Source organism: Rhizobium subbaraonis (assembly GCF_900220975.1).
In the GTDB taxonomy this organism is placed as follows: Bacteria; Pseudomonadota; Alphaproteobacteria; order Rhizobiales; family Rhizobiaceae; genus Mycoplana; species Mycoplana subbaraonis.
Genome location: NZ_OBQD01000004.1, coordinates 175825 through 291167 on the forward strand (window position 1 = coordinate 175825; position 115343 = coordinate 291167).

Consider the following 115343-nt stretch of genomic DNA (forward strand, 5'->3'; position numbering starts at 1 on the left):
CGAAACACGGAGGATACCATGTGCGCAGAGCGCCGCCGCGCCCAACGAGGCCGCCCAAGACAGCCGGCCCCTGGAACGCTCCCCGACGACCTTTACGATTATGACGACGATCCCGTGCCGCGCATCAGCCCGTCGCGCGGCAGTCCGCCTCGTGTGTTCGACGTGGAGAAGCTGCCCGTCATTGATGACTGGCCCGAGGAAGTGCCGATCACCGAGGCCGAGATTCTGGTGTTCGAGCGCTGGTTCGCCGATGTTTTCGATGAAATGTTCGGCTCAGTCGATCTGCCTGAAGGCTTGAAAAAGTTATCGCGGTATGATAATGAAAAGCCATAACTGATGATCGAGCTATGCCATGACGACACTCAAGGTCGGGATCGCCGAACCCGATGAAATGAAAGCCCGCACCATGCGGGTCGCCAGGGGCGAGGAAAAGCCCGCACCCGGCGATCCGACTGTCTGGTTCGCGTCCACCATGTCCTTTGCCAAGTTCCTGTCGCCCAGCAACTGCGAACTGCTCCGCATCATCCATGAGCATGAGCCGGACTCGCTGGAGGAACTGGCGCAGATCACCGGCCGCGCGAAATCCAACCTGTCCCGGACCCTCAAGGCCATGGCCGGCTACGGCCTTGTTCGCATGGAGAAGGGCAAGGGTCTCAAGCTGGTCCCCAAGGTCATCCATGACCGCGTGGAGCTGGTCTTGCCCCTGATCGAGCGGCGCAAGTCGAAAGGAACCCGCAAATGAACGCACAATCCCCCAATGTCGCCCTGCGGGCTGCCCTGTATTTGCGCGTCTCTACCGCTCGGCAGGCCGAGCATGACGTGTCGATCCCCGACCAGCGCAAGCAGGGCGAAGCCTGGTGCGCGGCGCGCGGCTATCAGCTTGTCGAAATCTTCGTGGAGCCGGGCAACACGGCCACCAACGACCGCCGCCCTGAGTTCCAGCGGATGATCGAGGCGGGCACGTCGAAGCCCACACCGTTCGACGTGGTTCTGGTTCACAGCTTCTCGCGCTTCTTCCGCGATGCTTTCGACATGGAATATTACTATCGCAAGCTCGCCAAGAATGACGTGCGCCTCATTTCCATTACGCAAGAGCTGGGGGACGACCCGATCCACGACATGATGCGTCGGATCATGTCCTTGTTCGATGAATACCAGTCGAAGGAGAACGGCAAGCACGTCACGCGCGCTCTGAAGGAGAATGCCCGGCAAGGCTTCTGGAACGGTGCGTTGCCGCCGATCGGCTACCGGATCGCCGCCGCCGAACAGCGTGGGGCCAAGACCAAGAAGAAGCTGGAAATCGACCCGCTGCACGCCGACACGATCCGTCTGATCTATCGGCTCGCTCTGGAAGGTCAGGGCGACAGCGGCCAGATGGGCGTCAAGGCGATCGTCAAGCACTTGAACGCCAAGGGTATCTTCACCCGTGATGGCGGCCGCTGGGGCATCGGCCAGGTCCATCGCGTCCTGACCCGCCGCACCTATATCGGCGAACATGAATGGGGGAAGCGCAGCAAGCACAACGACCCGCGTTCCGCCGGCGAAATCGTCATCGTCCCGGTGCCCGCCATCATCGAGCGGGAGACTTTCTACGCCGTTCAGTCGCTTTTGCAGGCTCGCAACCCCAAGACCGAACTGCCCGCCCGCGTCGTGATCGGGCCGACCCTGCTGACCGGCATCTGTTATTGCGGCAATTGCGGTGGGGCCATGACCATCCGCACCGGCAAGAGCGGCCGCTACCGCTACTATGCCTGCTCGATCAAGGCGCGGCAGGGCGAGACCGGCTGCAAGGGCCGAGCGATCCCCATGGACAAGCTCGACGACATGGTGGTCAGCCATATCGAGGACCGCCTGCTCGATCCCGACCGTCTGGAGAAGCTGCTTGGCAGCATCCTCGGCCGCCGCGAGGATCAGGCCGAGCGCCGCCGCGAACACATCGCCTCTTTGCAGCGGCAGGCGACCGAATCGGAATCGCGCCTCAAGCGCCTCTATGACGCCATTGAGGCGGGCGTGGCTGATCTGGACGATCCGGCGCTCAAGGAGCGGATCGCCGGTCTCAAGGTTCTCCGCGATCAGGCGCGGGCTGATGCCGACCGGGCGCAAGCCCTGCTCGAAAGCCCCGGCCACAGTGCCCTCAGTCCCGCGATGATCGAAGGGTTTGCACGCCGCGCGCGGGAGCGCATTCGCGGTCACGAGGGCGGCTATCGGCGGGATCACCTGCGCGCGCTGGCGCAGCGCGTCGAGGTCGCGGACGACGCAATCCGGATCATGGGGTCGAAAACGGAACTGCTAAAGACGCTTATTGCCGGTCAAGGGCGGCAATCGGCGGCGATTGGCGTGCCCAGAGGCGGTCTGAAATGGCGGAGAGGGGGGGATTCGAACCCCCGATAGAGTTGCCCCTATGCCGCATTTCGAGTGCGGTGCATTCAACCGCTCTGCCACCTCTCCGCATACGGTCGGCGCTTGTTCAGCGCGCCGGCTACATAGCGGCTGATTTGCATGCTTGCAAGGGGCAGTTTCGCCTGGAGGCAACTAATTGACCGGAAAGCGGCAAAACGCCTTGACAGCTTTCAGAAGCTCGCCTATTGCCGCACGTGCGTGGCAAAGGACTAGGGTCTGCCCGCAGTGGTTGGCATCTTGCGCTGCGGCGGAAAATGCCGGGCCATTTTCACCGGCGGGATGACACCCGTCCATCCGACTGACAAAAAGACGGCCTCGCCTTGCTGCGAAGAGCCGGAAACGAACATGAAAGGACAAGAAATGTTCGCAGTCATCAAGACCGGCGGTAAGCAGTACCGCGTGGCAGCCAACGACGTCGTGACGGTTGAAAAGCTCGTCGCTGTCGCTGGCGACAAGATCGAATTCACCGAAGTGCTGATGGTCGGCGAAGGCGCCGATGCGACGATCGGCGCTCCCTTCGTCGAAGGCGCGGTCGTGACGGCCGAAGTCGTCGAGCAGGGTCGCGCCAAGAAGGTCATCGCCTTCAAGAAGCGTCGCCGCCAGAACTCCAAGCGTTCGCGCGGTCACCGTCAGCATCAGACGACTGTCCGGATCGTGGACATCGCGGCAGCCGGCGGCAAGGCCAAGAAGTCTTCCAAGAAGACCGAAGCCGCTGCCGAAGCAGCAGCGAACTGAAGATCAGGACGAAGGTAAAGGAGAACTCCCATGGCACACAAAAAAGCTGGCGGTTCCTCGCGTAACGGTCGCGATTCGGAGTCCAAGCGCCTTGGCGTGAAGAAATTCGGCGGCGAAACCGTCATTGCAGGCAACATCATCGTGCGCCAGCGCGGTACGAAGTGGCATCCGGGCGCCAATGTTGGCCTCGGCAAGGACCACACCATTTTTGCGCTTACGGCTGGCAACGTGAACTTCCGTACGAAGGCCAATGGCCGCGTGTACGTGTCTGTAATGCCGAAAGCCGAAGCAGCGGAATAAGCCGGTAGCGCTCTAAAACAGCCGGCGTCTCATCGACCCGGCTGATGCTACAGGTATCGAACCTGCAGAAACAAAAGGGGAGATGGGGCAATCCATCTCCCCTTTCTGTTGATCTGGAGGATCGAACATGTTCAGCGAATTGTTGAGGGAAGACCAATCCCGGTCTCCCGAACAACGGCCAAGGCCGGAACGGTCAAGGACCGATTGCCCGATCTTATTGACGCAGCGGCTCGTTCTCAGAGCCCCGCACGAAGACGACATCGACGCCCTTGCCCATCTCGCCAACAACGCCAACATCGCAACGATGGTCGCCCGCATGCCGCATCCCTATACGATCGCGGACGCGGCCGACTTCGTGCGACGCACAAAAGCCGGCGCGATTGGCAAGTGCGTCTATGCGATCACAAAGGCTGACAACGGCGCGTTCATCGGCTGCTGCGGTGTCGAGCCGCAGGAAGACGGGCGCACGGTCGAGCTTGGCTACTGGCTGGGCGAACCGTACTGGAACCAGGGCTACGCAACGGAAGCGGCGCAAGGTCTTACGGACATGGTCTTCAGGACCCGCGACGTCGACCAGATCGATGCGCGGTGCCGGGTCATGAACATTCCTTCGCGTCGCGTCATCCAGAAGTGCGGTTTCCAGTTCCAGGCGACCGGCATGGTCCAGAGCCTTGCCGTCGGGGGAATGGTGTCCGTCGAATGGTACCGGCTTGACCGGCGAACCTGGGTTTCCCTGAAGAGCTGGGGGAACATCGGATGAGCGCGCTTCGTCTTGAGCGGGAAGACCACATCGTCGGGGACCCTGGGGCGGTGCCGGCGATTGCGACGGCGCGGCTGACGCTGCGTCCGCATCGGCTGGCGGATGCGCCGGCGATCGCCGAATCTCTGAGCGACTTCCGGGTCTCGCGCATGCTGGCGCGGGTCCCGGCACCGTTCGACCGGCAGGATGCGGAAGAGTGGCTTGCGGGCGTGACGAGCGGGCTCGTGCCGGGCTGGGCGCTTGCCATCACCACCGGGGACGATGTCCATATCGGAACCGTCTTCTTCGAGGAACGGGCCGGCAGCTGGCATCTCGGTTACTGGCTGAACCGTTTCTACTGGGCTCGCGGCTACATGAGCGAGGCCGTCCAGGCGGCAACAGCGCGGTTTCTCATGCGGATGCCGGGCGTGGAGATCCGTTCGGGGGTGTTTGCCGACAATCCCGCCTCGCTGAAGGTGCAGGAGAGGATCGGCTTTCGCATCATCGGGCTGAGCGAGATCTACTCGGTCGCGCGCAGCGCGATGGTGCCGCATGTGGAAACGCTGCTTTCGCCGGGCGATTTTCGCCCGGCTGCCTCGCGGCGGTGACATCGACCTTCGCGCGATGGTGGAACTGCGGCCTAGCCGAGTTCGAACCATACCGGCAGGTGATCCGATCCGGTCGCGGCCTCGTCGACCCAGGCGTCCTTGAGGCGCCCGACAAGGCCGTGACTGACGAAGCAATAGTCGAGGAACATACGGTTGGCGTGGTCCTGCGGGTCGATCCAGCTGTAGCTGTCCTGTGTTCGCCGGCCGAGGCCGGCGAACACGTCGATCGGAAAGGTCGCCCGGATCTGCCTGCCATAATAGGCGTCGATTTCGCCGACCATGCTGCAATATTCCGGCGATTCCGGGATCATGTTGAAGTCGCCCATCAGGACGTAGTCGTCCGGGAAAGGCGGCTGTCGGAGACCGAACTCCTCGGCGCCGGAAATCGCGCCGCCATCGAGGGCATAGGCCTGCGCTTGCGCCTTCAGGTGGCGAATCTGTTCGATCCGTTCGCCGCGGTAGACATGGTCGAGATGGACGGAATAGACGCGCAGGGCGCCGCCCGCCGCATCGATCACGGCCTCGGTGGCGCCGCGCTGCAGGTTCAGCTTGTCGAGCGTGCGGCTGCGCGGCAGGGGAATGAGGCGGGAGGCGAGGATGGGATGGCGTGACAGCACCATGTTGCCGAACTGGAAGCGGCGGCTGACCGCGCGACCGCCCTCGACGACAGAGCCCGCGTCAACGTCGCAGGCCGGCCAGTAAACGGAAAAGTGGCCGGGGAGAAGGCTTTGGAGTTGGGCGACCATGTCGATTTCGCCGTTGCGATGGAAGCCGCGGGTCACTTCCTGCAGGGCGATGATGTCGGCGCCTTCGATCTCCGCGGCGATCCGGGGAAGGTCCAGCCGCCCGTCAAGGCCGATGCCATACTGGATGTTGTAGCTGACGAATTTCACGATAATCTTTGACCTCTGCAGGAACCGGCTATATCGAAGCTGCGAAACGCAAGCAAAAGAACGGCGAACCGAAATGAAGTTTCTCGATCAAGCGAAAGTCTATATCCGCTCAGGCGACGGCGGTGCAGGGGCTGTCTCGTTTCGTCGCGAAAAATTCATCGAGTTCGGTGGTCCTGACGGCGGTGATGGCGGGCGTGGCGGCGATGTCTGGGTGGAGGCCGTCAACGGCCTGAACACGCTGATCGATTTCCGCTACCAACAGCATTTCAAGGCCGCCACCGGCATGCACGGCATGGGCCGCAACCGGACCGGCGCGGGCGGCGCATCGGTGACGCTCAAGGTGCCGGTCGGCACGCAGGTGTTCGAAGAGGACGACGAGACGCTGATCGTCGACCTGACCAAGGAGGGGCAGCGCTTCCGGCTTGCCGCCGGCGGCAATGGCGGCTTCGGCAACACGCATTTCAAATCCTCGACGAACCAGGCACCCAACTGGGCCAATCCGGGTCTGGAGGGGGAGGAAAAGACGATCTGGCTGCGGCTCAAGCTCATCGCCGATGCCGGGCTGGTGGGACTGCCGAACGCCGGAAAGTCCACCTTCCTTGCGACCTGCACGCGGGCGCGGCCGAAGATCGCCAACTATCCCTTCACGACTCTGCATCCGAATCTCGGTGTCGCCACGGTCGACGGGCGTGAGTTCATCCTCGCCGATATTCCGGGCCTGATCGAAGGAGCGCACGAGGGGACCGGTCTCGGCGATCGCTTCCTCGGCCATGTGGAGCGCACGCGGGTTCTGCTGCATCTCGTGTCGGCGCAGGAAGAGAATGTCGGCAAGGCTTACAAGACCGTCAAAAACGAGCTCGAAGCCTATGGCGGCGGACTGACCGACAAGCCGGAAATCGTCGCACTGTCGCAGATCGACGTCCTGGATGAGGACGAGCTGAAGAAAAAGTCGAAGGAGTTGCAGAAGGCCTGCGGCCAGAAACCGCTCCTCCTGTCTGCGATTACAAATGTCGGCATGCTGGATGCTTTGCGCGCCTTGCGCGACGAAATCGTCCGCTTCGGCACGGAAGAACGGGAAGGCGACTAGGATGGCTGAGACCCGCAAGGCGCTTTCGAGCCATAAGCGCATCGTCATAAAGATCGGTTCTGCGCTGCTGGTCGATCGGGCGACGGGGTTGAAAAAGGCCTGGCTGGATGCGGTTTGCGCCGACATCGCCGCCCTTCGCGCCGGCGGCGCGGAGGTGCTGGTGGTCTCGTCGGGGGCGATCGCGCTCGGGCGGACCGTGCTGAACCTGCCCAAGGGCGCGTTGAAGCTGGAGGAGAGCCAGGCGGCGGCAGCCGTAGGTCAGATCGCCCTGGCCCGGGCGTGGTCCGAAAGCCTTTCGACCGAGGGAATCGTGGCCGGCCAGATCCTGCTGACCCTTGGCGACACGGAAGAGCGGCGACGCTATCTCAATGCGCGCGCAACGCTGCAGCAGCTGCTGAAACTCGGCTCCGTTCCGATCATCAACGAAAACGACACGGTCGCAACGACCGAGATTCGTTATGGCGACAACGATCGCCTGGCCGCCCGCGTCGCGACCATGGCGGGCGCGGACCTGCTGGTGCTGCTGTCCGACATCGACGGGCTTTATACTGCGCCTCCGCATCTCGATCCGCAGGCCAAGTTTCTCGAAACGATCGCCGAGATCACTCCGGAAATCGAGGCAATGGCGGGCGGGGCCGCTTCCGAGCTGTCGCGCGGCGGCATGCGCACCAAGATCGATGCCGGCAAGATCGCCACTGCTGCGGGCTGCGCGATGATCATCGCATCCGGCAAGCCTGACCATCCGCTCCGCGCCGTTGCGGAAGGGGCGCGCTCCTCGTGGTTTGCGCCATCCGGTTCGCCTGTTGCCGCGCGCAAGACGTGGATCGCCGGGCAGTTGCAGCCGGCTGGCATCCTTTCCATCGACGAGGGTGCGGAGATGGCACTGCGCTCCGGCAAGAGCCTCCTTCCCGCCGGCGTGCTGTCGGTGTCCGGGCTGTTCTCGCGCGGCGACACCATCGCGATCGTGGGCTTGAACGGCCGCGAGATCGCACGCGGACTTGCAAGCTATGACGCCGAGGAGGCGAGACAGATCGCTGGGAAGAAATCGACCGAGATCGCCGGCCTTCTCGGCTACCCGGGTCGGACCGCGATGGTCCACCGCGACGACCTCGTCATGACCGGCGCCCTGCGGCCGGACGGCGCGTTGGCGCAGAAGAAGGATCCCGCCCATGCTTGAGCAAGTCAACGTCGCCGAACTGATGGCCACGATCGGCCGGAGGGCGCGCGCGGCCGCTCGCCCGCTGGCGACGGCGTCGACGGAGACGAAGAACCGCGCCCTCGAAGCAATGGCTAAGGCCATAGAGGCGGAAAGGGACACGATCCTTGCTGCCAACGCGATCGACTTGGCCCATGCCCGCGAAAGCGGTGTTGCCGCATCCTTCATCGATCGGTTGACGCTGACACAGGAACGGATTGAGGCGGTCGCCGCCGGCATTCGCGATATCGCCGCCTTCAAGGATCCGGTTGGTGACGTGATCGCAGAATGGGACCGCCCCAACGGGCTGCACATCGAGCGCGTGCGCACGCCGCTCGGCGTCATCGGGGTGATCTACGAGAGCCGGCCGAACGTGACGGCGGATGCCGGCGCGCTTTGCCTAAAGGCCGGCAATGCCGTCATCCTGCGGGGCGGTTCGGACAGCCTGAACTCGTCTCAGGCCATCCATGCCTGCCTGGTGCAAGGCCTGAAGGAAGCCGGATTGCCCGAGCATTCCATACAGATGGTTCCGGTCGCGGACCGGGCGGCTGTCGGCGCGATGCTGTCGGGCCTCGACGGTTGCATCGACGTCATCGTGCCGCGCGGCGGCAAGAGCCTGGTGGCCCGCGTGCAGAACGAGGCGCGCGTTCCGGTCTTCGCCCATCTCGAAGGGCTCTGCCACATCTATGTCGATCGCTCCGCCGACCCGGAGATGGCGCGCCGTATCGTCGTCAATTCGAAAATGCGCCGCACCGGAATCTGCGGCGCGGCCGAGACGCTTCTGATTGACCGGACCGGCGCCGAGACGCTGCTTTCGCCGCTTGTTTCGGCACTGAAGGAAGCCGGCTGTGAAGTCCGAGCGACGGAGGAGATTCGCGCCCTCGTTCCGGGGCTGGAGCCGGCCACCGAACAGGACTGGTCCACGGAGTATCTGGACGCGATCATTGCCGTGGCGCTGGTCGATGGCGTCGAGGGCGCGATCGAGCATATCAGCCGCTGGTCGTCGGCGCATACCGAGGCGGTGATCGCGCAGGATCAGGCGGTGGCCGACCGTTTCTTCGCGGAGATCGATTCGGCGATCCTTCTGCACAATGCCTCCACCCAGTTTGCCGATGGCGGCGAATTTGGCATGGGGGGCGAGATCGGCATCGCCACGGGCAAAATGCATGCCCGCGGTCCGGTCGGCGTGGAGCAGTTGACCTCGTTCAAGTACAGGGTGCGCGGCACCGGACAGGTGCGGGCGTAGGTGAAGCTGGAGGGAATCGAGGCGCGCTACCTGCGGATGCCGCATGTCGAAAAAGGCATGGCGGTTGGCCTGTTCGGAGGCTCCTTCAACCCGCCGCACGAGGGTCACGTACTCGTGGCCGACATCGCGCTTCGCCGCCTCCGCCTCGATCAGCTCTGGTGGATGGTCACGCCCGGAAATCCGCTCAAGGATCATCGCCACCTTGCCCCCCTCGCCGAGCGCCTGAAGCTTTCGGAGGTGATCACCCCCGATCCGCGTATCAAGGTCACCGCCTTCGAAAAGACGATCGGCCAGAACTATACGGCCCGCACGCTTGAAATCGTCAGGGCCCGCAATCCCGGCGTCCATTTCGTCTGGATCATGGGCGCAGACAGCCTGCAGGGCTTTCATCGCTGGCAGAACTGGCAAAGTATCGCCCGGACCTTTCCGATTGCGGTCGTCGACCGCCCGGGGGCCACGCTGGCCTTCTTGTCCTCGATGATGGCCAAGACGTTCGACCGGGCCCGTGTCGACGAGGAAGATGCCGGCGCGCTTGCCTATCGTCGCGCGCCTGCCTGGACGTTCATTCACGGCCCGCGCTCGCTTCTCAGTTCCAGCGCGCTTCGCCACCGTGCCGAAGCCCAGAAACGCAGGGACGAAGACTAGCATCTTGAAACCGGCCCCTATTGGTGCCTAAATCTAGATGTGGTTCGACGTAGATGCGCGAATCATACCGTGCCGGATCTGTTAAGTGGAAAGGATTTACTCTGACAACAGTGCACGCGAAGGGAAGCGCTCGCGCCCTTCCCAAAAGCGCAGGACGCGGCGACGATGCTGCCGAACGCGCTCTTCAAGCCGTCCTCGTAAGCCTCGAGGATTCGAAGGCAGAAGATATCGTCACGATCGACATTGCCGGGAAGTCCGCGCTGGGCGACTACATGGTGGTCGCGTCCGGGCGATCCAACCGTCACGTCGCGGCGATCTGCGACCACCTGATCACCGATCTGAAGGATGAGGGCTTCGGTTCTGCCCGCGTCGAAGGACTGGAGACCGGCGACTGGGTGCTGATCGATACGGGCGACATCATCGTCCACGTGTTCCGTCCTGAAGTCCGCGAGTTCTACAACATCGAAAAGATGTGGGCCGCTCCGGACATGGAAGAGGGCACGTTGCACTAGAACGTCGCGCGCCCGCCTTCGGAGCGCGCCAGGCGGCCAGGAGTGAAAGACGTCCCTTGGGGCGACAGTTGCCGCTGCGCGACGGAGGTACCGGATCATGCGGATCGGGCTTTTTGCGGTGGGACGGCTGAAAGCCGGACCTGAGAAGGATCTTGCCGCGCGCTATCTCGATCGCTTTGCGAAATCGGGTCCGGCAATCGGGCTGGAACTCGGCAAGATGGTCGAGGTGGCGGAAAGCCGTGCCGCAAATGCCCAGACCCGCAAGCGCGAGGAAGCGGCCCTTCTCGACAAGGCGCTTGCCGCGGACACCGTGCTCGTGCTGCTGGACGAGCGCGGCAAGGCAATCGGGTCGGAAGACTTCGCAGGCCAGATCGGCAGATGGCGCGACGATGGCAAGCGCGAAGTGATGATCGCGATCGGCGGAGCGGACGGGCTGGAGCCTGCTCTGCACGCGCGCGCCGACGCGGTTCTTTGCCTCGGCAAGATGACCTGGCCGCACCAGCTTGTCCGCATCCTCATCGCCGAGCAGCTGTATCGCGCCACCACCATTCTCTCTGGCCATCCCTATCATCGCGTCTAGGATCAAGATTTGATCGCCACAGGGGATTTGTCCTTCGGGTCGAAATTTCGGCGCTGTGTTCTGGCGAAATCGCGATAGGCCTCGTCGGGGCGATTGGATCGGACGCGCGTGCAAGCAGAATTGATTTCCTCTGGCGCGGCCGCGTGCGCTAAACGGGTCGGACAAACAAGGCGCGGGAACATGATGGCGTCGGCACCAGGCAGAACCGGGGAAGGACAGGCGGTCCGTCGCGCATCGCGGCTGGGCCCGGCCGTGTTTGTCCTTTCGGCACTGCTTTCCGCCCCCGTCTTTGCAACCGATCCGGAACAGACGCCCGGCACGACGGGGCGCATCGCCCAGAGTACGGATGTGGAGGCCGATCCGGCGGCGGCGATCGCGCTTCGTCGCGACGGTACGCGGCGCGAACTGGAAGAGCTGTCCAAAACCATAACGCTTTCGCAGGACAAGGTTCGAGAGCTGGAAGCGGGGATCGACCGGTTGGCAAAGGATCGCGCCTCGCTGCGCGAGGCGATCGTCCGGTCCGCCCGGGCGCGCCAGGACATGGAAGCGAAGATTCTCGCCGGCGAAAAGCGCCTGGCCGGAATGCGCGGCGAGGAAGATGCGGCCCGCGCCTCGCTGCACGAGCGGCGCGGCCTGCTTGCCGAAGTGCTGGCGGCGCTGCAGCGCATGGGTCGCAATCCGCCCCCTGCCATCCTGGTCACGCCCGACGACGCGCTCGGCTCGGTGCGTAGCGCCATCCTGCTCGGTGCGGTCGTTCCCGGCATCCGGGCCGAGACCGACAAACTGGTCGCCGACCTGCAGAAGCTTATCGCGATCCGTAACCAGATCGGCAAGGAGAAGGCCGATCTGGCGACAGCGATGAGCAGCCGGCTGGAAGAGGAGAAGCGGTCGCAACTCCTGATCAGCCAGAACGAGGCTCTGGCGGCGGAGAATACGCGGACGCTGGAAGCGGAGCGGCGGCGCTCGGACGAGCTCGCTGGACGCGCCACCAGCCTGGAAGGCCTGATCGGCAGCATGGAGCGCGAAATCGCATCGGTCCGCGAAGCGGCGGCCCTGGCACGCGTTCAGGAAGCCGAAAGGGCGAAGCAGACGGAAGACGAACGCCGGCGCGCGCGAGAAGCGGCGCTCTCCGCCTCGCCCGACAAAAACCGCATTGCTCCGGCATATCCGTTCTCCGAATTGCAGAAGCGGCTGGCATTTCCCGTTGCGGGTGATCCGGTGCGGCAGTTCGGCGATGCGGATGGCACGGGCCATTCGTCACAGGGGCTGATTCTTGCGACGAATGCGGGCGCGCTGGTGACGGCGCCGGCGGATGGCTGGGTGGTGTTCGCAGGAACATTCCGGAGCTATGGCCGGATGGTCATCCTCAATGTCGGGGACGACTATCATCTCGTGCTTTCGGGCATGGACCGGGTGAGTGTGAGAGAAGGACAGTTCGTCGTGGCGGGCGAGCCGCTCGCCGTGATGGGTGAAAAAAGAGTGGCAAGCGTGAACGCATTGGCGCTGGAAACGGATCGGCCAACGCTTTACATTGAGTTTCGAAAGAACGGCAAACCGGTTGATCCCAGACCCTGGTGGACCGCAAGTGTCTCTGGAAAGGTACGTGATGATTCGTAGGGCTTCCCTTGTTCTCGTCGGAGCACTGATGGGTGCTACGGCCATGAGCGCAATCTATTCGGTGACGGCGCCGGCAGAGGCTGCGGGTTCGTCGACCTACCGCGAACTGTCCATCTTTGGCGACGTGTTCGAGCGCGTGCGCGCGCAATACGTGACCCCGCCCAAGGAAGACCAACTGATCGAAAATGCCATCAACGGCATGCTGACTTCGCTCGACCCGCATTCGTCCTACATGAACGCCAAGGATGCCGAGGACATGCGCACGCAGACGCGTGGCGAATTCGGCGGCCTGGGCATCGAAGTGACGATGGAAGATGAGCTGGTCAAGGTCATCACGCCGATCGACGACACTCCGGCTGCTCGCGCCGGCGTTCTTGCAGGCGACCTGATCTCGAAGATCGATGGCGCGGACGTTCGCGGCCTGAAGCTCGAGGAAGCCGTCGACAAGATGCGCGGCAAGGTCAATACGCCGATCAAGCTGACGCTCATCCGCAAGGGGGCCGACAAGCCGATCGAACTGGAGATCATGCGCGACATCATCGCGGTGAAGGCGGTGAAGTATCGCGTCGAGAACGACGTCGGATATCTGCGTGTGATTTCGTTCACGGAGAAGACCTTCGACGATCTTGAAAAGGGCATTGAAAAGATCAAGGCCGACGTTCCCGCCGACAAGCTCAAGGGCTACGTTCTCGACCTGCGCCTGAATCCGGGCGGCCTGCTCGACCAGGCGATCAACGTTTCGGACGCTTTCCTGGAACGCGGCGAAGTCGTGTCGACGCGCGGCCGCAACGAGGATGAGACCCGGCGCTTCAACGCCTCCCCCGGTGATCTGACCGATGGCAAGCCGCTGATCGTTCTGGTCAACGGCGGCTCGGCCTCGGCTTCGGAGATCGTGGCGGGTGCGCTGCAGGATCTTCGCCGCGCCACGGTCGTGGGCACCCGCTCCTTCGGCAAGGGATCGGTCCAGACGATCATTCCGCTTGGCGACGCCGGGGCTCTGCGTCTGACGACGGCGCTCTATTACACGCCGTCGGGCAAGTCGATCCAGGGCACGGGCATCACGCCCGACATCAAGGTCGATCAGCCGCTGCCGCCGGAACTGCAAGGCAAGCTTGAGACCGCGGGCGAGTCGAGCCTGCGTGGCCATATCAAGGGCCAGAGCGAGAACGAGGAAGGCTCCGGCTCCGCTGCCTACGTGCCGCCGGAAGCAAAGGACGACCTGCAGCTGCAGTACGCACTCGAGCTGCTGCGCGGCGAGAAGACCGATCCGTCGTTCCCCGCCAATCCTGAAAAGGCTGAGCTGAAGAACTAAACTCAGACGACCCGGCTTGCTGCTACAGCGGTGCGCCGGGTCTTTCGCATTCGCGGGCAGGGCGGCCTCACTTTTGGGAACGGATCTCAACGCACCCCTCGGTCAGAACCGGAAGGTGTCGCCCGGCCGCAAGCGCGCGCCGCGCCATTCGGCGGCGCGTCTGGCTGCCTTTCTCGTCGTAGCCGGCGTTCTCGGCCTTTCACTATGGTCGGCATTCGGCCCGCGCGGCGACTTCAGGACACCCGATCCGGTCGACCAGCAAGCAGATGAGGCAGACATCCAGCCCGCCGTTCCCGCCACATCTTCGGAGAACGCCGAAGTGTCGCCCTCTGGCGGCGGCGTGCGGCGCGAACGCGGCCTTTCCGGCGCAAGCGTGGAAGAAACCCGCAATGCCGATGGCAGCGTCGTACGCAAGTTCACGCCGAAGGACCGGGACGGCACGGGACCGCTGATCATAGAAGCAAGCCGGATCGGGCAGGATCCGCGCTCCGCCGGCTTCCCCAATGAAGATCTCGTCGAGGCGACCTCTTACGGAAAGCTCCCGATCGTCGGACCCGACGGACTGCGTCCGATGGAGCAGTACGCCCGCCCCTGGTCGGGCGCGCGCGGCACGCGGATCGCTATCGTCGTCGGCGGGCTCGGCCTTAGCCAGACCGGTACGCAGAAGGCGATCCGGGATCTGCCGCCGGAAGTGACGCTCGCATTCGCATCGAGCGGCAACAGCCTGCCGCGCTGGATGCAGGAGGCGCGCCGCGAGGGCCACGAGATCCTGCTTCAGGTACCGCTCGAGCCCTTCGAGGATCCGGCCAACGAGCCTGGCCCGCATACGCTGCGCACCGATTTCAGCGCCAAGCGCAATCTGGACGAACTGCATCGGGCGATGGGGCAGATCACCAACTATACCGGCATCATGAACTACATGGGCGGGCGGTTCCTTGCCGATGCCGACGCCATGGAGCCTGTCATGCGCGACCTTTCCGAGCGTGGGCTGCTGTTTCTCGATGACGGTACCTCTGCCCAGTCGCTGTCCGGCACGATTGCCGGTGCGCTCGACATGCCGCACGCCTTTGCCGACGTGCAGCTCGACGCGACGCTTTCACGAGACGCCATCCTGCGCAAGCTCGACGAACTGGAGCGGATCGCGCGACGCAACGGCAGCGCGATCGGCGTTGCCTCCGCCTTCGATGAGAGCGTCGAGGCCATTGCTGAGTGGTATCCGGAGGCCAGTCAGCGCGGTCTGGAAATCGTCGGTGTCGCTGCGCTGGCCGAACAGAATAGCCAGCAGTAATCCGCTGGAGCAGAGACAATCAGAAACGGAAATGGACGATGAGCAAGGATAAGAAGCGACCGGTCCTGGCGGAAGACCTACCCTACCGTCCCTGCGTGGGCATCATGGTGCTGAACCGGCAGGGGCTGGTCTGGGCGGGGCGGCGCGTCGCCATCGGTAATTCCGAGTATGACGGCTCGCCGCAGCTGTGGCAGATGCCGCAAGGCGGCATCGACAAGGATGAAGATCCGCTGAAGGCGGCGCATCGCGAGCTTTACGAGGAAACGGGCATGCGCTCGGTTTCGCTGATCGCGGATGCCGGCCGGTGGATCAACTACGATCTGCCGCCGCACCTGATCGGCATCGGGTTGAAGGGCAAGTATCGCGGTCAGACGCAGCGCTGGTTCGCATTCCGCTTCGAGGGCGACGAGAACGAGATCGCCATCAATCCGCCTCCCGGCGGGCATGAGGCGGAGTTCGACGCATGGGAATGGAAGGAGATGCGGCAATTGCCGGAGCTGATCGTGCCGTTCAAGCGCAGGGTCTATGAGGAGGTCGTCGCGGCCTTCGCCCATCTCGCCCCGTAGCCTTCCATGCTTCCGGCCTGTTGATCGCTTCACGTGAAACCGCCCACGGCCTGCGCCGCGGGCGGTTTGCTGTTTGGCGGTCCGGCTGGACGATGACGAAAGTCTCCTCCAGCCGAAACCTTTCGCCGGTCAGATGAAGGCGAAGTCGTCAACGCTCAGCGACTTCACGCCTTGCAGCGTGGCGACGAGTTCCAGATCAGCATCCGTGCCCTTGCCGTCCGCGTCGAACCAGAGGCGCCCGTTGTCGGTCTCGAGCAGGAAAGTGCCTTTGGTGGCGGTCGCGACAGGGTCGGCGCCGGTGACGAGGGTCACGGTCTTGTTCCCAGCGGCGATGCCATAGGCGCCCTTGGAGACGACGAGCTTGTCCTGGCCACGGGTGAAGTCCGTGATCACGTCGCCCTCGCCGTCACGACCGGCGCTGTCGAAGACGAACTGGTCCTTCCCGGTGCCACCGGTCAGCCAGTCGTCGCCGGCCCCGCCGATGAGCTTGTCGTTGCCGGAACGGCCATCGAGGACGTCGTCCGAACCGTTGCCGTAGAACACGTTGTCCCCGGCGTCGCCGCGGATGGCGTCGTCATTGTTGCTGCCCTGGATGATTTCGATGTTCTTCACCGTCAGGCCGAGCGCCAGTCCCTTGTTGGTTGCCTGGTTCTGCAGGTCGAGGACGACGGAGGTGGTGCCCCCTCTGAAGGACAGCGTATCGGTGCCATACCCGCCGTCGAAGACGTCCTTGCCGCCAAAGTCGGTCCGGATGAGCAGGTCGTTGTCGGCGTCACCGAACAGATTGTCGCTGCCGGCTCCGTCCTCCAGCTTGTCGGCGCCAGTACCGCCGCGCAGCGTGTCGTTGCCGGCATTGCCCTTCAGCCAGTCGGCCAGCGCGCCGCCGGAGACGGTGTCCTTGCCCTTGCCGCCGTCATAGTCCAGCGCTTCGAAGCCCTGGAAGGACGTCGTCGCATCGACCTTCACCGTGCCGGTGGAGAAGGTGAAGGCGATATCCTTCGTCTGCTCCGTCATCAGGAGATGCAGCGTATCGCTGCCTTCACCGCCATCGGCGACGTCGCCCGCGCCGGCATAGACATGGTCGTTGCCCTTCTCGCCGTAGAGCTTGTCCTTGCCGCCGGTGAGGCCGAGGCCATCGCCGTAAAGCGTGTCGTTGCCGTCACCGCCGCGAAGCGTGTCGTTGCCGACGTCCCCTGAGAGCAGATCGTTTCCGCTGCCGCCGGCGAGGGTGTCGTCACCCGCCCGGCCGCGCAGTTCGTCGGTCAGGTTGCCGCCGGTAAAGACGTCATTGCCGGACCCGCCCACCAGGGAGACGCGTTCGACGCCCTTCACCGTCACCGACGCGTTGGCCACGGTGACGGTCGAGGCGACCTTGTAGGTGATGCCCTGCGTATACTTGCTGAAGTCGATTGAGGCGAAGTCCGTGCCGGCGCCGCCGTCGAGCGTCAGCTTGCCCGTGGAAGCCGCGCGGAAGAAATCGTCGTCGCCGTCACCCATGTTGACCGTGTAGTGGCCCACGGCCTTGGCGCCGTCGCGGACATAGACGTCGTCCGCACCGCTGCCGGCGTCGATGGTGTTCGTGCCGCCGGCGTCACGGATCACGTCGTTGCCCGCGCCGGCGGTGAGCTTGTCGTTGCCTTCGCCGCCGTCGAGCAGGTCGTTGTAGGCCGTGCCCATCAGCGTGTCGTTGCCGGCATAGCCGTAGAAGGTGACGCCCTTGGCCGCGCCGACCGACTTCACCACATCGTTCCCGGAGCCGAAGTCGACGTGGAAATACTCGAAGTTCGTCATCGAGGAGCCGTCCGTCAGGGACGCCGTCGCCCCGCTGACGGAGAAGGTCTGGCTCGTCGCCAGCGACTTGCGGTCGACATAGACGCGGTCGGTGCTTGCGCCGCCATCGGCCTTGTCGGCTCCGCCGTCGCCCAGATAGACGCGGTCGTCGCCGTCGCCGGCATTGATCGTATCCTTGCCTGCCCCGGCGCGCAGTTCGTCGTTTCCGGCCCCGCCGTTGATCACGTCGTCTCCTGCCCCGGCATCGACGACGTCATGGCCGCTGCCGGTCGTGATCTTGTTTATACCGGAACCGACGGCATGAATGCTGTAGTGCTCGATGCCGGAGAAGGTCGTGCCGCCCGAAAGAGTGTTGACCTGGGTCGGCAGCTTGGCCGTGAAATCTCCGGTGAACTTGGTGACGATGAGACGGTCGCTGCCGCTGGTATCGGTGATCTTGTCCTTGCCGTCGCCGAAGGCGTACCGATAGGTGTCGTTTCCGCTGCCGCCCTCGATGACGTCGTCGCCGAGGCCGCCTGTGAGATCGTCGTCGCCGACCCCGCCATTTATCGTGTCCTTGCCGGTTCCGCCATTGATGGTGTCGTTGCCACCATCGCCGTAAAGCAGGTCGTTGCCGTCGTCGCCATTGATCATGTCGCCGTCGTCACCACCCCAGACCCTGTCGTCGCTTTCGCCACCGGAAAGGATATCGACCCCTTTTTCGCCGTGGAGCGTGTCCTTGCCCTCCGCGCCGTTGAGGATGTCGACGCCATGACCGCCATAGAGCGTGTCGTCGCCTTCGCCGCCGTCGATATAGTCGCTGCCGCGGCCACCCTTGAGTACGTCGTTTCCGCCGCCGCCCATGAACATGTCGTTATAGTTGCCGCCGGTGATATTGTCGGCGAAGTCCGTGCCGGTAATCTGGTAGCTCTCCACGTAGCTCGTCTTGATGTTGCCGACGAGCGTCTGTTCGGAAATCCAGTCCTTGATCGCGATCGAAACGCCGCTGGTGCGATCGCCATAATCCACCATCAGGCGGTCGGTGCCCGATCCGCCATTGACGATGTCGCCGGCCATATCCTGCAGCCCACCGGCCATGAGGGTGTCGCGGCCGGATCCGCCGTTGAGACGGTCGGCGCCGAGCCCGCCGGTGAGCATGTCATCGCCACTGTCGCCATTCAGCGTGTCGTTGCCGATATCGCCGACAATGTAGTCGCTCTGGAAGGAGCCGTTGAGCTGGTCATTGCCGGCGCCGCCCATGATTGTATCGCTTCCCATGCCGCCATTGACGATGTCGTCGCCGTCGAGCGCCATGATCATATCCTGCTCGGCCCCCAAGAGGTCCTTGCCTATCAAATTGTCGGCTCCCATCGAGCCCATGATCGTTGCCATGCGTTTCTCCTAAAGATGGCTGTTTTCGGGGAATTGCATTTCCCGGAGACGGCTGTCGTGCCGCCAATCCGGGACGGGAGGAGCGTCGGCGGACACTGCTGCCGCGCCGGACCTTTTCTTTGCGTCACTGCACCTGGCTTTCGTCCTCCACACGCTGCCGGAGCGCTCCGGCTTTCGAAGCGGCGCGCCAAACGCTGCTTCACGCAGCCATATTGAGGAGAAAGCGCCGGCTCTCTGTTCCGCCGGGAACAGCAACCGGCGATAGAGAACACGCATAGGATGAGCGGAACGGCCAGGCAGGCGTTGCGGCTGACCGGCCCTCAAGCGGGCGGAACCGCTGTCCATTGGCTCTGCGCGTCGAGGCTGTCACGGGAAACGGGCATTCGAGCCGTCTGGCCATGCAAGACAGCGGTTCAGGCGCGCGGTTTGCGGAGGCGGAGAGGTGTTCGCGGCGATGTCCGGTCGCGATGCGGGAACATTCCCAGGCGGCGACCGGCGCGCGGTGGGTTTGCCGCGATCCTCAGCCGTCCCGATGATGCTGCGGATGATATGCGCGAAACGAAAAATCCCCGGCGGATGGCCGGGGATTCGGTGTCGAGTGACCGTGTCGTCAAATAGCTGTGACGAAAGCCGACTATTCCGCTTCGTTGGCCGGGGCCGCGTTGAGCTGGCCGTATTTCTCGGCGCCAAGCTTGTTCAGCAGGTCCAGCTGCGTCTCGAGGAAATCGATGTGCCCCTCTTCGTCGGCCAGAAGCTCTTCGAAGAGTTTCATGGTCACGTAGTCGCCGGCGTCATGACAGATATCGCGGGACTTTTTGTAGGCCGTGCGGGCGTCATATTCGCCGGCGAGGTCGGCTTCGAGCACTTCCTTGACGTTCTGGCCAATGCGCAGAGGCGCGACCGTCTGCAGGTTGGGATGACCTTCGAGGAAGATGATGCGCGCGACCAGCTTGTCGGCGTGCTGCATTTCCTCGATCGATTCGGCACGCTCCTTCTTGGCGAGAAGCGTGTAGCCCCAGTCTTCCAGCAGGCGGTAGTGCAGCCAGTACTGATTGACGGCCCCGAGCTCAAGATAAAGCGCCTCGTTAAGCTGCTCGATTACTTTTTTGTCGCCTTTCAAGGTCCGCTCTCCTGTTGTCTTCATGGAATTGTTTGAGGCGGGCCATGAAATCAAATATCTCCGCGTCCGTCGAGTGGCGGTCGGCGTGATACTGTTCGGTGGTGCGGATGATAATGTCGACGACGTTGGGGAAACAGCCGCAACAGCGGCCACGCTTCTCCATGGCATGATAAACTTTTGCGGGCACGATCAGCTGCCAACGGTCCTGGTCGAGGAGCTCGTTTATGACGTCAACGATCTCTTTGTCGCTAATGAAGTTGCAGCTGCAAACCAGCATTTGTTCTGCCTGCCATGCGAAACGCCCTGAATTCCGGCGATTAAGCAAAAGGAGATATTTGCTGTCAAGATAAAACAGGTCAGCATCGCTGCCGAGTTCTTTTTAGTCATTCTAAACTTGAGGAATTCGTTCGTGTTTTCAAAATGTTGGATTGATCGATTGCTGTTTTAGCGATGGCAGATGTCGCCCTGGCAGGCGATCACTTTTTGTTGCAGACTGACCTTTTCCAAGGGAGATCGGCTGCAAAAGCGCAGCCGGCGGGATGAACATTTTCGTCCTGGCGTCAATGAAAGTTGCGCCCCTTCGGCATCACCTGCGCGTCGTCCCGCAGCTCGGTGTGTGCGTCTGTCTGCCGGCGGGCATCATCGCCTGCCAGCCTCAGCCGGCGCAGAGCGCCCTTTTCGCGGCCGTCCTCGTTGACAGGATGAAGCACCTCGTCGGCCCGGCTCATGGAGGCGAAGCTGTGCAGTTCCCGCTTCAGCAGGCCGAGTGCCTGCGTCATGTCCTCCAGATGCTCGGCAACCACGTGGATGACGCCGCTTTCGCGCTGCAACCGGCCCCACACCTTGACGAGCCGTGCCCCCATCACCACCCAGCGGTATTTTTCCATGACCTTCTTCCAGATGATGATGTTGGCGATCCCGGTTTCGTCCTCGATCGTCATGAAGATCACCCCCTTTGCCGATCCCGGCTGTTGGCGGACGAGGACGAGGCCTGCAACGGCCACGCGGCTTCCTTTGGCAGCCGTCTCCAGCTCCTCGTTCGGTTTGATGTTCTGGCGGGAAAAATCGGCGCGCATGAAGGAGACCGGATGCGCTTTCAATGACAGGGTCAGGTAGCGATAGTCGTTGATCACCTGTTCGCCGGCAGGCATGACAGGCAACGGCACGGGCGGTTCGGGGCGCAATTCGTCTGTCCCGACCCGCTCGAACAGCGGGAGCGTGCCCGGCCTGCCCCTCTCGTCCAGGGCCTTGACCGCCCACAGCGCTGCACGGCGGTCGAGGTCCAGCGAGCGGAAGGCATCGGCATCGGCAAGCCGTTCGAGGACGGAGCGGGCCAGACCGGAGCGAAGCGCGAGATCGCGCACCGATCGATAGCCGCCTCCCCGGTTCGCAAGCAGGATTTCCATGTCCTTTTCGGCCAGTCCCTTCACGAGGCGAAAGCCGAGGCGCACGGCGCGCTTCGACCTGACGACGTCACGCATCTCCCGATGACGCGGCGCGAGCAGTCTCTTGTCGAAGGCGTTCTCGCCCTCCAGCGTGCAGTTCCAGTCGGAAAGGTTCACGTCGACGGGCAGCACGCGGATGCCGTGCTCGCGGGCGTCGCGCACGAGCTGTGCCGGGGCGTAGAAGCCCATGGGCTGGGAATTGAGGATCGCCGCGCAGAAGACGTCGGGATAATAGGCCTTCAGCCAGGACGAGGCATAGACCAGAAGGGCGAAGGAGGCGGCATGGCTTTCAGGAAAGCCGTATTCGCCAAAGCCTTCGATCTGACTGAAACAGCGCTCGGCGAATTCTTGCGTGTAACCGCGGCCGACCATGCCGTCGATCATCTGCTTCTTGAAGTCACTGACCTGACCGGTCCGGCGAAAGGTGGCCATGGCGCGGCGAAGCTTGTCGGCCTGGGCGGGCGAGAAGCCTGCCGCGGTGATGGCGATCTGCATCGCCTGTTCCTGGAACAGCGGCACGCCGAGGGTCCGCTTCAGAACCTCCTCGATCTCATCCTTGGGATAGATCACCGCCTCCTTGCCTTGGCGGCGCTTCAGATAGGGGTGCACCATGTTGCCCTGGATCGGGCCGGGCCGGACGATCGCAACCTCGATGACGAGATCATAGAACACTCTCGGTTTTAACCGCGGCAGCATGCTCATCTGCGCGCGGCTCTCGATCTGGAAGACGCCGAGCGTGTCGGCTCGGCAGATCATGTCGTAAACTTCGTCCCTTTGATCCTCATAGATCTCCGCCAGCGTCTTCGGCTCATGGTAATGGCTTTCCAGGAGCTTGAAGGCCTTGGCGATGCAGGTCAGCATGCCGAGCGCCAGCACGTCGACCTTCAGGAGCTTCAGGGTGTCGAGGTCGTCCTTGTCCCATTCGACCATGTAGCGGCCGGACATCGCCGTCGGCATGATCGGCACCACCTCGTCGAGGCGGTCCCGTGTGATCAGGAAGCCGCCGACATGCTGGGAAAGGTGCCTGGGGAAGCCCATCAGCTTCTGCGCATAGGAGAGCATCCGGAGCGTTGCCGGGTCGCGCAGGTCGAGGCCTGCCGCCTTGATCTGCTCTTCGGAGAAGGAGGATCGCCCCCAGCCCCAGATCGAGCCTGAAAGGGCCGACTGGACGTCGTCCGAGAGGCCGAACGCCTTGGCCACCTCGCGGCCCGCCGACCGGCCCCGGTAGCTGATGACGGCGGCGGCGAGGCCCGCATGCTCCCTGCTGTAAGTTTGGTAGATGAAGTCGATCACTTCCTGCCGGCGTTCGTGCTCGAAATCGACGTCGATGTCGGGTGGTTCGTCCCGGTCTTCGGAAATGAACCGGTCGAAGAGCAGGGTGAACCTGTTGGGGTCGACCTCCGTTATCCCGAGGCAGTAGCAGACGGAGGAATTGGCGGCCGAGCCGCGCCCCTGGCAGAGGATACCCCGACTGCGCGCGAAGCTGACCAGCTTGTGCACGGTCAGGAAATAGGGTTCGTAACGCTTCTTGTGGATGAGTGCGAGCTCATAGGCCAGTCGCTCCTCGACCTTGGCAGGCACGCCTTGCGGATAGCTTTGACGAGGATAGCGGCGGGATGCGCCTTCGCGAACGAGCCGCAGGAGCGTCTCTTCCGGGGTGGAGCCCTCGTCGGATTCGTCCGGATAGATATGGCCGAGCTCCTCCAGATCAAAGCAAAGACCGCGAAGGAACCGGGCGCTGTTGGCAATCGCCTCCGGATGGTCGCGCAGCAGGCGGGCCATCTCGGCGGGAGACTTCAGGTGGCGCTCCGCATTGGACTGCCGATGGAAGCCGAGACCCTCGACCGTCGTGCGGCGGCGAATGGCGGCAACGACGTCCGCGATCGGGCGGCTGTCCGGCGCATCGAAAAGTGCGTCATTGGTGGCGAGGGGGCGGACGCGCGCCTGCCGGGACAGCATTGCCAGCGCGGCAAGATCGAGCCGGTCGAAGCCGTCGTAGCGTGGCACGAGGCCCAGATAGAGCCGGTCGGCGGCTTTCTGCCGCAAGGGTTCGAGCACCGCCAGCAGCGATTTCGGCTCCGGTCTGCCAGGTGGCGGCATGAGGATGAGCTGCAGTTCCGCCTGCCATTCGAGAAGGTCCGGCAAAAAAAGGGTGCAGTTTCCCTTGTTGTCCGCGCGCAGGTTGCCGCAGCTCAAGAGGCGGCAGAGATGAGCCCAGCCCCGCCGGTTCTGCGGAAAGGCGAGAACATCGGGCGTGCCATCGGCAAAGACGAGCCGGGCACCGGGACGGAAGCCTTCATAGTTGTCCGCCTTTGCCTTGTTATAGGCCCTGACCACGCCTGCGACGGTATTGCGGTCGGCGATCCCCAGGCCGCCAAGCCCGAGCCGGCTCGCGGTCTCCACCATGGCTTCGGGGTGGGCCGCTCCTTCCAGGAAAGAGAAATTGGAACGCGCACCGAATTCGCAGAAGACGGTGCTCATGCGAAAAACCCATGGATGAACCAGCGCGGAAGGTGCGGCTGTCTCCCATAGATCCCCTCGCGGAACAGCCAGAAGCGACGACCGGCCTCGTCTTCGACCCGGAAATAGTCGCGGGACGGCTGGTTCTCCCCGTCGATCCACCACTCCGCGGCGATCCGTTCAGGGCCCTCCGTGCGGGCGATCCGATAAAGGCTCCGGCGCCAGCGGAAGCTTTTCGGCGCGTCCTCCGGTACGCCGGCCATGGTTTCGACCGGCTCGGGCGGGGTGAAGAGGCGCAACGGGCGGTCCATGCAGGCGGTTGCCGTGACCGCTGGCGCTCCGCTGCGGTCGACGGCGCGCTCGCTCTCAAGACGGTCCAGGATGGGGGCGAGGCGTGCGGCGCGTTCGGGCAGATGGCTTTCGGCAAGCGTCAAGGCAAGCAGGCTGTCGGGGCCGAAGCGGGCGACGATCCGCTCGGCGAAGGCGGACAGCGATGGGCTGTCGCCGGTGCCGTCGGCAAAACCCTCCTGCACCGTCTCGAAAGGCTCGGCGGTGAGCACGCAGAGGCGGACGATCTCGAACCCGTATCCAGCGTCCAGTCCGTCATGAACCGCCGCAAGCCGCTCGCGGAACAGAAGCTTGATACGGTCGGGATCGCGCTGGGGGGCTGAGGTCGCCGCTTGGATGCGAAAGACGCGGCCGTCGACGCGAAAGAGCAGAAGCACAAACAGGCGTCCGCCCTCTCCACGTCGCTCGAGGCCCTCCTTGAGCGACCCCGCAAGATGGGCGGAAAGCGCCAGGATGTCGTCCGCGGAACTGACGGGATCGAACAAACGGCGCTCTGCCGAAAGAACCGGCACCGGCAAGCGCGGCGAGATGGGCTCGTCCTCCAGGCCGAGCGCTTGGTCGAGCCGCAGGAGCAGCAGCGGTCCGAAGCGGCGGGCAAGGGGCGCGCGAGGCAGGGGCAGGAGGTCGCCGATCGCCTTAAGCCCGACCCGCCCGAGCATCTCGGCTGTGTCCTTGGGCAGGCGTAGCGCCGGCGTCGGCAGGGGCGCAAGCACCGTTTCCGCCGCATCGGCATCGATCACGCCGCCCTCGCCGAAATGGCTGACCGCCCAGGACAGGCCGGGCGAGGACGAAATCGCTCCGCGTGCCTCGACGCCGAGGGCAAAGAGGGAGGATAGAAGACCATCGAGCATCGCCCGCTCGCCGCCGTGCAGATGGGCGCAGCCGGTGATGTCGAGATAGAGCCCGTCGTCGCCGTCTAAGGCGACGAGTGGCGTGTAGCGGTCGCACCAGTCGGCCAGTCCCTCGAGCAGCGCCCGGTCGGCGACGGGCTCGGCGGGAAGGATATCCAGGGACGGGCAGATGGCGCGCGCCTCCGTGACCCCATGTCCCCTGCGCAGGCCGATGCGTTCGGCCTCACGATCAAGACGGCTTATCCGCATGGCATTGTCGCTGCGGCTGGCGAAGACGACGGGTGGGTGGTCAGGGCGTCCTTTGGAGAGCCACGACCGTCCCCAGCGCGCCCGGGCCACTCTGTCGGTGGGAAGATAGGGAAACCAAAGGCAAAGTATCCTCTGGCTGCCGCTGCGGCTGCTGAGCGGCAGGGTGTGATTCAGGATGGGTTTCTGTGCGGCGAAAGCGGCGGTCATCGGGGTTCCACTCCAGGACTGTGCCGACGGCGTCGGCGATCTTGCTTTTTTCCGGGGTGACGAGAAAAGCGGGATTGCCGAGGCTGCCGGCCAGCGTCGATCCGTCCGGCAGCGGGCGTGCGGCTGCAGGTGCCGGCTCGACGCGCAGGCGGCAGATCGCGCTGCTTGCCTCCTCCTCGCCTGCCTGGCGCAACAGCAGAAGAAGGGTGCCACCTGCCTTCGCGCGCAGTTGCAGGCGGCGGCTTTCCGTCAGTCCGAAACAGGCGGGATTGCCGCGGATCTCCAGAATGACGGCCGAAAAGGCCGAGATGCCGAGCGCGGCTTCCGCTATCCAGAGCGCATCCTGAGCTGTTCGCGGGCGGGCGATGAAGAGGCGTGCCGGGTCGAGGCCATAGTTCTTCAAGCCCGGGGCGTAGGGCATGCCGGCTTCCGAAAGCGCCATTGCCTGGCTGATCCAAAGTGTGGCGCCGGTCCCCGCGATCTCCTGCTGCAGGGCGGCAAGGGCAAGCGTGAAGCCGGTGGCTGCCCCCATGTCGCGCGTCTGCGCATTGCGGATCTCGACGAGCCCGCAGGCCGGCAGGCCGGCTGCAAAAATAGCCTCGAGGCCGTCAGTTGCCGGGGGATCATTCGGTGCCGCCTCCGGCGCATTCCACTGCCAGCGGGATTTTCGCCCGGAGAGACCGGGCCCGTCGGCGTTTTCGATGCGTGCGACGGCCTCTCGCAAGGCAAGAAGCCGCTCACGCGCCAAGGCAGGCGTTGCCATGACGGTCGTTCCTCTATTTGTTCATGTTATGTTCTTATGGATTCCAGAACGGCCGAAAAGAGTCAACGCCAATTCGCTACGGCGTAATCACAACATCGCGCTCCCGCGCATGCGAGGGGAGCCCAAGATTTCAGCGGCACCCTCGATGATGGCGCTATCCGGCGGAATGCCGGCCTGGACGACGCGGACCGTTCTGGCTCAGCCGCCCGTGCGGCAGGAAAGCCCACCATAACGGGCATCGAGGCTGATCGCCGCGCGATAGATCTGCCGTACGGTATCGGCGAAAAGACGTCCGTCCGCCCGCAATCCACCGGCGGCGCGGCCGATCACGTTCAGGCCGGGAACGGCCGCTCCGAACCGCATCAGCCGTCCGTCGTCCTCAACCCGCATCGTGCCGGGCTGGCGCCAGGCCAGCAGCCCGTCGGCGGGGCTTGCGACCTCTTCGCGGCAATCGACAAGGCGGCCGGACATGGTTTCGTCCTCCCGGCTGCCGCGCCGCCTCAGCCGGACGCCATCCTTTGCAAGGCCGAGGATGCGGGCATCCACCAGTTCGGTTGCGGGGTTTTGCAATTCCCGCATCAGCTGGCGGTGGAGCTCCGGTGCAATCCTCTCCGAACTGAGTCGGTGCAGACTGCGCAGATGGCGCCAGTAACGCCGCTGTGCTTCCGGCGGAAGGGCGCGCCAGAAGGCGGGCCACTGCCCATTCAGGCCATCGATCACGGCCTGCCAGCCCTGGCCGCTGCGGCGACAGTCGTCGCGCAGCTCCCGCAAGGTTTCGGCAAGGCCGGTGCCGGCCGAAACTGACGGGATTGCCGGGTCTTGCGGAAGCTGGGCGTGCGCTTGCGGCAGACGGCCTCGCGGTCCCAGGATCCTGACACGGCCTGCATAGCCGCTGGCGCGCAAATACATGAGGACCGCCGCCATGCGGGGGCCGTCGCCGGAAAGCAGGAATGGCAGGCCGGCCCTCGTCGCCTCGCGGTTCCACAGAAGCTGCTCGGCGGCAAGCCAGGAAGAGGCCTCTCCCCCTGCCCGGCCATGTCCCGTTGCCAGAAACACCTCGTCGAAAATCATCCGGCTGGCATCGTCGAGCGTGAGAGCCAGCCCATGTCCCGGCAACGTCTCCAGTGCGGTGACGGCTGCGGACACGGTCTGCACGGTGGTATCGCGGCGATCGGCAAAGACCGCGCCGAAGCGCATCGTCAGATAGTCGCGGAAAGCCGAGCGGGGCACATAGACGTGCTCGAAGCCGCGCAGGGCCGTGACCGAGCTGGGACCGGCCGCAAGATCGGTTTTCAGCCAGTCGATGAAATCGGAGGGACGATCGGCCAGGACGGAGAGATGGCCGGCGCGCTCGCTCATCGTCGCCTGTCCGGCGACGCCGTTGCCGAAGCTGCCGGGAAAATCGGCCGCGTCGATCATCCAGAGATGAAACGGCCGGCGGAGGCGACGCAGCAGCGCGATCGCCGTTGCGATGCCCGCAGGACCGCGGCCGACAATGGCGATGCGCAGGCGGCTGTCTGCGGGCATCGCTGCAGGGTTCTTCCGGACTGCGTTGCTGGACAACATGCCTCTTCCCTTCCCTGGTTTCGCCCCGCCCTCGCCCTTCGCTGTCTCCGTACCGTTTTGCGGATACCTGCGGTTCCTTTCCCTGTTACAAAGCGGAAAACCCTGCGATCCAAGGGCTTCCGCTCCGCTTCCGCCGTTGCGACAGATGCCATCATGCGCTGATCTGCATGATGCCTCCATCGATCTTTACCGCCTGTGCAGGCATGATAACGTAATTTACTATAAAATCTATAGACTATTTTCCAACGCAAGGTGCGCCTTTTCGCTGGGCCTGCGGGGAACGCACTCGGGCCTTTGCCAGGCCAACGAGGCATCAGATATGCAGTCGAATTTCGGGAAGGTCGCGTGTGGCAAGCCGGTCAGGATGACCTGACCAGTTTCGCGGACAGAAAGGCCGCCTAGTCCGTGCGGGTTGTCCGGCATAGCGGAAGCCTCCTCAGCGGAGAGGCTCCGAAGCCTATAGCGAAGTCAGTAGAAGACGTGGATCGGCCAGGCAGGGAACTGGCGGGCGGGATTTCCCTGTCCGGCGGCGGGTTTCACGAAATCCAGAAGCCCCTTCCGGGCAGGCTTCTCCGTGGTGTCGCCCCTCCGGCCTTCGCCGCCTTCGGCCGCGCAGCCATCGACTGAATGCGGAGAGAAATAGCCGAGCGTCATTCCACCCATATAGAACATGCGCCAACTCCTGATCATCCCCGGTCGTTAACGACCGTGAAGTGATCATGGCGAAATCGTGACGCATGTCAATAGTCTATAGATTTAGTGCTCTAATGAGCTGCAGGCTCCACTCTAGGCCTGCTGGCCGACGGCCTTCTTTTCAGGGACGTCGTCCTCGATAAGCCCGGAGGTGCCGGGAGAAGCGACGAACTGCTCGAGCGTCATGTTGTCGAGAATGGAAGCAATGGCGTCGCGTACCTCGGTCATGGCGCGACGGACCTGACAGGCTGCCGGGTCGGCGCAATCGTCGCAGGCCTCGTAGGCCGTCCGGCTGGCGCAGCGAATCGGTGCCAACGGCCCGTCCAGCACGCGGATGGCATGGCCGATCCGGATCGCGGATGCGGGATGCGACAGGGCGTATCCGCCTCCCGGGCCCTTCTTGGACCGCAGGATGCCGGCGTTGCGAAGCTCGAGCAGGATGGTGTCGAGAAACTTCTTCGGAATGTTGTTGCGGAGCGCAATTTCACTGACGAAGGCGGTTTCTCCAGGGGCCAGACGCGCCAGATCGACCAGAGCCTTCAGCCCGTACTTGCCCTTTTTTGTCAGCATGTCATCCTGCTTTCCAGTTGCAAAAACGGCGCCGTCAGGTCCGCCTGTGGGCGGCGCCCCGACCAAAAAACCACCCGCCTGTCGGTGAGATCGAACGCCCGCCACCCATACGGATGATTCCGACGCATTTTAGGCACCCAAGTGCTAAAATCATATAAAAAAGGTATATTATTCGCGAACGGTAATGCAAGGCGACGGAGTGTCCCGAATCGCATTTCGCGTGCCGAATTAGAGCCGACGTTGCCGATTGGCAACCGACCGGGCCGCCTTGGAGGAGGATTCAGGCGCGACCGGCGCCTTCCCGGGATGCGTTTGCCAGATGCCGCCGGCGCAATTCGGCCTGGACCTCGTCCTGAAAGTCCAGCACCTGCAGCCGCATTTCCACCTCGTCGCAGCCCAGCGCCAGCAGTTCCTCGGCAAGCCTGCGGCATTCGGCGCGCCAATAGTGCAGTGCCGGTTCGCCATGCAGGGTCTCCAATTCCGCAGCGCAGCGCCGAACGACGCCCGTCCGCCGGGCAACCGGAAACGGTACCGTAGCCGCGCTAGATGTCAGGCCGGCGTTTGCGGATGCTGCGCTCATGAATGCTGTCCCCTCGTATGCGATCGATCCTGCATACCGGGCGCATGGTTAACGTCAGGTTTCCATTGCGCTAATGCTGTTCCGCCTGGTGACGGGGGCGGCGGCGTCCGTCCGCCGGCGCTGGCAACCGCGCTTCACAGCAAAGCCGTCGGAGACCCGGGAGCGCCGTTGTCCTTCACCGCCTGCATCACCACGAAAGTGGAGGTATTGGAGACGTTTGGCAGGCTGGAGATCTTTTCGCCCAGCACTTCGCGATAGCGGCGGATGTCGGAGGTCCTGACCTTCAGGAGATAGTCGAACGAGCCGGCTATCATATGGCATTCCTCGACCTCCTGGATGCGGCGGACGGCGCTGTTGAACGCTTCCAAAGCCTTTTCCCGCGTGTCCGACAGCTTCACCTCGGCAAAGGCGATGTGGTCGAGGCCGAGCTTGCGCAGATTGATCTCGGCATGGAAGCCGAGGATGAAGCCGTCGTCGATCAGCCGTTTCAATCGCGCCTGGCAGGGGGTCTTTGACAATCCCACCCGCTTGGACAACTCTGTCACGGAGATCCGTCCGTCCTGGCTGAGTACGTCAAGGATGCGAATGTCGAATTGGTCCAGATCGTCGATAGTCTGCGTCTTTGTCATTCATTCGGCCCATATAATGATCTCTAAACAGTTTGATCGGACTAAAATTGGAAGAAATCAAGTCAACATGATTTCTTCGCCGGTGCTAACATTCAGGGGCTGCGAAACGAGGCGCCGGAGAGCCGGCTTATCGGCGTGGCCCGTCCGGGCGACCGGTTGAAACGCCCCATCATTCACGAGCGCGTCACCATGACCAAGACCTCCCCCTCCCCGAAGAATGCCGGCGTGGCCGGCGACCGTCGCCCCTTTGCCGATTTCGCCCCGCCGATCCGCCCGCAGGGCGTGCTGCGCCAGGCGATCACGGCGGCCTACCGCCTTCCCGAGGCCGAAGCGGTCGCCGCCCTGCTTGAAAGCGCCACGCTTGCGCCGGAGCAGCACAATGCGGTGGCAGCCACGGCACGCAAGCTGATCTCGGCGTTGCGCGCCAAGCACAAGGGCACGGGCGTCGAGGGGCTGGTGCACGAATATTCGTTGTCGAGCCAGGAAGGCGTGGCGCTGATGTGCCTGGCCGAAGCGCTGTTGCGCATTCCCGATACGGCGACCCGCGACGCGCTGATTCGCGACAAGATCGCTGACGGCGACTGGAAATCGCATATCGGTGGCGGCCGTTCGCTGTTCGTCAATGCCGCAACCTGGGGGCTTGTCGTGACCGGCAAGCTGGCGGGAACGGTCAACGACCGCAGCCTCTCGGCGGCACTGACCCGCCTAATCGCCCGCTGCGGCGAACCGGTGATCCGTCGGGGTGTCGACATGGCGATGCGGATGATGGGCGAGCAGTTCGTCACCGGAGAGACGATCGACGAGGCGCTGAACCGCTCGCGTGCGCTTGAGCAGAAGGGCTTTCGCTATTCCTACGACATGCTTGGCGAAGCCGCCACGACTGCCGCGGACGCCGAGCGCTACTATCGCGACTACGAGAACGCCATCCACGCGATCGGCAAGGCGTCGGCCGGCCGCGGCATCTACGAGGGGCCCGGCATCTCGATCAAGCTTTCGGCGCTGCATCCCCGCTACGTGCGCGCGCAGGCCGATCGCGTCATGGCCGAACTGCTGCCCAAGGTGAAGGCGCTCGCGCTGCTGTCGAAGACCTATGACATCGGCCTCAACATCGATGCGGAAGAGGCGGATCGGCTGGAGCTTTCGCTCGACCTGCTCGAAAGCCTGTGCACCGATCCCGATCTTTCCGGCTGGAACGGCATGGGCTTCGTCGTCCAGGCCTATGGCAAGCGCTGCCCGTTCGTGCTCGATTTCATCATCGACCTTGCCCGCCGCTCGGGCCGGCGCATCATGGTGCGCCTCGTCAAGGGCGCCTACTGGGATGCCGAGATCAAGCGCGCCCAGGTGGACGGCCTCCCCGACTTCCCTGTCTACACCCGCAAGATCCACACCGACGTCTCCTACATCGCCTGCGCGCGCAAGCTGTTGGCCGCGACCGACGTGATCTTTCCGCAGTTCGCCACCCACAACGCCCAGACACTGGCAACGATCTATCACCTTGCCGGTCCCGACTTTTCCGTCGGCAAATACGAGTTCCAGTGCCTGCACGGCATGGGCGAGCCGCTCTATGACGAGGTCGTCGGTCGCGGCAATCTCGACCGTCCCTGCCGCATCTATGCGCCTGTCGGCACGCACGAGACGCTGCTGGCCTATCTGGTCCGGCGCCTGCTGGAGAATGGCGCCAACTCCTCGTTCGTCAACCGCATCGCCGATCCCGCCATATCGATCGACGAACTGATTGCCGACCCGGCCGAAGTCGTCCGCTCTATGGCGGTCGTCGGCGCCCGCCACGACCAGATCGCGTTGCCGGCAAACCTCTACGGCGCGCGCCGCAATTCCGACGGTCTCGACCTTTCGAACGAGACGACGCTGTCGGCGCTCTGCGATGCGCTGGAAGCAAGTGCTGCGGTGTCCTGGAAGGCCGAGCCGCAACTGGCGGACGGTATAGCCGGCGGCGAGACCCGCCCGGTCGCCAACCCCGGCGACAACGGCGATATCGTCGGCCATGTCACCGAAGCCTCGGACGAAACGGCGCGCAAGGCCGCACAGCTGGCTGCCGCGGCCGCTCTCCGCTGGGCGGCCGTTTCCCCCGCGGAGCGGGCTGCCTGTCTGGAGCGGGCAGCCGACGCCATGCAGGCGCGCATGCCGACGCTGCTCGGGCTGATCGTTCGCGAGGCGGGCAAGTCGCTGCCGAACGCGATCGCCGAGGTGCGAGAGGCGATCGACTTCCTGCGCTACTACGCCGAACAGGCACGCCGTACGCTCGGCCCGGCGCACGCGCCGCTCGGCGCGGTCGTCTGCATCAGCCCGTGGAACTTCCCGCTGGCGATTTTCACCGGACAGATCGCAGCTGCGCTCGTCACCGGCAATCCGGTGCTGGCAAAGCCCGCCGAGGAAACGCCGCTGATTGCCGCCGAAGGCGTACGCCTGCTGCACGAGGCCGGCATTCCGGCCGAAGCGCTGCAGCTGCTTCCGGGCGACGGCCGTGTTGGCGCCGCACTCGTCGCGGCGCCCGAAACCGCCGGCGTGATGTTCACCGGCTCGACCGAGGTGGCACGTCTGATCCAGGCGCAACTCGCCGGCCGCCTGTCGGCCGATGGCAAGCCCATCCCGCTGATCGCCGAGACCGGCGGCCAGAACGCCATGATCGTCGATTCTTCGGCACTGGCTGAACAGGTGGTCTTCGACGTCATCGCATCGGCTTTCGACAGTGCCGGACAGCGCTGCTCGGCGCTGCGCGTCCTCTGCCTGCAGGAAGACGTGGCCGACCGCACGCTCGGCATGCTGAAGGGAGCGCTGCACGAGCTCACCATCGGCCGGACGGACAAGCTCTCCGTCGATATCGGCCCGGTTATCACCGGCGAGGCCAAGGGCATCATCGAAGGCCATATCGAAGGCATGCGCGGCAAGGGCCGCAAGGTCGAGCAAATCGAACTCACAGCCGAAACGGCCAAGGGGACGTTCGTGCCGCCGACGATCATCGAGCTTGGCGGCATCTCCGAGCTCAAGCGCGAGGTGTTCGGTCCGGTCCTGCACGTCATCCGCTTCAAGCGCGAGGACCTCGACCGGCTGATCGACGAGATCAACGCCACCGGCTATGGCCTCACCTTCGGCCTGCACACGCGCCTCGACGAGACGATCGCCCATGTCACCAGCCGGATCAAGGTCGGCAACGTCTACGTCAACCGCAACGTCATCGGGGCAGTCGTCGGCGTGCAGCCATTCGGCGGACGCGGCCTGTCCGGCACCGGCCCGAAGGCGGGCGGCCCGCTTTATCTCGGACGCCTCGTCAAGACTGCGCCGATCCCGCCGCAGCACAGCTCGGTGCATACCGATCCGGCACTGACGGACTTTGCCAAATGGCTCGGCATGCGCGGCATGAATGCCCAGGCGCAGGCCGCACGCGATACGGGCAGCGCGTCTGCGCTCGGCCTCGACATCGAGCTGCCCGGCCCGGTCGGTGAGCGCAACCTCTATGCGCTGCATCCGCGCGGCCAGGTGCTGCTCGTGCCGCAGACCGAGATGGGCCTCTACAGCCAGATCGTCGCAGCGCTCGCTACCGGCAACCGTGCCGTCATCGATGCCGCTTCGGGCTTGCAGGCGTCGCTGAAGGACCTGCCCGCAAGCGTTGCCGCCCGGGTCGCATGGTCGAATGACTGGGCGAAGAGCGGTCCGTTTGCTGGCGCGCTCGTCGAGGGGGATGCGGAACGGATCCGCGCGGCGAACGAGAAGATCGCCGCCCTCCCCGGCCCGCTGGTGCTGGTACAGGCCGCGTCCACGGACGCGATCGTGGCCGAAAATGCGGAAGCCTACTGCCTCAACTGGCTTCTGGAAGAGGTCTCCACCTCGATCAACACCACGGCTGCCGGTGGCAATGCCAGCCTGATGGCGATCGGCTGATATCGGCTGAGGAATCCAGCGGGTGCCGGACCAGCGTGTCGGCGCCCGCAGTTATCCGGTAACGGGGATTTTTTTCGGTCGCAGCCGGAAGTGCCGAATTCCGCCAACGGCGGAAGATCGTCCCTACCCGGCGGTCGCGTCGGCGCTGGCCTCGATGCGCTCCATGTCGTCGTCGGACAGGCCGAAATGATGGCCGATCTCGTGGATGAGGACATGGGTGATGATATCGCCCAGCGTTTCCTCGTTCTCGGCCCAGTAGTCGAGGATCGGGCGGCGGTAGAGCGTGATACGGTTTGGCATCTCGCCGGTCTCGACGGTGAAGCGCTCCGAGATTCCGCGTCCCTCGAACAGGCCGAGCAGGTCGAAAGGCGTTTCCAGCGCCATGTCCTCGAAAACGTCGTCGCTGGGAAAATCGGAAATCTCGATGATCAGGTTGCCGGTGAGTGCGCGAAACTCGTCCGGCAGATTGCCATAGGCCTCGACAGCCAGCGACTCGAACGTGCTGATCGTCGGGGCGTGGCGATTCTGCCAATCTTCTGTCTGGTCGATGCGGGCCATGAGCACTCCTTTATGCGTCATATAGCACTTCGCGAACGCATTTCGAGTGATGAATTCCGGCGCTGCCGCTCAAGGCTTCGTGTAGGGGAATGCCCGCTGCTCTCTCGGAGATGAGGCGACGGCGCGAAAACGTCGACCAGCGCTCAGCGCTGACGCAGCGCCGTGACCTCGATCTCAATCAGCATTTCCGGCCTGATCAGGTCGCAGACGATCATGGTTGCTGCGGGCCGGATCTCGCCAAAGGCTTCGCCGAGGACCGGGAAGACGGTGTCGGCGAAGGATGCGTCGGTGACGTAGTAGTGGCAGCGCACGGCGTCTGCGAGCGAAAAGCCCGCCTCTTCGAGCGCCTTGCGGATGGTCGACAGACAGTTGCGGGTCTGCTCCTCGACACTATCCGGCATCTTCATCGTGGCATAGTCGTAACCGGTCGTGCCGGAAACGAAGCACCAGTCGCCCTGCACCACCGCCCGCGAATAGCCGGCGGTGCGTTCGAAGGGCGAACCGGAAGAGATCAGGCGTCGCATGCTCGCAACCTCGTCAGGCCCAGGGGCGAGCGGCTGCCGTCGCGTTCTCGTAGGCGTCGATGGACGCCGCCTTCTCAAGCGTCAGCCCGATGTCGTCGAGGCCGTTCAGCAGGCAGTGGCGGCGGAACGCGTCGATCTCAAACGAAATCTTGCCGCCATCGGGGCCGGAGATCTCCTGTGCCTCGAGGTCGACCGTCAGAACGGCGTTGGAGCCGCGGCTGGCGTCGTCCATCAGCTTTTCCAGGTTTTCCGGGCTGACGACGATCGGCAGGATGCCGTTCTTGAAACAGTTGTTGTAGAAGATGTCGGCAAACGAGGTCGAGATCACGCAGCGGATACCGAAGTCGAGCAGCGCCCAGGGCGCATGCTCGCGCGAGGAGCCGCAGCCGAAGTTGTCCCCGGCGACGAGAATGCTGGCGTTCTGGTAGGCGGGCTTGTTCAGAACGAAGTCCTGGTTGGGCGAGCCGTCCTCGTTGTAGCGCGCTTCGGCGAAAAGACCCGTTCCGAGACCGGTGCGCTTGATGGTCTTCAGGTAGTCCTTCGGGATGATCATGTCCGTGTCGATATTGACCACGGGCAGCGGCGCGGCGACGCCGGTCAGCTTGACGAACTTGTCCATGACGTGAACCTCGATTGCGATACGTATCGTTCCGGGCCTGCGTTTAGATCAGTTTCGCCGGGAAATGAAGGAGAATCTTGCGCGACGGAAGCCGAAGACGACCGAATCTTGCCCGTGGCGCGGCCACAGGTTCCGCTCAACGTTCGAGCGCCCGTTCCTTAGAGGTCGATGATCGTACCGCGACCATCGTTCCAGATGCGGGGTTCGCGCTGGCCGGGCTTGCCGGTGCGGGCATAGCACCTTGCTCGAACCGGCGCCGGCTGCATCTTGGCTGCGATCCAGCTGCCCAACATGATCACGGACGCGATGCCGGCAAGCGCAAGCCCGAGGGAGGCTGCGAATACCAGCGTCACGCCGGCGATAACGACGGCTAGGGTGGCGACGAAAATGGAGCGAATGCTGTGCATGATTGGCCCTTTCTCTGTCGTGAATGTGGGCAGTGAATGTGTTCATTACAAGGCTTTTGCAGTGGCCAGTGTGTCGCACCTCGCGCTGCCGCCAATCTGTCCTTGCCGGCGGGCCAATGTGCTTGCCCATCCGGCCGAACCGGGGCAGAAAGGCGACATGAACACGCCGTTTCGCAATCATCCGCTGCGCCCGCGTCGATCGCTCCTGTCCGTCCCGGCGAGCAATGCCCGGGCGTTGGAAAAATCGTCCACGCTCGCATGCGACGGAATCATCTTCGATCTGGAGGATTCCGTTGCGCCCGAAAGCAAGGCGGCGGCGCGCGGGGCGCTGACGCGGCATTTCGCCGACATCGACCGGGCTTCGCCCGTCGAACGCATCATCCGCATCAATTCGCTGTCCGGCAGCGACGGCCCTGCCGATCTCGAAGCGGTGCTTGCCTGCGGGCCGGACGCCGTGCTTCTGCCGAAAGTGTGCGAGCCGCAGGACGTGCTTGCCGTTGCCGACTGGTTCGCAGAGCAGGGGGCCGACGACAGCCCCCGGCTGTGGGCCATGATCGAGACTCCGTCGGCCGCGCTCAATCTGGCGGCGATCGCGGAGGCGGGGCGCACCAGCGGTGGCCGGCTCGACTGCCTCGTCGTCGGCCTTAACGATCTCAGGCTTGCGACCGGAATTGCCGACGTGCCTGGCAGGCCCTTCCTCGTGCCATTTCTGATGCAGGTTGTGGTTGCTGCGCGCGCTTCGGGGCTTGACGTGATCGACAGCGTCCACAACGGCTTTACCGACCTTGGAGCGTTCAGCGCGGAGTGCGAACAGGGCCGGCAGATGGGGTTCGACGGCAAGATGCTCATTCATCCCGCGCAGATCGAACCGGCAAACCGCGCCTACGGCGTTCAGGATGCGGCGGCAGACGAGGCCCGCGCCATTGTCTCAGCCTTCGCGCGGCCCGAAAATACCGGCAAGGGTGCGGTCAATCTCGACGGCCGCATGGTGGAACGCCTTCATCTCGACCAGGCCGAGCGCCTGCTTGCCAAGGTCGAACTCATTGCAAGAAAAGAGAACCGCACATGAAAGTCTATCGCTTCCTGACTGGCCCCGACGACGCCTCCTTCTGCCACAAGGTGACGCTGGCCTTGAACAAGGGCTGGTCGCTCCACGGCTCGCCGACCTATGCGTTCAACGCCGAAACGAAGCTGATGCAGTGTGGCCAGGCCGTGGTGAAGGAAGTGGAAGGCAAGGAGTACCATCCGGACATCAAGCTTTCGGAGCAGTGACGGCCGGCAGTGACGGGGCGCGCTTCAACCGGTCTGCTGATCGAATTTGATCCGCGCTTCCATCCCGCCGGCATGTCCCTCCGGCGGCGAGACCAGCTCCAGGCGGGCGTTCATCTGGGCAAGCAACCGCTGGGCAATGGATATGCCCAATCCGGATCCTTCGGCTGTGGTCCGGCCCCGGCCGAAGCGTTTGCGGATCATTTCCAGCTCCCAATCGGCCAGCAGCGGACCGCCGTTGATGATGCGGACGGTTCCGTCCCGTTCCAGCCGCACGTCGATCGGAACATCGGGATCGCCGTGAACTAGGGCGTTTTCGATCAGGTTGCGAAGCGCGATGGCGAAGCCATCCTCGCTTGCTGGCTTGCGCAGCACGGCGCCTTCGGCGCGATGGAACTGCAGCCGTCCGGCGCCTTCCGGGTCGCGCTGGAAATCAAGGACGACGAGTTCCAGAACGCGGGCGAGATCGACCGGTGTGCTGACGGCGCCGACGCCGGCCTCGGCGCGCGCTAGCTGCAACAGCTTCTCGGCGAGATGGCTGAGCTTGACGAGTGAGGCCTCGACCTGGCGGGCGCGCGCCTTCCTTGGGCCGCCCGGCAGTTCGTCGATCAGCACCTGGGTCTGCGCCAGCGCGCCGGCAATCGGCGTGCGCAGCTCATGGGCGCTGTTGGCGGTGAACTCCCGCTCGGCCTCCAGCGCAGCCTTCAGCCGGGTGAGGAGCAGGTTTACCGAGCGCACGATCGGCAGCAGTTCACGCGGCATGCCTTCGCGCGCAATCACCGCCAGATTGCCGCCGTCCTTGCTCGCAATGCTCTGCCTCAAGGCATCGATCGGTTTCAGCGTCCGCCGCACGATGTACCAGACGAGCGCAACGCTGGCAGGCACCAGCAGCAGAACGGGCAGGAACAGGGCCATCGAGCCTTCGACCAGCGCTTCGCGCCGGTTGGCCAGCGCATCCGCGACCTGCAGATAGAGCTTTTCGCTGCCTTCGGTCGTGGCCGTGTAAAAGCGGTAGTCGGAACCGCGCCAGAAGCCGCGTCTAAGGGGAGCATCGAATCCGGCCTCCGGCGCATCGTGCGAACGCAGCAGCACGGCCCCCTTCTCGTCGCGCAGTTGGTAGATCAGGTATTCCTCGCCCGATGCCGGCACGACGCCTTCGAAGCGGAGGTTCGAGCCCGGTTCGTCGCCGCTCTCGACGTCGTCGACCACCAGGATCAGCAGCCGCTCGGCCGTTTCCTGCAGCGAGCTGTCGAAAACCTCGCCGAATTCCTCCTGCATGACCATCGCGCCAAGTGCGGCGGCGAGCAGCCAGAAGCCCGCCAGCGCCCCTGACAATGCCAGCGTCAGCCTTCGGGTAATGCTGCGTTCGCTCATGCCTGCAGTCCGAGGCGGTAGCCGACGCCGCGGACGGTCAGAATATGGTCGTGCCCGAGCTTCTTGCGAACGCGACTGACATAGACCTCGACAGTGTTGCTTTCGATCTCGGAGCCGAAGGCATAGAGCGCTTCCTCGATCTGCCCTTTGGAGACGGTGGCACCCGGACGGGCCAGCAGGACGTCGAGGACGGCCCATTCCCGGCCCGAAAGGACGACCTCGCGGCCGTCTGCGACGATCCGCCGGTCTGCCGGGCCGATTTCCAGTGCGCCCAGCCGGATCACGGGCGAAGGATTGCCTCCGTAGCGCCGCGCCACCGCAAGCATCCGCGCCGAAAGTTCGCCGAGGTTGAAGGGTTTGACGAGGTAGTCGTCGGCACCGCTGTTCAGTCCCTCGATGCGGTCTGAAATCTGGTCATGCGCGGTCAGGATGATGACGGGTGTATTGCTGCCAACCTTGCGCAGCGCCTTCAGAAAGGCGATGCCGCTGCCGTCGGGAAGGCGCAGGTCCAGCAGGATCAGCCCATAGTTGACCGCCTTTGCGGCCGCGCGTGCATCTTCGAGTTGCCGGATCCAGTCGACCGCATGGCCATTCGCTGCGACATGGTCCCGGACGGCTTCACCGAGAATTGCATCATCTTCGATCAAAAGTACGCGCACGTCGCCCTCTTCCTGGAGCGCGCGCCAATTGCCGGCGCTTCCGGGGTCATCGTCACGATTTTCGTGGATGCAATCAAGTCGCCGCCCATCGCTTGGCATCGCGATCAGGTTGAGGATGTGGAGCGGCACCGCGAAGTAACGTCCAGCGCGGGGGCGTAGACGCTTGTCCGGACAGACATCATGCCAAGAACAGTGTGAAAGAGATTGTCGTGCGAGGCGGGCTCGTTCGCCCGCTCCGTGAGACATGCAAGGTCGACTGCAGCGCGGTCCTCTTCTCCCAGCCAGAGAAGGAAGGGAATGTGTGTCTGCACATCGGGAGCGATGACGTACGGCGCGCCGTGCAGGTAGAGGCCGCTTTCGCCGAGCGATTCGCCGTGGTCCGACATGTAGAGCATCGAGCCGTCGATGCTGGCGTCGCGCCGCTTCAGCTCGTCGATGATCGTTGCAAGCACGTGGTCGGTGAAGGCGATGGAGTTGTCGTAGGCGTTGACGATTTCATCCTGTGTGCAGTCACCGAGCTCCGCTGTGCGGCAATCGGGCGTGAAGCGACGATAGGTGTCGGGGTAGCGTTCGAAATAGGCAGGCCCGTGGCTGCCGAGCTGGTGTATGACGAGCACGCTGTCCCTCTTCACGCCGTCGAGCCACCTGCCCAGGCGATCGAGCAGGATCGCGTCCGTGCATTCGCCGTCCGCGCAGAATCGGGGGTCGGCGCTGTCGGGCATGAAATGATAGGTCACGCGGTCGGCAATGCCCTTGCTGCCCGTGTTGTTGTCCCACCATTCGGCGTCGATGCCTGCATGAGAGAGTACATCCATGGGGTTCTCCGTCTCGAGCCCCTTGCGATGGGTGTAGGTTTCGCGCGTGTAGACGGAGAACATGCAGGGCAGGGACACCGCTGTCGCCGTACCGCAACTGGTCGCGAAGGGAAAATAGACGACGTTGCGCGCCTCCAGCTCAGGATTGGTGGGGCGCCCGTAGCCGCCCAGCGAAAAGTTCTGTGCCCGCGCCGTTTCGCCGGCGACAACCACCAGGACGCGTGGCTTGCCGCCGGGCGGGGCCACGACGCGGGCATCCCTGCCCAACGGCTGGACGACGATGTTTTCCTCGCCGCTCGTGCGCGACACATAACGCACGCCGCTGACGATCGGGCCTACGGGGTTGAGGCTCGTCAGCCAGTCTCGATGTTCGCGGCTCGTGCTGATGATCACTTTCATCTGCGTCAGTGCCGCAATCGTCGCAACCAGCAGCAGCGGTACAACGAACATCAGGTTGCGCCGTGCCTTGGCGCGAAAGGGAAGGTGCTCCACCTTGACCCAGAGTATCAGCAGCGACGGCGCCACGCCGTACAGAAAGAGGTGCCAGACAAAGGCGGGCGTAATCAGGTTGCCCGCCTCCGCCTGCGTCGTCTCTGCCGCATTGCGAATCATGTCGACGCTGATGACGACCCCGAAGCGGTCCATGAACCAGGAGGCACCGGCGCTTGTCAGGACAAGGAAAATGAACAGCGGCTTCGTCACGAAGCGCATGGACAGGGCGATGCAGACCGCAACGAGCAGAGCGGCAAGGCCAATGCCGAAGACCGCCGTGGGCTGAACGGTTCCGCTGAAATAGGTGGCAGTCTTCTGCCAGAAGCTGTGGTTTGCCGTTGTGAGGATAAAGCCCGCGACGAGGAAACTGAACGGCACGGCGCCGATGACCGGACGCCATCCTCTCGCAGAGGGAGCAAGATTGCCCTCAAAAGTCGCCATTCCCGTTCCTCTCGATCCGTTTCGATCGCGGACCGGATGGTCTCGACCCGCGCCTGCATTGGGGCGTGGCCTGCCGCGACAGATATGACAGCCGTTGCCGGGGCCCGACATTCGGAGGCGAAATCTGTAAGGGGAAGCTGACAGCAGCCTGAACGGCGACGGAGGGGCGTTCGCAGTTGCTAGGGCAGGAACGGAGCGATCCTGCACAAGGTCGTGTTGCAGCGCAAAAATGCCTTGATTGATCATTTCGTGGGCGGCGTGCGTGCTTGACTCGTTTTTGTGCGAATCCTATGGATTTTTAAACCATTTGGTCAAAGTGAAGGGGAACGAAACATGACGAGCAGCCTCCTGATTAGACGCCGCACAGTTCTCGCCGGCGGCCTCGCTCTGAGCGCCAGCGCCTTCCTGCCGCAGGCGCGGGCGCAGGCGCCGCTCAAGGTCGCAGGCATCCATGCTTCCCCGGTCGAGAACGCCTGGAATTCGCGCCTGCACGAGGCGCTTCAGGCGGCTGCCAAGGATGGCGTGATCGAATACACCTTCTCCGAAGGGGTTTCCGGCACCGACTATCCCCGCGCGATGCGCGAATATGCCGAACAGGGCAACAAGCTGATCGTCGGCGAATCCTACGCCGTCGAGCGCGAGGCGCGGCAGGTGGCTGCCGACTACCCCGACACGGCCTTCCTGATGGGATCCAGCGGCGATGCGGCCGGCGACAATTTCGGCGTTTTTGGCACCTGGAACCATGACGGCGCGTATTTGGCCGGCATGCTGGCCGGCAAGATGACGAAGTCGGGCGTCGTCGGCTCCGTCGGCGCGATCCCGATCCCCGAAGTCAACATGCTGATCAACGCCTTTGCAGCGGGTGTCAAGGAAGTGAACCCCGACGCCAAGCACCTCGTTTCCTTCATTGGCACGTTCTTCGATCCACCGAAGGCGCGCGAGGCGGGCCTTGCGCAGATCGACGCCGGTGCCGACATCCTGTTCGGCGAGCGTATTGGCACGGCCGATGCCGCCAAGGAACGCGGCATCAAGTCGGTCGGCTCGCTGCTCGACTATACGCCGCGCTATCCCGATACCGTCTTTGCCAATGCCATGTGGTACTTCCGCCCGATCCTCAATGCGGCCGTCGCCGACGTCAACGCCGGCAAGCCGGTTGGCAAGAGCTACACCGCCTTCGGCCTGATGAAGGAAGGCGGCAGCGACATCGTCTTCGTCAAGGGCGTGGCACCGGCCGAGGCGGAAGCGGCGATGGAAGCGCGGCGCGCCGAGATCAAGGCCGGCACCTTCGAAGTGCCGATCATGATGGAAGAGCCGAAGTAAGCAGCGAAGCCCGTGCCCAGCGTCGAAAGCGAAACGACCGGGGATGCAACGGCTCTTGCCGGGGCGATCGCAAGAGGTGCGCTTTCGGCAGGCCAGGCCATGGAAGCGGCAATCGCTGCCGCTTCCAGCCATGCCGGCCTTGGCGCGCTCTGCAGGTTGGAAACCGACCAGGGCCGTGCCACAGCGGCAGCGCTCGAACAGGAGCGGATCGCCGATCCAAAGCGTTTCGCGGAGCGCCCTTTTGCCGGCGTGCCGACGCTGGCAAAGGATCTCGGCGGCCCCTTCGCCGGCTTTCCCGTGCGCGCCGGGTCGCGCATGCTGGACGGCAGGCTCGATTCCACGATGGATTCGGATCTTGCGGGGCGCTTGCGTGATGCCGGCTTTGCCCTGTTCGGCCTGACCACCACCCCGGAATTCGGGCTGTCGCTGACAAGCGAACCGGTGTGCGGACCGGTTTGCCGCAACCCGCTCGATCCCGGGCGCACCGCCGGCGGCTCCTCGGGCGGTGCCGCGGCGGCGGTCGCGGCGGGGATCGTTTCGATCGCGCATGCCACCGACGCTGGCGGGTCGATCCGCGTGCCGGCGGCGTGCTGCGGCCTCGTCGGGCTGAAGCCGACGCGTGGCGCCATCCCCGGCGGGCCGCTTTTCGGCAACCATCTCGGCGGCATCGTCGGCGAACTCGCCGTCTGCCGTTCGGTTCGTGACAGCAGGATGATCTTCGAGGCCGTGCGTGGCACGGCGAGAGGGCCTTTTGCCGACCCTGCCGAAGCTGCTCGCACCGCCGGTCCCTTGCGGGTGGGCGTGCTGGCGGAGACCGGCCCGGAGTTTCCGACCGATCCAGCGCGTAGCGGGGCTGTGCTCGAGGCTGCGGGCGCGCTCGAGAGAGCCGGCCACACACGCGTCGATCTCGACTGGTCAGACTTCGCTCCGCTGGTGTCCGCCTCATCGACCGCCTTTGCAGACATCATTTCGGTCAACCTCGCCGTATTGGTCGACGCCCTGTCGCTCGATTCCGGTCGTGCCGAGCTGCTGACCGCCGCCTTCGTTGAAAGAGGGCGGAGGATATCGGCGGCTGCCCTCTGGACTTCGCTCGACGCCGCGGTGCATGTGAGCCACAAGACTTGGGCGCTTTTCGACAGCCTGGACTGCCTTTTGATGCCGATGCTCGCCACCGCTCCGCTGCCGATCGGATCCTTCCCGTCCGATCACGACGATACCGACCTGCACCTCAGGCGTATGACCGCGTTTGCGCCACTCGCCGGCCTTGCCAACATCTCCGGCTTTCCGGCATTGACCCTTCCCTTCGGCGCGGATACCGAAGGCCTTCCGCTGCCGGTCCAGCTGATGGGTCCGATGGGGGCGGAGGGGCTTCTCCTGTCGCTTGCCGCCCGCCTGGAGGCAGAAGGACGCTGGCAGCATCGCTTTCCCGTTTCGGGGCTTGCCGCATGACCAACGACACCAGCGTCACTCCCGTCCTTGAACTCTCGCACATCAGCAAGCGGTTCGGTCCGATCGTCGCCAATGACGACATCTCGATCTCGCTGAAGCGCGGCGAGCTGCTGGCGCTGCTCGGTGAGAACGGCGCCGGCAAGACGACGCTGATGAGCATCCTCTTCGGCCACTACACGCCGGACGGGGGCACGGTGCGCGTCGACGGCGTCGAGCTGCCGCACGGCCGTCCGCGCGCGGCCATTCAGGCAGGCGTGGGCATGGTGCACCAGCATTTTTCGCTTGCTCCGAACCTGACCGTGCTGGAAAACGTCATGACCGGTACCGAGCCGCTCTGGTCGCTACGCTCGGGCACCGCCGCCGCCCGCCGCAAGCTTCTGGCGATCGCCGAGCGCTTTGGCCTCGGTGTTGATCCCGACGCCCGCCTCGGGGATCTCTCCGTTGGCGAGCAGCAGCGCGTCGAAATCCTCAAGGCCCTCTACAACGACGCAAGGATCCTGATCCTCGACGAACCGACCGCCGTGCTGACCAATATCGAGGCGGAACGGCTGTTCAGCACCCTGCGCGAGATGGCGCGGCAGGGGCTGTCGCTCATATTCATCTCGCACAAGCTCGACGAGGTAATGGCGGCTGCGGACCGGATCGTCGTCCTGCGTGGCGGCAAGGTGGCAGCCGAGCGCAAGGCGTCCGAGACGAACAAGGCGGAGCTCGCCGAACTGATGGTCGGCCACCGCGTCACACGGCCGAAGCGCGAGCCGACGACACCCGGAGAGACCGTGTTCGAAGCGTCCCGGCTGACCGTATCGAGTGGCGGCATCGAGCGGCTGAAGGAAATCGATTTCTTCCTGCGCGAGGGCGAGACGCTCGGCATCATCGGTGTTTCGGGTAACGGCCAGGCGTCATTGTCGCAACTGATGAGTGGGCTGGCAAAGCCCGCGACCGGCGAAATGCGGCTCTTCGGTGAGCCGGTCACGGCCCTCGACGTGCACGATCTCGTCGATGCGGGCATTGGCCGCATTCCCGAAGATCGTCACAGGCAGGGCGCCATCGGTGAGATGGCGATCTGGGAAAACGCGGTGCTGGAACGCATCCGCCAGCCGCTGTTTTCGCGCCGCGGCATCGTGGACCGCTCCGCTGGCCAGGCCTTCGCCGCGACGATCATCGAGGAGTTCGACGTGCGCGGGGGTACGCCCGCAAGCCGCACCCGGCTTCTTTCCGGCGGCAACATGCAGAAGCTGATCCTCGGGCGGAACCTCTATCGCCGACCGCGCATCCTGATTGCCGCCCAGCCGACGCGCGGGCTGGACGAGGGGGCCGTGGCGGCTGTCCACGCGCGCATCCTCGAGGCAAGGAAGCAGGGCACCGCCGTACTGCTCATCTCCGAGGATCTCGATGAGGTGATCGGCCTCGCCGACCGTATCCAGGCGATCGTCAAGGGCCGTCTGTCCGCCCCGATCGCCGCAGAACATGCCGATCCGCGCCGGCTCGGTTTGATGATGTCCGGGGACTGGACGTCCGGCGACGGCGTTTCCGGCGAAGGAAATTCCCATGCGCCTTGAACGCCGCGAACACCGGCCACTCGTCCTCGTCGTGCTCTCTCCGATCCTGGCGGTGGTCGCAGCGCTTGCCATTGCCGGCATGCTGATCGCCGCCGCCGGCGCGCCCGTCCTGGAAGCCTATGGCCGCATCCTCACCGGCGCGTTTGGTACCCGGCTGGCTGCGACCGAGACGCTGACGCGGGCAACGCCGCTGATGCTGACCGGGCTTGCGGCGGCGATCGCCTTCCGCGCGCGCCTGTGGAACATCGGCGCCGAGGGACAGTTCTACCTCGGCGCGATCATGGTGGCGGCGCTCGGCTCAAGCGCGCTGTCGGGCCTGCCCGGCCCTATCCTGATCCCTTTCCTATTCGCCGCCGGCGCGATTGCCGGCATGGCGTTGATGCTGGTGCCGCTGTGGCTGCGGCTGCGCTTCTCGGTCGATGAAGTGGTGACAAGCCTGCTTTTGAATTTCGTGGCGGTGCTGTTCGTCTCGATGATGATCGACGGGCCGCTGAAGGACCCGCTCGCCTTCGGCTGGCCGCAGTCGATGCCGGTCGCCGACCACGCGCTGCTGCCGAAGCTGGTCGAGCGCTCGCGACTGCACATCGGGCTGGTCGTCGCGATCGTCGCCGCACTCCTGGTCTACCTGCTGCAGGCGCGTACCGTCTTCGGGCTGCAGTCTCGCGCCGCCGGCCTCAATCCGGAAGGCGCGGTCTTCGCCGGCGTGCCGCTCGGTCGCACGCTGGTCAAGGTCGCCTGCCTGTCGGGCGGGCTTGCAGGTCTTGCCGGCGCGATCGAGGTCATGGGCGTAAAGAGCTATGTAACGACCGATCTTTCGCCGGGTTATGGCTATGCCGGCATCATCGTCGCGATGCTCGCCAACCTCAACCCGCTCGGGGTGATCGCGGCCGCGCTCTTTACCGCCACGATGTTCGTCGGTGCGGACGGGATGAGCCGGGCGATGGGCATTCCCACCTACATTGCCGACGTGACGGTGGCGCTGTCGCTGCTGACCATGCTGGTGGCTATCTTCTTCACCCAGTACAGGATCCGCCGATGAGTGCGTTTTTAGACATCATCGCCTCGGCGGGCCTCTGGGCGGCGGTGCTGCGCATCGCCACGCCGCTGATCTTCGGCACACTCGGCGCGCTGCTTTCCGAGCGCTCGGGCGTACTCAACCTCGGCATCGAGGGGATCATGACCTTCGGCGCCATGATCGGCTGGCTCGCCGTGTTCAATGGCGCGGACCTGTGGACGGGCATGCTGGTGGCGGCGCTGTCAGGCGCGCTGTTCGGGCTGGTGCACGCGGCGATGACGGTGTCCCTCGGCCTGTCGCAGCACGTGACCGGCCTCGGCATCACCTTGTTTGCCTCGTCGCTCAGCTACTATATTTTTCGTCTGGCGGTGCCGCTCGCCTCCACGCCGCCGACCGTGACGCCGTTCCAGCCGATTTCGGTGCCGGGCCTGTCCGACCTTCCCTTCATCGGTCCGGCGCTGTTCACGCAGACGCTGCCGACGTATCTTTCGATCGTCATCGCACTGCTTCTTGCCTACATCGTCTACCGCACGCCGCTCGGGCTCGCGCTGCGCATGAGCGGGGAGAACCCGCATGCAGCCGAGGCGCAAGGTGTCGACCCCATCCGGATCCGCTACGGCGCCATCATGGCAGGCAGCGCGCTGATGGCGATGGGAGGCGCGTTCCTGACGCTCTCGGCTTTCAACAGCTTCTTCCCGACCATGGTGCAGGGGCGGGGCTGGATCTGCATCGCGCTGGTCGTTTTCGCCTCGTGGCGGCCCGGCCGGGCGCTGTTCGGGGCGCTGCTGTTTGCCTTCTTCGACGCGTTCCAGCTGCGGCTCCAGACCGTTCTGGGCAACGTGCCGTACCAGATGTTCCTGATGATGCCCTATATTCTCTCGATCGCCGCACTCGCCGTGATGGCGCGTCGCGCCCGCGTGCCGCAGGCGCTGATGCAGCCCTACCGGCGCGGCGAGCGATAACCTTTCCGTCCCGCCATTTAATTCAGGTGACAAAATGTTCGACGTGCTGATCAAGAACGCCAATCTTCCCGACGGCCTCGAGGGCATCGACATCGCCATCAAGGGCGGCAAGATCGCCGAGGTCGCGCCGGGGATCGAAGCGGAGGCGGGCGAGGTGATCGACGCCGGCGGCCGACTGGTGACGCCGCCCTTCGTCGACCCGCATTTCCACATGGACGCGACGCTGTCGCTCGGTCTGCCGCGCATGAACGTCTCCGGCACGCTTCTCGAAGGCATCGCGCTCTGGGGCGAATTGCGGCCGACACTGGCGCGCGAGGCGTTGATCGAACGCGCGCTGCGCTACTGCGATCTCGCGGTCGCCCAGGGCCTGCTCGCGATCCGCAGCCATGTCGATACGAGCGATCCGAAGCTTGTTACGGCCGAAGCGCTGATCGAGGTGCGCGAGAAGGTGGCCCCCTATATCGACCTGCAGCTCGTGGCCTTCCCGCAGGACGGCTACTATCGCGCCGAGGGCGGGGTGGATGCGTTGAACCGCGCGCTCGACATGGGGCTCGACATTGTCGGCGGCATCCCGCATTTCGAGCGAACGATGGCCGACGGTGCGGCCTCCGTCTCAGCGTTGTGCAGAATCGCGGCCGATCGCGGGATGCCTGTCGACATGCACTGCGACGAGACCGACGACCCGATGTCGCGCCATATCGAGACGCTTGCGGCCGAGACGGTGCGCTTCGGGCTTCAGGGCCGGGTTGCCGGCTCGCACCTGACCTCGATGCACTCGATGGACAACTACTACGTCTCCAAGCTCATCCCGCTGATGGCGGAGGCCGAGATCAACGTGATCCCCAATCCGCTGATCAACATCATGCTGCAAGGCCGGCACGACACATATCCGAAGCGGCGTGGCATGACGCGGGTGCGCGAACTGATGGAGGCCGGGCTGAACGTGTCCTTCGGGCACGACTGCGTGATGGATCCCTGGTATTCGATGGGCTCGGGCGACATGCTGGAGGTCGGCCATATGGCAATCCACGTCGCGCAGATGGCTGGCATCGAGGACAAGAGGAAGATCTTCGACGCGCTCACGGTCAATTCGGCGAAGACGATGGGGCTGGAAGGCTACGGTATCGCGAAAGGCTGCAACGCCGACCTCGTGATCCTGCAGGCGCGCGATCCGCAGGAGGCACTGCGACTGAAGGCGAACAGGCTCGCCGTCATGCGTCGCGGCAGGGTCATTGCCCGCGCCGCCCCCCGGATCAGCGAACTGCATCTCGAGGGCCGGCCGGTGATGGTGGATGCCGCAGCCTATGCGCCGCTGCGGCCGGGCACGCACTGAGGTCGCCTTGGCGCACGCGTGCGGGCTTCAATCGAAGCCCGGCGGCCGGCGGTGCTGGAAGAGAAGGGCGTCGATCGCCGAGCGGATCGCTGCGAGTACGGCTTGCAAGAAGGGAACCATGTTCAAGGCCTCCTGTGGTCATCCGCCGGCTGCCGGCGGCATGGCACCCTGATCGCACAGAGTGCCGCCTCGCCTCAGTTCCCGCGGGCACACGCTGCATGCGCAAATTTCTTTCGTCGTGGCGATTTTCCTTGAACGGAAGTTGCGCTAAGAACCGCGCGACCTGAATTCCACCGAGCATTCGACAAGGATATCCCATGACAGTGCGCAACCTTTTCCTCCTGCCTGGCGACGGCATCGGCCCGGAAGCCATGGCGGAAGTCCGCAAGATCATCGCCTACATGAACGAAGAGAAGGGCGCGGGCTTCGTCGTCGACGAGGGGCTGGTCGGCGGCTCGGCCTATGACGCGCATGGCGCGGCGATTTCGGAGGAGGACATGCAGAAGGCACTTTCGGCCGATGCGGTGCTGTTCGGCGCCGTTGGCGGGCCGAAGTGGGACGCTGTCCCCTACGAGGTGCGCCCGGAGGCCGGCCTTCTGCGCTTGCGCAAGGATCTCGAACTCTTCGCCAACCTGCGCCCGGCGATCTGCTATCCGGCGCTCGCCGCCGCATCGTCGCTGAAGCCTGAACTGGTCGAAGGCCTCGATATCCTGATCGTCCGCGAGCTGACGGGCGGCGTCTATTTCGGCGAGCCGAAGGAGATCATCGATCTCGGCAACGGCCAGAAGCGCGGCATCGACACCCAGGTCTACGATACCTATGAAATCGAACGCATCGCCGGCGTTGCGTTCGAACTGGCGCGCACCCGCAAGAACCGCGTCTGCTCGATGGAAAAGCGCAACGTCATGAAGTCGGGCGTTCTGTGGAATCAGGTCGTGACCGAAACGCACAAGGCGAAGTACGCGGACGTGCAGCTGGAGCACATGCTGGCCGATGCCGGCGGCATGCAGCTGGTGCGCGCGCCCAAGCAGTTCGACGTGATCGTCACGGATAACCTGTTCGGCGACATGCTCTCGGACGTTGCCGCCATGCTGACCGGTTCGCTCGGCATGCTGCCATCCGCCTCGCTCGGCGCGCCGGATGCAAAGACCGGCAAGCGCAAGGCGCTCTACGAGCCGGTGCACGGTTCTGCCCCCGACATCGCCGGCAAGGGCATCGCCAACCCGATCGCCATGATCGCCTCGTTTGCCATGTGCCTGCGCTACTCCTTCAACCTGGTTCAGGACGCCGACAATCTGGAGACGGCGATCGCCAACGTGCTCGATCGCGGCATCCGTACCGGCGACATCATGGCCGAGGGTGCCGTTCAGGTCGGAACCGTCGAGATGGGCGATGCCATTCTGGCGGAGTTCAAGACCCTCTAGGTCTGGCGTGCTCACGAGCCTTTTACCGCGCCCCCGGATCAATCCGGGGGCGTTTTCGTTTCAGTGCCTTGAAAAGGAAGCGTCCGCCCTCACATCGTCGTGCACTGTGCTGCCTTCCCATCCGGATGGCGGCGTTCGACCAACCTTGTGTCGGTGCCCGCTGGCATCCGGCCCTTATCGGGAGATTGAATGAACCGTCCGATTGCCTCCACGCTCTGGATCTTCGTTACGGCGGCGCTGCTTGCGGCCGCCCTCCTTCCGTTTGACCCGGCACTGTCGCAGCGAGCGCAGGGGCTGCCGGAGGGGGTTGTCACCTTCAACCGGCATATCACCGATTTCGGCACATTCGGCTGGATGATCTATGGCTCCGGCCTGCTCGCCATCACGGCCTTCATCATCTGGCGCGTCAGCGCGAACGAAATGATCAGCGGGCGCGGCCGTACGGGCTGGCGGCTGTTCTTGTACTTCTTCCTGACCATTGGCAGCGCCAGCGCGCTGGTGCATTTGCTGAAGGCGGTCATCGGTCGCGCGCGACCCGAGCTCTTTGCCGAACTCGGCGCCTACAGCCTGTCACCGATGACCGGCAACACGATTTTCGAGAGCTTTCCGTCCGGCCACTCGGCGGCGGTCGGTGCGTTCTTCGGTGCGTTCGCCCTGCTCGTGCCGCGCCTGCGACCGTTCTTCATCGCCGGTGCGGTGCTGATCGGGGTTTCGCGGGTCATCGTCGGCGCACATTATCCAAGCGACGTGGCCGCCGGGCTGCTCGTGGGCCTTTGGTGCGCCTTGATGGTCGCGTTCGTGTTTGCGCGGCACAACGCCCTGTTCCGGCTGGACGACGCCGGATGGCCGCGACCGAAGACCGCGCTGGAAAAGAGGCTGGAAAGCAGGACCGAACATTGAAGGACCGGCGCGTGTCGCCACGCGCCGGTCTCCACGTTCTGAACCTCGGGGGGAAGCTCAGTCCATAGCGTGTATGTCGCGATCCTTCGTTTCGGGAAGGAACAGCAGGCCGATGACCAGCGTAATTGCCGCGAAGACGATCGGATACCAGAGGCCGAAGTAGATATCGCCCTGGGCCGCGCTCATCGCAAAGGCCGTCGCCGGAAGAAGGCCGCCGAACCAGCCGTTGCCGATATGGTAGGGCAGCGACATGCCGGTGTAGCGGATGCGGGTCGGGAACAGTTCGACCAGCAGGGCTGCGATCGGCCCGTACACCATGGTGACGTAGATCACGAGAACGGTGAGGATCAGGATGATCTTCGTCCAGTTGACCGCTGACGGATCGGCGACCATCGAGAACGGACCGCCGCCGGCGATGGAGAAGACGGCCATGTCGTTTACGCCGCCTGCCTCTTCTGCGGTGAGCAGCTTGGCTGCGACGAGGTCCGCGCCCGTCATGGTCGTCTTCTCGCCGGCGCGGATCGCGGCGGCGTCGAGGCCGAGCTCCGGATTGGCGGCGACAAAGGCGTCGAGCTTGCTATCCGGAACCTTGGCACCGGCACGTGCCAGCGGATAGCCGGCATCCTGCAGCGCAATGTTGATCTGCTTTTCGAAGGCAGATGCCATCGGCTTGGCCTGATCGCCGGCTGCGACGGCGTCGAAGCTGTTGATCGTCGAGTTGCCGATGACGACAGTCGCCGGCGTGCCGGCTGCGGCCGTCGTCACCACGTCATAGGGAACCGAGTTCCTCGTCAGGAAGGCGGTGGCGATGTCGCACGAGGTCGTGAACTTCGCTGTGCCCGTCGGGTTGAACTGGAACTTGCAGTCGCCGGGGGCGGCGGTCACCGTCGCGCGGACGGTTGCCTGTGCCTGTGCAAGTGCCGGATTGCCGGCCCAGGTCAGTGCCTTGAACAGCGGGAAGTAGGTCAGGATGGCGAGAAGCAGACCCGCCATGATGATCGGCTTGCGGCCGATCTTATCGGACAGCCAGCCGAACAGCACGAAGAAGCCGGTACCGAGGACCAGCGAGGCAGCCACCATGATGTTGGCTGACTGGCCGTCGATCTTGAGGATGCCGGTCAGGAAGAACAGCGCGTAGAACTGGCCGGAATACCAGACGACGGCCTGACCAACCACTGCGCCGAACAGCGCTAGCAGCGCGATCTTGGCGTTCTTCCACTGGCCGAAAGCCTCCGACAGCGGTGCCTTGGAGCCCTTGCCCTCTTCCTTCATCTTCATGAAGGCCGGCGATTCGTTCATCTTCAGGCGAATCCACACGGAAATGCCGAGCAGGACGACCGAGACGAGGAACGGAATGCGCCAGCCCCATGCGGCAAAGGCTTCCTTGCCGAGCATGAACTGTACCGACAGGATGACGACGAGCGACAGGAAGAGGCCGAGCGTCGCAGTCGTCTGGATCCACGAGGTATAGTAGCCGCGGCGGCCGTTGGGGGCGTGCTCTGCCACATAGGTCGCAGCACCGCCATACTCACCGCCGAGCGCAAGCCCCTGCAGCATGCGCAGCACCAGAAGCAGGATGGGAGCTGCGATGCCAATCGAGGAGGCACCGGGCAGAATGCCGACGAGGAATGTGGACAGACCCATGATCAGGATCGTCACCAGGAAGGTGTACTTGCGTCCCACCAGATCGCCGAGGCGACCGAACACCAGCGCGCCGAACGGGCGCACGAGGAAGCCGGCGGCAAACGCCAGCAGCGCAAAGATGTTGCGGGTTGTCTCGGGATACTCGCTAAAGAAGGCGGCGCCGATGAATACCGCCAATGAACCATAAAGATAGAAATCGTACCATTCGAACACGGTGCCAAGCGAGGAGGCGAAGATGACCTTCTTCTCCTCAGCGGTCATTGGACGCGTCTTGCCGCCGTCCACTGTCGCGACATTTGCCATTGTGAAATCCTCCACTCCAAACGGCTTTTTCGAGCGCTCCGTTCCCCTGATCCGGCCAACCCTCCTCGGCCGGACGGACGTGGTGCGCCTTGTGACAAGATGGCAGAAAAGAGGCACTGACGCTGCGCGGCTTTCGGATTATGACTTTAGTCTAATGCCGGGCGGGCGATGCGACACGATCGTGACTTGAACGTGAAGGCGATACGGTGAAGGATCTCCTTGACTCCCGGTCAAAATCGCTTAATAGCAGCCCCGGAAAAAGGACAGCGTCCCATGCTTCGCCGCGACCGTGACATCGCACCCAGCAGCCTCCTGGTGGAACTCGCCGGGCAGGTACGGCGTTCGCCCGTTTCTTTCAAAACCACGGCCAAAACGACGACGAAAACCGTCTGACGTCTCTGGCCCGCCGCTCTCTCCCCGGCAAGGCCGGGGACAAGAAATCCGCGCTCCACGCGAGCGGATTTCCCCTCAGGATCCGAGGAGAGACAGAGAAAGAGAGCAAGACCAATGGGTTTCAAGATTGCAATCGCCGGTGCCACCGGCAATGTCGGACGCGAAATGCTGAATATCCTGTCCGAGCGCGGCTTTCCCGCCGACGAGGTCGTGGCGCTTGCCTCGAGCCGTTCGGTCGGCACTGAGGTGTCCTTCGGCGACAAGACGCTGAAGGTCCACAATCTCGATACCTATGATTTTTTCGACACCGACATTTGCCTGATGTCCGCCGGCGGCGCTGCTTCGCTGAAGTATTCGCCCAAGATCGGCCAACAGGGGTGCGTCGTCATCGACAACTCGTCGGCCTGGCGCTACGACGCCGAGGTTCCGCTGATCGTTCCGGAAGTGAACCCCGATGCGGTCGAGGGCTTCACCAAGAAGAACATCATCGCCAACCCGAATTGCTCGACTGCGCAGTTGGTCGTTGCGCTGAAGCCGCTGCATGACCACGCGAAGATCAAGCGCGTCGTCGTTTCGACCTACCAGTCGGTCTCCGGTGCCGGCAAGGAAGGCATGGACGAACTGTTCAACCAGACCCGCGCCGTCTTCGTCGCCGATCCGATCGAGAGCAAGAAGTTCACCAAGCGCATCGCCTTCAACGTCATCCCCCACATCGACGTCTTCATGGAGGACGGCTACACCAAGGAAGAATGGAAGGTGCTGGCCGAGACGAAGAAGATGCTCGACCCGAAGATCAAGGTCACCTGCACGGCTGTGCGCGTTCCGGTCTTCATCGGCCATTCCGAGTCGGTCAACATCGAGTTCGAGAACGAGATTACCGCCGACGAGGCCCGCGACATCCTGCGCGAAGCGCCGGGTTGCCAGGTCATCGACAAGCAGGAGAACGGTGGCTACATCACGCCATACGAGTCTGCCGGCGAAGACGCGACCTATATTTCACGTATCCGTGAGGATGCGACCGTCGAAAATGGCCTGAACATCTGGGTGGTTTCCGATAACCTTCGCAAGGGCGCGGCGCTGAACGCGGTTCAGATTGCCGAACTCCTGGTCAATCGCGGCCTGATCAAGGCCAAGAAGCAGGCCGCGTGAAGGTCTGAGCACCAAAGGACAATGAAGGCCCCGCCTCTAGCGTCAGACGGATGCGGGACCTTTGCCTCAAGCGAAGCACCGGTGGCGGATCAGCCCCAAGATTGCATCGAGCGGCGAGGACAGGTCTGACAAGAGTGGCATGTTTTCGTTAGAAGAGATTCGAAAGATCACGGGGTTTATTGAATGAACTTGTTCAAGCGGGTATTCCAGGGGCTGGCGGCGGTGGCCCTGGTGGCGGCTATTCCGGCAGCGGCTTCGGCCGCGCAATGCGGCGACAATTCCGCCGGCTTCTCCGCCTGGGTCGACCAGTTCAAACGGGACGCGTCTGCAAACGGCATCAGCCCGCGCACGCTCGACCGCGCCTTCGCCGAAGTCTCCTACAACAAGGCGACGATCCGTGCCGACCGCGGCCAGAAGAGCTTCAAGCTGTCGCTCGACCAGTTCATGCAGAAGCGCGGCGGCCAGGCGATCATCAATCGCGGCAAGAGTCTGAAGCGCCAGAACGCCCCACTCTTCGCGCGAATCGAAAGCCAGTACGGCGTTCCGGCCGGGCCGCTGATCGCGATCTGGGGCATGGAAACGGGTTTTGGCGGCTTTCTCGGCAAGGAGCATACGCTTTCGGCCGTGGCGACGCTGGCCTATGACTGCCGCCGCTCGGACTATTTCACCAACCAGCTCTACGCGGCGCTCAACCTCGTGCAGAACGGCACGCTGAGCACGCAGGCCCGCGGTGCCGCCCATGGCGAGATCGGCCAGACACAGTTCCTGCCGGTCAACGTGCTGAAGTACGGTGTCGACGGCGACGGCGACGGCCGCATCGACCTCGTTCGCTCCAAGGCGGATGCGCTCGCGTCGACGGCCAACTTCCTGCGCGGGCACGGCTGGCGGGCCGGCGCCGGCTACCAGCCGGGAGAGCCCAACTTCGTCGCCATCCAGGGCTGGAACGCCGCCAACGTCTATCAGCGCGCGATCGCCATCATCGCAGCCGAGATCGACCGCGGCTGATCGGCATTCCTGCATCAGGTGAAATCGGAGGCCCGGTCCAGTGCCGGGCCTTTTCACATTCCGGGACGGCCGAAGTCGCCGGTCTTGGCGTCCATGACCCACAGCTCGCCCGTGGAAATGTCGAACCAGGCGCCGTGCAGGTTCAGCTTGCCGCGCTGCTCCAGAACCTGGACGCAGGGGAAGGTGCGCAGGTTGGCGATCGAATTGCGGATCGAAATGCGCTCCAGGGCGCGCTGGCGCTCGGCGGCCGTCATGACGTCGTTGTTCTGGATCTGCTCTGCAGAGGGCTTCAGCAGGTTCATCCAGCGGCCGATGAAATCGCCGGGCGACAGCGGTTCCGCGTCGGGATCGAGCGCTGCCTTGATGCCGCCGCAACGGCCGTGACCCATGACGACAATGTCGGTGACGCGCAGGGACTGCACTGCGAATTCGAGTGCCGCCGAGGTCGAATGATAGTGGCCGTCCGGTTCATAGGGCGGCATCAGGTTCGCGACGTTGCGCACGACGAAAAGCTCGCCCGGGCCGCTGTCGAAGATCGTCTCCGGCGCAGCGCGGGAGTCGCAACAGGCAATCACCATCGTCTTCGGCTTCTGCCCGGTTTCCGCGAGAGTCTTGTATCGCTTCTGCTGTTCGCTGAAGCGACCATCCATGAAGTTCTGGTAGCCGGTCAGAAGGTGATCAGGAAAGCGATGCATGTGGTCGATACCCCCGCGCGGTGACGAATGAGTAGAAGGCTGCGGACCTGCTGTAACGACCGGGACTTGGCTGCGCAAGTCCGAGCTGACCGCTCCCACGATTTCCCGGCCGTGTCTGCGCGCTATGCGTCAAAGGCGGGCTGGTGCGGTCTCAACGGTTGCGCTTCGATGCGGCCGGATGGACCAGGCGACGCACCTGCACCATGGCCATCGGCGTGGAGAGGCTGGAGGAATCCTGTTCCAAGGTCAGTTCGTCGGCCCCGCGCTTGGCGCTGCGCGCCACGATCTCGAAGACGCTGGCAGTTGCAAGATGCAGCGCGCGCTCCTCCGGAAGGCCGTCCAGCAGCCGTGACAGGAAGACGGCCGCCACGAGGTCGCCGGTGCCGTTCGGTGGGTTGGGCACCTGCCGATGCTCGGCAAGCAGCGCCGTGCGGCCGGAAAGATAGAGATTGCCGATGCTGCCGGTCATCATCGGGTGGGCCGAGGTGACCAGCATATGAGACGGCCCGAGCGACAGGGCGGCGTCCATGATCGCACCGTTCGTTTCGAGCGGCGCTCCGGCAAGCCAGGCGAGTTCGAAGCGGTTGGGCGTGGCGATCGAGGCCAGCGGCAGAAGTTCGTCGCGGATGGCTTCGGCCGTCGCCACGGGAACATACAGGCCGTTCTCGTCGCCGCAGACGGGGTCGCAGAGGTAGATGAGATCGGGGCTCTCATTCTTCAAAGCCTGCACGAGCCTGGCGATCGAGGCTGCCTGCTCGGCATTGCCGATATATCCCGACATCACCGCCTTGATCTCGCCGCGCCAGGGCGCGCGGATCAGATCGTCGATCAAGGCGTCGAACTCGGAAGGAGACATGGTGACGCGCGTCGCGCGGCCGTGTCCGGGATGCCAGGGCAGCACGATGGTCGGCAAGGCCCAGACCGGGTGGCCGAGCGTCTCCAGCGCGAACACCGCCGCGCGATTACCCACCGTTCCGCGCACGACGTGGCTCGATATGACCAGAACCGCGCCCTTATCGCTCTCGTTCATCCGAAATATCCCTGCGTTTCCTTGCCGGCGATTTCCTTGGACCATGAACCGATGGACCGCAAGCCTATGTTGCGGTCACCCGTCCATGGCTCGCATCGGCGGACCCATTCGCGGGGTTGCTCCGATTCGAGGGGTGTGCATCGAGATTTCACCCAATATCGTCGGAGTTTTCGCCAAGATTGCTGCTTTCCGGCGATATTTTCGCCCTTCTAAGGCTGCTTTCCAACAAAATCGATTGAAATTTGAAAGGTCTCTATAAATCCGTCGCTTAGAAAATTTGTTCTGCTAGGTTCCGCATCGCAAACATGTCGGGGGAAGTTTCATGGCATCACGCAGCAACAACAAACGCGACAAGCAGATCGAGGCCGCGACGGCTGCGGCGGCGAAGCTGGGCGAAAAGATCATCGATCCCGCGATCCTGTTCGGGCGTGCAAGCAATGACGATCTCGAACTCTACAGCGCCGACATGCTGGCAGCGACGGCGGCGCATGCGCATCACGAGATCTATGCCTGGGATGGCTGCGAGCCGCGCGTTACGGTCGCGACCGTCGCGGCGATCGCGCCGCAAGGAAAGCCGGTATCCATCCTGTCGGTCACCGACCGGAACCAGCCGTTCCTCTACGATTCGGTCATGGGCGAGGTGACCAGCACGCACCGCGACATCCACCTTGCGATTCATCCGATCCTGGTGATCGAGCCGGAGCAGGAGCCGAAGCTTTTCTCGCCGGAGACGCTGAGCGATCCCAGCCATCGCGTCAGCCACATCGAGATCCACCTGAATGAACTGGCCGCCTCCGAGGCGTCGGGCCTGATCGAGCGTATCCGCCACGTGCTGTCACAGGTGCATCTGGCCGTCGGCGACTGGAAGCCGATGATGGATACGCTGACGCGTGCCGTTGCGGAAACCGCCGAGTTCGGGCCTTCGCGCCGCCCGGCGGAGAAGGAAGAGGCCGTCGCGTTCCTCGAATGGCTGCGCAGCAACAACTTCACCTTCCTCGGCATGCGCGAGTACACCTACAGCAGGGACGGCGAGAATGCGTCGGTGGAGCGCAGCGTCGACAAGGGCCTCGGCATCCTCTCCGATCCTGACGTGCGCGTCCTGCGGCTCGGCAAGGACGCCGTGACGACGACGCCGGAAATCCTGGCCTTCCTCGAGGGACCCGATTTCCTGATCGTGACCAAGGCCAACGCCCGCTCCGTCGTCCATCGCCGCGCCTACATGGACTATGTCGGCGTCAAGCGTTTCGACGAAAACGGCAAGGTGACGGGCGAACTCAGGATTGTCGGCCTCTTCACCTCTACGGCGTATACGCATTCGGCCTCCGAGATCCCGCTTCTGCGCTCGAAGGCGCAGGCGGTCATAGAGCACTTCGGCTACGACCCGCAGAGCCATTCCGGCAAGATGCTGATCAACACGCTCGAGGCCTATCCGCGCGACGACCTTTTCCAGATCGACGTCGGCCTGCTCGCCACGTTCTGCGAGCAGATCAACGAACTGGCCGATCGGCCTCGCATCCGGGTGCTGCCGCGCATCGACCACTTCGACCGCTTCGTCTCCGTGATCGTCTACGTTCCGCGCGAGCAGTACGATTCCGATGTCCGCGAAAAGATCGGGGTCTACCTGAAGACCGTCTATGACGGGCGCGTCTCTGCTTATTATCCCGCCTTCCCCGAAGGTGGACTGGCGCGCGTGCACTTCATCATCGGCCGTTCCGGCGGGAAGACGCCGCGAATCCCGCAGAAGAAGCTGGAAGCCTCGATCCGCGACATTGCGACCCGCTGGACGGACAGGTTCGAGGCGCTGTCCGGGGCCGAATCCGTCAAGCTCTTCGCTCCGCAGGCCTATCAGGAGGCGTTCACACCGGCCGAAGCGCATGCAGACCTCGGATTCTTTGAGGCGGCGACACCGGCCGATCCCATCCATATCGCCTTCTATCGCAAGCCGGACAACAAGGACACGAAGGCGCTCGAACTGAAGATCTTTCACGCCGGCGACGCCGTTTCGTTGTCCAGGCGGGTGCCGCTGCTGGAAAACCTCGGCTTCAACGTGGTGAGCGAACAGACTCATGATGTGACGGTGGTGGACCAGGACGGTGCCAGCCGGCTGGTGGTGCTGCACGACATGGAACTGCGCCATCGCGATGGGCTCGACATCGATCTTGCCAGGCTTTCCGGCGTACTGAAGGACGCGTTCCTTTCGGCATGGCTTGGACGCACGGACGACGACACGTTCAACCGGCTGATCATGACCGCCGGCCTCGACGTGCGGGAAATCATGGTGCTGCGCGCCTATGCCCGCTATCTGCGCCAGACCGGGATCGCCTATTCGCAGGGCTACATCGCCGATACGCTCAACAAGTACCCGGCCATTGCCGCCGACCTGTTCCGGTTGTTCTTCGCGCGGCTGGATCCCCAGCTTGCCGAGCGCAAGCGCGCAAAGCGCAGCGATGAGCTGGCCGCTTCGATCGAAGAGGCGCTCGGCGGCGTGCCGAGCCTCGACGAGGACCGGATCCTGCGCCGCTATGTGAACGCCATCCAGTCGACGCTCAGGACCAATTATTTCCAGCGCGATGGCGCCGGACAGCCGCTCGCGACCCTTGCCTTCAAGCTCGACCCGCAGGCACTGGAAGGTCTGCCCGATCCCAAGCCGTTCCGCGAGATCTTCGTCTACGGCGCGGAGGTGGAGGGCGTGCACCTGCGCTTCGGCCGCGTCGCACGCGGGGGCCTGCGCTGGTCCGACCGCGCCCAGGACTATCGCACGGAAGTGCTGGGTCTCGTGAAGGCCCAGCAGGTGAAGAATGCGGTTATCGTGCCTGTCGGCGCGAAAGGCGGCTTCTATCCGAAGCAACTGCCGGCCGGCGGCAGCCGCGATGCGGTGTTCAACGCCGGCAAGGAGGCCTACAAGACCTTTATCCGCACGCTGCTTTCGGTCACCGACAACATCGAAGGGCAGGACGTCGTGCCGCCGCGCGACACGGTGCGCCTCGACGGCGACGATCCCTATTTCGTCGTTGCCGCCGACAAGGGCACGGCGACATTCTCCGACACCGCCAATGCGTTGGCGCAGGAAGCCGGATTCTGGCTGGACGACGCGTTCGCCTCCGGCGGATCTGCGGGCTACGACCACAAGAAGATGGGCATTACCGCCCGCGGCGCCTGGGAAGCGGTAAAGCGCCACTTCCGCGAGATGGATGTCGATATCCAGAAGACACCGTTCACGGTCGTCGGCGTCGGCGACATGTCCGGTGACGTCTTCGGCAACGGCATGCTGCTCTCCCGCAAGACACGGTTGATTGCGGCTTTCGACCACCGCGACATCTTCATCGATCCGAACCCGGATACGGAACTCTCCTTCGCCGAGCGCAAGCGCATGTTCGCGCTGCCGCGTTCGAGCTGGCAGGACTATGACCGCGCGGCCCTTTCCAAGGGCGCCATGATCATCTCGCGCAACGAGAAGTCGGTGACGCTGACCAGCGAGGCCATGGCGGCGATCGGAATCGACAAGCAGAAGGCGACGCCGTTCGAGATCATGAGCGCCATCCTCAAGGCGCCGGTGGATCTCCTCTGGTTCGGCGGCATCGGCACCTATGTCCGCTCGGCGGGCGAGACGGACGCCGAAGTCGGCGACCGCGCCAACGACGCGATCCGCGTGACCGCCGACGAGTTGCGCGCGAAGGTCATCGGCGAAGGCGCCAATCTCGGCGTCACCCAGCGGGGCCGCATTTCCTTCGGCCTCAAGGGCGGCCGCTGCAATTCGGATGCGATCGACAACTCCGCGGGCGTCAATTCGTCGGATGTGGAGGTCAACATCAAGATTGCGCTCGCCTCGGCCATGCGCGACGAGCGGCTGACGCGCGAGAAGCGAAACAAGCTGCTTGCGACCATGACCGACGAGGTGGCGCATCTCGTGCTGCGGAACAACTACCTGCAATCTCTGGCGATTTCGCTGTGCGAGCGGCAGGGGCAGGGAAACCGTACCGGTCTTTCCCGGCTGATGAGCCGGCTGGAAGCGGCCGGCCAACTCAACCGTCAGGTTGAGGTGCTGCCGAGCGAGCAGGCGATGGACGAGCGTTATCGGGCCGGCATGCCGCTGACCCGGGCCGAAATCGGGGTGCTGCTGTCCTATTCGAAGATCGTGCTCTTCGACGAGATCCTGCATAGCGACCTGCCGGACGACCCCTATTTCGAGCCGACGCTGACCGGCTATTTCCCGGGCAAGATGCAGCGCACCTATGCCGGCGACATCAAAACGCACAGGCTGCGGCGCGAAATCATCGCCACGATCCTCGCAAACGGGGTGATCAACCGCGGCGGTCCGGCCTTCGTGAGCCAGCTCACGGACGGAACCGGTTACATGAGTGCCGACGTGGTCAAGGCTGCGATGCTGGCTTTCGAGGGGTACGAGCTGTTGCCGCTCTATGCGGCGACGGACTCGCTCGACAACCAGATCGCCGGTGCTGCGCAGAACGAAGTGTACGAGGATCTTGGCCGCGTCTTCTCGAATGCCACCGCTCTACTCCTCACGACGGGGGCGATCGGTGCGTCGATGGAGACGGCCGTGCACAAGCTGAAGCAGGCACTGAAGCAACTGCGGCCGCATCTGGCCGATCTCCTGCCGGAATCCGCCCGCGACGAGCTGCGCCGAAAGGCCCTTGCCTTCGAGGACAAGGGTGTTCCCGAGCAGCTGGCACGTGCGATCACGGAGTTGCTCGCTATGAGCTTCGTTCCCGAGATCATGCTGATTTCGACACAGACCGGCGACAGCCTGATCCGGACAGCGGAAACTTATGCTGGGGTCAGCGATACGCTGAACATCGTGGCGCTGCTGGGGGCTGCCGGGCGCGTGCCGACGACGGACCTCTACGAATCGCTGGCATTGGCGCGAAATCTTTCCGATATCGCCAATGCCCGCCGCGACCTGACCATCGCCATCCTCACCCGACACAAGGGCGACAAGGCGCCGCTCGCCGCGTGGCGTGCGGCTGATGCGGAACGGCTCGGCATGGTCACCGGCCGGCTCGGCGCGCTGACGGAGGCAGGAGAGGCCACGCTTGCCAAGATCTCGGTCGCTGCCGGTGTCCTGAGCGATCTTGCGCATGGCAGGACGAGATGACAAAGTCCGGGCAGGGCGCGGCCAGACCGCGCCCTTCCTTGCCCGTCGCGCGGGCGATCGACGGCCGTCTCGTTGTCGGCAGGCGGAAAAGCGGGTGACGGCGCCTTAGGGGCGTGCCGGAGGACGGATGAGGGAACCGCATGGTGACGCCGGGCGCGCGGGGCGGCCCGGCATCTGGGGCTGGATGCTCTTCGACTGGGCGGCCCAGCCGTTCTTCACGGTCATCACCACATTCATCTTCGGTCCCTATCTCGTCTCACGGATGGCGGCTGACCCCGTCACGGGGCAGGCGGCCTGGAGCTACACGCTCACGATTTCTGGCGTCGTGATTGCGCTGATGTCGCCGGTGCTGGGCTCGATTGCCGACGCATCCGGGCGCCGCAAGCCATGGATCGGTTTCTTCGCGGTGATCCAGATCGCAGCCTTGTGGATGCTCTGGTATGCCGCGCCGGGCACAAGCCTGCTCGTGCCGCTGGCGATGATGGTGCTTGCGACGGTCGCCGCGGAGTTTTCCATCGTCTTCAACGATTCGATGATGCCGAGCCTCGTTCCGCCAAGGGAAGCGGGGCGTATCTCCAACCTGGCCTGGGGGCTCGGCTATCTCGGCGGCATGGTGGTGCTGATCGCCGTCGTGCTGTTCCTTGCGGCAGACCCAAGAACCGGGCTGACCGCCCTTGGCATTGCGCCACTGTTCGGTCTCGATGCCGCAGCCGGCGAGGACGCGCGCATCACCGGCCCCATCTCCGCCGTCTGGTATCTCGTCTTCATCCTGCCGATGTTTGTGTTCACGCCGGACCGCGGGCGCGGCCTTCCCATCCGCGAGGCGGTTCGTTCCGGACTCGCCTCCATCAGCGACACGATCACCGAATTGAAGGGGCGACGCGGCCTGCTGCGCTTCCTGGTGGCGCGAATGATCTACCAGGACGGGGTCAACGGGCTTTTGGCGCTGGGCGGCACGTTTGCCGCCGGCATGTTCGCCTGGCAGACCATGGAACTCGGCATCTATGGCATCATCCTCAACGTTGTCGCGATCGGTGGGTGCCTCTGGGCAAGCCGTCTCGACACGCGCCTCGGCTCGAAAGCGGTGGTCGTCGCGAGCCTTGTCTGTCTCACCGTCGCCACCCTCGGCATCGTCTCCACCGCCCCCGGCCATACGCTGTTCGGGCTGATGCCACTTTCGACGGCCGATTCCGGAGGACTGTTCGGCACGGCGGCAGAGAAGGCCTACATCGTCTACGGGCTACTGGTCGGGATTGCCTTCGGGCCGGTGCAGGCCTCGGCCCGCTCCTATCTCTCGCGCAGCATCGCACCGGATGAGGCGGGGCGCTATTTCGGCCTCTACGCGCTGACGGGCCGGGCGACCTCCTTTGCCGCCCCGCTTTCCGTCGGCCTGGTCACCAGCGCCACCGGCTCGGCGGCGCTCGGGATGGGCGCGCTGGTCGTCTTTCTTGTCGTCGGCCTTGTGCTGCTGCTGCGCGTCCCCTATCCGGCCGACGCGGCGAGCGTGGTTGCGAAAACTACGTCCCCGTCGCGCTTCGGACGTTGACATTCGCACGAGACTTGGTCAGTTTCCCACACATTCCGAGGGGGGCATCGTAACGGTGCTGAGATGGCGGTGAGCCGGACCCTTGAACCTGATCCGGGTCATACCGGCGTAGGAACGGAAAACGCCCGCCAAGGCGCCTCTTTCTATTCTCCGCTTCACCTGGATCTCCATGATTGTTGTCGGGAGATCGATCGATGCCGCTTGAAAATCCTCACCTGAACGAGCTCGGGCCCCTGCCGGTTCGCGCACCAGCCCGCGCCGACTGAGAGCCATGCGCGCCCTCCACGTGGGGCTGTCCCTTGTGTCGCTTGTCGCCCTCTGGCAGGCCGGGACCGTCATCCTCGCTCCCCCTCCCTACCTGGTCCCCTCGCCGGCAGCCGTTGCTACGGCCTTTGCGGCACGTCCCGGCTTTTTTTTCGAACACGGGCTGGTGACTCTTACGGAAGTCCTTGCCGGTCTGCTGGCGGGCTCGATCTTCGGTGCTGCCGTTGCTTTCGGCGTTGCTGCGCTGCCGCGCCTCGGGCAGTTCGTCTGGCCGGCGATCCTGATCCTACAGGCGCTGCCGGTGTTCGTGCTCGCGCCCATTCTCGTTCTGTGGCTGGGCTTCGGCATGGCCTCCAAGGTGGCGATGGCGACCATCATCATCTTCTTTCCGGTCGCATCCGCCTTTGCCGACGGCCTGCGCAGAACCGATCGAACCATTCTCGACGCCGCGTCGCTGACCCCTGCAACGCACTGGCAGACGCTCGTCCGCATCCGCCTGCCGCTGGCGCTGCCGGCGCTCGTGTCGGGTCTGCGCGTCGCCGCACCGCTCGCACCGCTGGGTGCGGTGGTCGGCGAGTGGGTGGGAGCGTCCGCCGGGCTCGGCTTCGTGATGGTGCAGGCCAACGCGCGCATGCAGACGCCGACCGTCTTTGCCGCCATGGCCGTCCTGGCCGCACTTACCGTAGCGCTGAGGCTCGGCATCGACCGGCTTACGGCCGGGGTTGCACCCTGGGCGCCGGAATTTCCTTCCGCCTCTCTCAATCCTTTCCGCAGGAGACCCAAAACATCATGATCCGCTCTCTTTCCTTTACCTTCCTGCTCGCTTGGGGGCTGCTTGCCGCAGGGCCGTCGCTGGCCGCCGAAAAGCTCTCCGTCCTGCTCGAATGGTTCGTCAATCCGGATCACGCGCCGATGGTGATTGCCCGGGAGAAGGGCTTCTTTGCCGATGCCGGTCTCGATGTGGAACTCGTGCCGCCGGCCGATCCGTCGTCCGTGCCGAGGCTGGTCTCGGCCGGACAGGCCGACATAGGGGTGCACTACCAGCCAAGCCTGTATCTCGACCATGCGGAAGGCTTGCCGCTGGTCCGCTTCGGCACGCTCGTGGAAACGCCGCTCAACACCGTCACCGTTCTTGCGGACGGCCCGATCAGGAGCCTGAAGGACCTGAAGGGCAAGAAGGTGGGCTTTTCCGTTTCGGGTTTCGAGGATGTCATGCTGAGGCGGATGCTCGCCTCCGAGGGGCTGAGCGACAAGGACGTCGAACTGATCAACGTCAATTTCTCGCTGTCGCCCTCGCTGATCGGCGGCAGGGTGGATGCGACCATCGGCGGCTTTCGCAATTTCGAGCTGACGCAGATGCGCCTTGAGGGCCATGAGGGGCGCTCGTTCTTCCCCGAGGAACATGGCGTGCCGGTCTATGACGAACTGGTTTTCGTCACCCGGACGGATCTGGTCGCGGACGACCGGCTGCCGCGCTTCCTGGAGGCGGTGGAAGAGGCCTCTATCTTCCTCACCAATCACCCGCAGGAAGCCTGGCAGCTCTTCATCAAGGCCTACCCCGACCTCGACGACGCGCTGAATCGGCAGGCCTTCACCGACACGCTGCCCCGCTTCGCCAAGCGTCCTGCCGCCCTGGACCGCGGGCGCTACGAACGCTTTGGCGCCTTCCTGAAGGACGGCGGGCTGATCAAGACGGCGCCCGCCGTCGACGACATCGCCGTCGAGATCCGGTGAGCGTGATGCTGGAGCTTCCCTCATCCTTGCGTGCAGCGACGCTTCTGGCGCAGGTGCGCGCACGCCGCCCGCGGGTGCATTGCCTGATGAACACCGTGGTGCAGAAATTCACCGCCGACGGCATCACCGTGGTCGGCGGCATTCCCTCGATGACCTCGTCGTTCGAGGAGATCGGCAGTTTCGTCGCCAAGGCTGATGCGCTGGTGGTCAATCTCGGAACGCTCGATGCCGCGCGCCGCGAGGTGATCCGGCTTGCCGTGGGCGTCGCCAATGCCGCCGGCAAACCCTGGATCCTCGACCCGGTGCACTGCGACTACTCCCCGTCGCGTCTTGCGTTTGCCCGCGAACTGACCGGGCTTGGGCCGGCGATCGTTCGCGGCAATACGGCGGAGATGGCTCTTTTCGAGGAAGCCGGATCGGCCGTGCGCATCTGCACCGGTCCGGTCGACCGCCTGGCCGATGGCGGCAGAAGCGTGCGGATCGCAAACGGCCATCGCTGGATGGCGGCGGTCACCGGAACCGGTTGCCTGACGGGTGGCGTGATCGCCGCCTTCATGGCGGTCGAGCCGGACAAGCTCATTGCCGCGGCAAGCGCGCTCGTCGTCACCGGTGTATCCGCCGAGCTCGCGGCCCGGGAGGCAAAAGGGCCGGGCAGCTTTGGCGTCGCCTTCCTGGATTCGCTTTCCGAAGTCGGCGCAGACGAACTCCTCCTGCATGCAAGGATCGAAGATGACCGGAATTGACTACCGCCTGAATGCGCTGGTGGATGGGGGACTGTCCGCCATCGGCTCGCTCTCGGAAATGGCGGCACTGGCGGCCCGCAACGGGACCACGCTCGTCCAGTACCGCGACAAGACTGCATCGACCCGGATGATGATCGAGCGCGCGCGCGCGATCCGTGCGGCTCTGCAAGGCACCGGCGTGCCTCTCGTCGTCAACGACCGTGTCGACGTCGCGCTCGCGGCAGGGGCTGCCGGCGTCCATCTCGGCGCAGAAGACATGGACGCCGAGACCGCCCGGCTGTTGCTGGGACCGACGGCGATCATCGGCCTGACGGTAAAGAACGAGGCGGATGCGGATCGCGCCGGCCGGGCGCCGGTCGACTATGCGTGCATCGGCGGGGTGTTCCAGACGCTATCGAAGGTCAATCCCGATCCGCCTTTGGGGATCGAGGGGTTTGCCCAACTGCGCCAACGCATCCGGACCCTCAATCCGACGCTACCGGTCGGCGCGATCGCCGGCATTGATCTCGACCAGGTCCCAGAGGTCATTGCCGCGGGGGCGGACGGTGTGGCGGTGATCTCTGCCGTCTTCCGAAAGCCCGACGTCGCAGAGGCTGCGCGGTTGCTTCGCTCGGCGGTGGACGCTGCACTGGACAGGAGAAGGGCATGACGGCAATCGCACTCACCATAGCCGGATCCGACAGCGGTGGCGGCGCAGGCATCCAGGCAGACATCAAGACCTTCTCTGCGCTCGGCGTCTATGCAGCGAGCGTACTGACGGCCGTCACGGCGCAGAATACCAGGGGTGTCACGGCCGTCGAAGACATCTCGCCACCACTCGTTGCGGCGCAGATGGACGCGGTCCTGACGGACCTTTCCGTCGGCGCGGTCAAGATCGGCATGGTGTCGCGCAGTGAAACGATCGCCGTGATCGCCGACGGGGTGCTCCGGTTCGGTCTTCGACCGGTGCTGGACCCTGTGATGGTTGCCACGTCCGGCGACCGCCTGCTGCAGGCGGATGCGGTCGAGACGCTGAAGGCCGAACTCGTGCCGCGGTCCCTGATCGTCACGCCAAACCTGCCCGAGGCGGCGCTGCTGACCGGGATGCCGATTGCGACCGACAGGGCGGCGATGCTCCGTCAGGCCGAGGCGATCATGAATGCCGGCGCCGGCGCGGTGCTCTTGAAGGGTGGGCATGGGACAGGAGCCGACAGCACGGACCTGTTCTTCGACGGAAGGCAAGCGCTGGAGCTTTCCGCCTCCCGAATAGAGACGCGGCACGATCACGGCACCGGCTGCACGCTGGCCGCAGCGATCACCGCGAACCTTGCCAGGGGGCACGAGCTTGTCGAGGCCGTTCGCCTCGCCAAGGCGTATCTGCACGACGCGCTCGTCGCCGGCCGGTCGCTGGCCATCGGGCAGGGGCGGGGGCCCGTGCATCACTTCCACCGCTGGTGGCCGGCTTGACCCGGCGGATGGCGCAGGCCGTCGAGGCCGCTCTCGGTACGCTCGCCGCTCTGTTGCTGGCGGCGCTGCTGGCGATCGTGCTCTGCTCGGTCGTCATGCGCTACGTCTTCCATACCGGCTTCGTCGGCGTCGAGGAGCTGTGTATCTGGCTGCATGTCGCGCTGATTGCTGCCGCTGCGCCGCTGGGACTAGACGGGCCGCTCGCCATGCGCATGGATCTGTTGTCGCGTCGGCTGCCGGAGCAGTGGCGATTTGCGGCGGCCGATGGCTTCAGCATCGTCGCCGGCCTCGTCTTTCTCTTCGGCGGCGGCGAGATCATGGCTCTCCTCGGTGGGACTTCCCCCGCGCTCGGTCTGCCGGAATGGATACGGTTCGGCTTTGTCGGCGCCAGCGGCCTGATGCTTCTCGTTGTGCTGGCGCTGAAAAGGCTGTCGCAGGGGCGCGAACTTTGCCTGGGCGTTTCGTTGGCGTCGGGAGTTGCGATCTATCTTGCCATCCCGCTGCTGTCGGTCGATACCGGTCTGCCGGCGAGCCTGTTTCTGGCCCTCGTCGCGGCCCTCGGGCTTCTATCGGCGGCGCCCTTGCCGCATGCCTTTCTCGCGGCCGCTTATGTTGCCATCGCCTTCGGCGGCGGCCTGCCGGAGCCGGCGATCGTTTCCACCGCGGTCTCCGGCATGTCGAAATTCCTGCTGCTCGCCATCCCGTTTTTCCTGCTGGCCGGCGGCCTCCTGACCGTGTCCGGTGCCGCCGGGCGCCTCGTCCGTTTCGCGGAGACGCTTGTCGGCCACCGGCGGGCCGGGCTGGCGCAGACGACCCTCTTGACGAGCGTGTTCTTTTCCGGGGCCTCGGGCTCCTCGGTGGCCAATGCCGCCTTCGGCGCATCGACCTTCTACCCGGAGCTCGTCCGCAAGGGCTATGCGCCGGAACGAGCCGGTGCAATCATCGCCGCCACATCGGTACTCGACAACGTCATTCCGCCATCGATCGCCTTCCTGCTGCTGGCCGCAGCCACCCAGCTTTCGGTCGGCTCGCTGCTTGTCGGCGGCTTCTTCGCCGGCGGGCTCATGGCGCTCTGCCTGGCATTTGCGATCCACTTCTCGGCTGGAGATCCCGGCACTGCGCCTCGGGCAACCGCGGCGCAGTGCCGGCAGGCGCTTGCGTCCGCACTGCCGGCCCTCGGCCTCGGCATCATCGTGGTGGCGGGTATCCGTTTCGGCGTTATCACCACCACCGAGGCGGCAGCGGTGGCTGCGGCCTACACCCTTTTGCTGAGCCTTGCGGCATCCGGTCGGCCTGTCCACGCGTTCGCCAGCTTCCGTCAGGCTGCGGCCGAGGCAGCGGCGATCGGCCTCCTGATCGGCACCGCGGCCCCCTTCGCTTTCCTGCTGGCGCTGGACGACATAGCCGGCCTCGTGTCGCGCTGTGTGAGCATGCTCGGCGGTGGCGCATTTGCAGTCCTGCTGCTGTCGAACCTCGTTCTGCTCACCGCCGGCCTCGTGCTCGACATCGGTGCGGCAATCCTGTTGCTCGGGCCGATCCTGCTGCCCGCCGCCGTCGCCGCCGGTATCGATCCGGTTCAGTTCGGCGTGATCGTGGTGGTGAACCTGATGATCCATGGCCTCACGCCGCCGATCGGCATTCTCATCTACGTCGTCAGCGGCGTCACCCGCGTTTCGCCGACCGCGTTGTTCGGCGCCGTCCTTCCCTACCTTGCTGCGCTGCTTTTCGCCCTCGTCGTCCTGTGCGCGTTTGCGCTTCTGTTCTGATCGGAGTTTTCATGGACTGCCTCCACCGCCGCTGCTTCCTCACGTCCGCCGCCGCTGTTCTTTCCAGCCTCGCCGCGCCCGCACTTGTTCGACCGGCGCACGCACGGGCGACTACCGTCACGATTGCCTCGCTGCTCGGCGAGGACAAGCCGGAGACGAAGATCTGGCGACGGGTCGCGGACGTGGTCGAGGCCCGGCTTCCGGGGCGCTTCCGCTTCAACATCGTCGCAAACGGCGCGCTCGGCGGGGAGAAGGAGGTGGCAGAAAGCGTTCGGCTTGGTGCCGTGCAGGCGAGCCTCTCCACAATGTCCTCGCTGTCGGGCTGGGTGCCGCAGGTGCAGATCCTCGATCTTCCCTTTCTCTATCGCGACGCCGCCCATGTGCGGCGGGTCGTGGAAGGCGGGATCGGTGCGGATCTTCGGCAACAGCTGGCCGAGCAGGGCTTCATCGTCGGCGGCTTCATCGACTACGGAGCGCGGCATCTCCTGACAAAGCAGCCGGTAACGCGACCTCAGCAGCTGCGCGGCGTCAAGATCCGGGTGATCCAGAGCCCTCTGCACCAGAAGCTCTGGAGCGCCTTCGCCGCTGTCCCGGTCGGCATCCCGATCACGGAGACCTACAACGCGCTTTCCACCGGCGTCGCAGATGCGATGGACCTGACCAAATCCGCCTATGCCGGATTCAAGCTGTACGAAGTCGTTCCCTTCCTGACAGAGACCGGACACATCCGCGCGTCCGGCGTGGTGTACTTCGGCAGCGCCTTCTGGAGCGGCCTGTCCGACGAGGAGAGAGGCGTGCTCGGGACCGCAGTTTCGGAGGGGGCCAGCTATTTCAACCAGCTGATCGTCGACGACGAGAAGGCGTCGATGCAGCAGGTGGAGGCAGGCGGGGGCACGGTGTTTGCGCCGGAAATGCCGGAAGCATGGCTGGAGGGAGCCCAGACAGTCTGGGGTGACCTTGCGGACGTCGTCGGAGGGATGGAGAAGATCAAGGCTGCACAGGGCGCGTGAGGTCTGAGCATAGGGGCGATCGCGAAGCAGCGGCGATCGCCTGTCCCCCGCAAAGTGCCTGTGTGCAATGATGTCTTATGTTGTTTTTGATTCCAAAATTTCTAAGATCAATTCGACCTGTCTGTTTGTACGGTAGCGCGAAGACAACTGATAATATCCAAATATATTTATCTGTTTCCAGTTGCATTTGTGGGTCATGACAAATTTCCTCCTTCATGCATCGCAAGTTAAATTTGATTGAATTTATCAGTTTCCAGGAGTTTCAATTTATTCTGTCACTATACGCCGAATTTTTATTTCAGGTATTCCGCTCCCTCCGTTTTCGCGGGGGTAGGAGCCTACAACCGGCAGCGTACATTGCCTAATCGATGTCATCAGCCAATGGGGTAGGTATCGGTCATGTTGATAGGTCGCGTCATTCCGTAACCGTCCTGAGAGTTTACGCATATCAGGACGAGATACTGACCACGGCATACACTTCCGACGGTGAAGGCAGCCAATGTCATCATCGTCTGACCCCCCAATTCCGCTGGATTCCGCCAGATCACGGACTGATACTTCGAGCCAGGGCCGCTTGGCTCAAGGGGCATTCTCTGGCTTGAAACGGTTGGATGACATGAATCTGAGCGCCATTTTTTGTGGTGACGGAACGCTTTTGCTTCGTTGCGCGGACGCCTTTCGCCAGGCGGGCGGCGTGATAGAGGCCATTGTCACTTCCGATCCGCAGATCGCCGCATGGGCCGCAGCGGAAGCCGTTCGTTGCGAAGGCTACGAAGCGGCGGGGCAGGGCGGAACCGATGCCGACTTTCTCTTCAGCGTCGCGAACCTGAACGTGCTTCCGCCATCCATGCTCGCACGTGCCCGGCGTTTGGCCGTGAACTTCCACGACGGGCCGCTGCCGGCGCGCGCGGGATCGAATGTGCCCGCCTGGTCGATCATCGACGGGGCGGATGAGCACGCGGTGACCTGGCATGAAATGACCGAACGCGTCGATGCCGGGCGCATTCTCAAGCAGCGGCGGTTCCCGATCCATGGGCATGACACGGCATTCAGCCTGAATGCGCGCTGCTATGAAGCCGCATTCGAAAGCTTCGCAGAACTTGTTTTGGAACTTGCCGACGGCCGTTGCATGCCCGTCGATCCTGTCGGTGAGCGCAAATGGTACGCGAAATCGAAGCGGCCGGTTGAACACGGTACGCTCGACTTCCGGAAGCCGGCACAGGAACTGTGTCGGCTCGTGCGCGGTCTGAATTTCGGCGGCTACACGAACCCGCTCGCGCTGGCAAAAATGTGGTCAGGAGAGCATGTCGTAACGGTTGGCCGGCTTGAGATCGTCCCGGCTTCTGCCCGGCCTGCAGGTGAAATCATTGCGAGCGATGCCGGTTCGATCACCGTTATGGCCGCCGACAAGGCCGTTCGCCTCAGCGAGCTCGCCCATCTCGACGGGCGGCCGGTCGATCCGGTTGCCGTGGGGCTGACGCCCGGTCTCGTGTTTCCGGCGCAATCACCTTTGACGGAAGCTGCTGCGCCGGATCTTGCAAATATCGGAAAGGCAGAACCGGCATGGGAGGTCGCGCTTCGGGACGCGGCTCCGGCATTGCCGCCTTATCCGCAGACGCATACCGCAGAAGGCGGCTACGCGCCGCTGGACGCCGATGGCGTCGAGACCGACACGGTGATCGCGGCCTGGCTCGCCTGGGTCTGCGGCTTGAACGGACAGTCTCTTGCGACGGTGACGCTGCCCGATCCGAAGCCGGCTGCAGCCTGGCTGTCCAGCCGCCGTCCCGTGACGCTCGATCTCTCGCGCTGCGCCACGCCGGAAGAGGCGACGAAAGCGATGCGCTCTGCACGCGATGAAACCCTTGCGCGGGCGCCCATGGCCGCAGATCTGCCGTTGCGGCTGGTCGATCCGGAGACGCGGCGAGCAGCGCTCCAGGCCCTGCAGGTCGTCGTCGTCGACAGCGCCGCGGACATTCCGACTGATGCAAACCTTGCGCTTTGCCTGCGCCCTCCCGCGATTTCTGTCGGTAAAGGGCTCTATGCGCCCTCCGTCCTCGCGGCCCTTGCCGCCGATTTTGACGTCTTCCTTGCGGCCTTCCGAACGAAAGTCGGTTCGCCGCTTGCGACCCTGCCGCTCGGCGCCCGGACCGCTTCGCTTCGCAACGATCAGGCACATGTTGAAGCCCGCACGGTCCATGAACAGTTCGCCGCGACCTGCCGTCAGATGCCGGACGTGACGGCGCTCGAGGCGGGCAAGGTTCGGTTGACCTACGCCGAGCTGGACGCACGGGCGGCGCGGCTTGCCGGTGCGCTTGCCGCCCGCGGTGCCGCGCCCGGCACGGTCGTCGGCCTCTGCCTCGAGCGGTCGGCCGATCTCGTCGTCTCCATGCTGGCAATCCTGAAAACGGGGGCGGCGTATCTGCCACTCGACCCTGCCTATCCGCAGGAGCGGATCGGCCTCATGCTGGAAGATTCCGGAGCGACCGTCATTGTGGCGAGCCGTGGCGCCGCCAGCCGGCTGGCGCTCGATCCGGGGCGGGTGATCCATCCAGATGCTGTGGGCGCGGCGGTCGAGGATTTGCGCGGGGGCATCGACGACCTTGCCTACCTCATCTACACCTCGGGCTCGACCGGGCGTCCCAAAGGCGTGATGATCGCGCATCGGAACGTGGCGAACTTCTTCGCCGGCATGGATGCGGCGGTGCCGCTGTCGCCGGGTGCGCGGCTGCTCGCCGTCACCTCCGTCTCCTTCGATATATCGGTGCTCGAACTTCTCTGGACGCTCAGTCGTGGGGCGACCGTAGTGCTGCAGACGGATGGCGCCGGCGAGGCGGCGTTGCCGGCGTTCTCGCTGTTCTACTTTGCCTCGGAAGCCGCCGGCAGCGGTCACCAGGCCTACCGTCTGCTTCTGGAGGGGGCTCGCTTTGCCGACGAGAATGGCTTCGAGGCGATCTGGACGCCGGAGCGGCATTTCCATGCGTTCGGCGGGCTCTATCCGAACCCGGCGATCAGTTCCGCCGCCCTTGCCGGACTGACGAAGAACGTCAAGCTCAGGGCAGGTTCGACGGTGCTGCCGCTGCACCATCCCGTGCGCGCGGCGGAGGACTGGGCGCTGGTCGACAATCTCTCCAACGGCAGGGCTGGCCTGGCGCTGGCTTCGGGATGGCAGCCGAACGATTTCCTGCTCCGACCGGAGGCTTTCCCTGAGCGCAAGGACATCATGCTCGCCTCGGTGGAGACGCTGCGCAAGTTGTGGCGCGGCGAGACCATGGCGTTTCCGGGCCATGACGGCCGGGACGTCGAGATTCAGATCCACCCGCGACCCGTCCAGCGCGACATGCCGCTGTGGCTGACCGCGGCCGGAAATCCGGAAACCTTCATCGCCGCCGGACGCATGGGATGCGGCGTGCTCACCCATCTGCTCGGCCAGACGCTTTCTGAAGTGGAAGACAAGATCCGCAGCTACCGTATCGCCCGTGCCGAGGCCGGGCACGCCGGCCCCGGCCATGTGGTGCTGATGCTGCACACCTTCATCGGCGAAGACGAGGAAACGGTGCTCGCCGCTGCACGCAAGCCGATGAAGAGCTATCTCAAGAGCGCGGTCGATCTCGTTCGCCGTGCCGCCTGGACGTTTCCCACCATCGTCGAGCGCGCCGGCAAGGCCGGAAGGACGCCGCAGGAAATTTTTGAGAAGGAAGAGCTTTCGACCGACGAGCTCGATGCGCTGCTGGACCATGCGTTCGAGCGCTATTATCGCACGGCCGGCCTGTTCGGCACGCCCGAAACCGCCAGGGAGATGGTCCGAAACGTCTCCGCGATCGGGGTGGACGAGATCGCCTGTCTGATCGACTTCGGCGTCGAAACGGAGACGGCACTCGCCAACCTGCCGAACATTCGCCGGATGATGGACGGGCTCCTCGCCGAAGGCGGGGTGACGCGCAAGGCATCGGTGGCCGAGGACATCGTCGGCTCGGAAATCACCCACCTTCAGTGCACACCGTCAATGGCGAGTTATCTTGCCGGCGACGCGGCCGGCCGTCGGGCGCTTTCGCGGCTCGATTGCATGATGGTGGGCGGCGAGGCGTTTCCGCCCGACCTGGCGCGCAGCCTGCGCACGGCGCTGCCGGGAACGCTCCTCAACATGTACGGGCCGACGGAAACGACGATCTGGTCCTCCGTTGCGCGGCTCGACAGCGTCTCGGATCGGGTGCCGCTCGGCGAGCCGATCGCGAATACGGAACTGAGCGTGCGTTCGCTTGTCGGCCGGCCCCTGCCGGAACTGGTCGAGGGCGAGCTCTGGATCGGCGGCGCGGGGCTTGCCCGCGGGTACTGGAACCGGCCGGAGCTCACCGCCGAGCGTTTCATCGACACCCCGGAGGGGCGATTCTACCGCACGGGTGACCTCGTGCGCAGGCATCCGGACGGCAGCCTGGAATTCCTCGGCCGCATCGACGGCCAGGTCAAGATCCGCGGCCACAGGATCGAGCTCGGCGAGATCGAGGCAAGGCTTGCCGCCTCCGACACCGTCGCCCAGGCGGCCGTCAAGGCGGTGGAATTCGGACCGGGCGATCTGCGGCTCGTCGCCTACGTGACACCGGCCGGCATGCGCCCGTCGGCGAACGATCTACGTGCGGACCTTGCGGCTACGCTGCCGGATTTCATGGTGCCTTCGCAGATCGTTCTCCTGGAGCGGATGCCGCTGACGCCGAACGGCAAGATAGACCGCAAGGCGCTTCCGGTGCCTTCCGGGCGCGTCGATCAGGGCGTCATCACCGCGGCAGAGGGCGACATGGAGACCGGGATCGCGGCCATATGGCGTGATGCGCTGGGGTTGGAAAACGTCTCGGTCACCGAGAACTTCTTCGACCTGGGCGGTCATTCCTTGCTCGTGGTGCAGGTCCAGCGCCGGATGAAGGAAGAGCTCGGCCGGGAGGTGGCGATCACGGACCTGTTCCGCTTCCCGACGATCCGCGCGATCGCAGCACACCTTGCCGGCAGTGTGCCGGAGGCAGTCAGCGCGGTTGATCGCGGTGCCGCGCGTGCTGCGGCGCGGCTTGCCCGCCTCGGCCGGCGATGAATGGCAAAGTCCGCAAGGGAGAGCGAACCGAGCATGGACAAAAACCTACCGGACAATCGCATTGCAATCGTTGGCCGCGCCGGCCGCTTTCCGTCCGCGCGAAACGTCAGCGATTTCTGGACGTTGCTGTCCGAGGGCCGTTCGGCCGAACAGCGCCTCGGCGAGGCGGATCTGATTGCGGCCGGCGTGAGCCGCAGGAGGCTTGCCGATCCTGCTTATGTGCGGGTGGCCCATGTGTTGCCGGACATGGAGTGCTTCGACGCCGGCTTCTTCGGTTTCTCTCCGCGCGAAGCGTCCATCCTCGATCCGCAGCACCGCCATTTCCTCGAGTGCGGATGGGAGGCGCTGGAGGATGCCGGCTATGTACCCGAGCGCTTCGATGGTCGCATAGGGGTGTTCGCGGGTTCCGGCATGCAGGCCTATCTTCCCTTCAACCTTTTGACCAACCCCGAGCTCGTCGAGGAAATCGGCCTCTTCCTGTTGCGCCACACGGGCAACGACAAGGATTTCCTGCCGACACGCCTGTCCTACCTCCTGAACCTGACCGGCCCATCGGTCGCCGTCCAGACGGCCTGCTCGACCTCGCTTGTCGCCGTTCACACGGCGATCGGCTCGCTGCTGAACATGGAATGCGACATGGCGATTGCCGGCGGTGTGACGATCGAGCTCCCGCATCGCACCGGTTATCGTTACGAGGAAGGCGAGATCCTGTCGCCGGACGGCCTGTGCCGCGCCTTCGACGATGACAGCAAGGGGACCGTGTTCGGATCCGGCGCTGCCCTCGTCGTCCTGCGTCGCTACGAGGATGCGGTTGCCGACGGCGACGATATCAAGGCCGTGATCCTGGCCAGTGCGATCAACAATGACGGCGCTGGCAAGGCGAGCTATCTGGCGCCGTCTGTAGACGGCCAGGCGGAGGCGGCCGCCGAGGCGCTGGCGCTTTCGGGCATCGAGGCGCGAGAACTTTCCTACATCGAGACCCACGGCACCGGCACGCCGATCGGCGACCCGATCGAGCTTGCCGCGCTGAAGCAGGTCTATGGCTCAGCGCCGGCCGGTAGCATCGGGATTGGCTCGGTGAAGACCAATATCGGCCATCTGGACACCGCCGCAGGCGCGGCAAGCCTCATCAAGGTGGTGGAGGCCCTGCGGCACCGCCATCTGCCGGCGAGCCTGCATTTCAGGAAACCCAACAGTCGATTCGATTTCACGGACAGTCCCTTCCGGGTCGTGGCCGATGGACGCGAATGGACGTCTTTTTCTTCTGGGCCGCGTCGCGCGGCGGTGAACTCGCTCGGCGTTGGCGGCACGAACGCGCATGTCATCGTGGAAGAGGCGCCGGAGCGCCCGCGGCCTGCGTCGCGATCAGAATGGCGGCTCTTTACCTTTTCGGCCCGCAGCCCAGCAGCGCTGGAGCGCCAGCGCGAACAATGGAAGGCCTTTGCCGGCGGCGAGATGCCGGCAATCGAGGACATCGCGTTCACCCTGCGCGAGGGACGCCGGCATTTTCCGGAGCGCTTCGCGATCGCCGCCCGATCCGGCGACGATCTGAAGGGCGCACTCACGGCGAAGGCGACACCGCTGCGCCGGCATGGCAAGGCGGGCGCAGCGCCGCCGCGGATCATCTTCCTGTTTCCTGGTGGCGGTGCGCAGTATCCGGGTGCCGGCGCCGGCATGATGGCGGCCTCGCCGGTGTTCGCCTCGGCCGTTGACCAGTGCTTTGCTCTTTTGCCGGATTCGGTGCCCTCCGACCTGCGGCAGGTGATGTTCGGCGCGCGGCTCTCCGATGACATGGCACGCAGCAAGCTCGGCCGTTCGAGCTATGCCATTCCCGCCCTGTTCATTCTCGAATACGCCTATTCCAAGCTGTGGGAGAGCTGGGGTGTCCGGCCGGATGCGATCGTGGCGCACAGCGTCGGCGAATATGCCGGGGCGGTCGCCGCCGGCGTCATGGAGCTGTCCGACGCATTGCGGATCGTCACGCTGCGCGGCCAGGTTATGGAGCAGGCGCCCGCGGGTGCGATGACGGCCGTGCCGCTGGGCGAGTTGCACGTGCGCGAACTGATTGGCGAAGGACTAGACATCGCGGCCATCAATTCCGCGCAATCGACCGTCGTTTCCGGTCCGGTCGCCGGTATCGAGGCGTTGGAGGCGCGCCTTGCGGGCAGCGAGCACGAGGCACGTCGCATCCATATCGACGTTGCCGCCCATTCGCGTCAGTTGGACGATCAACTCGAACGATTCCGCGAAGGCTTGCAGGGGATTTCGTTCCGTCAGCCGACGGTGCCGATGGTGTCCTCGCTGCGCGGCAGCTGGGGCGACGGGCAGGATTTCGTTTCCATCGACTACTGGGTTCGCCACCTGCGCCACACGGTGCGCTTTGCCGACGCCGTGGCTGCGGTGCTGGAAGCGCCCGACAGCGTGGTGATCGAGGTCGGCCCCGGGCAGACGGTCGGCCCGCTGGTGGCGGCAGCCACCACCCGGAATGCGCCGCGCGCCATCCTGCCTTCGGCACCGCGTCCGCGAGACGCGGAGGACGAAATGGGCGTGGCGGTCGCCGCCCTCGGCGGCCTGTGGGCAAACGGGTTCGAACTGGATCCTGGCAAACTGCCCGGGCGTGAGGGACGGCGTGTGTCGCTGCCGACCTATCCGTTCGAGAAGGAACGTCACTGGATATCGCCCGGCCGCGGCAGGAGCGGGGAGGCGAACGAGGATGCCGCGCCTGTGCTTGCCCGCATCGCCGAACCGTCCGACTGGGTCGAGGTGCTGGACTGGGCGGAACGGCCGCGCTCCGGCGTTGCGGCCCCGCCCGACGGCAACTGGCTGGTGCTGGCTGGCGGCGACGCGGTTTCAGAAGCGGTGCTGACGAGACTGTCCGAAGCAGGGGCGCGGGTAAGCGTGCTCCGCGCCGGTGATGGCTTTGACGCCGTACCCGGCGGATATGTGCTGCGTCCGGATTCACAAGAGGATTTCGAGGCGTTGGCAGCTGCAATGCCGTCCGCGCCGGCAAAGGTGCTTGTCCTGTGGGGGCTCGATCCGGCAGTGGCGGACAAGGCCTTTGCAGCTTCCTACCTGCTGACCCGTTTCCTGCAGCAGTCAGACCCCGAACCGGGAGCGCGGCTGGTGATTGCCGCTGCGGGAGCGGCAGCCCTTCCCGACGAACGAGCGGTGCGTCCGACCGATGGTGCTCTGCTGGGCATCGTTCGTGTCGCTCCGCGTGAAGTCCCCGGGATGACCGCCGTCCTGGTGGATCTGGCACCTTCCGCCGATTCGCTGACGGCCGCAGCGCTTCTTGCCGAAGCCGCCGCTGACGGCGAAGCAGACCACGTGGCGCTTCGGGGACGGCGTCGCTTCGTTCGAACGCGGTCACGTGTTCCCGCCCCGGTTCCGGCGCGACTGCCCGAGAGGCTTCGCGCGGGCGGCGTCTATCTCATCACCGGAGGAACCGTCGGCATCGGACGCCAGCTCGCGCTGTGGCTCGCTGACGCGGCCGGCGCGCGACTTGCCTTGCTGTCTCGCTCGGCCGCAGAGGATGCAGCACTTCGGGCAGATATCGAAGCCGCCGGCGGCGCCGTCCTGTTTCTGGCCGCCGACGTGGCCGACGAGACGGCGGTGGCGCGGGCGATCGAGACGACGCGGTCGCGCTTCGGCGCGCTGCATGGCGTCGTCCATGCCGCCGGCGTCCTGAACGATGCCTCGCTTGCAAGCCAACCGCTTGCCGACGCACTTGCAGTGATGCGGCCCAAGCTGGAGGGCGCGATGGTGCTGAGCCGGCTTCTCCCGGAGGGCAGCCTCGATCTCTTCGCGGTGATCTCCTCTTCTTCCGTCGTGATCGGCGGAGCGGGGCAGGCGGCGTACGCGGCAGCCAATGCGGCGCTCGAATCGCTGGCCGCGGCCCGGTCAGACGGGTTCTCGATCGCCTGGGGGGCATGGCGCGACACGGGCATGGCGGCGCGGGCCTATGGCGCGGGCGACCGGCCGGAAGGAGACGCCCTGCTCGGCCAGCGCATCGACACGCCGGACGGCAGCGCCCGGTTCGAGACGGTCATCGATCCTCAGGCCGACTGGCGGGTTTCGGAACATGTGGTGGCTGGGCGGCCCGTGCTGTGCGGCACAGCCTATATGGAGCTGGCCCAGGCAGCGGCACGGGCGGTCATGGGAGGGGACGGCTTCGAGCTGGCAGCTCTTTCCTTCGCGTTGCCGATGACGTTCGAGGACATGCCGCGACGTGTCGCGATCCGGCTGCAGCCGCGCGCCGATGGCTACGACATGACGATCGAGAGCATCATCGGTTCGGAACGTGAACCGACCGAACACGTCCGGCTGCAGGTGCTGGCGACGCAGCCGGGCGGCGACAGCCTGCCAAGGCCGCTCGAGGTCGCACTGCTGAAGGGGGCACGGCTTGATGCAGGGAAGGCCCCGCAGCAGGGCATCATCGCATTCGGACCGCGGTGGAACTGCATCGAGGCGCTGCGCGCCGGCGACGACGTTGCCGAGGGCGAGTTCCGCCTTTCGGAGGCATTCGAGCGTGATCTGGAAGCCCATATCCTTCATCCGGCGCTGATGGACATGGCGGCCACGGTCGGTCTTCTGACCGTCGATCGGCTGGACGGCAAGCTGTGGGTACCGATGTCGATCGGGCGGATGCGCGTGTTTGGGCCGGTGCCCGCCGCGGTGACGGGCCGTGCTGTCCGGGTGGGCGGCGAGGCAGGCCGGTTCATCTCCTTCGACGTCGCGATTCTGGACGACGCGGGTCGACCGGTCGTCATCCTCGAGAATTTCGCGATGCGCGCGGTGGAGCTGGATGGTTTCGCTGCCGCGGCGAAGCCGAGCCTGACGACGCAGCTTCTTGCCACAGGCATCCGGGTAGCCGAAGCGCCGGCGCTCTTTGCCCGCGTCTTCGCACATCCCGGCCGGCAACTGGTCGTCTCCCCCGTTTCGCTCGATCATGTTCGCCTTGCCATTGCCGAGGTTGCGGCGCCGCCGAGCACGCGTCCGGTCCGGCAGGGTGGCGGCGGCAGGATAAACGACCCCGTCACGGCGCAGCTTTCCACGATCTGGGGCGAAATCCTCGGGGTGAGCGACGTCGGGCCGGAGGACGATTTCTTCGCGCTCGGCGGGCATTCTCTCAACGCGGTGCGGATGTTCGCCCGCGTCCGCAAGGAGCTCGGCGCCTCGCTTCCGCTGGCGTCGTTGTTCCAGGCTTCGACGCTCAGCGGACTTGCCGCACTCGTGCGCGAGCAGGTTCCCGCCGACGAGGTAACGGTGCCGCCACCGGCGGCTGTGGCTCCGTCGGCGGCGGCGCTCGCGACCGCGCAGGCGCCGGCGATGGACATACGCCGGCTTGGAATGACGGAAGGGCAACGCGAGATCGCGGCCGCGATCAGCATCAATCCTTCCGCATCGCTCTCCTATAACCTGTCCTTCAGTCTCCATCTCGACACGGCAATCGATTCGGGGACTTTGCGGGCGGCGCTTGAGGATCTGGTGGCGCGCCACGACAGCCTGCGCGCCTCCTTCGACGTGGACAACGTCACGCTGACGATCCATCCGCACCGGGACGTGTCCTTCGAAGAGGAGGATCTGTCCGGCCTCTGCGAACTGGAGCAGCGCGCCCGGCGAAATTCGCTTCACGCCGATTTTGGCGCCAGACCGTTCGATCTCGTGAACGGGCCGGTGTTGCGCACCTTGTTGCTGCGGCTGTCGCCGGCAAGGGCCGAGATCATCCTGTTCGTTCATCACATCGCCTGCGACGGCTGGTCGATGGGCGTGTTGCTTTCCGATCTCGCGCAGCTTTATACCGCACGGCTGCACGGCCGGCAGGCTGCATTGCCGCCGGCGACGAGCATTGCCGAACTGGTCGCAGCCGAAACCGAGTGGGCATCGAGCGCAGATGCTGCGCGTCACCGAGCCTACTGGCTGGAGAAGTATGCCGGACCGTTGCCTGCAATCGACATTCCGACCGACTGGCCCTATCCGGTGGCGCGCGGGACGCAGGCCGATCGCGTGGAGACCCGGATCGATGCGAACCTGGAGGCCGCCTTGCGGGCGCGGGCGCAGGAAGCCGGGACATCGCTGCGCAATCTGGTCTTCTCCGCGTTCCGGTTCTACCTGTCGCGCCTGACGCGATCGAGCGACGTGGTGATCGGCCTGCCGGCCTCCGGTCAGCTTTCGCATCGCCTCGAAGGGGCGGTCGGCCACGGGGTCAGCCTGCTGCCCGTTCGCGGCACGATCGAACCCGATATCAAGCTCGGCGAACTGCTGTCGCAGACGCGGCAGGAACTGCTGGAGGCGCTCGACCACCAGAACTACACCTATGGCTCGCTGATGCGCGACCTGCAGGTTCCGCGCGACCCCTCGCGCCTGGCGCTCGTGCCCGTCGTCGTCAATATCGACGGGCTTGCCGACATCGGCGAACTGACTTTTGGCGACGCTCCGGCGTACCTCGACGTCAATCCGACCGGGCACGAGTATTTCGAGCTGTTCTTCAACCTGTTCGATGCGCCCGGACGCGTGGAACTGTCGTGGAACTACGCCACCGAGCTTTTCGAAAGAGAAACCGTAAATCACCATGCGGCGAACTTCCGCCAGTTCCTCGATGCGATCGGCTCGGCGCCGGATGGCTTGAAGGCCAGCGTCTCCGCACTCCTGCGGGGCGATACCAGCCGCCCGGCGAGCGGCAGCCACATCGACCCGGCCGCGGCCGGACCGCAGACCATTCCGGAAATCTTCAGCGCGGTCGTCGCGCGTGCTCCCAACCAGGTCGCGGTGCGCTACCTCGACCAGGCCATGGACTACGCGACGCTCGATGCGCGCTCCGACGCGCTGGCCGCACTGCTCGCCTCCGAAGGCGTGCGCCACGGCGACCTGGTGGGAATATCGTCGAACCGTTCTTTGCTCCTGCCCGTGGCGGTCATGGGCGCGTTGAAGGCCGGGGCGGGTTACGTGCCTTTCGACGTGACGCTGCCGCCTGACCGGCTGCAGTTCATGGCACGCGATACCGGCATCAAGGTGCTGCTCGGCGACTGCGACGCGGTTGCCAAGACCGGCGTGCGGGGGATCCGGATGGAGGACTTTCCGACCGAGGTGCGGGATGCGCCGGAGCCGGGCGTGACCGGAGAGACGATCGCCTATGTGATGTTTACGTCGGGCACAACCGGCGTGCCGAAGGGGGTGGTCTTGCCGCACCGGTCGGTTATCCGGCTGCTGCGCGATACGGACTGGCTGCGGCTGGGGCCGGAGACGGTGACGCTGCATTCGTCGGCATTCGCCTTCGACACGTCGATCATCGACCTGTTTGCGGCGCTGCTGCACGGCGGAACGATCGTGGTGCCGCCGGACGGCACGCTGTCCATCTCCGATCTCTCCGATGCGATCGAGAGCAACGGCGTCAATACGCTGTGGTTGACCTCCGGCCTGTTCCATGCCGTGGCGGACACGCGGCCGGGGGCCTTTGCACGGGTGGATCAGGTCGTGGTCGGCGGCGACGTGGTCTCTCCCGTCCACGTCGCGCAGGTGATGGCTGCCTGCCCTGGGCTGACCGTGATCAACGGCTACGGCCCGACGGAAAGCAACGTGACAAATGCCCATGCGGTCACCGCAGGCGATCTCGAGCGTGGGTTGCCGCTGCCGATCGGCAAGGCCATTCCCGGCACGCAGATCTACATTCTCGACGACGCGCTGCAGCCGGTGCCGACCGGTATGATCGGCGAGCTGTGTATCGCTGGCAGGGGCCTGGCGCTCGGCTACTGGAACCGGCCGGAACTGACCGCGCAGAGGTTCGTCAAGGCGCCGTGGGACCCGCAGCTCATCCTCTACCGATCCGGCGACCTGGCGATGGATCCGGGCGACGGGATCATCCGCTTCTTCGGCCGGGCCGATACGCAGGTCAAGGTGCGGGGATTCCGCGTGGAACTGACCGAAATCGAAGGGGCGCTGGAGAGCCATCCGGCGATCAGGCAGGCCGTGGCCGTGGCAAGGGTGCCGGAGGGGCAGTCCGACAAGATTCTCGTCGCCTATTTCCTGGCGGACGGTGAAGCTCCCTCTTCGCGGGAGTTGTCAGAGCACGTCGCGGCGTTGCTTCCCGATTTCGCCCGCCCGGCCTTCTATGTTCCGGTTGATGAAATTCCGCTCAACCACAACGGCAAGGTCGACCGCGGCCGGCTGCCGACGGTGAGGCTTGACACGGTGGCAGACCCGGCGGCAGAGGCGCCGCAAGGGGAGATCGAAATTCGGCTCGCCCAGATCTGGTGCGAAGTACTCGGCGTGGAACGGGTCGGAGCTGGCGCCAATTTCTTCGCGCTTGGCGGACACTCGCTGCTGGCGGTCCGGCTGTTCGACCGCATTCGCCGTGAGTTCGGCCACGACCTGCCGATTTCGACGCTCTTCCGCAACCAGACCGTCCGTCAGCTTGCAGCCTTGCTGGAACGCGAGACCGTGTCGGTGGAAGGACCCGACGCGCCCTGGGATACCAGCACCGTGATCGATCCCGGGCCGGAGGGTGGGGGCGTTCCCTTCTTCGTCGTCGGCGGCGTCGGCGGCAACGTCAACAACCTGTTCGAGCTCGGGACGCTTCTCGGCCGCAAGCGACCGGCCATCGGCTTCCAGACCCGAGGCGTGCAGGGGCATACGCCGCATGCCAGTATCGAGGAAATGGCGGCGGAGAACATCCGCTACATGCGCCGGCACCAGCCGGAAGGCCCCTATGTCCTTGCCGGCTACTCGGGCGGTGCCTACACGGCCCTCGAGATGACACGGCAACTGGAGGCGGAGGGCGCCATTGTCGAACGCCTCTTCGTCCTCGATACCTATGCCCCGGGATTTGCGAAGGATTTCAGGCCGCTGGTGCGGCTGACGCCGCGCCAGCGGCTTGAGAACGAAATCTCGCTGATGCAGGGCGAGGGGCTCGGCTATTTCTGGAAACGCGTAGCGGCCAAGGCGCGCCATGTGTTCCAGCGCGGTCCGGTGCTGGAACTGATGAAGCATTTCAACCTGCCGCTCTACAGGCAAAGACAGGTCGAGCGGCTGTGGATGGCGGCAGCGCGCCGGTATGAAGGCGGGCCGATCAAGGCACCGGTCACGCTGTTCCGCGCGCGGCCGCTGCATCTGGTGCAGAAGCTGACGCTGGAGCAGGACCCGACGCTTGGCTGGAAGGCTTTTGCGGCTGAGCACCGGCTAGACACGCCCTGGGTCAAGGGCGATCACTTGAGCATGCTGCGCAAGGAGAATGCGCGGAAGCTGGCTGCGTTGATCGAGGAGCGACTGTCCTAGCGACTTCTGAAAGTGGTATCGGGCGCAATCAGGGGTGTGCCCGGCCTGCCTGCGGTCGCCGCGCACGTACGTTCAAACCACCCAGGAAGGGCGTTGCCGTCTGCTTGGCTAAGGTCCCCTCGTTTTCGGGCTGAGCCGGTTTGCGCTGCGGTGGACTAATCGGCGGGCTGCAGGTGTTGCTGCAGAAACGCTTCGATCGCGGGGAAGAGGCCGTGCTTGTGCAGGTCCGCATGGCCGCCTTCAAGCTCGACATATTCTTTCGGGTCCGGCGCTTCCTGGAATAGCTGGCGTGCGCGTTCGACGGGCAAGGCCTGATCCCTTGCGCCATGAATGAACAGCTTCGGCCCCTTGATGTCCTGCACACGGTCGACGATGTCGTAGCGTTCGGCCCACATGAGGCGGCACAGGGGGAGGCCGAAATAGTGGTCTTCGAGGTACAGGCAATTGCGGTAGGGAGCGGCCTCGAAGATGGCCGCTCCGAACGGGCGCTCGGCCGCGAGGCGGCTGCCGACGCCGGTGCCGAGGCTGAAGCCGTAGAGGACACGTTCCTGTGGCAGGACGGGCCGGCCGAGGAGGGTATCCAGCTGGTCATAGAGAGCGCGCGCGTCGCGGGAGAAGTTTTTCTCGCTCGGTGTTCCGGCGGTGGCGCCGGAGCCACGATACTCCATCATCACGATGCCATATCCCGCATCGATCAGCGGAAGGATACGGGCCATCGAGGCGCCAATGCTCGACTGGTTGCCGTAAAGTGCGAGCATGACGGGTCGACCGGGGGCGGGATCGGCGATCCAGGCGTGGACCGGTGCTCCGTCCTCGGACAGGTAGCTGACGATGCGCACCGTCTCGGGCAGGCCGAATGCGGTCGGGATGCTCGGATTGGGATCGAAGCGATAGATGCCATAGGTCTGAAGCGCCCAGACGCTGCCGAATACGGCAACGGCGACCATCGCCAGCGTGCCGAGGATCACCTGAAAAACGCTCATCCGAGCCTCCGTATTCCTCTGGCGTCAGGCGAGTGCCTGGCTCAGGAATGCGCATTTCGATCGAAGGTAGCGGTCGCATCCCCCGTCGGCAACTCGACCATCCGGGTGATGCAGTCTGGACCCTGGACGGTCCTTTCGGCCGCCGGGTTCAACCGTCCGCGGCCGGCAAGCGTATGGAAACGCGCAGGCCCGGGGATCCATTAGCGAGCTGGAGGTCTCCGCCGACGGACTGGACGATGCTTTCGCTGATCGCGAGGCCGAGACCTGCGCCTCCGCTGCTAGTGTCGAGCCGCGCGCCGCGACGCAGCACGTGCCCGAGTTTTTCCTCCGGAATTCCAGGCCCGTCGTCGGCAATCTCGATCAGGATCGAATTGTCGTCCCGCGCGCCGGCTATCGAAACTGCCGAGCGGCCGTAGCGCACGGCGTTTTCGGTCAGATTGCCCAGCAGTTCGGAAAGATCGTCGGCGTCGAGGCGGGCGTAGAGCCCGTTCGGCACATCCACCGTCCACTCTATAGCTTCGGCGGCCGGCGTACGGCAGATGACGGAGACAACATTGCTGACCGCGCGCTTGACATCGGAGCGTATCGCATGCGGCTGGCCCGCCATGCGCGCGCGCGCCATCTCATGATCGACCAGCCGGCGCATCACCTGGATGAGTGCCTCAATCTCGGCGGCGGCTTCGGTCTGCCCACGTTGCTTCAGCCGCAACACGTCGCCTGACAGTGCCTGCAGCGGCGTCTTGAAGGCGTGTGCAAGTTCCGATGCCCGTTCCCGCGCCTTTTTCAGCTGGTCGTCGCGCGAGACCAGCAGTGCGTCCACTTCCGCCGTCAGAGGCCGAACCTCGTCGGGAAAATCGGTGCCGAGGCGTTGCGTCTCGCCGCTGCGGATTGTCGCGATACGGGAGCGCAAGTCCGACAGGGGCTTCAGGCCGATCAGGATCTGGGCGAGGCTCGCAGCCATCAGGACTGCGGCCAGAAGTGCCAGAAACGGCGCAAGATTGCGGCGGAACGCTGCGGTCGCCCTTGCGATGTCGGAGCGGTCTATGCCAACGGCGGCGATGATCGGGCGATCGCCGAGGCTTTGGCGCGGAATGATCTCGCGGGCAAGCACGAGGAGATTGGCATCGGCCGGTCCCTTCAGCGAAAACTCGCGCGGTGCGGAAGTCGACAGGGGCGGAAGATCCAACGCCTCGTCCCACAGCGAACGCGACCGGCGCTCGAAACCATCGCCCTCAATCTGCCAGTAGAGGCCGGAGAGCGGCGTCTGAAAACGGGGGTCTATCGGCGGACGGATCATTTCGACCGTTCCGTTCCGGTCCGGCCCGAGGCCCGCGATCGTCTGGTCGAGATGAAGGCGCAGTTCGTCCACCACCCGGCGTTCGACATGCTTCTCGAAGAGAAACGACAAGCCGAAAAAGGCGATGACGAGCGCGACGCTGATCGAGGCGGCGCCCGCAAGAGCCAGACGAAGCCGCAGGGAATGGCGCGAGATCACACGCTGTCACCCATGACGTAGCCGAACCCGCGCCGTGTCGAAATCACGTCGCTGCCGAGCTTCTTGCGCAGCCTTGCGATCATCGCCTCCAGTGCGTTTCCGTCTCTGGAGAAGTCGTCGCCATAGACGTGATCCTGCAGCTCCGAGGCTGGCACGACACGGCCGCGATGATGGGCGAGATAGCTGACGAGACGATACTCGAAGGGCGTGAGGTTCAGCGGCATGCCATCGACGACGACGCGCATTGTCCGGGTATCGACGACCAGACTGGCAACCTCGATGGTGGCAGCGCCGTGACCGACCGAACGGCGGATAAGCGCCCGGATGCGGGCCAGCAGTTCCTCGAACTGGAAGGGCTTCGGCAGATAGTCGTCGGCGCCGGCATCGATGCCCTCGACGCGCTCGGCCCAGCTTCCGCGGGCCGTCAGCACAAGGACGGGCATGTGCCGGCCGCTCATGCGCCATTGCTTGAGGATGCTGATACCGTCCATGCCAGGAAGGCCCAGGTCGAGCACGACGAGGCCATAGTCCTCGGTATCGCCGCGGAACCAGGCGTCCTGGCCGTTATGCGTCACGTCGACGGCATAGCCCGCCGCCGTCAGAACGGTTCTGACGTCCTCGGCAATGCGCTTGTCATCTTCCGCAACCAGCAGTCTCAATCGTCATCCTCGCCGTCCAGGATTTCCGCGGTCTTCGCATCGACCTCGACCTCGACGACGCGACCCGACGGATCGATGATCTCGATCTCGTAGACATATTTCCCGTCGTTCCGTTCGAACTCGATTTCGATGATATCGCCCTGGAACTGTTTTCGCACGACCTCGATGATTCTATCCAGTGGCAGCACCTCGCCTTTCCGCAGGGCCTCGCGCGCTTCGTAATGTTCGCGGGTGTCGTCGACATCGTCGACGTCCGGCGGCGATGCCTCGCTCAGCGCCATCGCAGGATAAAGCACGGCGCAGGCGGCCAGAAGCCGCAGCCCGAGGCGTTTCACATGTGTTTTCTGGGTCATGCCTCCTGCATAGCGGGGAGAAGCTGACAATTCGCTGACAGGCGCTGTCAGCTTGCCAAAAGGCAGAATCGGCCAAGGTCCGGCCATTCAACGGCGCCGGTCCGGTCCGGCCGGTGGCGCCTCAAGCAAAACGAAAGGATGCTGCATATGGCCAGACTGAAGGGCACGACGAGAGCCGATGTTCTCAAGGGATCGGCTTGGGCCGACGACATCTACGGCGGCAACGGCAACGACAAGCTGTACGGCTCTGCCGGCAATGACGATCTCGAGGGCGGTGCCGGCAACGACCGGCTGGACGGAGGCGCGGGCCATGACGAGCTCGAAGGCGGCAGCGGCAACGACACGCTGATCGGCGGCGGCGGCAATGACGATATGGAAGGCGGAGCGGGCAGAGACCTGTTCGTCTATTCCTCCGGCCGCGACGAGATCGATGACTTCAGCACGCGCGACGACACCATCAGCCTTGATGCCTCGCTGGGCGTCACGTCCTTCAGTCAGCTGATGACCAAGGCCCGCCAGGTGGACGAGGGCGAGGACGTGCTGTTCAATTTCGGCAGCGGCAACACGCTGCTGCTGGAAGATGTGAAGCTCTCCAGCCTCAAGGCCTCGCATTTCGGTTTCTCATCCGGTGCGTCCGCGGATGCTTCTGCGGCCAGTGGCCAGTTCAAGGGTACGAGCAAAGCCGACACGTTCAGCGGCGGTGCCGGCAACGACAAGATCTGGGGATACTCCGGCAATGACGTCCTCAAGGGCGGCAGTGGTCATGATGACATCTATGGCGGCAATGGTAACGACAAGCTCTACGGCGGCAACGGCAATGACGAGATCGAGGGCGGTTCCGGCAACGATCTGCTTTACGGCGGAAATGGCCATGACGAACTCGATGGCGACAAGGGCAACGACAAGCTCTACGGTGGCAATGGCAACGACGACCTCGAAGGCGGTGCCGGCGACGACTGGCTGGACGGCGGCAATGGCCGCAACGAGCTGAAGGGTGGCAGCGGCGCAGACACCTTCGTCTTCAAGACCGGAATCACGGAGATCGAGGACTATCGCGCCGGAACGGACACCGTCATCGTCGCCAAGTCACTCGGCGTCTCGAATTTCGACGATCTCGTACAACTTGCGACGGCTGTCGACGGCGGCGACGACCTGCGCTTCGATTTCGGCGGTGCAAGGCTCACCTTCGAGGATACGAAGCTGGGTGAACTGAAGGCTGGCGATTTCCTGTTTACCTGACCGTTCATCGCCTCAGAGGTGCTGTTCATCCCTTGCCATCCCGTCGAAAGCGGGGTGGCATTTTTCGTCCTGGCGCGCCGGTTCCCACCATGGGGCAAGGTTAACGCAAGATTGACGCCCTATCTCCGGGCGATGGACCTGTCGCTGCAAAGTTGCGACAAGCACCGAATCTGCGCCGATTCTGTTCACGATCGGGCGGCCGGAAGACGAAAGGACGACATGATGTCGGAAGACGTGCGCCATGACGGCGAAGTGTGCAACGAGACCCTGGCGCTGCTGATCGAGGGCGGCAGCGGCGACGTTCTGACCGACCTGCTCGTCAGCGCACTGCAGGACGCCTTTCGAATTCTCGTCGACGAAATGCCCACGGACGCCTATCATTGAACGGTGCTTCGCGGGGCGGCGATTGCGACCGCGTTGCGTGGTGAAAATGCCCTGCTCACCTCCCGCCGGTGGTTGCCGGAGATGCTATTCGCCCTTGAACTGCGGGCTGCGCTTTTCAACGAAGGCGGCCATGCCTTCTTTCTGGTCGGCGGTGGCGAAAAGGGAATGGAACAGGCGGCGCTCGAACAGGATGCCTTCGCGCAGGCTCACTTCCAGGGACCGTTCTACCGCCTCGCGCGCCGCCGTCGTCGCCATTTTTCCATAGCCGGCTATGGTCTCCGCTGCCTTCAGCGCTTCTTCCATCAGCTTGTCGGCCGGTATGACGCGGGCGACGAGGCCGCAGCGCTCGGCCTCCGCCGCATCCATCATCCGCCCGGTCAGGATCAGGTCCATCGCCTTGGACTTGCCGACGAGCCTGGTCAGCCGCTGCGATCCCCCCATCCCGGGAATGACGCCGAGCTTGATTTCCGGCTGGCCGAACATGGCGGTGTCGGCGGCAAAGATGATGTCGCACATCATCGCCAGCTCGCAGCCGCCGCCGAGAGCGTAGCCGGAGACGGCGGCAATTTTCGGCGTGCGAAAGGCTGCGAATCGATCCCAGGCAGCAAAGAAGTCGTCGTTGTACATTTCCGAAAACGACTTATCGGCCATCTCCTTGATATCCGCGCCCGCGGCAAATGCCTTGTCGGAGCCGCGCAGGACAAAGCAACCAACGCCGGTATCGCGGTCGAGCGGGGCGAGCTCTTCGGCCATCGCCCGCATGATTTCCGAATTCAGCGCGTTGCGCGCTGCCGGCCGGTTCAAGGTGACGATGACGACGCGCCCCTGGCGTTCGACGATGATCGGTTTGTCCAACGGTCTTCTCCTGTCTTCCAGCTGCGACTACGCGACATCGGTATCCGGCTTATCGCGCAACATGTTGATGATGCCAGAGAAATCCTTCTCCCCGACGCCCTCGTCGGCAAATCGCTGGTAGAGTTGCGCCGCCATCGCGCCAAGCGGCGTGGCTGCACCGGTCGTCTGCGCGGCCGTCTGCGACAGCTTGAGGTCCTTCAGCATCAGGCCTGCCGCGAAGCCGGGCTCGTAGGCGTTGTTTGCCGGCGATGTCGGAACCGGGCCCGGCACCGGGCAGTATGTCGTCAGCGACCAGCACTGGCCGGATGAAACGGAGGCGACATCATAGAGCGCCTGATGGCTGAGACCCAGCTTTTCGCCGAGCACGAAGGCCTCGCCGACGGCGATCATGCTGATGCCGAGGATCATGTTGTTGCAGATCTTGGCCGCCTGGCCGGCAGACGCATCGCCACAATGGATGATCTTCCTGCCCATTGCCTCGAAGATCGGACGGGCGAGGGCAAAGACGCCGGCCGCGCCGCCGACCATGAAGGTGAGCGTGCCGGCCGCAGCCCCGCCGGTGCCGCCCGAGACCGGGGCATCTAGCGCCGGGCAGCCCTTCGCAGCCGCCAGGGCATGCGCGTCGCGGGCGCTGTCGATGTCGATCGTCGAGCAATCGATCAGCAGCGTGCCGGCGGACACCGCGTCCATGAGTTCCTGCCACACCGAGATAACATGCTTTCCGGCCGGGAGCATGGTGATGACGGTGCCCGCCCCCGAAACCGTCTCGGAAAGAGAGGGGTATGTTGCTACTCCATTCTGCCGCGCAAGCTCCAGCGACGGCGCGGCCAGATCGAACCCGCGAACGTCATGGCCGGCCTTGACGAGGTTTGCCGCCATCGGGCCGCCCATGTGGCCGAGGCCGATGAATGCGATCGAGGTCATCTGCGTTCTCCTTGTCCCCTAGCCTTACGGAAAGAGCGGTTCGGACGATGGCCGGAAGAAGGCTGCAACCTCGTCATCCGTCACCTCGGCCAGCCGGGCGGGCCGCCACTGCGGATTGCGGTCCTTGTCGATCACCGCGGCACGCACGCCCTCGTAGAAGTCGTGGCTGCGGAGCACGGCCGCGGTGGCGGCGAACTCGTTTTCCAGGCACGCTTCCAACGAGGATGCCGCGCGTCCGAGGCGCAGCAGCCGCAGCGTGACCTTCAGGCTCAGCGGCGACTTCGTCTGCAGCACGGCGCGCGTCTGTTCCGCAAAGGGAGAACCGTCCCGCTCCAGCGCCTCAACGATCTCCTCGACGGCATCGAAGGCAAAGAGGCGGTCGATATCGGGCCGGTGCGGCGCAATGGTCGCCGGTTCCGGGGCTTCGGTGTGGGCGGCGATGGCTGCCGAGACGTCGGCACCGGTCGCGCCGGCCGGAAGGGCCGCCAGTGCCTCGATCAGCGTGGCAAGCCGACCGGACGGGACAAAGACATCCGCCAGGCCGAGGGCGAGGGCGTCGCCGGCCGAAAGCTGAGCGCCTGTCAGTGCCGCGTAAGTGCCGAGCTCGCCACCCTGCCGCGTCAGGAACCAGGAGGCGCCGACATCGGGGAAGAAACCGATGCCGGTTTCGGGCATGGCCAGACGCGTGCGCTCTGTCACGATCCGGTGGCTGCCATAGACCGACACCCCCACACCGCCGCCCATGACGATGCCGTCCATGAAGGCGACATAGGGCTTTTGCAGGCGCCCGAACCGGGCGTTCAGGCGGTATTCCTCGCGCCAGAAGGTGACCGGCGCGTCGGTGCCGGCCCTGCCGCCATCATAGATCATGCGGATGTCGCCGCCGGCGCAGAGCCCGCGTTCGCCCTCGCCGGTGACGAGCACCGCTGCGACCTGCGTGTCGTCCTCGAAGTCGTCCAGCGCCCGTTCGATGTCGCGCACCATCGCCAAGGTCAGGCTGTTCAACGCCTTCGGTCTGTTGAGCCGGATTCGGCCGAGCGCGCCGGTCCGTTCGACGAGCGTCTGGATCTCTGCCGCGGCCGCGGCCGTCGTTGCGGGGTCAGATGTGGAGGGCATGGCCAAGCGCCTTCAATGCGGCCTCCTGCAGGCCTTCGCTACGGGTGGGGTGGGCGTGGATGGTGCCGGCGATATCCTCCAGCCGCGCGCCCATTTCGAGGGCCAACGAAAATGCGCTGGAAAGCTCGGAGATGCCGGCGCCGACGGCCTGCAGGCCGAGCACCAGGTTGGTGTCGGCGCGCGCCACCACCCGGACGAAGCCGTCCTCGACCTCGGTGGTCATGGCCCGGCCGTTGGCGTTGAAGGGGAACTGGCCTATCCTGACCTCGTATCCCTGAGCGCGGGCCTCCTCCGGCGACAGGCCTACGGTGACGATCTCCGGATCGGTGAAGCAGACGGCGGGGATGGCGCGCTTGTCCCACGAACGTTTACGGCCGGCGACGATCTCGGCGACCATTTCGCCCTGTGCCATGGCCCGGTGCGCGAGCATCGGCTCGCCGGTGACGTCGCCGATCGCGTAGACGCCGCGCATGGAAGTGCGGCAGCGCTCGTCGATGCGGATGAAGCGGCCGGAACGGTCCAGGTCGAGTTCCTCCAGCCCCCAGTTCTCGGTGCGCGGCCTGCGGCCGACGGTGACGAGGATCCTGTCGGCGGGCAGCGACTGCTCTCTGCCGTCGGCGGTCTCGATCACTAGCGCGTCCCCCTGCCCGGCCAGCCCCTTGGCCTTGGTGTCGGTCAGGACCTGCACGCCGAGTCCGGCAAGGCGCTTGGCCACCGGCTTGACCAGCTCGGCGTCGTATTGCGGCAGGATCTGCGGGGTCGCCTCGACGACGGTCACTTCGCTGCCCATCTTGGCGAAGGCTGTGCCGAGTTCCAGGCCGATGTAACCGCCACCGACAACCACGAGCCGCCTCGGCACGGAGGTCAAGGACAGGGCCTCGGTGGACGAGATCACCGGGCCGCCGAAAGGCAGGAAGGGCAGTTCGACCGGCTCGGAGCCGGTGGCGATCACCACCGTCTCGGCGCGGATGAGCTGGGTACCGGTTTCCGTCTCGACCTCGACGGTCTTGCCGTCGCGGAAGCGGGCGGGCCCGTGGACGATCTTGACCTTCGCCTTGCGCAGCAGCCCCAGCACGCCGCTGTTCAGGCGACCGACGATGCCGTCCTTCCAGCGCACCGTCTGGGCGAGCTCGAGCTTCGGCTGCCCGACAGAGATGCCCAGCGCATCCGAGGCCGAGCTCATCTGGCGAACCTTGTCGAATTCCTCGGCGGCATGAATGAGCGCCTTGGAGGGAATGCAGCCGACATTGAGGCAGGTGCCGCCGGCCTTGACGGCCTCCACGATGACGGTGTCGACGCCGAGCTGGCCGGCGCGGATGGCGCAGATGTAGCCGCCGGGGCCGGCGCCGATGACGAGAAGCTTGCAGACGATCTCTTTCATTCGATCAGCCTTCGATGAAGATCAAAGCGGGGGTTTCGAGCAGGGCCTTGATCCGCTGGACGAAGGTCGCCGCGTTCCATCCGTCGACGATCCGGTGATCGAAGCTGGACGAGAGGTTCATGATCTTGCGCGGAATGAACTGCGTGCCGTCCCAGACGGGGCGGACGGCGATCTTGTTGACGCCGACAATCGCCACTTCGGGATGGTTGATGATGGGCGTGGTGACGATGCCGCCAAGCGCGCCGAGCGAGGTGATGGTGATGGTCGAGCCGGAAAGCTCCTCGCGCGCAGCGGTCCCATTGCGGGCTGCATCGGCGAGACGGGTGAGTTCGGCGGCACTGTCCCAGATCGTGCGCGCCTCGGCGTGGCGAACGACGGGGACGGTGAGGCCTGCCGGCGTCTGGGTGGCGATGCCGATATGGATGGCCGCACTTCGGGTGATGATGCCGGCATCGTCGTCGAAGGTGGCGTTGATACCCGGCTGCTCGCCCAGTGTCTTCACCATCGCCCGCATCAGGAAGGGTAGGATCGTCAGCTTCGGCTGGTCGGGCTTGCGGCCGTCATTCATCGTCGCGCGCAGGTCCTCGAGGTCGGTGACGTCCACCTCCTCGACATAGGTGATGTGGGGGATGCGCGTGGTGGCAAGGCGCATCTTCTCTGCGATGCGCCGGCGAAGCCCGGTGACCTTGATCTCCTCCGTGGCCGTCTTGCGGGCGAGGCCGGCGGGGGCTGCGGCCGGCTGAGCGCCACGTGCGAGGAACTGGTCGATGTCGTCATGGGTGATGCGGCCCGCAGGCCCGGTGCCCGCGACCTGGCGCAGGTCGATGCCGGCCTCCTGCGCCCGCAGGCGGACGGCGGGCGAGGCGAGCGGCTTCTCCACCGGTTCGCGTATGTCGCGCGGCACGGGCGCGGCAGCGGCCCGCTGCGGCGGTGGCGCTTCTAGCGTCTTCGCTTCGAAAGCGGTGGGACGAGGCTGCGGTACCTCCCCGACGGGCGCCTTCGCGGGCGGCTCCTCACCGGCCCGATCGGTGGCCGGCTCCGCCTTCTCCGCCGCTTCCCCGCCTGCAGCGACATCCGCCCGGGCAGACCCTTCGCCGGCAATCTCGATCCGCAGCAGCGGCGCCTTGACGGCGACCGTGTCGCCCACCTCGGCGCCGAGCCAGAGCACGGTGCCATCGACCGGGGAGGGGATCTCGACGGTCGCCTTGTCGGTCATGACGGCGGCGAGCACCATGTCCTCGCGCACCGGGTCGCCGGGCTTCACGTGCCATTCGACCAGCTCGGCCTCGGCCACGCCCTCCCCCACGTCGGGCATCTTGATGATGAATTCGCCCATCCCTTAGCCCTCCATCACTTCTCTCAAGGCCCGGCCGACGCGGGCGGGGCCGGGGAAATAGTCCCATTCCTGTGCATGCGGATAGGGCGTGTCCCAGCCGGTGACGCGGACGATCGGCGCCTCGAGGTGATAGAAGCAGTGCTCCTGGACCAGCGACACCACCTCGCCGCCGAATCCGGAGGTCAGCGTCGCCTCGTGCACGACGACGCAGCGGCCGGTCTTCTTGACCGACTGGACGATCGTGTCGAGGTCGAGCGGCAGCAGGCTGCGCAGGTCGATCACCTCGGCATCGATGCCGGTTTCCTCGGCTGCTGCGAGCGCGACATGGACCATGGTGCCGTAGGCGATCACGGTCACGGCTTCTCCCTGCCTGCGCACCTCGGCCTTGCCGATCGGGATGGTGTAGTGGCCGTCCGGCACCTCGCCGAGCTCGTGCTTCGACCAGGGGGTGACGGGCTTTTCGTGATGGCCGTCGAACGGGCCGTTGTAGAGCCTTTTCGGTTCCAGAAACATCACCGGATCCGGGTCCTCGATCGCGGCGATCAGGAGGCCCTTGGCGTCGTAGGGGTTGGAGGGGACGATTACCTTCAGGCCGCAGACATGGGTGAACAGCGCCTCGGGGCTCTGGCTGTGCGTCTGGCCGCCGAAGATGCCGCCGCCGGTCGGCATGCGCACGACGATCGGGCAGGTGAAGTCGCCGTTGGAGCGATAGCGGATGCGGGCCGCTTCCTGGGTGATCTGGTCGTAGGCCGGATACATGTAGTCGGCGAACTGGATCTCGATGCAGGGCTTCAGCCCGTAGGCCGCCATGCCGATCGCGGTGCCGAGGATGCCGGACTCGTTGATCGGCGCATCGAAGCAGCGGGTCTTGCCGTACTTCGCCTGCAGTCCCTGGGTGCAGCGGAAGACGCCACCGAAGTAGCCGACATCCTCGCCGAAGACGACGACGTCGTCGTCGCGGCCCATGGAGACGTCCATGGCGCTGCGCACGGCTTCGATCATTGTCATTCTTGCCATGTCAGTACCCTGCCTTCTGCCGCTGGCGGCGGATGTGGGCGGGCATCTCCGCGTAGACGCCCTCGAAGATGTCACGCACGGAGGGCCTGCCGCCGGCGTGCAGCGTGCCGTGGCTCTCGGCTTCTTTCTGCGCCTGGATCACCTCGTCGAGGATCTCGGCCTCGGCCTGGGCATGACGTTCCTCCGACCAGACGCCCCGGACGATCAGGTGCTTCTTCAGCCGCAGCACCGGGTCTCCCAGCGGCCAGGCCTCCGATTCGGTCTTGGGGCGGTAGGCGCTCGGGTCGTCCGAGGTCGAATGCGCTCCGACGCGGTAGGTGACGTATTCGATCAGCGTCGGGCCGAGATTGCGCCGCGCCCGTTCGGCCGCCCATTTCGCCACCGCGTAGACGGCGAGATAATCGTTGCCGTCGACGCGGAGCGCCGGGATCCCGAAACCGAGGCCGCGGGCGGCGAACGTGCCGGAGCCGCCGCGGGCGATGCCCTGGAAGGTGGAGATGGCCCACTGGTTGTTGACGATGTTGAGGATCACCGGCGCCTTGTAGGTGGAGGCAAAAACCAGCGCCGAATGGAAGTCGGATTCGGCGGTCGAGCCGTCGCCGATCCAGGCGGCAGCGATTTTCGTGTCGTTTTTGATCGCCGATGCCATCGCCCAGCCGACTGCCTGCACGTATTGTGTGGCGAGGTTGCCGGAGATGGTGAAGAAGCCGTGCTCCTTCGACGAATACATGATCGGCAACTGGCGGCCGCGCAGCGGATCGGCCTCGTTGGAGTAGATCTGGTTCATCATCTCGACCATCGGGTAGTCGTCGGCGATCAGCAGTCCCGCCTGCCGGTAGGTGGGAAAGTTCATGTCGCCCTTCACCAACGCCTTGCGGAAGGCGCAGCTCACTGCCTCCTCGCCGAGATGCTGCATGTAGAACGAGGTCTTGCCCTGCCGCTGGGCCATCAGCATGCGCGCGTCGAAGGCGCGCAGCTTCATCATGTTGCGCAGGCCCGTCAGCAGCTCTTCATCGGAGAGCAGCCCGGCCCAGGGCCCGACCGCCTCGCCGTCGCGGTTCAGGACGCGGATGATGGAGTAGGCAAGATCGCGGATCTCCTCCGACGCCACGTCCACCGGCGGCCGCGGCACGGAGCCGGCCTTCGGGATCTTCACGTTGGAAAAATCCGGCTGGCCGCCCGGCCGGACGGCAGGCTCCGGAACATGCAGGCTCAGATGCGGGACATCGGTCATGCCGTGTCGTTCCTCCCTCGCTGGCCGTTGCTTCCGCTGCTCCTTGCAGAAGGGCCGGCACTTAGAATGCTATAGATTGCGGGCAATGACGATGCGCTGGACGTCGCTCGTTCCCTCGTAGATCTGGCAGATGCGCACGTCGCGGTAGATGCGCTCCACCGGGTAATCGGCCATGTAGCCGTAGCCGCCGTGGATCTGGATCGCGTCCGAGCAGACCCTCTCGGCCATCTCGGAGGCGAAGAGCTTGGCCATCGATGCCTCGGTCAGGCAGGGCCGACCCTCCTCCTTCAATTGCGCCGCGTGCAATACCATCTGGCGGGCCACTTCGATCTGCGTCGCCATGTCGGCAAGACGGAAGGCCACGGCCTGATGGTCGACGATCGGCGAGCCGAAGGCGGTGCGCTCGCGGGCATAGTCGCGCGCCGCCTCGAAGGCCGAACGCGCCATCCCGACGGATTGTGCTGCGATGCCGATGCGCCCGCCTTCGAGGTTCGACAGCGCGATGCGGTACCCCTCGCCTTCGGCACCAAGGCGAAGATCGGCGGGAATTCGCATGCCGTTGAAGGCGATCTGGCAGGTATCGGAGGAATGAAGGCCGAGCTTGTGCTCGACGCGCACCACCTCGTAGCCCGGCGTGTCGGTCGGCACGATGAAGGCGGAGATGCCCTTCTTGCCGGCGTCGGGATCGGTGACGGCGAAGACGATGACGACGTTGCCGTTCTTCCCCGAGGTGATGAACTGCTTGGCGCCGTCGATGACGTAGTGATCGCCGTCGCGGCGGGCACGGGTCTTCAGGTTGGAGGCGTCGGAGCCGGCCTGCGGCTCGGTCAGCGCGAAGCCGCCGATCCATTCGCCGCGGCTAAGCTTCGGCAGGAAGCGCTGCTTCTGCTCCTCCGTCCCGTATTTCAGGATCGGCACGCAGCCGACCGAACTGTGCACGCTCATGATGGTCGAGCAGGGTCCGTCGCCGGCGGCGATCTCCTCCAGCGCCACGGCATAGGCCACCGTTCCCGTCTCCGAGCCGCCATAGCTGTCCGGCACCAGCATGCCGAGGAAGCCAAGCTCGCCCATCTCGCGCAGTTCCTCGCGGGGGAACCGGCTCGCAGTGTCGCGCTCGGCCGCACCTGGCATCAGCCGCTCGCGGGCGAAGTCGCGCGCCATGTCGCGAATCTGGATCTGCTCTTCGTTCAGGATCATCTGGCGGTCTCCTCCCCGAAACCGTTCTATTCGGATGTCAGTGAAGTTCGACGGCGAGTGCCGTCGCTTCGCCGCCGCCGATGCAGAGCGTCGCCATGCCGCGTTTCATGCCGTAGCGCTCCAGCGCCGAAAGCAGGGTGACCAGGACGCGGGCGCCGGATGCGCCGATCGGGTGGCCCAGCGCGCAGGCGCCGCCATGGACGTTGACCTTGTCGTGCGGCAGGTCGAGGTCGCGCATGGCCGCCATGGCGACGACGGCGAAGGCCTCGTTGACCTCGAACAGGTCGACATCCTTCAGGCCCCAGCCGGTGCGCTCGCTCAACTTGCGAAGCGCGCCGATCGGGGCGGTGGCGAAGAGGTTTGGCGCCTGCGAATGGGTGGCGTGGCCGACGATGGTGGCGAGCGGGTCGATGCCCTCGCGCTCGGCCTGCGAGCGACGCATCAGGACGAGGGCTGCGGCGCCATCGGAAATCGAGGAGGAGTTGGCCGCGGTTACCGTGCCGTTCTCGCGGAAGGCGGGCTTCAGCGTCGGGATCTTGTCGAGGCGGGCCTTGCCCGGCTGCTCGTCGCGTACGACGACCTGTTCGCCCCTGCCATTCCTCACCGTCACCGGCGCGATCTCGGCGTCAAAAGCGCCCTTCTCGATAGCGGCCTGTGCGCGCGTCAGCGAGGTCACGGCATAGTCGTCCTGCGCGGGGCGGGTAAACTGGTAGGCCTCGGCGCAGTCTTCGGCGAACGTTCCCATCAGGCGGCCTCTGTCATAGGCGTCCTCCAGCCCGTCGAGGAACATGTGGTCGACGACGCGGCCGTGGCCGAGGCGATAGCCGCTGCGGGCCCGATCGAGCAGATAGGGCGCATTCGTCATGCTTTCCATGCCGCCGGCGACGGCGACCGAGGCGCTCCCGGCGGCGATAAGGTCATGGGCCAGCATCACCGCCTTCATGCCGGAGCCGCACATCTTGTTTACCGTCGTGGCGCCCGTCGCATAGGGCAGGCCGGCCGCGATCGCCGCCTGCCTTGCCGGGGCCTGGCCCTGGCCGGCCGCAAGCACGCAACCGAAGATGATCTCGTCGATCGTCTCCAGCCCCACGCCGCTGCGGTCGAGGGCCGCGCGGATCGCGCTGGCGCCGAGCTGCGGCGCGGTCGCGTCCTTCAAGTCCCCCTGAAAGCCGCCCATCGGGGTGCGGGCCATGCCGACGATGACGACCGGGTCTTCCATTGCCATGCCATTTCCTCCCGAAACTTGGTCTGGACTGCCGTCCGGCGTCAGCGCGGCGCCATGCGCAGCGCGCCGTCGAGGCGAATGATCTCGCCGTTGAGCATTGCATTCTCGCAGATGTGGCGAACAAGCGCGGCAAATTCCGGCGGGCGACCGAGGCGCGCGGGGAAGGGTACGCTCTTTCCGAGCGCATCCTGCACGTCCTGTGGCATGCCGGCCATCATCGGCGTTTCGAAGATACCGGGCGCGATCGAAACGACGCGGATGCCGTATCTCGCGAGTTCGCGGGCGATCGGCAGCGTCATGGCGGCCACGCCGCCTTTCGAGGCGGCATAGGCTGCCTGGCCGATCTGGCCGTCGAAGGCTGCGACCGAAGCGGTGTTGACGATGACGCCGCGCTCGCCGTCCTCGCCCGCCGCTTCTTCTGCGATCGCGATAGCGGCGAGGCGGGTCATGTTGAAGGTCCCGGTGAGGTTGATGGCAATGGTGCGGGCAAAACTCTCCAGCCGGTGCGGGCCGTCGCGGCCGACCACCTTCTCCCCCGGTGCGATACCGGCGCAGTTGACCAGGCCGTGCAGATGGCCGAAGCGGGCCACAGCGGCGTCGACGGCCGCCTGCGCGTCCCGTTCCTCGGTCACGTCCGTGCGGATGAAAATCGCGACATCGCCGAGTTCGGCCGCGATATCCATGCCAGCCTGGACGTTGACGTCGGCGATCACGACATTTGCGCCCTCGCGTGCCAGCATGCGGGCTACGGCCGCGCCGAGCCCGGAGCCGCCGCCGGTGACGATGAAGGATTTGCCGCCGATCAGCATGGCACCGCTCCCACGATGCCGCGATCCGCGAATTGTTCGCATTGTGCCATGCAGTCCTCCCAGTCCTGCACACCTCGTCGAAAATTCTGCTTCGACGATCCGGCCAGATCCTATTCCGGCGCGATATTGCAAGCGATGACCGAAGCATCTCGATTTTCCGGCCGATTTTACCATATATCTTCAGTCATGACGATGACGGAAGCCGGCCGGCGGATGATATCACCCTCCTTCGTGGAGGAGGCGCTCGACTGCTTGCGGAGGCATGGCCGGGCGGTGGAGCCGGCGCTTGCCGCCGCGGGGCTGCCGGCAATCATCGACGCGCCGGTCTCGGCGGAGAGCTACGGGCGGCTGTGGCTGGCAATCGCGGTCGAGGTGGACGACGAATTTTTCGGTATGGGTGGCCGACCGATGCGGCGCGGCAGCTTCACCCTGCTCACCCATTGCGTCCTGCACGCCGGCACGCTGGAGCAGGCGCTGCGACGCGCGTTGCGCTTCCTCAACGTGGTGCTGGAGGATCCGTCGGGCCGGCTGGATGTTGCCGATGGGCTGGCGCAGGTCACGCTGTCGGATCGCGAGGGGCCGCGCTCGGCCTTCGCCTACCGCACCTACTGGATCCTGTTGCACGGCATCGCCTGCTGGCTGGTGGGACGGCGTATTCCCATCCGAGCCGTAGACTTCCGCTGCGCGGAGCCGAAGCAAGCGGCCGATTATAGGCTTTTCTTCGGCGCCCCGGTGCGATTTTCGCAGCCCGCAAGCCGCCTCGCCTTCGATGCCAGCGTGCTGAAGCTGGCGATTGCGCGCAACGAGCAGGCGCTGAAGCATTTTCTGCGCGGCGCGCCTGCGAACATCCTCGTGCGCTACCGCTATGACGCAGGATTGTCCGCCAGCGTGCGCCGGCGGCTGCGGCAGATGGCCCCCGCCGCCTGGAAAGGGTTCGACGATCTCGCTTCGCAGATGCGCATGTCGCCCTCGACCCTACGCCATCGCCTGCAGGCGGAGGGGCAATCCTATCTGGGCATCAAGGACGAGATCCGCCGCGACATGGCAATCGAAATGCTGCAGACAGGTTCGCTGGGGGTAGGCGCGATCGCGACGCGGCTCGGGTTTTCCGAGCCCAGCGCCTTTCACAGGGCATTCCGCAAATGGACCTCCAAGAGCCCTGCCGCGTTTCGTCGCGAGACGATGGCCCTTGCCGGAAAGGATGTTCATGGAAGCAGCGACCGCCCGGCGGGAAACGCCGTGCCTGACGATATGTGACGACTGCGTTCGCTGGGCGTGAATACAGTCGTAGAGCCGAATTTAATGGCCGCTTATGTGGCTACGTTTTCGGGGGCGAGAGCCGGAAAGCGCAGCGTGATCCGCGTGCCGCGGCGCTTCATTGCCGGACTTTCCGCCCTTATCTGGCCGCCCATCGCCTCGGTGAAGCCCTTTGAGATCGGCAGGCCCAGGCCGGCGCCCACCGGCCGGCCGTCGACATGACCGCGGCGATAGAACTTCTCGAACACGCGGTCGAGATCGGCGGGCTTGATGCCCTTGCCCTGGTCCGTGACCGAAATCACGATCTCGTTGCCTTCCTTGCGCGCATAGACGCTGATCGGTTCGTCGGCCCCGTGGCGCTTCGCGTTGTCGAGCAGGTTGGCAAGCGTCTGCGACAGCAGGCCCGCGTCGCCAGTCATCTCCAGCAGGCCCGGCGCGATGCTGGCCTCGAAGGCCTGACCAGGGAAAAGCCTTCGCGCGCGTTCGACCGCCGCGCGTACCACTTCGCCGACGTCCACAGGGTCGCGCTTGGGGCTCAGCGTTCCGGTCTCGATGCGGGTCATGTCGGCAAGGTTGCCGGCGAAACGGCCGAGCCGGTCACTTTCGGTTTCCAGCGTCTGAACCACCGTCTGGCGCTCATCAGGCGCAATCTCGCCGCCCCGGTCCTTCAGGGTCCTGACGGCGCCGGCAATCGCTGCGACAGGCGCCTTGAGGTCGTGGGTAATGGAGGACAGCAGCGCCGTACGGAAGCGCTCGCCTTCCAGCCGCGCTGCCTGCTCCAGGCTTGTACGCGACAAGCACGAGCGATCGATCGCGACGGTCGTCTGGTCGAGGATCGCCGCCAGCGTGCGCTCCTCGTTGATGTCGAGGTCACCGGCGGTCATGCCGACGCCGCAGACACCGACCGGCCCGTGCGGGCTCATCAGCGGGCGGAACTGGAAGGTGCTGTTGGGCAGCGTGGAGGTGCCGTGGCCGGCCATCTCCTGCTTGTCGAGCGCCCAGCGGGCGGCGGCCATGTCGGACACCCCAAGCTCGGTGTCCGGCGGCCACGCGGCTGACAGGTTCAGCTCTGCGCCTTCGGGCAAAAGCAACACGGCGTCGCGCTTCAGGCTTGCCTGCAGTTGCGACACCGACGCCCAAAGCACGTCGTCGGTCTTGAGCGTGCCGGAGAGCTTGCGCGAAAAATCGTAGAGCGCCTGCATCGCAGCCGCCCGCCGATAGGCAGCCTTGGCCTGGTCACGGATGCGCGCAGCGAGGCTGCCGGCCAGCACGGCTGCTGCGAGAAAGACGACGAGCGCGAAGATGGCATGCGGCTTGGCGACGGCCAGCGTGTGCAGCGGGTCGATGAAGAAATAGTTGTAGGCGAACAGCGACAGGAAGGCGGCGATGAAGGCGGCGGCGTAGCCTTCCAGCGCGGCGGCCACCAGCACCGCCATCAGAAACAACAGGCCGAGGTTCGGCAGTTCGATGAGGGCAGTGATGGCACGGCCGACAACGGTGGCCGCGCTGACCGTGGCGACGGCGATGCCGAACGGTCGCACCAGGGAACGCGCGCTGAAGGTCGCAGGAGCCCTCTTTTTCTTTGCCGGCGTTTCGTCCTGATCGGCCGTGACGAGATGCACGGCGATCCCGCCCGCCTCCTTGACGAGCGAATCCGCCAGCGATCGGCGTACGAAAAGCTTCCAGAGCGGCTGCTCATGCGCACCGATGACAATCTGGGTCACGTGTTCGCGGCGTGCGAACTTGAGGATTTCGGCGACGAAGTCCGTGCCGATGATACGACGGGTGTCGGCGCCGAGCTGTTCGGCGAGCCTGAAGGTCGCGTCCAGGCGCCGGACGGCCTCGCTGTCGCCGGTTTCGACATCGGCGTGTTCGATGCAGACGACGGTCCAGGAGGCGTTGAGACCCGTCGCCAGCCGGCCCGCGGTGCGAACCACCTTTTCCGAAAGCTGGTCCGGGCCGATGCAGACCAGCAGGCGTTCGGATGCGGCCCAGGCGCCCTCTATCGCGTTCTGCTTGAGATAGTTCACCACCTGGTCGTCGATGCGCTCGGCGGTGCGGCGCAGCGCCATCTCGCGTAGCGCCGTCAGGTTGCCGATCCGGAAGAAGCTCTCGATCGCGCGCGCGGCACTGTCTGGAACGTAGACCTTGCCCTCGTTCAGCCGCTTGATCAGATCCGCGGGCGGAAGATCGACGAGGATCACCTCGTCCGCCCGGTTGAGGACGCCGTCGGGAACCCGCTCGCGAACGGGCGTGCCCGTGATCTGCGCCACCACGTCCGAAAGACTTTCGAGATGCTGGATGTTCATCGCCGTCCAGACGTCGATGCCAGCGGCGACAAGCTCCTCTATATCCTGGTAGCGCTTGGGATGGCGGCTGTCTTCCGGGTTGCTGTGGGCCAGCTCGTCGACGATGATCGTCTGCGGCTTGAGGGCCAGAGCCGCATCGAGGTCGAATTCGTCGAGCACGTAGCCCTTGTACTCGACCGCCCGGCGCGGCAGGACCTGAAGGCCGGAAAGCAGGTTTTGCGTTTCCATGCGGCCATGTGTCTCGACCAGGCCGACGACCACTTCCGCGCCCTCGGCCCTGGCCTGCTGGGCCCGGGCGAGCATGGCGAAGGTCTTGCCGACGCCGGGGGCGGCACCGAGAAAGATCGTCAGCTTGCCGCGTCGTTCGCTGTCGGCCAGCGCCAGGAGCGCGTCGGGATCGGGGCGCCGTTTGGTTTCTCGGTCGGTATCCGCCATGACTGGCCTCAATTCCTTGAATGTCTGTGCCGCCGGAACGACCAGGCTTTGACATTAACGCTCTTTTGCGCGCAAACCGCCATACGCATCGTGTTTCGCCCGCAAGGCTGACGTCGTGGGCCGGGCTTCATATTTCCCAGGGCGCCGGCGATCAAGCCTGCAATGCCACGGTCGTCCTTCCGGCGGTGATGTCAACCAGCATCCGAACGATGTCGCCGGCTTGCGCTTCAGGCAGTGCCACGACGAGTTCGGCGCCGGTGGCGATGAAGGTTTCGCCGTCGATACGCACCTCGCGGAGTGCCGCAAGGCGTGCCTTTACCAGCGCAAGATCGGCGAAGACGCAGGTGATCCTGGCCTCGATGCGTGCGACGAGCTCCACCTTCTCCATCGCCCGCAGGCAGAGCGCCGCCGTGCCGCCATAGGCGCGGATCAGCCCGCCGCTGCCAAGAAGGATGCCGCCGAACCAGCGCGTGACCACCACTGCGACGCCATCGAGCGCCTGCCCGTCGATGGCCTGGAGGATCGGCTTGCCGCCGGTGCCGCTCGGCTCGCCGTCGTCGCTGAAGCGATAGACCTGTCCCAGCCGCCAGGCGAAGCAATTGTGATTGGCATCGGCGTGTGCGTGTGTCGCGATAAAGTCCTTTGCCGCCTGCTCGCCATCGATCGGCCCTGCCGCGGCGAGGAAGCGGCTCTTCCTGATGTCCTGTTCAAAGGTCGAGACGGCTTTGAGCGTGAACACGGCGAGGTGCCTCCTTCGATGCAAAAGTCACTGCCGGGAGCTCGTATCCCGTCGGAAACGAGGGTCTTGTCGCAGAACGCCGGCCGTCTTGCCAGTCCTTGCCTCTTTCCTGTCATTCGATGTCGCGAACCGGTGCGCCCCCTTTTTCGGCTCGACATAGCTTCGCTGACACACGGGCCTTGCAAAAGAGGCTGGCGGTTGAGATATCGACGCCGGCCGCGCGAATGGGAGCCAGGCACCCGATCCGGCCGCAGCGGGGAGCTGCGGGCATATCGACAGCGAGAGTGGAACCGATGAAGAGCTATGTACTGACCGTATCTTGCGTATCGACCCGCGGCATCGTCGCCGCGATCACGACCTATCTTGCCGACAAGGGGTGCAATATCGTCGACAGCTCGCAGTTCGACGACCTCGAAACAGGGCTGTTCTTCATGCGGCTGACCTTCATCAGCCAGGAGGGGGCCACCGAGGCCGACCTCATCGAAGGCTTCGAGCCGGTCGCCAAGAAGTTCGCCATGACCTGGCAATTCCACGACAGCGAGGAGCGAATGAAGGTGATGCTCATGGTGTCGCGTTTCGGCCATTGCCTCAACGACCTGCTTTATCGCTGGAAGATCGGCGCGCTGCCGATCGACATCGTCGGCGTCGTCTCCAACCATTTCGACTATCAGAAGGTCATCGTCAACCACGACATCCCCTTCCACCACATCAAGGTGACGAAGGAGAACAAGCCGCAGGCCGAGGCGCGGCTGATGGAGGTGGTCGAGCAGTCGGGCGCCGAACTGATCGTGCTCGCCCGCTACATGCAGGTGCTTTCCGACGCGGTCTGCAAGAAGATGTCGGGCCGGATCATCAACATCCACCACTCGTTCCTGCCGTCGTTCAAGGGCGCCAATCCCTACAAGCAGGCGTTCGAGCGCGGCGTGAAGCTGATCGGGGCCACGGCCCACTACGTCACCGAGGATCTGGACGAGGGTCCGATCATCGAGCAGGACGTGGCGCGCATAACCCATGCACAGAGCGCGGAGGACTACGTCTCGATCGGCCGCGACGTGGAGAGCCAGGTTCTCGCCCGCGCCGTGCATGCCCACATCCACCACCGCGTGTTCATGAACGGCAACAAGACCATCGTCTTTCCGGCAAGCCCCGGATCCTACAAGTCCGAGCGCATGGGCTGATTACCGAGACTGCGAAGACAAGGAGAGGCCGGCGGAGCGATCCGCCGGCCTTTCTCGTTTTCCAGCCGTACCGTTTCGGGCGGCGACGTGCTCAGAGACCGAAGGCGTCCTTGAACTGGTACCACCACGAGCCGATCGTCGAGTACTGGGCACGGAACATGCGTCCGCCGGGGAACGGGATCCAGGGCAGCTTTTCGAACTGGCTGAACCGGCTGACGTCGCCATGGATTGCTTCGCTGAGGATCTTGCCGAAGAGATGGGAACCGGTCACGCCATGGCCGCTGTAGCCGTGGGCGAAGTAGGTGTTCTTGCCGATCTTGCCCATCTGCGGCACGCGCGAGAAGGAAAGCGCAAAGTTTCCGCTCCAAGCATAGTCGATGTTCACGCCCTTCAAGGAGGGGAACACCTTTTCGAGGTTGGGCTTGAGCTTGGCGCGCACGTCGGCCGGGTCGGTGCCGCCATAGACGGTGCCGCCGCCGAAGATCATCCGCTTGTCGGCCGAGAGGCGGAAGTAGTCGAGGATGTAGCGCACATCCTCGACGCACATGTCGCTGGGAATCAGCGCATCGGCCCGTTCGGCGCCAAGCGGCTCGGTCGCGATCATCTGGGTGGAGACCGGCATGACGCGCGAGACGAGCTTGGGCACCACGTCGCCGAGATAGGCATTGCCGCAGAGAACGGCCACGTTGGCCGTCACACGTCCCCTGGCCGCGTGCAGTACCGGTTTTTCGGCTTCATGCTCGACCTTGGTTACGGGCGACTGCTCGTAGACCACGCCGCCCAGCGTTTCGAGCGCGGCGGCCTCGCCAAGGACGAGATTGAGCGGGTGCATGTGGCCACCGGTCTTATCGAGCATGCCGCCGACATAAGCGTCGGTGTTGACGAGCTTGCGGATGGCTTCCTTGTCGAGAAGCTCGTGGTCGTCCATGCCGTAGCTCTTCCAGAGTGCCTTCTTGTGCTCGAGCTCCTTCATGTGCGCTGCCGTGTAGGCGGCATAGATGTTGCCGGGCTTCAGATCGCACTCGATCCCGTACTGACTGACGATGCGGCGGATGATCTTGCCGCCTTCCTGCACCAGACTGCCGACGAAGACGCCTGCCGCCTCGCCGTAGCGGCGCCTGATCGTGTCAAGGCTGGCATTCAGGCCGTTGACGACCTGGCCGCCGTTGCGCCCCGAGGCGCCCCAGCCGACGCCTGCGCCTTCGATGACGACAACCTTGTAGCCAAGTTCGGCGAGATGGATCGCCGTCGACATGCCGGAGTAGCCGGCTCCAAGTACGGCGACGTCCGCGCGCACGTCCCCCTCGAGGATGCGGGGCGGGCGGTCGATGTTGCGGGAGGCGGCATAGTAGCTGGCGGGATAGCTGCCGTCGCCGGCATAGGATAGGTCGTTCTTGGTCATCAGACGATTTCCAGATAGGCGCTGAATTCGAAGTCCGTCACCTGCTCGGAGAAACCGGCGATCTCCTGCCGCTTGCAGGCGATCAGCATCGAGCGCAGTTCCTGATCAAATATTTCGGATACGATCGCCCCGTTCTCGAAGGCGGTGACTGCGGAGCCCCATTCGCTCGGGATGCGCGGCGCCTTGGTCTGGTAGGCGCGGCCGGCGACCGGCGTTGGCGGTTCCCATTTGTTGCGGATGCCGACCAGGGCTGCGCCAAGGATGCCGGCCATGACCAGATAGGGGTTGGCGTCGGCGCCGGCCACGCGGTGTTCGATGCGGCGCGAGGAGGGCTTGCCGCCGGGGATGCGGATCGCGGCGGTGCGGTTCTCGTAGCCCCAGGTGACCGAGGTCGGGGCATGGGTGTCGGGACGGAGCCTGCGATAGGAGTTGAAGTGCGGGGCGAACAGGAGCGTGGATTCCGCCATGCCGCGTGTGAGGCCCGCCACGGCGTGACGCATGATCTCGGAGCCTTCCGCCGTTCCGTCGTCGAAGACGTTGTTGCCGGCCTCGTCGATCAGGCTGAAATGCACGTGCATGCCGCTGCCGGAGCGCATGCCGTAGGGCTTGGCCATAAAGGTGGCGGCAAAGCCGTGCTTGCGTGCAACGCCCTTGATGATGCGCTTGAAGAAGAGGGCGTCGTCCGCCGCCTTCAGCGGATCGTCGGTGTGCATCAGGTTGATCTCGAACTGGCCGATGCCGTTTTCCGCGACCGCGGAATCGGCCGGCACGTTCTGGCGTTCGCATTCGGCATAGACGTCGGAGAAGAACTGGCCAAAATCGTCGAGTTCGTCGATCGAGAGGATCGCATCGGAATCGAGGCGCTTGCCGGTATAGGGCGAGATCGGCGGCTCGGCATGGTCTGGCTCGGAATCGATCAGGTAGAATTCCATTTCCGAGGCGACAACCGGGCGAAGCCCCAGCTCGTGGTATTGCCGAACGATGTGGGCCAGGGCCTGGCGCGGGTCGGCCAGGAAGGGCTCACCCGTCTCCTTGAAGAGCCACAACGGCACCACGGCGCTCGGCTTCAGCGTCCAGTTGACCGGCAGCGCGCCGCGGCCCGTGGGGCTGCAGATGCCGTCCATGTCGCCGCTGGCAAAGACATGCGAGGAGCCGACGATGTCCTCTCCCCAGATGTCGACGCCGACGATCGAGAGCGGCATGCGGATGCCGCCCTCCAGGATCTTTTTCGCCTGTCCGACGGGAACGCGCTTGCCGCGAAGGATGCCATTCAGGTCGCAGACGACCGCCTGGATGCTCTCCACCGATTCCGCATTTACAAGCCAGGCGTTGTCTTCGGTTTCGGACATGAACCCCTCAATTCTTCTTGCTGAAAGCGACCGTATTTTTCCGATATCACATATTGATTTTTGTGATCACATTTCCAAAATATGCACACTTACTTGTTTTCGGTCAAGCTGGTAAGACCGGGACACCACGGGCGCTGTCCTTGCGCCGGATACGCCTCGGGCTGCTCAGGAGGGGACCTTGGGAGCACTAATACTGGAGCCGCTGGCGCGGCCGGACGGGATGACGACCCACGAATACGCCCATCGGCGCCTGCGTCAGGCGATCATGGTCGGGTCGATCCGTCCGGGCGAATCGCTGACCATCCGCGGCATCGCGGAGGCGATGGAAAGCAGTCCGACACCGGTGCGCGAAGCGCTGCGCAGACTGTCCTCCGAAGGGGCGCTGAAGGTGCTGGACAACCGCCGCATCATGGTGCCGAAGATGACGGCCGAGCGCTTCGGCGAATTGATCGCGCTGCGTGCCGTTCTGGAGAAGCATGCCGCCCGACGCGCGGTCGCCCACATCACCGAGCGGCAGATCGACAGGCTCGTGGAGATCGACAAGGCGCAGGACGAGGCGATCGCACGTAAGGACAACGCGGCGGCGCTGCTGCTGAACCAGGAATTCCATCGCACGCTCTATACCGCCAATCCCGACCAGATCATCATGCCGATGGTGGAGAGCGTCTGGCTGCAGCTCGGTCCTTTCCTGGGGATCGCGATGGAACACGTCGCGCAGCTCTATTTCGTCGATCGCCACCAGGAGGCGATTGCCGCTTTGCGTAAGCGCGACGCGGATGCGGTCGCCGAGGCGATCAATGCCGACATCTGCGAGGGGATCGGGGGGTTCGAGCGGGCCGCGATCGAGAACCTGCTGCGACTGGCCCGGCAATAGCAGAATTCGGCTGCGGTTGTCTGTGGCGCCTTTCGGTGGGACAGTTGCGCTCTGCGTTCAGCAGGATGCCGTATCCGAAGGGTGTCGACATGGATGACCAGAGCGATATCGATGCCATTCGCGAACTGCTCGCCTCCAAGCAACGACCCGTCGGATGGGCTGCGCGACGACAACGCCTCGATGAAATCGGCTCGGTCTGGCCGGTGGCGGATGATATCACGCTGGAAGCGGTCGATATCGACGGCATCGCCGCAGAGTGGTCCATTGCACCTGGAAGCGACGCTTCACGGGTCCTCCTCTACTTTCACGGCGGCGGCTACTGCTCGGGTTCGATCCGAAGCCACCGGCGTCTCGTTACCGAGGCCGGACGCGCGGCGGGCGTGCGTACGCTTGCGATTGCCTATCGGCTAGCACCGGAGGCCCGGTTTCCGGCAGCCCTGGACGACGCCATGAAGGCATGGCGGTTCTTGCGGCGCAGCGGCTTCGCCGCCGAGCGCATCGTCGTCGGGGGCGACAGTGCCGGCGGCGGCATGACCCTTGCACTGCTGACAAGCCTGCGCGACCAGGGCGCCGCGCTGCCGGTCTGCGGCTGGCTCATTTCGCCCTGGACGGACATGACGCTATCAGGCGCGACGCTTGCCACCAAGGACTCCGTCGATCCGCTCATACATGCAGCCTACCTGGCAGAACTTGCCGATGCTTATCTCGGCCCCGGCATCGACCGCCACGATCCGCGCGTTTCGCCACTTCATGCCGATCTCAAAGGATTGCCACCTCTGCTGATTCAGGTGGGTTCTGCAGAGACGCTTCTTGCCGACGCGACGCGGCTTGCAGAGGCTGCCGGTGCGGCGAATGTCGCAGTCACGATGGAGATCTGGCCACGCATGATTCATGCCTGGCCATTGTGGAACGCCCGCCTCAAGGAAGGCCGCGAGGCTCTGGTCGCCGCGGGTGCGTTCATGCGGCAGCATATCTAGCCACCGGCGTCGCAGGCATCCCGCGTTCCCTCGTGCCGGCCTGCCTTGCCTCGCAGCGTCCGCTGTGCATGATCGCGGCAAGCAAAGCGGAAATTCGGGGCCCGGCATATGAAAACGGATGTCATCGTACTTGGCGCAGGGGTGGTCGGCATTTCAACGGCGATCCATCTGGCGCGGCGCGGCAAATCGGTCGTTCTGGTCGACCGCAGGGGGCCGGCGGAGGAGACCTCCTACGGCAATGCCGGGCTCATCCAGCGCGAGGGCGTCTTTCCCTACGGTTTTCCGCACGATTTCGGCGCCCTGTTCCGCTACGCGCTGAACAACACGATCGACGCGCATTATCATCTCTCGGCGCTGCCGGGCCTCGTGCCCTTCCTGCTGCGCTACTGGTGGCATTCCGGTTTCACGCAGCACCAGCGGATCGCCCATCTCTATGCGCCGCTGATCGAAAATTCCGTGAGCGAACATGCGGACCTCATCAAGGCATCCGGCGCTGAGGCGCTGATCCGCAAGGATGGTTGGATGAAGGTCTTCCGCACCGAAAAGGCGCGCGATGCGGCCTATGCCGAGGCAGAGCAGCTTTCGGCCAAGTTCGGCGTCAACCACCAGAAATTTACCGGCGAGGAGATGCGGCAGATCGAGCCCCATATCCGCGCCGAGTTGACGGGCGGCCTGCGCTGGACCGATCCGTGGTCGATCCTCGATCCCGGCGGGCTGATGAAGGCCTATGTGGCCTATTTCCAGTCTCTCGGCGGCGTTCTGATGGCAGGGGATGCCGCGACCATCGAGCACGTGCTCGAAGGCGAGGGCTGGCGGATCGCCACGCCCGAAGGGCCGCTGGAAGCGACCGACGTCGTCGTTGCGCTCGGTCCCTGGGCGGATACGGTGACACGCAAGTTCGGCTATCATTTCCCCCTGGCGGTCAAGCGCGGCTACCACATGCACTATGGCGCGGCCGAGGGGGCGAAGCTCAACAACTGGGTGCTCGATTCCGAGCGCGGCTATTTCCTGGCGCCGATGAACCGCGGTATCCGGCTGACGACGGGGGCGGAGTTCGCCAAGCGCGACACCCGCAAGACACCGGTACAGCTTCGCCGGGCGGAGCGGGTGGCGCGGGAATTCTTCCCGCTCGCCGAACGACGCGACGAGGAGCCGTGGATGGGCGCGCGCCCCTGCACGCCGGACATGATGCCGGTGATCGGCAAGGCGCCACGGCATGCGGGGCTGTGGTTCGCCTTCGGCCATGCTCACCACGGCATGACGCTCGGGCCGGTGACCGGGCGGGCGCTGGCCGAGGCCATGCTCGGTGAGAAGACGATCGTGGATCTTGCGCCCTATCGCCCGGATCGCTTCCTGGCGTAGCACTGGCGGATTGAGTGCGCGTATGCGGATGGCGATCAGAAGTAGCCGCCAGCTAACGTTCTTAGCCGGCTAACGAAGGATCCGCGTCGACAGTATGATCGACGACAGAGTTCGCTCCACGCCGTCTATCTCGCCGATCCTGTCGATCAAGTGATCCAGTTCGGCGATCGAGGCGGCCGCGACGATGGCAATCAGGTCGAACGAGCCGGAAACGGAGTGCAGCGCCCGCACCTCTGCGATCGCGTGAAGCTCGTTGGTGATGCGCGAAAGCGTCTTCGGCGCGATCGTGATCAGCACGTGCGCTTTTACCATGCCGCCTTCATAGGCGTCGGACAGCCGCACGCCGTAGCCGGTGATGACGCCTTCGCGCTCGAGCCGTTCGATCTTGGCCTGTACCGTGGTGCGCGACAGGCCGAGCTTGCGGGCGATGGCAGCCGTCTGCTCGCGGGCGTTCTCGCTGAGGATCGCCAGAAGCTCGCGGTCTTTCGCGTTCAGTGTCATATTGCTCATTGCCATCGTCATTCCGCCGATTTCTGCTTCTCAATATGCCAGATCTGCAGCTGTGAATCGACTCTTTCCAACGGCAGAATCACGATGAAATTCAGCCTGCGGGGAAAAACAAAATGAAAGACATCGTCGTTATCGGTGCTGGAAAAATCGGCTCCACCATTGCGCGCCTTCTGGCGCACAGCGGCGACTACCGGGTGACGGTCGCCGACCGTGCCGCTGACCAGCTTGCCGCCATCGAGGCGCACAAGGACGTCACCACTGCCGTCGTCGATATCGCCGACGCGGCAGCACTCGTCGCGCTGCTGAAGGGCAAGTTCGCGGTCCTGAGTGCTGCGCCCTATCACCTTACGGTCGCGATCGCCGAGGCGGCCGCCTCGGCCGGCATCCATTATCTCGACCTCACCGAGGACGTGGAATCGACCCGGCAGGTAAAGCGGATCGCGGAGAAGGCGGAAACGGCCTTCATCCCGCAATGTGGCCTGGCACCGGGCTTCATCTCGATCGTTGCCAACGACCTTGCCAGTCACTTCGATACGCTCGACAGCGTGCGCATGCGTGTGGGCGCGCTGCCGCAATACCCATCGAACGCGCTGAACTACAACCTGACCTGGAGCACGGACGGCGTCATCAACGAATATATCGAGCCCTGCGAGGCGATCGTCGAAGGCGCCCTGATCGAGGCTCCGGCGCTGGAGGAGCGCGAGGAATTCTCGCTCGACGGCGTCACCTACGAGGCCTTCAACACGTCGGGCGGCCTCGGCACGCTCTGCGAAAGCCTGAAGGGGAAGGTGCGGACGCTGAACTACAAGACGATCCGCTACCCGGGGCACGCCGCGATCATGAAGGCGCTGCTCAACGATCTCGGTCTTCGTCATCGCCGCGAGGTGTTGAAGGACATCTTCGAGAACGCGCTGCCGACCACGACGCAGGACGTCGTCATCGTCTTCGTCACCGTCTCCGGCCGCAAGGACGGTCGCCTGATCCAGGAGACCTACGCCAACAAGGTCTATAGCGCGGTCATTGCAGGGCGCATGCATTCGGCGATCCAGATCACCACGGCCGGTTCGATCTGCGCCGTGCTCGACATGCTGGCCGACGGCACGCTGCGGGCGAAGGGCTTCGTGCGGCAGGAGGAAATCTCGCTGGACAGCTTCCTGGCCAACCGCTTCGGAC

General features: G+C 64.8%; 90 protein-coding genes, 1 tRNA gene and 1 riboswitch (1 of these 92 running past the window's edge). Of the genes, 49 read left to right on the plus strand and 42 right to left on the minus strand.

The features are described from left to right. Nucleotides 1-18 precede the first annotated feature (18 nt). From CRO48_RS07415 to CRO48_RS07425, 3 genes are read left to right on the plus strand one after another with little or no spacing between them, the layout of a single operon-like run. Nucleotides 19-333, plus strand: a complete 315-nt coding sequence (locus CRO48_RS07415; RefSeq protein ID WP_025292286.1) for a hypothetical protein — start codon at nt 19-21, stop codon at nt 331-333. Nucleotides 334-352: 19 nt separating this feature from the next. Next, nucleotides 353-742, plus strand: coding sequence for an HVO_A0114 family putative DNA-binding protein (locus tag CRO48_RS07420; protein WP_047099775.1), 390 nt, complete (start codon nt 353-355; stop codon nt 740-742). Further along, complete coding sequence (locus CRO48_RS07425) at nt 739-2391, plus strand: recombinase family protein (protein ID WP_097137746.1); 1653 nt, start codon at nt 739-741, stop codon at nt 2389-2391. The genes CRO48_RS07420 and CRO48_RS07425 overlap by 4 nt, the downstream gene beginning before the upstream one ends. On the opposite strand, the gene CRO48_RS07430 is transcribed toward CRO48_RS07425, so the two are convergent. After that, nucleotides 2359-2448 (minus strand) — tRNA-Ser (locus CRO48_RS07430). The two genes, CRO48_RS07425 and CRO48_RS07430, sit on opposite strands and share 33 nt — an antisense overlap. Nucleotides 2449-2760: 312 nt before the next feature. On the opposite strand from CRO48_RS07430, the gene rplU reads away from it, so the two are divergent. The 4 genes from rplU to CRO48_RS07450 all read left to right on the plus strand — a co-directional run bounded on the left by rplU (nt 2761) and on the right by CRO48_RS07450 (nt 4782). Next, nucleotides 2761-3135 carry a 50S ribosomal protein L21 gene (gene rplU, locus CRO48_RS07435; protein ID WP_097138042.1) on the plus strand — a complete coding sequence of 125 codons (375 nt, stop codon included), beginning with the start codon at nt 2761-2763 and terminating at the stop codon, nt 3133-3135. Between the two features lie 30 nt (nt 3136-3165). Further along, entirely contained in the window at nt 3166-3435 is a 270-nt protein-coding gene (gene rpmA, locus CRO48_RS07440; RefSeq protein WP_097137748.1) for a 50S ribosomal protein L27, read from the plus strand. A 127-nt stretch (nt 3436-3562) separates the two neighbouring features. Beyond that, nucleotides 3563-4195: a GNAT family N-acetyltransferase gene (locus CRO48_RS07445; protein ID WP_097137750.1), complete on the plus strand. Its 633-nt coding sequence runs from the start codon at nt 3563-3565 to the stop codon at nt 4193-4195. Next, nucleotides 4192-4782 (plus strand): GNAT family N-acetyltransferase, encoded by a 591-nt coding sequence (locus tag CRO48_RS07450; RefSeq protein ID WP_097137751.1) that lies wholly within the window; start codon nt 4192-4194, stop codon nt 4780-4782. The genes CRO48_RS07445 and CRO48_RS07450 overlap by 4 nt, the downstream gene beginning before the upstream one ends. A 32-nt stretch (nt 4783-4814) precedes the next feature. Here CRO48_RS07450 and CRO48_RS07455 read toward each other — a convergent pair whose 3' ends face one another. Then, on the minus strand, nt 4815-5675 hold the full coding sequence (locus CRO48_RS07455) for an endonuclease/exonuclease/phosphatase family protein (protein ID WP_097137753.1): 861 nt from the start codon (nt 5673-5675) through the stop codon (nt 4815-4817). Nucleotides 5676-5748: 73 nt separating this feature from the next. Between CRO48_RS07455 and obgE the strand changes: the two genes are divergently transcribed. The 10 genes from obgE (at nt 5749) to CRO48_RS07505 (ending at nt 15723) form a co-directional block, all read left to right on the plus strand. Further along, nucleotides 5749-6762: a GTPase ObgE gene (gene obgE / locus CRO48_RS07460; protein ID WP_097137756.1), complete on the plus strand. Its 1014-nt coding sequence runs from the start codon at nt 5749-5751 to the stop codon at nt 6760-6762. A 1-nt stretch (nt 6763) separates the two neighbouring features. Next, complete coding sequence (gene proB / locus CRO48_RS07465) at nt 6764-7939, plus strand: glutamate 5-kinase (protein ID WP_097137758.1); 1176 nt, start codon at nt 6764-6766, stop codon at nt 7937-7939. Then, complete coding sequence (locus CRO48_RS07470; protein ID WP_097137760.1) at nt 7932-9203, plus strand: glutamate-5-semialdehyde dehydrogenase; 1272 nt, start codon at nt 7932-7934, stop codon at nt 9201-9203. Before proB ends, CRO48_RS07470 begins: the two co-directional genes overlap by 8 nt. A gap of 15 nt (nt 9204-9218) precedes the next feature. Further along, nucleotides 9219-9848, plus strand: coding sequence for a nicotinate-nucleotide adenylyltransferase (locus tag CRO48_RS07475; protein ID WP_097138044.1), 630 nt, complete (start codon nt 9219-9221; stop codon nt 9846-9848). A gap of 53 nt (nt 9849-9901) precedes the next feature. Continuing rightward, nucleotides 9902-10360, plus strand: coding sequence for a ribosome silencing factor (gene rsfS, locus CRO48_RS07480; protein ID WP_097137762.1), 459 nt, complete (start codon nt 9902-9904; stop codon nt 10358-10360). 97 nt (nt 10361-10457) lie between these two features. Beyond that, on the plus strand, nt 10458-10940 hold the full coding sequence (rlmH, locus tag CRO48_RS07485; RefSeq protein WP_097137764.1) for a 23S rRNA (pseudouridine(1915)-N(3))-methyltransferase RlmH: 483 nt from the start codon (nt 10458-10460) through the stop codon (nt 10938-10940). A 183-nt stretch (nt 10941-11123) separates the two neighbouring features. Next, nucleotides 11124-12557, plus strand: a complete 1434-nt coding sequence (locus CRO48_RS07490; RefSeq protein WP_097137766.1) for a murein hydrolase activator EnvC family protein — start codon at nt 11124-11126, stop codon at nt 12555-12557. Then, entirely contained in the window at nt 12547-13869 is a 1323-nt protein-coding gene (locus CRO48_RS07495; protein ID WP_097137768.1) for a S41 family peptidase, read from the plus strand. Before CRO48_RS07490 ends, CRO48_RS07495 begins: the two co-directional genes overlap by 11 nt. A gap of 73 nt (nt 13870-13942) precedes the next feature. Beyond that, entirely contained in the window at nt 13943-15157 is a 1215-nt protein-coding gene (locus CRO48_RS07500; RefSeq protein WP_097137770.1) for a divergent polysaccharide deacetylase family protein, read from the plus strand. Nucleotides 15158-15195: 38 nt separating this feature from the next. Continuing rightward, nucleotides 15196-15723 (plus strand): RNA pyrophosphohydrolase, encoded by a 528-nt coding sequence (locus CRO48_RS07505; protein WP_097137772.1) that lies wholly within the window; start codon nt 15196-15198, stop codon nt 15721-15723. Between the two features lie 129 nt (nt 15724-15852). Here the strand turns inward: CRO48_RS07505 and CRO48_RS07510 are convergent, their stop codons facing one another. The 11 genes from CRO48_RS07510 to CRO48_RS07555 form a co-directional block, all read right to left on the minus strand. After that, on the minus strand, nt 15853-18885 hold the full coding sequence (locus tag CRO48_RS07510; RefSeq protein WP_097137774.1) for a calcium-binding protein: 3033 nt from the start codon (nt 18883-18885) through the stop codon (nt 15853-15855). Nucleotides 18886-19519: 634 nt separating this feature from the next. Continuing rightward, the gene (bfr, locus tag CRO48_RS07515) at nt 19520-20005 is read right to left on the minus strand and encodes a bacterioferritin (protein WP_097137776.1); all 486 of its coding nucleotides are present in this window, start codon (nt 20003-20005) and stop codon (nt 19520-19522) included. Continuing rightward, nucleotides 19971-20282 carry a (2Fe-2S)-binding protein gene (locus tag CRO48_RS07520; protein ID WP_097137779.1) on the minus strand — a complete coding sequence of 104 codons (312 nt, stop codon included), beginning with the start codon at nt 20280-20282 and terminating at the stop codon, nt 19971-19973. Before CRO48_RS07520 ends, bfr begins: the two co-directional genes overlap by 35 nt. A 283-nt stretch (nt 20283-20565) precedes the next feature. Then, nucleotides 20566-23931, minus strand: a complete 3366-nt coding sequence (locus CRO48_RS07525) for an error-prone DNA polymerase (protein WP_097137781.1) — start codon at nt 23929-23931, stop codon at nt 20566-20568. Continuing rightward, entirely contained in the window at nt 23928-25448 is a 1521-nt protein-coding gene (locus tag CRO48_RS07530; RefSeq protein ID WP_245423463.1) for a DNA polymerase Y family protein, read from the minus strand. The genes CRO48_RS07525 and CRO48_RS07530 overlap by 4 nt, the downstream gene beginning before the upstream one ends. Then, the gene (locus CRO48_RS31745; RefSeq protein WP_245423455.1) at nt 25399-26328 is read right to left on the minus strand and encodes an ImuA family protein; all 930 of its coding nucleotides are present in this window, start codon (nt 26326-26328) and stop codon (nt 25399-25401) included. Before CRO48_RS31745 ends, CRO48_RS07530 begins: the two co-directional genes overlap by 50 nt. Nucleotides 26329-26526: 198 nt before the next feature. After that, entirely contained in the window at nt 26527-27894 is a 1368-nt protein-coding gene (locus CRO48_RS07535) for an FAD/NAD(P)-binding protein (RefSeq protein ID WP_176526679.1), read from the minus strand. Between the two features lie 468 nt (nt 27895-28362). Further along, nucleotides 28363-28566 carry a hypothetical protein gene (locus CRO48_RS07540; protein ID WP_097137787.1) on the minus strand — a complete coding sequence of 68 codons (204 nt, stop codon included), beginning with the start codon at nt 28564-28566 and terminating at the stop codon, nt 28363-28365. Between the two features lie 114 nt (nt 28567-28680). Then, the gene (locus CRO48_RS07545) at nt 28681-29157 is read right to left on the minus strand and encodes an RrF2 family transcriptional regulator (RefSeq protein ID WP_097137789.1); all 477 of its coding nucleotides are present in this window, start codon (nt 29155-29157) and stop codon (nt 28681-28683) included. A 280-nt stretch (nt 29158-29437) separates the two neighbouring features. Then, nucleotides 29438-29737 carry a DUF6074 family protein gene (locus tag CRO48_RS07550; protein WP_097137790.1) on the minus strand — a complete coding sequence of 100 codons (300 nt, stop codon included), beginning with the start codon at nt 29735-29737 and terminating at the stop codon, nt 29438-29440. A 134-nt stretch (nt 29738-29871) separates the two neighbouring features. Next, nucleotides 29872-30366 (minus strand): Lrp/AsnC family transcriptional regulator, encoded by a 495-nt coding sequence (locus tag CRO48_RS07555; RefSeq protein ID WP_097137791.1) that lies wholly within the window; start codon nt 30364-30366, stop codon nt 29872-29874. A 189-nt stretch (nt 30367-30555) separates the two neighbouring features. On the opposite strand from CRO48_RS07555, the gene putA reads away from it, so the two are divergent. Beyond that, on the plus strand, nt 30556-34263 hold the full coding sequence (gene putA / locus CRO48_RS07560) for a trifunctional transcriptional regulator/proline dehydrogenase/L-glutamate gamma-semialdehyde dehydrogenase (RefSeq protein WP_097138046.1): 3708 nt from the start codon (nt 30556-30558) through the stop codon (nt 34261-34263). Between the two features lie 123 nt (nt 34264-34386). Here the strand turns inward: putA and CRO48_RS07565 are convergent, their stop codons facing one another. From CRO48_RS07565 to CRO48_RS07580, 4 genes are all read right to left on the minus strand, one after another. Continuing rightward, nucleotides 34387-34821: a metallopeptidase family protein gene (locus CRO48_RS07565; protein WP_097137793.1), complete on the minus strand. Its 435-nt coding sequence runs from the start codon at nt 34819-34821 to the stop codon at nt 34387-34389. A gap of 143 nt (nt 34822-34964) precedes the next feature. Next, nucleotides 34965-35345, minus strand: coding sequence for a RidA family protein (locus tag CRO48_RS07570; protein ID WP_097137795.1), 381 nt, complete (start codon nt 35343-35345; stop codon nt 34965-34967). A 13-nt stretch (nt 35346-35358) separates the two neighbouring features. Next, complete coding sequence (leuD, locus tag CRO48_RS07575) at nt 35359-35964, minus strand: 3-isopropylmalate dehydratase small subunit (protein ID WP_097137797.1); 606 nt, start codon at nt 35962-35964, stop codon at nt 35359-35361. Between the two features lie 158 nt (nt 35965-36122). Further along, nucleotides 36123-36371 carry a hypothetical protein gene (locus CRO48_RS07580; RefSeq protein ID WP_097137799.1) on the minus strand — a complete coding sequence of 83 codons (249 nt, stop codon included), beginning with the start codon at nt 36369-36371 and terminating at the stop codon, nt 36123-36125. A gap of 157 nt (nt 36372-36528) precedes the next feature. On the opposite strand from CRO48_RS07580, the gene CRO48_RS07585 reads away from it, so the two are divergent. Both CRO48_RS07585 and CRO48_RS07590 read left to right on the plus strand, forming a co-directional pair. Further along, the gene (locus tag CRO48_RS07585; RefSeq protein WP_097138048.1) at nt 36529-37440 is read left to right on the plus strand and encodes an HpcH/HpaI aldolase/citrate lyase family protein; all 912 of its coding nucleotides are present in this window, start codon (nt 36529-36531) and stop codon (nt 37438-37440) included. Further along, nucleotides 37437-37643, plus strand: coding sequence for a DUF1737 domain-containing protein (locus CRO48_RS07590; protein WP_097137801.1), 207 nt, complete (start codon nt 37437-37439; stop codon nt 37641-37643). Before CRO48_RS07585 ends, CRO48_RS07590 begins: the two co-directional genes overlap by 4 nt. A 24-nt stretch (nt 37644-37667) precedes the next feature. Here the strand turns inward: CRO48_RS07590 and CRO48_RS07595 are convergent, their stop codons facing one another. From CRO48_RS07595 to CRO48_RS07605, 3 genes are all read right to left on the minus strand, one after another. Further along, a complete protein-coding gene (locus CRO48_RS07595; RefSeq protein ID WP_097137803.1) occupies nt 37668-39014 on the minus strand; it encodes a sensor histidine kinase in 1347 nt (448 codons plus the stop codon). Further along, entirely contained in the window at nt 39011-39673 is a 663-nt protein-coding gene (locus tag CRO48_RS07600) for a response regulator transcription factor (RefSeq protein WP_097138050.1), read from the minus strand. The genes CRO48_RS07595 and CRO48_RS07600 overlap by 4 nt, the downstream gene beginning before the upstream one ends. 104 nt (nt 39674-39777) lie before the next feature. Further along, nucleotides 39778-41421, minus strand: coding sequence for a phosphoethanolamine transferase (locus tag CRO48_RS07605; protein WP_097137805.1), 1644 nt, complete (start codon nt 41419-41421; stop codon nt 39778-39780). A 333-nt stretch (nt 41422-41754) separates the two neighbouring features. Here CRO48_RS07605 and CRO48_RS07610 point away from each other — a divergent pair, with 333 nt between their 5' ends. The 8 genes from CRO48_RS07610 (at nt 41755) to CRO48_RS07645 (ending at nt 51383) form a co-directional block, all read left to right on the plus strand. Beyond that, nucleotides 41755-42741 (plus strand): BMP family protein, encoded by a 987-nt coding sequence (locus tag CRO48_RS07610; RefSeq protein WP_097137806.1) that lies wholly within the window; start codon nt 41755-41757, stop codon nt 42739-42741. Between the two features lie 12 nt (nt 42742-42753). Continuing rightward, nucleotides 42754-44190: an amidase gene (locus tag CRO48_RS07615; protein ID WP_245423456.1), complete on the plus strand. Its 1437-nt coding sequence runs from the start codon at nt 42754-42756 to the stop codon at nt 44188-44190. After that, on the plus strand, nt 44187-45749 hold the full coding sequence (locus tag CRO48_RS07620) for an ABC transporter ATP-binding protein (RefSeq protein ID WP_097137808.1): 1563 nt from the start codon (nt 44187-44189) through the stop codon (nt 45747-45749). The genes CRO48_RS07615 and CRO48_RS07620 overlap by 4 nt, the downstream gene beginning before the upstream one ends. Then, nucleotides 45739-46788 carry an ABC transporter permease gene (locus tag CRO48_RS07625; protein ID WP_097137810.1) on the plus strand — a complete coding sequence of 350 codons (1050 nt, stop codon included), beginning with the start codon at nt 45739-45741 and terminating at the stop codon, nt 46786-46788. The genes CRO48_RS07620 and CRO48_RS07625 overlap by 11 nt, the downstream gene beginning before the upstream one ends. Beyond that, nucleotides 46785-47726, plus strand: a complete 942-nt coding sequence (locus CRO48_RS07630; protein ID WP_097137811.1) for an ABC transporter permease — start codon at nt 46785-46787, stop codon at nt 47724-47726. The genes CRO48_RS07625 and CRO48_RS07630 overlap by 4 nt, the downstream gene beginning before the upstream one ends. Nucleotides 47727-47760: 34 nt before the next feature. Further along, the gene (locus CRO48_RS07635; RefSeq protein WP_097137813.1) at nt 47761-49059 is read left to right on the plus strand and encodes an amidohydrolase family protein; all 1299 of its coding nucleotides are present in this window, start codon (nt 47761-47763) and stop codon (nt 49057-49059) included. Between the two features lie 317 nt (nt 49060-49376). Next, nucleotides 49377-50483: a 3-isopropylmalate dehydrogenase gene (leuB, locus tag CRO48_RS07640; protein ID WP_097137815.1), complete on the plus strand. Its 1107-nt coding sequence runs from the start codon at nt 49377-49379 to the stop codon at nt 50481-50483. A gap of 189 nt (nt 50484-50672) precedes the next feature. Continuing rightward, nucleotides 50673-51383 carry a phosphatase PAP2 family protein gene (locus CRO48_RS07645; protein WP_097137817.1) on the plus strand — a complete coding sequence of 237 codons (711 nt, stop codon included), beginning with the start codon at nt 50673-50675 and terminating at the stop codon, nt 51381-51383. A 57-nt stretch (nt 51384-51440) separates the two neighbouring features. Here the strand turns inward: CRO48_RS07645 and CRO48_RS07650 are convergent, their stop codons facing one another. Further along, nucleotides 51441-53330 (minus strand): MFS transporter, encoded by a 1890-nt coding sequence (locus CRO48_RS07650; RefSeq protein WP_097137818.1) that lies wholly within the window; start codon nt 53328-53330, stop codon nt 51441-51443. 507 nt (nt 53331-53837) lie between these two features. Here CRO48_RS07650 and CRO48_RS07655 point away from each other — a divergent pair. Next, a complete protein-coding gene (locus CRO48_RS07655) occupies nt 53838-54872 on the plus strand; it encodes an aspartate-semialdehyde dehydrogenase (RefSeq protein WP_097137820.1) in 1035 nt (344 codons plus the stop codon). Nucleotides 54873-55055: 183 nt separating this feature from the next. Further along, nucleotides 55056-55877 (plus strand): lytic murein transglycosylase, encoded by an 822-nt coding sequence (locus CRO48_RS07660; protein WP_097137822.1) that lies wholly within the window; start codon nt 55056-55058, stop codon nt 55875-55877. 53 nt (nt 55878-55930) lie between these two features. On the opposite strand, the gene CRO48_RS07665 is transcribed toward CRO48_RS07660, so the two are convergent. Both CRO48_RS07665 and pdxY read right to left on the minus strand, forming a co-directional pair. Beyond that, nucleotides 55931-56572 (minus strand): carbonic anhydrase, encoded by a 642-nt coding sequence (locus CRO48_RS07665; protein WP_097137824.1) that lies wholly within the window; start codon nt 56570-56572, stop codon nt 55931-55933. Between the two features lie 151 nt (nt 56573-56723). Beyond that, on the minus strand, nt 56724-57602 hold the full coding sequence (gene pdxY / locus CRO48_RS07670) for a pyridoxal kinase PdxY (RefSeq protein WP_097137826.1): 879 nt from the start codon (nt 57600-57602) through the stop codon (nt 56724-56726). Between the two features lie 322 nt (nt 57603-57924). On the opposite strand from pdxY, the gene CRO48_RS07675 reads away from it, so the two are divergent. The 11 genes from CRO48_RS07675 to CRO48_RS07725 all read left to right on the plus strand — a co-directional run bounded on the left by CRO48_RS07675 (nt 57925) and on the right by CRO48_RS07725 (nt 85571). Beyond that, complete coding sequence (locus CRO48_RS07675; RefSeq protein ID WP_097137828.1) at nt 57925-62715, plus strand: NAD-glutamate dehydrogenase; 4791 nt, start codon at nt 57925-57927, stop codon at nt 62713-62715. A gap of 127 nt (nt 62716-62842) precedes the next feature. Continuing rightward, complete coding sequence (locus CRO48_RS07680) at nt 62843-64261, plus strand: MFS transporter (protein ID WP_097137830.1); 1419 nt, start codon at nt 62843-62845, stop codon at nt 64259-64261. A gap of 28 nt (nt 64262-64289) precedes the next feature. Then, nucleotides 64290-64393, plus strand: a riboswitch (TPP riboswitch). A 139-nt stretch (nt 64394-64532) separates the two neighbouring features. Next, complete coding sequence (locus tag CRO48_RS07685) at nt 64533-65318, plus strand: ABC transporter permease (RefSeq protein WP_097137832.1); 786 nt, start codon at nt 64533-64535, stop codon at nt 65316-65318. Next, complete coding sequence (locus CRO48_RS07690; protein ID WP_097137834.1) at nt 65315-66259, plus strand: ABC transporter substrate-binding protein; 945 nt, start codon at nt 65315-65317, stop codon at nt 66257-66259. Before CRO48_RS07685 ends, CRO48_RS07690 begins: the two co-directional genes overlap by 4 nt. A 5-nt stretch (nt 66260-66264) precedes the next feature. Beyond that, nucleotides 66265-67002: a hydroxyethylthiazole kinase gene (locus CRO48_RS07695; RefSeq protein WP_097138054.1), complete on the plus strand. Its 738-nt coding sequence runs from the start codon at nt 66265-66267 to the stop codon at nt 67000-67002. Beyond that, the gene (thiE, locus tag CRO48_RS07700; protein WP_097137836.1) at nt 66989-67651 is read left to right on the plus strand and encodes a thiamine phosphate synthase; all 663 of its coding nucleotides are present in this window, start codon (nt 66989-66991) and stop codon (nt 67649-67651) included. The genes CRO48_RS07695 and thiE overlap by 14 nt, the downstream gene beginning before the upstream one ends. Continuing rightward, nucleotides 67648-68448 (plus strand): bifunctional hydroxymethylpyrimidine kinase/phosphomethylpyrimidine kinase, encoded by an 801-nt coding sequence (gene thiD, locus CRO48_RS07705; RefSeq protein WP_097137838.1) that lies wholly within the window; start codon nt 67648-67650, stop codon nt 68446-68448. The genes thiE and thiD overlap by 4 nt, the downstream gene beginning before the upstream one ends. Before the next feature lie 8 nt (nt 68449-68456). Then, nucleotides 68457-70214 (plus strand): TRAP transporter large permease subunit, encoded by a 1758-nt coding sequence (locus CRO48_RS07710; RefSeq protein WP_097138056.1) that lies wholly within the window; start codon nt 68457-68459, stop codon nt 70212-70214. 11 nt (nt 70215-70225) lie between these two features. Continuing rightward, the gene (locus CRO48_RS07715; RefSeq protein WP_097137840.1) at nt 70226-71224 is read left to right on the plus strand and encodes a TRAP transporter substrate-binding protein; all 999 of its coding nucleotides are present in this window, start codon (nt 70226-70228) and stop codon (nt 71222-71224) included. Between the two features lie 694 nt (nt 71225-71918). Then, nucleotides 71919-76301 (plus strand): MupA/Atu3671 family FMN-dependent luciferase-like monooxygenase, encoded by a 4383-nt coding sequence (locus CRO48_RS07720; protein ID WP_176526680.1) that lies wholly within the window; start codon nt 71919-71921, stop codon nt 76299-76301. Nucleotides 76302-76334: 33 nt separating this feature from the next. Continuing rightward, nucleotides 76335-85571, plus strand: a complete 9237-nt coding sequence (locus CRO48_RS07725; RefSeq protein ID WP_176526681.1) for a non-ribosomal peptide synthetase/type I polyketide synthase — start codon at nt 76335-76337, stop codon at nt 85569-85571. 155 nt (nt 85572-85726) lie between these two features. Here the strand turns inward: CRO48_RS07725 and CRO48_RS07730 are convergent, their stop codons facing one another. The 4 genes from CRO48_RS07730 to CRO48_RS07745 form a co-directional block, all read right to left on the minus strand. Then, a complete protein-coding gene (locus CRO48_RS07730; protein ID WP_097137846.1) occupies nt 85727-86554 on the minus strand; it encodes an alpha/beta hydrolase in 828 nt (275 codons plus the stop codon). Nucleotides 86555-86702: 148 nt separating this feature from the next. After that, complete coding sequence (locus tag CRO48_RS07735; protein WP_097137848.1) at nt 86703-88049, minus strand: sensor histidine kinase; 1347 nt, start codon at nt 88047-88049, stop codon at nt 86703-86705. Then, nucleotides 88046-88708 carry a response regulator transcription factor gene (locus tag CRO48_RS07740; protein WP_097137850.1) on the minus strand — a complete coding sequence of 221 codons (663 nt, stop codon included), beginning with the start codon at nt 88706-88708 and terminating at the stop codon, nt 88046-88048. Before CRO48_RS07740 ends, CRO48_RS07735 begins: the two co-directional genes overlap by 4 nt. Continuing rightward, nucleotides 88705-89061 carry a PepSY domain-containing protein gene (locus tag CRO48_RS07745; RefSeq protein ID WP_176526682.1) on the minus strand — a complete coding sequence of 119 codons (357 nt, stop codon included), beginning with the start codon at nt 89059-89061 and terminating at the stop codon, nt 88705-88707. The genes CRO48_RS07740 and CRO48_RS07745 overlap by 4 nt, the downstream gene beginning before the upstream one ends. Before the next feature lie 147 nt (nt 89062-89208). On the opposite strand from CRO48_RS07745, the gene CRO48_RS07750 reads away from it, so the two are divergent. Both CRO48_RS07750 and CRO48_RS32095 read left to right on the plus strand, forming a co-directional pair. Then, nucleotides 89209-90300: a calcium-binding protein gene (locus CRO48_RS07750; protein WP_176526683.1), complete on the plus strand. Its 1092-nt coding sequence runs from the start codon at nt 89209-89211 to the stop codon at nt 90298-90300. Between the two features lie 54 nt (nt 90301-90354). After that, entirely contained in the window at nt 90355-90684 is a 330-nt protein-coding gene (locus CRO48_RS32095; RefSeq protein WP_176526684.1) for a hypothetical protein, read from the plus strand. Between the two features lie 84 nt (nt 90685-90768). On the opposite strand, the gene CRO48_RS07760 is transcribed toward CRO48_RS32095, so the two are convergent. From CRO48_RS07760 to CRO48_RS07805, 10 genes are all read right to left on the minus strand, one after another. Further along, the gene (locus tag CRO48_RS07760; protein ID WP_097137857.1) at nt 90769-91539 is read right to left on the minus strand and encodes an enoyl-CoA hydratase; all 771 of its coding nucleotides are present in this window, start codon (nt 91537-91539) and stop codon (nt 90769-90771) included. Between the two features lie 27 nt (nt 91540-91566). Beyond that, a complete protein-coding gene (gene mmsB, locus CRO48_RS07765; RefSeq protein WP_097137859.1) occupies nt 91567-92463 on the minus strand; it encodes a 3-hydroxyisobutyrate dehydrogenase in 897 nt (298 codons plus the stop codon). A gap of 24 nt (nt 92464-92487) precedes the next feature. Next, complete coding sequence (locus tag CRO48_RS07770) at nt 92488-93579, minus strand: enoyl-CoA hydratase/isomerase family protein (RefSeq protein ID WP_097137861.1); 1092 nt, start codon at nt 93577-93579, stop codon at nt 92488-92490. After that, the gene (gene lpdA, locus CRO48_RS07775; RefSeq protein WP_097137863.1) at nt 93563-94960 is read right to left on the minus strand and encodes a dihydrolipoyl dehydrogenase; all 1398 of its coding nucleotides are present in this window, start codon (nt 94958-94960) and stop codon (nt 93563-93565) included. Before lpdA ends, CRO48_RS07770 begins: the two co-directional genes overlap by 17 nt. 4 nt (nt 94961-94964) lie before the next feature. Beyond that, on the minus strand, nt 94965-96296 hold the full coding sequence (locus tag CRO48_RS07780; protein ID WP_097137865.1) for a dihydrolipoamide acetyltransferase family protein: 1332 nt from the start codon (nt 96294-96296) through the stop codon (nt 94965-94967). Nucleotides 96297-96299: 3 nt separating this feature from the next. Continuing rightward, the gene (locus tag CRO48_RS07785) at nt 96300-97313 is read right to left on the minus strand and encodes an alpha-ketoacid dehydrogenase subunit beta (RefSeq protein ID WP_097137867.1); all 1014 of its coding nucleotides are present in this window, start codon (nt 97311-97313) and stop codon (nt 96300-96302) included. Nucleotide 97314: 1 nt separating this feature from the next. Further along, nucleotides 97315-98547, minus strand: coding sequence for a 3-methyl-2-oxobutanoate dehydrogenase (2-methylpropanoyl-transferring) subunit alpha (locus CRO48_RS07790; RefSeq protein ID WP_097137869.1), 1233 nt, complete (start codon nt 98545-98547; stop codon nt 97315-97317). Nucleotides 98548-98616: 69 nt separating this feature from the next. Then, nucleotides 98617-99744 carry an acyl-CoA dehydrogenase family protein gene (locus tag CRO48_RS07795; RefSeq protein WP_097137871.1) on the minus strand — a complete coding sequence of 376 codons (1128 nt, stop codon included), beginning with the start codon at nt 99742-99744 and terminating at the stop codon, nt 98617-98619. 37 nt (nt 99745-99781) lie between these two features. Beyond that, nucleotides 99782-100969, minus strand: a complete 1188-nt coding sequence (locus tag CRO48_RS07800) for an acetyl-CoA C-acyltransferase (protein ID WP_097137873.1) — start codon at nt 100967-100969, stop codon at nt 99782-99784. Nucleotides 100970-101010: 41 nt separating this feature from the next. Beyond that, nucleotides 101011-101778 carry an SDR family NAD(P)-dependent oxidoreductase gene (locus CRO48_RS07805; protein ID WP_097137875.1) on the minus strand — a complete coding sequence of 256 codons (768 nt, stop codon included), beginning with the start codon at nt 101776-101778 and terminating at the stop codon, nt 101011-101013. A gap of 192 nt (nt 101779-101970) precedes the next feature. On the opposite strand from CRO48_RS07805, the gene CRO48_RS07810 reads away from it, so the two are divergent. Further along, nucleotides 101971-103035: an AraC family transcriptional regulator gene (locus CRO48_RS07810; RefSeq protein ID WP_097138058.1), complete on the plus strand. Its 1065-nt coding sequence runs from the start codon at nt 101971-101973 to the stop codon at nt 103033-103035. Nucleotides 103036-103088: 53 nt separating this feature from the next. Here the strand turns inward: CRO48_RS07810 and CRO48_RS07815 are convergent, their stop codons facing one another. Together CRO48_RS07815 and CRO48_RS07820 are read right to left on the minus strand one after the other, a co-directional pair. Then, a complete protein-coding gene (locus CRO48_RS07815; RefSeq protein ID WP_097137877.1) occupies nt 103089-105779 on the minus strand; it encodes a sensor histidine kinase in 2691 nt (896 codons plus the stop codon). 151 nt (nt 105780-105930) lie between these two features. Further along, entirely contained in the window at nt 105931-106518 is a 588-nt protein-coding gene (locus CRO48_RS07820) for an IMPACT family protein (protein ID WP_097137879.1), read from the minus strand. 293 nt (nt 106519-106811) lie between these two features. Between CRO48_RS07820 and purU the strand changes: the two genes are divergently transcribed. Further along, nucleotides 106812-107696 (plus strand): formyltetrahydrofolate deformylase, encoded by an 885-nt coding sequence (gene purU / locus CRO48_RS07825; protein WP_097137881.1) that lies wholly within the window; start codon nt 106812-106814, stop codon nt 107694-107696. Between the two features lie 91 nt (nt 107697-107787). Here the strand turns inward: purU and CRO48_RS07830 are convergent, their stop codons facing one another. Both CRO48_RS07830 and CRO48_RS07835 read right to left on the minus strand, forming a co-directional pair. Continuing rightward, nucleotides 107788-109098: an NAD(P)/FAD-dependent oxidoreductase gene (locus tag CRO48_RS07830; RefSeq protein WP_097137883.1), complete on the minus strand. Its 1311-nt coding sequence runs from the start codon at nt 109096-109098 to the stop codon at nt 107788-107790. After that, a complete protein-coding gene (locus CRO48_RS07835) occupies nt 109098-110447 on the minus strand; it encodes a glutamine synthetase family protein (protein ID WP_097137886.1) in 1350 nt (449 codons plus the stop codon). Before CRO48_RS07835 ends, CRO48_RS07830 begins: the two co-directional genes overlap by 1 nt. A 220-nt stretch (nt 110448-110667) precedes the next feature. On the opposite strand from CRO48_RS07835, the gene CRO48_RS07840 reads away from it, so the two are divergent. The 3 genes from CRO48_RS07840 (at nt 110668) to CRO48_RS07850 (ending at nt 113660) form a co-directional block, all read left to right on the plus strand. Beyond that, complete coding sequence (locus CRO48_RS07840; protein WP_097137888.1) at nt 110668-111321, plus strand: GntR family transcriptional regulator; 654 nt, start codon at nt 110668-110670, stop codon at nt 111319-111321. Nucleotides 111322-111410: 89 nt separating this feature from the next. Then, the gene (locus CRO48_RS07845) at nt 111411-112298 is read left to right on the plus strand and encodes an alpha/beta hydrolase (protein ID WP_097138060.1); all 888 of its coding nucleotides are present in this window, start codon (nt 111411-111413) and stop codon (nt 112296-112298) included. Nucleotides 112299-112406: 108 nt separating this feature from the next. Beyond that, nucleotides 112407-113660: an NAD(P)/FAD-dependent oxidoreductase gene (locus tag CRO48_RS07850; protein ID WP_097137890.1), complete on the plus strand. Its 1254-nt coding sequence runs from the start codon at nt 112407-112409 to the stop codon at nt 113658-113660. Between the two features lie 69 nt (nt 113661-113729). On the opposite strand, the gene CRO48_RS07855 is transcribed toward CRO48_RS07850, so the two are convergent. Continuing rightward, complete coding sequence (locus tag CRO48_RS07855; RefSeq protein ID WP_097138062.1) at nt 113730-114161, minus strand: Lrp/AsnC family transcriptional regulator; 432 nt, start codon at nt 114159-114161, stop codon at nt 113730-113732. 122 nt (nt 114162-114283) lie between these two features. On the opposite strand from CRO48_RS07855, the gene CRO48_RS07860 reads away from it, so the two are divergent. Then, nucleotides 114284-115343, plus strand: partial view of a saccharopine dehydrogenase family protein gene (locus tag CRO48_RS07860; RefSeq protein WP_097137892.1) — the 5' portion only. 44 nt of this gene lie beyond the right edge of the window; only the first 1060 of its 1104 coding nucleotides appear in the window; the start codon lies at nt 114284-114286; its stop codon lies beyond the right edge, outside the window.

What these genes read in the sequence shown, in the direction of transcription:
- CRO48_RS07745 (WP_176526682.1), bottom strand. Translation starts at nt 89,061, where the DNA reads ATGACCCAGAAAACACATGTGAAACGCCTCGGGCTGCGGCTTCTGGCC.
- lpdA (WP_097137863.1), bottom strand. Translation starts at nt 94,960, where the DNA reads ATGAAAGAGATCGTCTGCAAGCTTCTCGTCATCGGCGCCGGCCCCGGC.
- CRO48_RS07835 (WP_097137886.1), bottom strand. Translation starts at nt 110,447, where the DNA reads ATGTCCGAAACCGAAGACAACGCCTGGCTTGTAAATGCGGAATCGGTG.
- pdxY (WP_097137826.1), bottom strand. Translation starts at nt 57,602, where the DNA reads ATGAACGAGAGCGATAAGGGCGCGGTTCTGGTCATATCGAGCCACGTC.
- CRO48_RS07710 (WP_097138056.1), top strand. Translation starts at nt 68,457, where the DNA reads ATGGCGCAGGCCGTCGAGGCCGCTCTCGGTACGCTCGCCGCTCTGTTG.
- thiE (WP_097137836.1), top strand. Translation starts at nt 66,989, where the DNA reads ATGACCGGAATTGACTACCGCCTGAATGCGCTGGTGGATGGGGGACTG.
- CRO48_RS07595 (WP_097137803.1), bottom strand. Translation starts at nt 39,014, where the DNA reads ATGAGCGAACGCAGCATTACCCGAAGGCTGACGCTGGCATTGTCAGGG.
- CRO48_RS07805 (WP_097137875.1), bottom strand. Translation starts at nt 101,778, where the DNA reads ATGCTGATCGGCGGCAAATCCTTCATCGTCACCGGCGGCGGCTCCGGG.
- CRO48_RS07770 (WP_097137861.1), bottom strand. Translation starts at nt 93,579, where the DNA reads ATGCCCTCCACATCTGACCCCGCAACGACGGCCGCGGCCGCGGCAGAG.
- CRO48_RS07785 (WP_097137867.1), bottom strand. Translation starts at nt 97,313, where the DNA reads ATGGCAAGAATGACAATGATCGAAGCCGTGCGCAGCGCCATGGACGTC.
- CRO48_RS07855 (WP_097138062.1), bottom strand. Translation starts at nt 114,161, where the DNA reads ATGACACTGAACGCGAAAGACCGCGAGCTTCTGGCGATCCTCAGCGAG.
- CRO48_RS07845 (WP_097138060.1), top strand. Translation starts at nt 111,411, where the DNA reads ATGGATGACCAGAGCGATATCGATGCCATTCGCGAACTGCTCGCCTCC.
- CRO48_RS07520 (WP_097137779.1), bottom strand. Translation starts at nt 20,282, where the DNA reads ATGCTGGTTTGCAGCTGCAACTTCATTAGCGACAAAGAGATCGTTGAC.
- CRO48_RS07535 (WP_176526679.1), bottom strand. Translation starts at nt 27,894, where the DNA reads ATGTTGTCCAGCAACGCAGTCCGGAAGAACCCTGCAGCGATGCCCGCA.
- rplU (WP_097138042.1), top strand. Translation starts at nt 2,761, where the DNA reads ATGTTCGCAGTCATCAAGACCGGCGGTAAGCAGTACCGCGTGGCAGCC.
- CRO48_RS07690 (WP_097137834.1), top strand. Translation starts at nt 65,315, where the DNA reads ATGATCCGCTCTCTTTCCTTTACCTTCCTGCTCGCTTGGGGGCTGCTT.
- CRO48_RS07750 (WP_176526683.1), top strand. Translation starts at nt 89,209, where the DNA reads ATGGCCAGACTGAAGGGCACGACGAGAGCCGATGTTCTCAAGGGATCG.
- rsfS (WP_097137762.1), top strand. Translation starts at nt 9,902, where the DNA reads ATGCGCGAATCATACCGTGCCGGATCTGTTAAGTGGAAAGGATTTACT.
- CRO48_RS07540 (WP_097137787.1), bottom strand. Translation starts at nt 28,566, where the DNA reads ATGTTCTATATGGGTGGAATGACGCTCGGCTATTTCTCTCCGCATTCA.
- CRO48_RS07715 (WP_097137840.1), top strand. Translation starts at nt 70,226, where the DNA reads ATGGACTGCCTCCACCGCCGCTGCTTCCTCACGTCCGCCGCCGCTGTT.
- CRO48_RS07800 (WP_097137873.1), bottom strand. Translation starts at nt 100,969, where the DNA reads ATGGCAATGGAAGACCCGGTCGTCATCGTCGGCATGGCCCGCACCCCG.
- purU (WP_097137881.1), top strand. Translation starts at nt 106,812, where the DNA reads ATGAAGAGCTATGTACTGACCGTATCTTGCGTATCGACCCGCGGCATC.
- CRO48_RS07420 (WP_047099775.1), top strand. Translation starts at nt 353, where the DNA reads ATGACGACACTCAAGGTCGGGATCGCCGAACCCGATGAAATGAAAGCC.
- CRO48_RS07610 (WP_097137806.1), top strand. Translation starts at nt 41,755, where the DNA reads ATGACGAGCAGCCTCCTGATTAGACGCCGCACAGTTCTCGCCGGCGGC.
- rpmA (WP_097137748.1), top strand. Translation starts at nt 3,166, where the DNA reads ATGGCACACAAAAAAGCTGGCGGTTCCTCGCGTAACGGTCGCGATTCG.
- thiD (WP_097137838.1), top strand. Translation starts at nt 67,648, where the DNA reads ATGACGGCAATCGCACTCACCATAGCCGGATCCGACAGCGGTGGCGGC.
- CRO48_RS07625 (WP_097137810.1), top strand. Translation starts at nt 45,739, where the DNA reads ATGCGCCTTGAACGCCGCGAACACCGGCCACTCGTCCTCGTCGTGCTC.
- CRO48_RS07505 (WP_097137772.1), top strand. Translation starts at nt 15,196, where the DNA reads ATGAGCAAGGATAAGAAGCGACCGGTCCTGGCGGAAGACCTACCCTAC.
- CRO48_RS07445 (WP_097137750.1), top strand. Translation starts at nt 3,563, where the DNA reads ATGTTCAGCGAATTGTTGAGGGAAGACCAATCCCGGTCTCCCGAACAA.
- CRO48_RS07555 (WP_097137791.1), bottom strand. Translation starts at nt 30,366, where the DNA reads ATGACAAAGACGCAGACTATCGACGATCTGGACCAATTCGACATTCGC.
- CRO48_RS07695 (WP_097138054.1), top strand. Translation starts at nt 66,265, where the DNA reads ATGCTGGAGCTTCCCTCATCCTTGCGTGCAGCGACGCTTCTGGCGCAG.
- CRO48_RS07635 (WP_097137813.1), top strand. Translation starts at nt 47,761, where the DNA reads ATGTTCGACGTGCTGATCAAGAACGCCAATCTTCCCGACGGCCTCGAG.
- CRO48_RS07630 (WP_097137811.1), top strand. Translation starts at nt 46,785, where the DNA reads ATGAGTGCGTTTTTAGACATCATCGCCTCGGCGGGCCTCTGGGCGGCG.
- CRO48_RS07545 (WP_097137789.1), bottom strand. Translation starts at nt 29,157, where the DNA reads ATGCTGACAAAAAAGGGCAAGTACGGGCTGAAGGCTCTGGTCGATCTG.
- CRO48_RS07605 (WP_097137805.1), bottom strand. Translation starts at nt 41,421, where the DNA reads ATGGCGACTTTTGAGGGCAATCTTGCTCCCTCTGCGAGAGGATGGCGT.
- CRO48_RS07850 (WP_097137890.1), top strand. Translation starts at nt 112,407, where the DNA reads ATGAAAACGGATGTCATCGTACTTGGCGCAGGGGTGGTCGGCATTTCA.
- CRO48_RS07580 (WP_097137799.1), bottom strand. Translation starts at nt 36,371, where the DNA reads ATGCACAGCATTCGCTCCATTTTCGTCGCCACCCTAGCCGTCGTTATC.
- CRO48_RS07725 (WP_176526681.1), top strand. Translation starts at nt 76,335, where the DNA reads ATGGACAAAAACCTACCGGACAATCGCATTGCAATCGTTGGCCGCGCC.
- CRO48_RS07585 (WP_097138048.1), top strand. Translation starts at nt 36,529, where the DNA reads ATGAACACGCCGTTTCGCAATCATCCGCTGCGCCCGCGTCGATCGCTC.
- CRO48_RS07565 (WP_097137793.1), bottom strand. Translation starts at nt 34,821, where the DNA reads ATGGCCCGCATCGACCAGACAGAAGATTGGCAGAATCGCCACGCCCCG.
- CRO48_RS07470 (WP_097137760.1), top strand. Translation starts at nt 7,932, where the DNA reads ATGCTTGAGCAAGTCAACGTCGCCGAACTGATGGCCACGATCGGCCGG.
- CRO48_RS07645 (WP_097137817.1), top strand. Translation starts at nt 50,673, where the DNA reads ATGAACCGTCCGATTGCCTCCACGCTCTGGATCTTCGTTACGGCGGCG.
- CRO48_RS07650 (WP_097137818.1), bottom strand. Translation starts at nt 53,330, where the DNA reads ATGGCAAATGTCGCGACAGTGGACGGCGGCAAGACGCGTCCAATGACC.
- CRO48_RS07830 (WP_097137883.1), bottom strand. Translation starts at nt 109,098, where the DNA reads ATGACCAAGAACGACCTATCCTATGCCGGCGACGGCAGCTATCCCGCC.
- CRO48_RS07495 (WP_097137768.1), top strand. Translation starts at nt 12,547, where the DNA reads ATGATTCGTAGGGCTTCCCTTGTTCTCGTCGGAGCACTGATGGGTGCT.
- leuD (WP_097137797.1), bottom strand. Translation starts at nt 35,964, where the DNA reads ATGGACAAGTTCGTCAAGCTGACCGGCGTCGCCGCGCCGCTGCCCGTG.
- leuB (WP_097137815.1), top strand. Translation starts at nt 49,377, where the DNA reads ATGACAGTGCGCAACCTTTTCCTCCTGCCTGGCGACGGCATCGGCCCG.
- CRO48_RS07510 (WP_097137774.1), bottom strand. Translation starts at nt 18,885, where the DNA reads ATGGCAACGATCATGGGCTCGATGGGAGCCGACAATTTGATAGGCAAG.
- CRO48_RS07425 (WP_097137746.1), top strand. Translation starts at nt 739, where the DNA reads ATGAACGCACAATCCCCCAATGTCGCCCTGCGGGCTGCCCTGTATTTG.
- CRO48_RS07570 (WP_097137795.1), bottom strand. Translation starts at nt 35,345, where the DNA reads ATGCGACGCCTGATCTCTTCCGGTTCGCCCTTCGAACGCACCGCCGGC.
- CRO48_RS07780 (WP_097137865.1), bottom strand. Translation starts at nt 96,296, where the DNA reads ATGGGCGAATTCATCATCAAGATGCCCGACGTGGGGGAGGGCGTGGCC.
- CRO48_RS07665 (WP_097137824.1), bottom strand. Translation starts at nt 56,572, where the DNA reads ATGCATCGCTTTCCTGATCACCTTCTGACCGGCTACCAGAACTTCATG.
- CRO48_RS31745 (WP_245423455.1), bottom strand. Translation starts at nt 26,328, where the DNA reads ATGGCAACGCCTGCCTTGGCGCGTGAGCGGCTTCTTGCCTTGCGAGAG.
- mmsB (WP_097137859.1), bottom strand. Translation starts at nt 92,463, where the DNA reads ATGACCTCGATCGCATTCATCGGCCTCGGCCACATGGGCGGCCCGATG.
- CRO48_RS07730 (WP_097137846.1), bottom strand. Translation starts at nt 86,554, where the DNA reads ATGAGCGTTTTTCAGGTGATCCTCGGCACGCTGGCGATGGTCGCCGTT.
- CRO48_RS07815 (WP_097137877.1), bottom strand. Translation starts at nt 105,779, where the DNA reads ATGGCGGATACCGACCGAGAAACCAAACGGCGCCCCGATCCCGACGCG.
- obgE (WP_097137756.1), top strand. Translation starts at nt 5,749, where the DNA reads ATGAAGTTTCTCGATCAAGCGAAAGTCTATATCCGCTCAGGCGACGGC.
- CRO48_RS07675 (WP_097137828.1), top strand. Translation starts at nt 57,925, where the DNA reads ATGGCATCACGCAGCAACAACAAACGCGACAAGCAGATCGAGGCCGCG.
- proB (WP_097137758.1), top strand. Translation starts at nt 6,764, where the DNA reads ATGGCTGAGACCCGCAAGGCGCTTTCGAGCCATAAGCGCATCGTCATA.
- CRO48_RS07415 (WP_025292286.1), top strand. Translation starts at nt 19, where the DNA reads ATGTGCGCAGAGCGCCGCCGCGCCCAACGAGGCCGCCCAAGACAGCCG.
- rlmH (WP_097137764.1), top strand. Translation starts at nt 10,458, where the DNA reads ATGCGGATCGGGCTTTTTGCGGTGGGACGGCTGAAAGCCGGACCTGAG.
- CRO48_RS07620 (WP_097137808.1), top strand. Translation starts at nt 44,187, where the DNA reads ATGACCAACGACACCAGCGTCACTCCCGTCCTTGAACTCTCGCACATC.
- CRO48_RS07590 (WP_097137801.1), top strand. Translation starts at nt 37,437, where the DNA reads ATGAAAGTCTATCGCTTCCTGACTGGCCCCGACGACGCCTCCTTCTGC.
- CRO48_RS07685 (WP_097137832.1), top strand. Translation starts at nt 64,533, where the DNA reads ATGCGCGCCCTCCACGTGGGGCTGTCCCTTGTGTCGCTTGTCGCCCTC.
- CRO48_RS07795 (WP_097137871.1), bottom strand. Translation starts at nt 99,744, where the DNA reads ATGATCCTGAACGAAGAGCAGATCCAGATTCGCGACATGGCGCGCGAC.
- putA (WP_097138046.1), top strand. Translation starts at nt 30,556, where the DNA reads ATGACCAAGACCTCCCCCTCCCCGAAGAATGCCGGCGTGGCCGGCGAC.
- CRO48_RS07840 (WP_097137888.1), top strand. Translation starts at nt 110,668, where the DNA reads ATGACGACCCACGAATACGCCCATCGGCGCCTGCGTCAGGCGATCATG.
- CRO48_RS07660 (WP_097137822.1), top strand. Translation starts at nt 55,056, where the DNA reads ATGAACTTGTTCAAGCGGGTATTCCAGGGGCTGGCGGCGGTGGCCCTG.
- CRO48_RS07655 (WP_097137820.1), top strand. Translation starts at nt 53,838, where the DNA reads ATGGGTTTCAAGATTGCAATCGCCGGTGCCACCGGCAATGTCGGACGC.
- CRO48_RS07680 (WP_097137830.1), top strand. Translation starts at nt 62,843, where the DNA reads ATGAGGGAACCGCATGGTGACGCCGGGCGCGCGGGGCGGCCCGGCATC.
- CRO48_RS07490 (WP_097137766.1), top strand. Translation starts at nt 11,124, where the DNA reads ATGGCGTCGGCACCAGGCAGAACCGGGGAAGGACAGGCGGTCCGTCGC.
- CRO48_RS07810 (WP_097138058.1), top strand. Translation starts at nt 101,971, where the DNA reads ATGACGGAAGCCGGCCGGCGGATGATATCACCCTCCTTCGTGGAGGAG.
- CRO48_RS07790 (WP_097137869.1), bottom strand. Translation starts at nt 98,547, where the DNA reads ATGACCGATGTCCCGCATCTGAGCCTGCATGTTCCGGAGCCTGCCGTC.
- CRO48_RS07450 (WP_097137751.1), top strand. Translation starts at nt 4,192, where the DNA reads ATGAGCGCGCTTCGTCTTGAGCGGGAAGACCACATCGTCGGGGACCCT.
- CRO48_RS07550 (WP_097137790.1), bottom strand. Translation starts at nt 29,737, where the DNA reads ATGAGCGCAGCATCCGCAAACGCCGGCCTGACATCTAGCGCGGCTACG.
- CRO48_RS07525 (WP_097137781.1), bottom strand. Translation starts at nt 23,931, where the DNA reads ATGAGCACCGTCTTCTGCGAATTCGGTGCGCGTTCCAATTTCTCTTTC.